This window comes from Lacticaseibacillus nasuensis JCM 17158 (assembly GCF_001434705.1).
Lineage (GTDB): Bacteria > Bacillota > Bacilli > Lactobacillales > Lactobacillaceae > Lacticaseibacillus > Lacticaseibacillus nasuensis.
In genome coordinates this window covers 232,366-332,606 of sequence record NZ_AZDJ01000030.1, presented here as the reverse complement: position 1 = coordinate 332,606, position 100,241 = coordinate 232,366, and the positions used below count along the sequence as shown (strand labels likewise).

General features: G+C 59.0%; 86 protein-coding genes (1 of these 86 running past the window's edge). 63 read left to right on the top strand and 23 right to left on the bottom strand.

Annotation, left to right across the window (positions count from 1 at the left end; genetic code table 11):
• The 6 genes from FD02_RS08900 to FD02_RS11550 form a co-directional block, all read left to right on the top strand.
• On the top strand, positions 1–1,440 hold a 1,440-nt coding region (locus tag FD02_RS08900), incomplete at its 5' end, for a mucin-binding protein (RefSeq protein WP_202812901.1).
• A gap of 118 nt (positions 1,441–1,558) precedes the next feature.
• Entirely contained in the window at positions 1,559–1,996 is a 438-nt protein-coding gene (locus FD02_RS08895) for a MarR family winged helix-turn-helix transcriptional regulator (protein ID WP_054722523.1), read from the top strand.
• 99 nt (positions 1,997–2,095) lie between these two features.
• Positions 2,096–3,472: an MFS transporter gene (locus FD02_RS08890; protein ID WP_056951839.1), complete on the top strand. Its 1,377-nt coding sequence runs from the start codon at positions 2,096–2,098 to the stop codon at positions 3,470–3,472.
• A 68-nt stretch (positions 3,473–3,540) separates the two neighbouring features.
• On the top strand, positions 3,541–4,248 hold the full coding sequence (locus tag FD02_RS08885; protein ID WP_056951837.1) for a hypothetical protein: 708 nt from the start codon (positions 3,541–3,543) through the stop codon (positions 4,246–4,248).
• A 51-nt stretch (positions 4,249–4,299) separates the two neighbouring features.
• On the top strand, positions 4,300–4,734 hold the full coding sequence (locus FD02_RS08880; RefSeq protein ID WP_056951835.1) for a hypothetical protein: 435 nt from the start codon (positions 4,300–4,302) through the stop codon (positions 4,732–4,734).
• Between the two features lie 46 nt (positions 4,735–4,780).
• Entirely contained in the window at positions 4,781–6,646 is a 1,866-nt protein-coding gene (locus tag FD02_RS11550; RefSeq protein WP_235806706.1) for a L,D-transpeptidase, read from the top strand.
• A 42-nt stretch (positions 6,647–6,688) separates the two neighbouring features.
• Here FD02_RS11550 and FD02_RS08870 read toward each other — a convergent pair whose 3' ends face one another.
• Both FD02_RS08870 and FD02_RS08865 read right to left on the bottom strand, forming a co-directional pair.
• A complete protein-coding gene (locus FD02_RS08870) occupies positions 6,689–8,470 on the bottom strand; it encodes an ABC transporter ATP-binding protein (RefSeq protein ID WP_420805084.1) in 1,782 nt (593 codons plus the stop codon).
• Entirely contained in the window at positions 8,463–10,193 is a 1,731-nt protein-coding gene (locus FD02_RS08865) for an ABC transporter ATP-binding protein (protein ID WP_056951910.1), read from the bottom strand. The genes FD02_RS08870 and FD02_RS08865 overlap by 8 nt, the downstream gene beginning before the upstream one ends.
• A 201-nt stretch (positions 10,194–10,394) precedes the next feature.
• On the opposite strand from FD02_RS08865, the gene FD02_RS08860 reads away from it, so the two are divergent.
• The 8 genes from FD02_RS08860 (at position 10,395) to FD02_RS08825 (ending at position 16,407) form a co-directional block, all read left to right on the top strand.
• Entirely contained in the window at positions 10,395–10,886 is a 492-nt protein-coding gene (locus FD02_RS08860; RefSeq protein WP_056951832.1) for a glutathione peroxidase, read from the top strand.
• 66 nt (positions 10,887–10,952) lie between these two features.
• Entirely contained in the window at positions 10,953–12,293 is a 1,341-nt protein-coding gene (locus tag FD02_RS08855) for a threonine/serine exporter family protein (RefSeq protein WP_156408289.1), read from the top strand.
• 226 nt (positions 12,294–12,519) lie between these two features.
• On the top strand, positions 12,520–13,332 hold the full coding sequence (gene proB, locus FD02_RS08850; protein ID WP_056951828.1) for a glutamate 5-kinase: 813 nt from the start codon (positions 12,520–12,522) through the stop codon (positions 13,330–13,332).
• On the top strand, positions 13,329–14,570 hold the full coding sequence (locus tag FD02_RS08845) for a glutamate-5-semialdehyde dehydrogenase (RefSeq protein WP_056951826.1): 1,242 nt from the start codon (positions 13,329–13,331) through the stop codon (positions 14,568–14,570). The genes proB and FD02_RS08845 overlap by 4 nt, the downstream gene beginning before the upstream one ends.
• 91 nt (positions 14,571–14,661) lie before the next feature.
• A complete protein-coding gene (locus tag FD02_RS08840; RefSeq protein WP_156408284.1) occupies positions 14,662–14,916 on the top strand; it encodes a hypothetical protein in 255 nt (84 codons plus the stop codon).
• A gap of 77 nt (positions 14,917–14,993) precedes the next feature.
• A complete protein-coding gene (locus FD02_RS08835) occupies positions 14,994–15,236 on the top strand; it encodes a DUF2187 domain-containing protein (protein WP_054723469.1) in 243 nt (80 codons plus the stop codon).
• A 113-nt stretch (positions 15,237–15,349) separates the two neighbouring features.
• Complete coding sequence (locus FD02_RS11675) at positions 15,350–15,631, top strand: CsbD family protein (protein WP_054723470.1); 282 nt, start codon at positions 15,350–15,352, stop codon at positions 15,629–15,631.
• Positions 15,632–15,714: 83 nt separating this feature from the next.
• The gene (locus tag FD02_RS08825) at positions 15,715–16,407 is read left to right on the top strand and encodes a 2,3-bisphosphoglycerate-dependent phosphoglycerate mutase (RefSeq protein WP_056951824.1); all 693 of its coding nucleotides are present in this window, start codon (positions 15,715–15,717) and stop codon (positions 16,405–16,407) included.
• Between the two features lie 86 nt (positions 16,408–16,493).
• Here FD02_RS08825 and FD02_RS08820 read toward each other — a convergent pair whose 3' ends face one another.
• The gene (locus FD02_RS08820) at positions 16,494–17,639 is read right to left on the bottom strand and encodes an ArgE/DapE family deacylase (protein ID WP_056951908.1); all 1,146 of its coding nucleotides are present in this window, start codon (positions 17,637–17,639) and stop codon (positions 16,494–16,496) included.
• Between the two features lie 587 nt (positions 17,640–18,226).
• Between FD02_RS08820 and FD02_RS08815 the strand changes: the two genes are divergently transcribed.
• Positions 18,227–19,060 (top strand): MetQ/NlpA family ABC transporter substrate-binding protein, encoded by an 834-nt coding sequence (locus FD02_RS08815; protein WP_056951822.1) that lies wholly within the window; start codon positions 18,227–18,229, stop codon positions 19,058–19,060.
• Between the two features lie 293 nt (positions 19,061–19,353).
• On the opposite strand, the gene FD02_RS08810 is transcribed toward FD02_RS08815, so the two are convergent.
• Positions 19,354–20,694, bottom strand: a complete 1,341-nt coding sequence (locus tag FD02_RS08810; protein WP_056951820.1) for a C1 family peptidase — start codon at positions 20,692–20,694, stop codon at positions 19,354–19,356.
• 164 nt (positions 20,695–20,858) lie between these two features.
• Between FD02_RS08810 and FD02_RS08805 the strand changes: the two genes are divergently transcribed.
• Complete coding sequence (locus FD02_RS08805; RefSeq protein ID WP_054723472.1) at positions 20,859–21,767, top strand: helix-turn-helix domain-containing protein; 909 nt, start codon at positions 20,859–20,861, stop codon at positions 21,765–21,767.
• Between the two features lie 123 nt (positions 21,768–21,890).
• Complete coding sequence (locus FD02_RS08800; protein WP_056951818.1) at positions 21,891–22,787, top strand: helix-turn-helix domain-containing protein; 897 nt, start codon at positions 21,891–21,893, stop codon at positions 22,785–22,787.
• Positions 22,788–22,821: 34 nt separating this feature from the next.
• On the opposite strand, the gene FD02_RS08795 is transcribed toward FD02_RS08800, so the two are convergent.
• Positions 22,822–23,112 (bottom strand): GNAT family N-acetyltransferase, encoded by a 291-nt coding sequence (locus FD02_RS08795; protein WP_054723746.1) that lies wholly within the window; start codon positions 23,110–23,112, stop codon positions 22,822–22,824.
• 153 nt (positions 23,113–23,265) lie between these two features.
• Here FD02_RS08795 and FD02_RS08790 point away from each other — a divergent pair, with 153 nt between their 5' ends.
• The 3 genes from FD02_RS08790 (at position 23,266) to FD02_RS08780 (ending at position 26,523) form a co-directional block, all read left to right on the top strand.
• Positions 23,266–23,805, top strand: a complete 540-nt coding sequence (locus FD02_RS08790; RefSeq protein ID WP_056951816.1) for a dCTP deaminase/dUTPase family protein — start codon at positions 23,266–23,268, stop codon at positions 23,803–23,805.
• Positions 23,806–23,941: 136 nt separating this feature from the next.
• Positions 23,942–25,324: a DNA repair protein RadA gene (radA, locus tag FD02_RS08785; protein ID WP_056951809.1), complete on the top strand. Its 1,383-nt coding sequence runs from the start codon at positions 23,942–23,944 to the stop codon at positions 25,322–25,324.
• Between the two features lie 14 nt (positions 25,325–25,338).
• Positions 25,339–26,523 carry a PIN/TRAM domain-containing protein gene (locus FD02_RS08780; protein ID WP_056951807.1) on the top strand — a complete coding sequence of 395 codons (1,185 nt, stop codon included), beginning with the start codon at positions 25,339–25,341 and terminating at the stop codon, positions 26,521–26,523.
• A 456-nt stretch (positions 26,524–26,979) separates the two neighbouring features.
• On the opposite strand, the gene FD02_RS08775 is transcribed toward FD02_RS08780, so the two are convergent.
• Positions 26,980–27,345 (bottom strand): hypothetical protein, encoded by a 366-nt coding sequence (locus FD02_RS08775; RefSeq protein WP_156408283.1) that lies wholly within the window; start codon positions 27,343–27,345, stop codon positions 26,980–26,982.
• Positions 27,346–28,320: 975 nt separating this feature from the next.
• Between FD02_RS08775 and FD02_RS08770 the strand changes: the two genes are divergently transcribed.
• Together FD02_RS08770 and FD02_RS08765 are read left to right on the top strand one after the other, a co-directional pair.
• Entirely contained in the window at positions 28,321–28,920 is a 600-nt protein-coding gene (locus FD02_RS08770) for a TetR/AcrR family transcriptional regulator (RefSeq protein ID WP_054723122.1), read from the top strand.
• A 76-nt stretch (positions 28,921–28,996) separates the two neighbouring features.
• Complete coding sequence (locus tag FD02_RS08765) at positions 28,997–29,719, top strand: hypothetical protein (RefSeq protein ID WP_054723121.1); 723 nt, start codon at positions 28,997–28,999, stop codon at positions 29,717–29,719.
• A 34-nt stretch (positions 29,720–29,753) separates the two neighbouring features.
• On the opposite strand, the gene FD02_RS08760 is transcribed toward FD02_RS08765, so the two are convergent.
• Positions 29,754–31,373 (bottom strand): ATP-binding cassette domain-containing protein, encoded by a 1,620-nt coding sequence (locus FD02_RS08760; protein WP_056951803.1) that lies wholly within the window; start codon positions 31,371–31,373, stop codon positions 29,754–29,756.
• A 67-nt stretch (positions 31,374–31,440) separates the two neighbouring features.
• On the opposite strand from FD02_RS08760, the gene FD02_RS08755 reads away from it, so the two are divergent.
• The 8 genes from FD02_RS08755 (at position 31,441) to FD02_RS08720 (ending at position 40,177) form a co-directional block, all read left to right on the top strand.
• Positions 31,441–32,367, top strand: coding sequence for a helix-turn-helix domain-containing protein (locus FD02_RS08755; RefSeq protein ID WP_056951801.1), 927 nt, complete (start codon positions 31,441–31,443; stop codon positions 32,365–32,367).
• Between the two features lie 127 nt (positions 32,368–32,494).
• A complete protein-coding gene (gltX, locus tag FD02_RS08750; protein WP_056951800.1) occupies positions 32,495–33,979 on the top strand; it encodes a glutamate--tRNA ligase in 1,485 nt (494 codons plus the stop codon).
• Between the two features lie 441 nt (positions 33,980–34,420).
• Positions 34,421–36,184 (top strand): DNA helicase RecQ, encoded by a 1,764-nt coding sequence (gene recQ, locus FD02_RS08745; RefSeq protein WP_420805085.1) that lies wholly within the window; start codon positions 34,421–34,423, stop codon positions 36,182–36,184.
• 64 nt (positions 36,185–36,248) lie between these two features.
• On the top strand, positions 36,249–37,658 hold the full coding sequence (cysS, locus tag FD02_RS08740; RefSeq protein WP_056951796.1) for a cysteine--tRNA ligase: 1,410 nt from the start codon (positions 36,249–36,251) through the stop codon (positions 37,656–37,658).
• The gene (locus FD02_RS08735; RefSeq protein WP_056951794.1) at positions 37,648–38,073 is read left to right on the top strand and encodes a Mini-ribonuclease 3; all 426 of its coding nucleotides are present in this window, start codon (positions 37,648–37,650) and stop codon (positions 38,071–38,073) included. Before cysS ends, FD02_RS08735 begins: the two co-directional genes overlap by 11 nt.
• Positions 38,048–38,920 carry a 23S rRNA (guanosine(2251)-2'-O)-methyltransferase RlmB gene (gene rlmB / locus FD02_RS08730; RefSeq protein ID WP_082603367.1) on the top strand — a complete coding sequence of 291 codons (873 nt, stop codon included), beginning with the start codon at positions 38,048–38,050 and terminating at the stop codon, positions 38,918–38,920. Before FD02_RS08735 ends, rlmB begins: the two co-directional genes overlap by 26 nt.
• On the top strand, positions 38,917–39,489 hold the full coding sequence (locus tag FD02_RS08725; RefSeq protein WP_054723116.1) for an NYN domain-containing protein: 573 nt from the start codon (positions 38,917–38,919) through the stop codon (positions 39,487–39,489). Before rlmB ends, FD02_RS08725 begins: the two co-directional genes overlap by 4 nt.
• A gap of 109 nt (positions 39,490–39,598) precedes the next feature.
• Positions 39,599–40,177, top strand: coding sequence for a hypothetical protein (locus FD02_RS08720; protein WP_235806704.1), 579 nt, complete (start codon positions 39,599–39,601; stop codon positions 40,175–40,177).
• Positions 40,178–40,236: 59 nt separating this feature from the next.
• On the opposite strand, the gene fba is transcribed toward FD02_RS08720, so the two are convergent.
• Entirely contained in the window at positions 40,237–41,118 is an 882-nt protein-coding gene (gene fba, locus FD02_RS08715; protein WP_054723114.1) for a class II fructose-1,6-bisphosphate aldolase, read from the bottom strand.
• Between the two features lie 294 nt (positions 41,119–41,412).
• Between fba and FD02_RS08710 the strand changes: the two genes are divergently transcribed.
• The 11 genes from FD02_RS08710 to cysK all read left to right on the top strand — a co-directional run bounded on the left by FD02_RS08710 (position 41,413) and on the right by cysK (position 59,624).
• Positions 41,413–42,429: a glycosyltransferase gene (locus FD02_RS08710; protein WP_056951789.1), complete on the top strand. Its 1,017-nt coding sequence runs from the start codon at positions 41,413–41,415 to the stop codon at positions 42,427–42,429.
• 11 nt (positions 42,430–42,440) lie between these two features.
• A complete protein-coding gene (locus FD02_RS08705) occupies positions 42,441–44,768 on the top strand; it encodes a preprotein translocase subunit SecA (RefSeq protein ID WP_056951788.1) in 2,328 nt (775 codons plus the stop codon).
• A gap of 19 nt (positions 44,769–44,787) precedes the next feature.
• Positions 44,788–46,005 carry a hypothetical protein gene (locus FD02_RS08700; protein ID WP_056951787.1) on the top strand — a complete coding sequence of 406 codons (1,218 nt, stop codon included), beginning with the start codon at positions 44,788–44,790 and terminating at the stop codon, positions 46,003–46,005.
• A 205-nt stretch (positions 46,006–46,210) separates the two neighbouring features.
• Positions 46,211–47,761 (top strand): accessory Sec system glycosyltransferase Asp1, encoded by a 1,551-nt coding sequence (asp1, locus tag FD02_RS08695; RefSeq protein ID WP_056951786.1) that lies wholly within the window; start codon positions 46,211–46,213, stop codon positions 47,759–47,761.
• Positions 47,754–49,292, top strand: coding sequence for an accessory Sec system protein Asp2 (gene asp2, locus FD02_RS08690; protein WP_056951784.1), 1,539 nt, complete (start codon positions 47,754–47,756; stop codon positions 49,290–49,292). The genes asp1 and asp2 overlap by 8 nt, the downstream gene beginning before the upstream one ends.
• Before the next feature lie 9 nt (positions 49,293–49,301).
• Entirely contained in the window at positions 49,302–50,057 is a 756-nt protein-coding gene (gene asp3 / locus FD02_RS08685; protein ID WP_056951781.1) for an accessory Sec system protein Asp3, read from the top strand.
• A gap of 16 nt (positions 50,058–50,073) precedes the next feature.
• Entirely contained in the window at positions 50,074–51,510 is a 1,437-nt protein-coding gene (locus FD02_RS08680) for a glycosyltransferase (RefSeq protein ID WP_056951779.1), read from the top strand.
• On the top strand, positions 51,500–52,354 hold the full coding sequence (locus FD02_RS08675) for a hypothetical protein (protein ID WP_056951777.1): 855 nt from the start codon (positions 51,500–51,502) through the stop codon (positions 52,352–52,354). Before FD02_RS08680 ends, FD02_RS08675 begins: the two co-directional genes overlap by 11 nt.
• A 79-nt stretch (positions 52,355–52,433) precedes the next feature.
• Positions 52,434–57,716 carry a serine-rich family protein gene (locus FD02_RS08670; protein WP_056951775.1) on the top strand — a complete coding sequence of 1,761 codons (5,283 nt, stop codon included), beginning with the start codon at positions 52,434–52,436 and terminating at the stop codon, positions 57,714–57,716.
• A gap of 161 nt (positions 57,717–57,877) precedes the next feature.
• Positions 57,878–58,690 carry a homoserine O-acetyltransferase/O-succinyltransferase family protein gene (locus FD02_RS08665; protein ID WP_054722980.1) on the top strand — a complete coding sequence of 271 codons (813 nt, stop codon included), beginning with the start codon at positions 57,878–57,880 and terminating at the stop codon, positions 58,688–58,690.
• A gap of 13 nt (positions 58,691–58,703) precedes the next feature.
• Positions 58,704–59,624: a cysteine synthase A gene (gene cysK / locus FD02_RS08660; RefSeq protein WP_056951772.1), complete on the top strand. Its 921-nt coding sequence runs from the start codon at positions 58,704–58,706 to the stop codon at positions 59,622–59,624.
• 372 nt (positions 59,625–59,996) lie between these two features.
• On the opposite strand, the gene FD02_RS08655 is transcribed toward cysK, so the two are convergent.
• Both FD02_RS08655 and brnQ read right to left on the bottom strand, forming a co-directional pair.
• Complete coding sequence (locus tag FD02_RS08655; protein ID WP_054722978.1) at positions 59,997–60,782, bottom strand: alpha/beta hydrolase; 786 nt, start codon at positions 60,780–60,782, stop codon at positions 59,997–59,999.
• Between the two features lie 82 nt (positions 60,783–60,864).
• Entirely contained in the window at positions 60,865–62,238 is a 1,374-nt protein-coding gene (gene brnQ / locus FD02_RS08650) for a branched-chain amino acid transport system II carrier protein (RefSeq protein ID WP_056951770.1), read from the bottom strand.
• Positions 62,239–62,771: 533 nt separating this feature from the next.
• Here brnQ and FD02_RS08645 point away from each other — a divergent pair.
• The 5 genes from FD02_RS08645 (at position 62,772) to rpiA (ending at position 68,651) form a co-directional block, all read left to right on the top strand.
• A complete protein-coding gene (locus FD02_RS08645; protein ID WP_054722976.1) occupies positions 62,772–63,653 on the top strand; it encodes a MurR/RpiR family transcriptional regulator in 882 nt (293 codons plus the stop codon).
• 166 nt (positions 63,654–63,819) lie between these two features.
• Entirely contained in the window at positions 63,820–64,875 is a 1,056-nt protein-coding gene (locus tag FD02_RS08640) for a MupG family TIM beta-alpha barrel fold protein (RefSeq protein ID WP_056951768.1), read from the top strand.
• Positions 64,876–64,887: 12 nt separating this feature from the next.
• Entirely contained in the window at positions 64,888–65,778 is an 891-nt protein-coding gene (gene murQ / locus FD02_RS08635) for an N-acetylmuramic acid 6-phosphate etherase (protein WP_056951767.1), read from the top strand.
• Positions 65,779–65,801: 23 nt separating this feature from the next.
• Entirely contained in the window at positions 65,802–67,820 is a 2,019-nt protein-coding gene (locus FD02_RS08630) for a glucose PTS transporter subunit IIA (RefSeq protein WP_082603365.1), read from the top strand.
• A gap of 135 nt (positions 67,821–67,955) precedes the next feature.
• Positions 67,956–68,651, top strand: a complete 696-nt coding sequence (gene rpiA, locus FD02_RS08625; RefSeq protein ID WP_054722974.1) for a ribose-5-phosphate isomerase RpiA — start codon at positions 67,956–67,958, stop codon at positions 68,649–68,651.
• A 29-nt stretch (positions 68,652–68,680) separates the two neighbouring features.
• Here the strand turns inward: rpiA and FD02_RS08620 are convergent, their stop codons facing one another.
• On the bottom strand, positions 68,681–69,118 hold the full coding sequence (locus FD02_RS08620; RefSeq protein WP_056951765.1) for a MerR family transcriptional regulator: 438 nt from the start codon (positions 69,116–69,118) through the stop codon (positions 68,681–68,683).
• Between the two features lie 112 nt (positions 69,119–69,230).
• On the opposite strand from FD02_RS08620, the gene FD02_RS08615 reads away from it, so the two are divergent.
• The gene (locus FD02_RS08615) at positions 69,231–70,715 is read left to right on the top strand and encodes an MDR family MFS transporter (protein WP_056951763.1); all 1,485 of its coding nucleotides are present in this window, start codon (positions 69,231–69,233) and stop codon (positions 70,713–70,715) included.
• Positions 70,712–71,434: a DUF4811 domain-containing protein gene (locus FD02_RS08610; protein ID WP_056951761.1), complete on the top strand. Its 723-nt coding sequence runs from the start codon at positions 70,712–70,714 to the stop codon at positions 71,432–71,434. The genes FD02_RS08615 and FD02_RS08610 overlap by 4 nt, the downstream gene beginning before the upstream one ends.
• 54 nt (positions 71,435–71,488) lie before the next feature.
• Here the strand turns inward: FD02_RS08610 and pcp are convergent, their stop codons facing one another.
• The 9 genes from pcp to dhaK all read right to left on the bottom strand — a co-directional run bounded on the left by pcp (position 71,489) and on the right by dhaK (position 80,536).
• Complete coding sequence (gene pcp / locus FD02_RS08605) at positions 71,489–72,136, bottom strand: pyroglutamyl-peptidase I (RefSeq protein ID WP_056951758.1); 648 nt, start codon at positions 72,134–72,136, stop codon at positions 71,489–71,491.
• A 169-nt stretch (positions 72,137–72,305) separates the two neighbouring features.
• Positions 72,306–73,217, bottom strand: a complete 912-nt coding sequence (locus FD02_RS08600; RefSeq protein WP_056951756.1) for a DUF979 domain-containing protein — start codon at positions 73,215–73,217, stop codon at positions 72,306–72,308.
• Between the two features lie 2 nt (positions 73,218–73,219).
• The gene (locus FD02_RS08595) at positions 73,220–73,885 is read right to left on the bottom strand and encodes a DUF969 domain-containing protein (protein WP_054722966.1); all 666 of its coding nucleotides are present in this window, start codon (positions 73,883–73,885) and stop codon (positions 73,220–73,222) included.
• A gap of 60 nt (positions 73,886–73,945) precedes the next feature.
• On the bottom strand, positions 73,946–74,998 hold the full coding sequence (locus tag FD02_RS08590) for a M20/M25/M40 family metallo-hydrolase (protein ID WP_056951755.1): 1,053 nt from the start codon (positions 74,996–74,998) through the stop codon (positions 73,946–73,948).
• A gap of 113 nt (positions 74,999–75,111) precedes the next feature.
• Positions 75,112–76,935 carry a pyruvate oxidase gene (spxB, locus tag FD02_RS08585; protein WP_056951753.1) on the bottom strand — a complete coding sequence of 608 codons (1,824 nt, stop codon included), beginning with the start codon at positions 76,933–76,935 and terminating at the stop codon, positions 75,112–75,114.
• Between the two features lie 838 nt (positions 76,936–77,773).
• A complete protein-coding gene (locus tag FD02_RS08580) occupies positions 77,774–78,481 on the bottom strand; it encodes an MIP/aquaporin family protein (protein WP_054722960.1) in 708 nt (235 codons plus the stop codon).
• A gap of 58 nt (positions 78,482–78,539) precedes the next feature.
• Positions 78,540–78,908, bottom strand: coding sequence for a dihydroxyacetone kinase phosphoryl donor subunit DhaM (gene dhaM / locus FD02_RS08575; protein ID WP_054722959.1), 369 nt, complete (start codon positions 78,906–78,908; stop codon positions 78,540–78,542).
• On the bottom strand, positions 78,905–79,489 hold the full coding sequence (dhaL, locus tag FD02_RS08570) for a dihydroxyacetone kinase subunit DhaL (RefSeq protein WP_056951751.1): 585 nt from the start codon (positions 79,487–79,489) through the stop codon (positions 78,905–78,907). The genes dhaM and dhaL overlap by 4 nt, the downstream gene beginning before the upstream one ends.
• A 51-nt stretch (positions 79,490–79,540) precedes the next feature.
• Complete coding sequence (dhaK, locus tag FD02_RS08565; protein WP_056951903.1) at positions 79,541–80,536, bottom strand: dihydroxyacetone kinase subunit DhaK; 996 nt, start codon at positions 80,534–80,536, stop codon at positions 79,541–79,543.
• Between the two features lie 158 nt (positions 80,537–80,694).
• On the opposite strand from dhaK, the gene dhaQ reads away from it, so the two are divergent.
• Positions 80,695–81,678: a DhaKLM operon coactivator DhaQ gene (gene dhaQ, locus FD02_RS08560; protein ID WP_056951749.1), complete on the top strand. Its 984-nt coding sequence runs from the start codon at positions 80,695–80,697 to the stop codon at positions 81,676–81,678.
• 1 nt (position 81,679) lies between these two features.
• Here the strand turns inward: dhaQ and dhaS are convergent, their stop codons facing one another.
• Positions 81,680–82,210 (bottom strand): dihydroxyacetone kinase transcriptional activator DhaS, encoded by a 531-nt coding sequence (gene dhaS / locus FD02_RS08555; RefSeq protein ID WP_056951747.1) that lies wholly within the window; start codon positions 82,208–82,210, stop codon positions 81,680–81,682.
• A gap of 108 nt (positions 82,211–82,318) precedes the next feature.
• Between dhaS and FD02_RS08550 the strand changes: the two genes are divergently transcribed.
• The 14 genes from FD02_RS08550 (at position 82,319) to FD02_RS08485 (ending at position 99,620) form a co-directional block, all read left to right on the top strand.
• Positions 82,319–84,037: an ABC transporter ATP-binding protein gene (locus tag FD02_RS08550; RefSeq protein WP_056951745.1), complete on the top strand. Its 1,719-nt coding sequence runs from the start codon at positions 82,319–82,321 to the stop codon at positions 84,035–84,037.
• Positions 84,034–85,815: an ABC transporter ATP-binding protein gene (locus FD02_RS08545; protein WP_056951743.1), complete on the top strand. Its 1,782-nt coding sequence runs from the start codon at positions 84,034–84,036 to the stop codon at positions 85,813–85,815. The genes FD02_RS08550 and FD02_RS08545 overlap by 4 nt, the downstream gene beginning before the upstream one ends.
• Positions 85,816–85,992: 177 nt before the next feature.
• A complete protein-coding gene (gene sstT, locus FD02_RS08540; RefSeq protein ID WP_056951742.1) occupies positions 85,993–87,288 on the top strand; it encodes a serine/threonine transporter SstT in 1,296 nt (431 codons plus the stop codon).
• 123 nt (positions 87,289–87,411) lie between these two features.
• Positions 87,412–88,866, top strand: a complete 1,455-nt coding sequence (locus FD02_RS08535) for an APC family permease (RefSeq protein ID WP_056951740.1) — start codon at positions 87,412–87,414, stop codon at positions 88,864–88,866.
• A gap of 83 nt (positions 88,867–88,949) precedes the next feature.
• Positions 88,950–90,293, top strand: a complete 1,344-nt coding sequence (gene gdhA / locus FD02_RS08530) for an NADP-specific glutamate dehydrogenase (protein WP_056951738.1) — start codon at positions 88,950–88,952, stop codon at positions 90,291–90,293.
• Between the two features lie 454 nt (positions 90,294–90,747).
• Positions 90,748–91,461 carry a WxL domain-containing protein gene (locus FD02_RS08525; protein WP_056951736.1) on the top strand — a complete coding sequence of 238 codons (714 nt, stop codon included), beginning with the start codon at positions 90,748–90,750 and terminating at the stop codon, positions 91,459–91,461.
• Between the two features lie 95 nt (positions 91,462–91,556).
• Positions 91,557–92,621 carry a WxLIP family cell surface protein gene (locus FD02_RS08520; protein ID WP_056951734.1) on the top strand — a complete coding sequence of 355 codons (1,065 nt, stop codon included), beginning with the start codon at positions 91,557–91,559 and terminating at the stop codon, positions 92,619–92,621.
• Positions 92,622–92,633: 12 nt separating this feature from the next.
• On the top strand, positions 92,634–92,972 hold the full coding sequence (locus FD02_RS08515; RefSeq protein ID WP_054723242.1) for an LPXTG cell wall anchor domain-containing protein: 339 nt from the start codon (positions 92,634–92,636) through the stop codon (positions 92,970–92,972).
• Complete coding sequence (locus FD02_RS11210; RefSeq protein ID WP_156408281.1) at positions 92,953–94,905, top strand: lectin-like domain-containing protein; 1,953 nt, start codon at positions 92,953–92,955, stop codon at positions 94,903–94,905. Before FD02_RS08515 ends, FD02_RS11210 begins: the two co-directional genes overlap by 20 nt.
• Before the next feature lie 169 nt (positions 94,906–95,074).
• The gene (locus FD02_RS08505; RefSeq protein ID WP_054723239.1) at positions 95,075–95,275 is read left to right on the top strand and encodes a cold-shock protein; all 201 of its coding nucleotides are present in this window, start codon (positions 95,075–95,077) and stop codon (positions 95,273–95,275) included.
• A 338-nt stretch (positions 95,276–95,613) separates the two neighbouring features.
• Positions 95,614–96,813 (top strand): quaternary amine ABC transporter ATP-binding protein, encoded by a 1,200-nt coding sequence (locus FD02_RS08500; RefSeq protein ID WP_056951730.1) that lies wholly within the window; start codon positions 95,614–95,616, stop codon positions 96,811–96,813.
• On the top strand, positions 96,806–97,645 hold the full coding sequence (locus FD02_RS08495; protein WP_054723238.1) for an ABC transporter permease: 840 nt from the start codon (positions 96,806–96,808) through the stop codon (positions 97,643–97,645). Before FD02_RS08500 ends, FD02_RS08495 begins: the two co-directional genes overlap by 8 nt.
• A 10-nt stretch (positions 97,646–97,655) precedes the next feature.
• Complete coding sequence (locus tag FD02_RS08490) at positions 97,656–98,546, top strand: glycine betaine ABC transporter substrate-binding protein (RefSeq protein WP_056951728.1); 891 nt, start codon at positions 97,656–97,658, stop codon at positions 98,544–98,546.
• Positions 98,547–98,714: 168 nt separating this feature from the next.
• Positions 98,715–99,620, top strand: coding sequence for a helix-turn-helix domain-containing protein (locus tag FD02_RS08485; RefSeq protein ID WP_056951722.1), 906 nt, complete (start codon positions 98,715–98,717; stop codon positions 99,618–99,620).
• A 31-nt stretch (positions 99,621–99,651) separates the two neighbouring features.
• Here the strand turns inward: FD02_RS08485 and FD02_RS08480 are convergent, their stop codons facing one another.
• Together FD02_RS08480 and FD02_RS08475 are read right to left on the bottom strand one after the other, a co-directional pair.
• Positions 99,652–100,131, bottom strand: a complete 480-nt coding sequence (locus FD02_RS08480; protein ID WP_056951711.1) for a hypothetical protein — start codon at positions 100,129–100,131, stop codon at positions 99,652–99,654.
• On the bottom strand, positions 100,118–100,241 hold the 3' portion of the coding sequence (locus tag FD02_RS08475; protein ID WP_054723402.1) for a class A sortase. The gene runs 677 nt beyond the window's last position; the window shows 124 of its 801 coding nt (coding positions 678–801); its start codon lies beyond the right edge, outside the window — the gene reads right to left on this strand; its stop codon occupies positions 100,118–100,120. Before FD02_RS08475 ends, FD02_RS08480 begins: the two co-directional genes overlap by 14 nt.

Below are 100,241 nucleotides of genomic sequence, written 5' to 3'. Positions count from 1 at the left end.
ACTGCCGATGCTGAACATACTGTGACCTACACACCAGATTCAAAATCGACGACGGTGCAGTTTGTCGATGACGATGCGGCTGAACAACCAGTCGGCGATCCAATCGCTGTCGCTGGCGTCACCAATGGCACCAAGTCGTATGACGTCACCAGCCAGATTCCGGCCAGGTACGTTTTGGCGGCTGACAACAGCGCGACGGGTAGCGTGCAGTTTTCGGCTACTGGGGCTGACCCAATCGAGATTCACCTGAAGCACGGGACCACGGTGATTGGTTCTGCCGACCAAGATGCCACCGCGGTGAAACCACTTAAGCTGACCCAGAACTACACGCAAACCATTCATTATCAATACGCGGATCACTACAAGCCGACTGCAGATGTGACGCAAACCGCAACTTCCACTCGCACGGCGACGGTCGATAACGTGACCGGCCAAGTGGTCAGCTACAGCGACTGGATTAACGGCAACTATGCTGCCGTGGCCACGCCAGCTGTTGCAGGTTACACGGCCGATGTTCCTGAGGTGGCGGCAGCCACGAATGTCACTGCCGATGCTGAACATACTGTGACCTACACACCAGATTCAAAATCGACGACGGTCCAGTTTATCGATGACGATGCGGCTGAGCAGCCAGTCGGCGATCCGATCGCTGTCACCGGTGTCACCAATGGCACCAAGTCGTATGACGTCACCGGCCAGATTCCGGCTGGCTACGTCTTGGCGGCTGGCAACAGTGCGACGGGCAGTGTGCAGTTCACGGCCACTGGGGCTGACCCAATCGAGATTCACCTCAAGCACGGGACCACGGTGATCGGTTCTGGCGACCAGGATGCCACTGCGGTGAAACCGAGTGATCTGACCCAGAACTACACCCAAACGGTGCACTTTGTGTTTGCCGATGGGCGCAAAGCCAAGGATGACACGACCCAAACGGCGACTTCCACGCGGACGGCGACCATCGATAATGTCACCAACGCAGTCTTGGGGTACAGCGACTGGACGAATGGCGACTTTGCTGCCGTCCCTGTCCCAGCAATCAAGGGCTACACCGCTAACGTTGACGAAATTCCAGCGCAAAGCGACGTGACCGCCGATGCTGAGTACACCGTGACTTACACCGCTGATCCAGTCAAGGATCGCGGCACATTACCAGTGACTGGCGGCCAGAGTGGTCAAGGCACTGGCAGTCAAACTGGCAGCCAAACCGGCGCTGGCGCTTCCACTGGTGCAGCGGCAGAATCCAGCCGTAATCAAGCCAACGCGGGAACCACTGGGGCCACTACGGCTAACCTGACCAATCAGTCTGCGACTGCGACTGCGACGCATGGCACGCTGCCAAGTACCGGCGAAGTCGAAGCCCGCGCCGCGCTGTCACTAGGCATCGTGACGCTGATGAGTACGCTGGCATTGGCGGGTGCGAGTCGCAAGCGTGCGCATTAAGCGATAGATTCTTAAAGAAGTTGCCCTTCTGCGGAAGGGCTTCTTTTTTTGCTTGGCTTGACGCCTGCTGGTGAAAAGCGTTAAATAATGGGCAATCACACTCACAAGGGAGCGGCGCATGACAGTGAATTATGGCAAGTTGGTCAAGCAAGCGTGCAACCAGATGAATCGGGCCATGGACGAATACGCGCGAGCATCCGGCCTCACCGGCACGCAAATGTCGATTATCGATTTTATCGGCAGCAAGTCGGTGGTGTTGCAGCGCGACATCGAAGCGGAATTCAATATCCAGCGCTCGACGGCCAGCGTGCTGTTGCAACGCATGGAGGCCCGAGCGTTGGTGACCCGGCAGACAGTGGCCGGTGACGCTAGGCAAAAAGAGGTGCGCCTGACCCCCAAGGCGGAGCGCCTGCACGAAATGGTGGCGGTGTATATTGCTAAGCAACAAAACGCGATGACGAGCGAGTTCACGCCGGCGGAATGTGCCACTTTTGTGCGGATGCTTCAATATTTCATCCAATTGAATCATGACGAGCAAGCCCCCAGTGAGCCATGACTTGAGCAGACCAATCGACTGAGATTGGTCTTTTTACTTGGCCAAATTGTGCTAAGATGGATAACGTTAGCCTACTAACGTTATCAAGGAGCGTGTCTCATGAAAACCAAAATTCCATTGCGTGTCATCGGAGCCATTGTTGCGACAGGCTTGATGTCATTTTGCGGCGTCGTCATTGAAACGGCGATGAATATCACTTTTCCCACGTTAATGCGGGAATTTCAGGTCTCGACGAATACGGTGCAGTGGATGACGACGCTGTACTTGCTGGTGGTCGCCGTCATGGTGCCAATGTCGGCGGTGTTGAAGCGGCGATTCAAGACGCGCCACTTGTTTCTGTGCGCCATTGCCTTATTCATGCTCGGCGTTGTGCTAGACGCAGTTGCGCCGAGTTTTTCGATGTTGCTCATCGGCCGTGGGGTGCAAGGCCTGGGCACCGGCATTGCGTTACCGTTGATGTTCAACATCATCCTCGAACAGGTGCCGCGGCCGAAAATCGGCATGATGATGGGCGTGGGGACGATGATCACCGGTGTAGCGCCGGCGGTGGGCCCAACGTTTGGTGGCATCGTGGTGGCGACGTTGTCTTGGCGAATGGTGTTTGTCTTGCTGCTCCCGTTGCTGGTCGTCGCCTTGGTGTTGGGGGTGCGCTGCATCGATCAGGCCCAACCAACGCAGACGGTAACCGTCGATGGTTGGTCGGTGCTGTTGATTGTGCTGGGGTTTGGCGGGGCCATTTTTGGCATCAGCAACTGGGGTAGCGAACCGTTTTGGCAGTGGGGCGTTGCCGGTGCGCTGGCGGTCGGTGTCGTGGCGCTGGCCGGATTGGTTTGGCGGTCGTTGCACCTGTCTGAGCCGATTATCAACTTGCGCCTGTTCGGCCAATTGCGCTTTAGTGTCGCGATTCTGGCCTTTGTCGGCTTGCAAATTAGCGCGTTGGGTCTGTCGTGTCTCTTGCCCAACGTGATTCAACTCGTGAATCACCAAAGTGCCTTGGTGGCCGGGCTGATTGTGCTGCCTGGCGCAGCCATCGGTGCCGTCATGGGGCCGCTAGGGGGCCGATTGTTTGATGCCCGCGGCCCGCGCTTGCCAATGCGCCTCGGCACCTTACTTACCGTGGTGGGCAGTGCTGTGATGCTTGGCTTTGCCCAACGCCTCAGTGATGGTGTGATTCTCGGCAGTTACATCCTGTTCATGGTGGGGATGGGCTTAAGCTATGGCAACATGATGACCCTGGGCCTGCAACCACTGGAGCAAGCGGCACGTACGGATGGCAACGCGATTTTTAACACGTTGCAGCAATTTGCCGCGGCGGTGGGGACAAGCCTGGTGGCAGCCATCGTGGCGGCCGCGCAGCAACAGGCCCCGCTGGTCGCCGGCACGCGCAGCGGGGCGATGGTGAGTTTGGTGGTGCTGACCGGATTGCTGATTCTCAGTGCCGGGCTGACTGGTTGGTTGACTGCGCGTCAATCATGAGTTTTTACTCGCCTTTCCTCAGGGTTTGCGTCATAATGCAAACATAAGGGAAAAGGAGGGTTTCAGAAATGAAAGAGCCAGCAATCGATTCAAACATGAAGACATTATTCTTAGTGAACGCCATTCTAGGCGTGATTAGCTGTGTCATTCCAGGCATTATTACGACCATTATTTCAGTGGTGATTCTCGGCTTGTCGATTTATCAACTTGTGAAGTTGCCAAAAACCGGGAAGTGGCGGACCAGCCCAGTGCTCTTGATTATTGCGACGGCGCTGGATCTCGTGACCGCCGTGATTTCCGCGACGCAAGCCGGCAAGGCGATTGCGGCCGGGGCCTTGACCAACCAAGTCGAAGACGGCCATCTGGTTAAGGGCATCATCGGCGGGTTGATGATTGTCGCCGTTTTGGCCATTGCTTCTTGGATTATTCGAATCGTCGGGACCGTGTTTGCGTTCATCGCTTACAGCCGGGCGAACAAAGCACTTACCGCAGCGGTCCAACAAGCGGCTTACACTGCTCAGGCGGATCCGAGTGTGATGACCGACGCCCCTGCGCCGACATTCACCGAGGTGACGCCAACTAGTGAGGCGGCCAGCCAGACGCCAACGACTAGTCAAACCAGCGAGGCGGCGCCTGCGGCCAGTGAGACAGCCAGTGCCACGCCGATCGTCAGTGAGGCGGCGCCAACTAGCGAAGCTCAAAGTGCGTCGGCCACCAGCGAGGCACCCGCTAGCGAATCAACGCCGACGAGCACCACGACTTCGACCAACGAGTAATTCAGGCGGCGGCAGGCGCGGGACCTGCCGCTTTTTGTTTGGAGGGAAAGCATGACTAGTCGAAAAATGAGTACCGGCCTTAGAACGTTATTTCTCGTGCAAGGCATCCTGGGTTGCCTCACGGCGTTACCGATTTTTTATCTCGGTTGGCCGATGTCGCTCGCTGCGTTAGGCATTGGCATCGCGCAGCTCATTCAACTCCCAGTCGGTCAGCGCTGGCGGACCGCCCCGGTATTGATGGTGGTCGCCACCAGCCTTGAAATCCTGTTTTGGCTTGGCCTGATCGTCACCGTCGGCAGTGTCACGGGCTGGCAATCAACGGCCGATGGATCGTTGTCGAATGCGCAAACGTTGCGGCTCGTCACCGGTATCGGGGCGTGGGCGTTGGTGGCCATTGCCTCGTGGGTGACCCGCATTGTGGCCACGGTATTTGCCTTCATCGCTTATGCCCGCGCGAACCGCGAGTTACTGGCCAACGAGAATTAGATTGAATTTACGGTATAATAGAAGGCGATCAAGGGGGAATTCACGGATGAAACGATGGCAATGGTGGTTGGCAATTCTCATTGGACTTTGGGTGACACCTGCAGTTACGGCGCAGGCGAGTGCGCCACAATACGCCACGGCGACGCAGCCGGTGGCCGTGGCGACCACGCCAGGCGGTGAGCCAACCAAGCTCATTAACCAGGCGACTTATCGGCTGGCCAAGCAGCAAGTTCAAAACGGCACCACCTATCAATACCTGGTGTCGCCAACCGGCCAAGCGGTCGGTTACGCCAAGGCGGGCACGCTGAAGGTCACCCGGGTGGCGCAAGGGGCCTGGGTGAAGGCCAATGGCTACGCCCGGGTAAGCAAAACGGCGACGGCTTGGCGGACATTTCACTGGACCGGGGCGCGGCGGTTAGCCAAAGGCACCGCGGTGAAGCTCACCGGCGTGTATTACCACCAAAACGGTAGCGCCTACTATTCTGTGGCCAGCACCGCCGGCAAATGGTTGGGTTACGTCAACGCCGGCAGCCTTAAATTGTTAGCGTCGCCGTGGAGCGCAGAACAAGCTGACCAGCGGATCGTGACCGTGACGAAGAATTGGTCGGCTTATGCGGATTTGAATTTTCACAAAACTGGTAGCGTGTATCAGCGGACCTATCGCAGCATTGGGCGCTATCGGCACGTGAATGGTTACACCTACCTGGCCTTGGCGGATCAGCACAACAAGCTGGTCGGCTACATTAACGCCGGTGCCGTGACGGTGGCAAAAGATTCGCGCGGCGTGGCGCTAAAGGATCGTGGCTACGTCCTGCCCAAAGCTGGTGCGAATGCCTACACGAGCATCAATCGCACCCAAATCAAAACCCGGACCAGCGCGCTGGCCGCGCGTCCGGCCCAGGTGCGGTGTGCATACCGGACACTGGCTGGTGAGCTGTGGTATTCCTTGTACGATCGTTATGGGCACTGGCTGGGGTACGCGCCGGTTTCGCAATTAAGCCGCACGAGCGCGCAAGGGCGGTACCAAACCGCCAGTGGCTATGTCACCACGACGAAGAAGGGCTACCGGCTGTGGGCAAACTTTAACTTCAACCGCGGGGTAAGCACCAGCACGACGGCCTATCAGCGCACGTACAAGATTGTTGGGGTCTATCATCACTTTAACGGTGGCACGTATTATTCGCTGCGCGACGGCAAGAATCACTGGGTCGGCTACGTCAACGCCAGCAACGCCACGAAGGCCAGCAAACCGCAAGGCGTCTGGCTGGCGTATCGCCACGCGATGGTGATCAGCCGCAGCCACTACACGATTTGGCGCACGTTCTTCGGCAAGTCGTATGGTACGACGGTGGCCGGTCGGCATTACACGGTGACCGGGCGGTATCGTCACTTGAATGGGGCGTGGTACGTGTCGTTGTATTCAGGGAAAACCTGGTTGGGCTACGTCAACGCCCAAGCAGTCAAAATGGCGACGACGGTGCACAATTACCTGCGTCCGTCGCAATCTTACGCGTACCCGAATGCGCGGACGGCATCGTTCAACATCGAAGTCGACCTCAGTAGCCAACGTGTCTACCTCAAGTATGGCAGCAAGCGCGTGTATACCATGTATTGTTCCAGTGGCATTGGTAATTCCACGCCTCGCGGGCACTTCCGGATTCAGGAACGCGGCTACAGCTTCTATAATGGTAGCGAGAAAATGGGCGCGCATTACTGGACGAGTTTCTACCAGCACGGTGTCTACTTGTTCCACTCGGTGCCTACCGACCGATATGGCCACTACATCAAGAGCCAAACTACGCAACTCGGTATGCGGCCGATGTCACATGGGTGCATTCGCCTCAGTGTGCCAGACGCCAAGTGGATCAATACTCACGTGAAAACCGGCACCAAAGTCTACATTCATCAATAACTAATCACGCCTCGAGCTTACTCGAGGCGTTTTTGGTTGGGGTCAAGCTTCGAATTGACTGTTGTACAGACTCGCGTATTCGCCGCCTTGTGCCAGCAGCTCGGCGTGGGTACCGCGCTCAACCACGCGGCCGTCAGCGATAACCAGAATCTGATCGGCGGCTTGGATCGTCGACAGGCGGTGGGCGATCACGAAGCTCGTGGCGTGTTGCATCAGTCGGCTCATCGCCGTTTGCACCATGGCCTCGGTGTTGCTGTCGATGGCGGCAGTGGCTTCATCCAACACCAATACCGGGGCCTGGGCGATGAAGGCGCGAGCAATGCTGAGCAGTTGACGCTGGCCTTGCGACAAGTCGTGGGCGTTTTCGGTGAGCAGGGTATCGTAGCCTTGAGGCAGTTGGGTGATAAAACCCGCGGCGTTGGCTTGTTGCGCCGCTTGGGCCACCTCGGCGTCGGTGGCAGTGGGGCGGCCGAGGCGAATGTTTTCGCGAATCGTCAAGGTGAAGAGAAACGATTCCTGCTGGACCACGGTGACGGCGTGGCGAAGGTCGGCGCGCCGCAGGCTGGTGACGTCGTGGCCATCTAGTAAGATCGCCCCGTGTTGCAGCGGGTAGAGGTTGGTCAACAGGTTCATGATGGTGGTTTTGCCGGCGCCGGTTTGGCCAACCAAGGCGATGACCTGGCCGGGTTCGGCGGTGAGGGAGACGTCGTGGAGAATCTGGCGGTCGGGCGCATAGGCAAAATCCACATGCTCAAAGCGCACGTGGCCCACCGGATGCGGCAGGGGGAGTGCATCGGGCACGTCTTGCTCCGGCGGCTCGTCGATCAACGCGAAGACGCGCTGCGCCGATATCAGCGACAGCTGCAAGGTGTTGATCAGATCCAGCAAGTTATTGATGGGACCCGTGAAGTTGCGCAAGTAGATGAGAAAGGTGAAGATAATGCCCACGGTGATGCCGCCTTGCCCCAGCAAAATCGAGGCGGCGCCGGCGGCAGTGATCAAGACATAGGCGAGGTTGTTGGTCATGTTGTTGAACGGGCCAATGACGCTCGACCAGGCTTGGGCGGCAAAGGCGGCGGTGGTATATTCCGCGTTGGTCGCGGTGAAGGTGGCCATGGTCGCGTCGATGTGGTCGAAGCCTTGGACGACTTGCTTACCGGTGACGCTTTCCTCGATTTGCGTGTTGAGTTCGCCAAGGGTGCGCTGCTGGGTCATGAAGGCTTGCTGGGTGCGCTTGGCGACGGCCTTGGAAAACGCGTAGGTGGCCGCCGATGCCAGCAGCGTGATCAGCGTCAGCACCGGCGACAGCACTAGCATCGCGGCCCCCATGCCGATAATGCTGATGATGCCGGTGAAGAGCTGGACGAAAGTTTGCATCAAGGCGGTGTTGATGTTGTCGACGTCGTTGGTTAGGCGACTCATCACGTCGCCGTTGTCATGGGTGTCAAAATAGTGCATCGGCAGCTGCTGCAAGTTGGCGAACACGTCGCGGCGGATGTCGGCGCTCGTGGTTTGGGCCACCTGAATGATCAGTGCGTTTTGAAAATACACGAAGCCGCTGGCAATGACGTACATGACTCCCATGGCCAGGCAGACCAGTAACAACGTGTGCAGCGTGTCGGCGTGGATATAGCGGTCGATGACAATGCCGTTCAGGCGGGTGCCCACCACGGTCACGGCGGTGGTGACGATGGTCATGAGAAACGTGATGATGAGCTTGCGCTTGGCGTGGCCGAGGTAGCCGCCAAGGCGCCGAACCGTTGGGCGCCAGTCGCCGAGGTTGACCTTTTCGCGGTGAATGTTGCGCCGTGGTCGGTTACGCATGTCCATATGCGCCACCTCCTAGCTGGGTTTGTACAAGTTGCCGGTAAAACGCGTTGCGCTTGACGAGCTCAGCGTGCGTGCCTTGCGCTACCAGGCGGCCGTGGTCGAGCACGATGATCTGATCGCAATCCATGACGTTGGTCACGCGTTGCGAAATCATCAGCGTGGTGCGGCCGCGGCGGCGCTTGGCCAAGCGCGCCTTGATGCGCGCGTTGGTGCTTTGATCGACCGCGCTGGTGGCGTCGTCGACCACCAGAATCGGCGCTTGCGGCGTCAGGGCCCGGGCAATGTTCAGCCGTTGGCGCTGGCCGCCGGAGAAGTTTTTGCCGAGCTGTTCCACCGGGGCTGCGTAGCCTTGCGGTTGCTGATCGATGAACTCGGTGGCATCGGCGGTGGTCGCGGCAGCTACCAGCGTCGGCAGGCTGGCGTGTGGCGCGCCAAAGCGAAGGTTGGTGGCAATCGTGCCGGCAAACAAGCTGGCGTCTTGGTAGGCGACGGCCACCGCTTGGCGCACCGTGGCCAGCGGCAGGCTTTGAATGTCGTGCCCGGCAATGGTGATGGTGCCGGTGTAGTCGTCGTAGGTCCGCGTCAGCAGGTTGATCAGGCTGGTTTTGCCGGCGCCGGTGGCACCAATGATGCCCAGCCACTGACCAGCCGGCACGTGTAGGGTGATGTCGGCGAGAATTGGCTCGCTTTGCCGGTAGCCAAAGCTGACGTGGGTAAAATCGATTGCCGGCGGCGCGGCAATGGGCACCGGCTGAGCCGCCGGCGTCGTGGGCGCCGGGGCTTCGGCCAAGACGCCGTGCACACGGGTGGCGCTGGTGATGGCGCGGGAAAAGGCGGTAATGATGTTGACGGTTTGGACTATGGCGGTGGTGATTTGGATCATATAGTTGACGAAGGCGATAATCTGGCCGGTACTGATGGTGCCGGCCACGGCGAGCTGGCCGCCATACCCGAGCGCGATGATGACGCCGAGGTTGAGCATCAGTTGAATCACCGGCGTCAGCGGGACGGTGGCCATGCTGGCCTTGAGGCTGGTGGTTTGCAGGTTGAGGTTGCCGCGCGTGAACTGCGCGCGCTGGTGGTCCTCCAAGCCGTACGATTTAATGGTTTTGGCGCCTTGCAGGTTTTCGCGCATCAGCAGATTCACGCGGTCGACGGCTTGTTGCATCTTGGTGTACAAGGGGATGCTGCGGCGCACGATAACCAACAGGAACACGACTAACAGTGGCATGATGATGAACAGAATTGGCGCGAGGTTGGGGCAGACGATGACTGACATCACGATGCCACCCAGCAGCAACAGGGGTGAGCGCACCATGCCGCGGGTGACCATCATGACGAGATTTTGCATCTGCGTCACGTCGTTGGTGATGCGCGTGATCAACGTCGCCGGCGGCAGGCCCGCCGGATCGCGCGAGGTCAGGGCAATCGTCAGCATGTGAGCGCGCAGCTGCTCACCCATTTTTAGCGACGCGTAGCTGCCGAGCATGCCGCAGGTGGCGCCGAAGCCGAGCCCCATGAAGGCAAACAGCATCATCAATGCCGCGTGGGTGAGCACGTACCGGCCGTCCCCGCGCGCCAGCCCATGGTCGATGATTTGGCTCATCAAGGTTGGCTGCTGCAGGTCGCACAAGACTTCCCCTAACATGATGCACGGCGCAAGGAAAAAACTCACCCGGGCCCGGCCATGGGTGTGTTGCATGATGATGGTGAACACAAACATCAACTCCTTCAGTGATCGGCGGCTGACCGACGAAAAAAAGCGTCACGTTTCCCAAGCCTAGTAAGGACTAAGGATCCGCGACGCTATTAAACAATTGATTCCAGTTTAGTGCAAGCAATAAGGCCTGACAAGCCCAAAAATGAGTTGTGGCCAATTGATTGATGGGGTGGTATGCTGAGCACAGGAGGCGATTTCATGACAACTGTATATGATTTTGACGCAACGCGCGAGAATGGCGAAACTTATTCGCTGGCGGCTTACCAAGGCCACCCGTTGTTGATTGTGAACACGGCCACCAAGTGCGGCCTGGCCCCACAATTTGCCGGGCTCGAGGCCATTTATGAAAAATACAAGGACCAAGGCCTGATCGTGTTGGGCTTTCCGTCCAACCAATTCAAGCAAGAATTGTCAGACTCAGAGGCCGCCGCGCAGGCGTGCCGCACGACTTATGGCGTCAGCTTCCCGATGCACACGATTAACCCTGTCAACGGCGACGACGCCTTGCCGCTGTTCAAGTTTCTGACGACGAACACCAAGGGCGCATTCGGCCATGCCATCAAGTGGAACTTCACCAAGTTTCTGATCGACGCCGATGGCAACATCGTGGAACGCTTTGCACCAGCGACCACGCCGGAGAAAATCGAACCGGCCATCGACCGCTTGTTGGGTCAGTCGCAGCAGGCGTAGTCAGCGGATTCACGGGCGAAATTTGCAGAAAGTGGTATGCTGAAGAGTGAAAACTATTCAGATAGGATGATGATCATGCCCGAACCACTTGCCGTTTCGACCCACCACCATATGCATATTCGCTGGCACAACCTCGCGCAACGCGACTCGGTGCCCGTCACCGAAGCGAGTCTCACCGCCCGCGCCGCCGTGGTTGGCCGCGTTGGCATCATGATGCTGGCGTGCGGAACCGGGGCTTGGCGCGTGCGCGAGGCGATGGATCGCGTCAGTCGCCGGCTGCACCTCACGTGTTCGGCCGATGTGGGGCTGATCGCCATTAGTTTCACCTGCTTTGAAAATGGGCACCACTATTCGCAGACCTTGAGCCTCGCCGCCAGCGGGGTGAATACGGACAAACTTAGCGTGATGGAAACCTTCGTCGACCACTTCGACTCGGTGCTGACGCTGACGCCGCAAGAAATTCACACGAAGCTGGACGGCATTCAACAAAAACCCGGCAACTATACGCCGGCGTTGTTGGGGTTGGCCAGCGCCGCGGCGTGCGCGGCCTTCGTGTTCCTGCTGGGTGGCGGACCCATCGAGATGCTGGGGTGCTTCATCGGTGCCGGCATCGGCAACTGGCTGCGCGCCATCATGGGCCGCCACCACATGACCGTCATCGCCAGCACCGCGTTGTCGGTGGCGGCGGCGTGTCTGGCCTATTTGGCCGTGTTTGCGGCGCTGGCCGCCGGGTTACACATCCGGGCGGCGCACGAGGCGGGTTACATCGGGGCGATGTTGTTTGTCATTCCCGGTTTTCCCTTCATCACCAGCGGCCTAGATATTTGCAAACAAGACATGCGCTCGGGCCTTGAACGCGGGGCGTTTGCCATCATGGTGATCACGGTGGCGACGATTACCGGGTGGCTCGTGGCGGTGTTGGTGCACCTGCAGCCTGCGGATTTCATTCCGCTCGGGCTGGGGCGTTGGTCGTTGTTGGCCGGCCGCCTCATCGCCAGCTTCGTCGGCGTGTACGGGTTTTCCATCATGTTTAATAGTCCCGTGAAAATGGCGGCTAGCGCCGGGCTGATTGGCGCCGCGGCTAACACGTTGCGCCTGACGCTGATCGATTGGGCCGCGATGCCACCGACGGCCGCCGCGTTTCTCGGCGCGTTGTTGGCGGGGCTGTTGGCCAGCGCCGTGCATGCTTATCGCCGCGGTTTCCCGCGGATCTCACTGACCGTGCCGGCGATTGTCATCATGGTGCCGGGGCTATACATGTACCGCGGGATGTATGCGCTTGGCCTGAACCATTTTGCCATCGGCGGCAGCTGGTTGGTGCGGGCCATCATGATCGTGGTGGCCTTGCCGCTGGGTCTGGCCACGGCGCGCATTCTCACGGATAAGAAGTGGCGCCACATTAGCTAGTTGACAACGGTTAGTGCCCTAGCTATACTCTAACCACGGTCATAGTAGCGCCGGGCAGAGACCTTCACGTCAGCTGAAAGTGAAGGCGGGTGCGCGAATCCAAGCCGTGGCATGAAACTGAATAGACGAACGTAAAAGTGTGAAGCCCTGCTTCGAACGAGGATGGTACCGCCCAGATTTGGGTGCCTCGAGCGAAGGGGGTTTTTGTTTACCGAAGGAGTGCAACATGACGCGACAAATCGCCCAGCAGTGTCACCGCTTGGTGGTTAAAATCGGCACCAGCAGCCTGATTTTACCCAGCGGCAAAGTGAATCTACAAACCATCGACCGGCTGGCCTATGCCTTGGCCGCCTTGGCCAACACCGGCCACGAGGTGGTGCTGGTGACTTCCGGTGCCATCGGGGTGGGGATGGCCACGCGCCACCTCACCAAAAGACCGGCGAGCATTCCTGAGCAACAGGCGCTAGCGGCGGTGGGGCAAAGCGAGCTGATGCGATTATATGGTCAGCGGTTCGGCGATTATGGCGCAGCCATCGGGCAGTTGTTGTTGACGCATGACGTGTTTGATTATCCCGTCAGCAAGCAGCACGTCCTCGACACGATTTCGGCCTTGTTGCGCGGCGGGGTGATCCCCGTGATTAACGAAAATGATTCGGTCGCCGTCGACGAAATGGATCACCGAACCACCTTTGGCGACAACGATCAGCTCTCAGCGCTAGTGGCGACCCAAATCGATGCCAACTTGCTGGTGGTGTTGTCCGATATCGACGGCTTGTACGAGCGAGATCCGCGCACGCATCCCGATGCGCAGTTGATTCCCGAGCTCAGCTACCTCAGTGCGCGCGTCAAGGCCGGGGCAAGCGGCGCCGGCAGCCGCTTTGGCACCGGCGGCATGGTGACGAAGCTCGCCGCGGCGCAAACGATGTTGCAAGCAGGCAAGGAAATGGTGCTGTGTTCCGGCGCCGACCCCCGCGTGGTGTTGCAGGTGGTGGCGGGGGCCGCGGTGGGCACATGGTTCAAGCAGGAGGAAGACCAATGACAGACTTGATCGCAATGGGTCGGCGCGCCCAGGCCGCCGCAGCCACGTTGGCGCAATTGACTACCCCACAGAAAAATGTGGCGCTGGTGCGCATGGCAGATGCTTTGGTGGCTCATATTCCCGAGCTGCTGGCGGCCAATGACTTGGATCTCGCCGCGGCCACCGACCTGCCGGCAAAGTTCACCGACCGCCTGCGCCTCACAAAACAGCGCGTGCAAGACATGGCCGCTGGGTTGCGGCAGGTGGCTGGGCTAGCCGATCCAACCGCCGTGATCGACCGCGGCTGGACCACCGCGGCGGGGCTCACGATTCGCCAGCAGCGGGTGCCGCTGGGCGTTGTGGCGATGATTTTCGAGGCCCGGCCGAACGTCACGGTGGACGCGGCGGGGCTGACGGTAAAAAGTGGCAACGCCGTGATTTTGCGCGGGGGTAAGGAGGCGCTTCACAGCAACCAGGCCTTGGCGCAGGTCTTGCGTTCGGCGTTGGCCGATACGGCGGTGCCGGTTGATGCTGTGCAGTTGATTGCCGATCCGGATCGCCGCTTCGCCACGGCCTTGATGCACCTCACTGACTACGTCGACGTGTTGATTCCGCGAGGCGGCGCGGGCCTGATCCAAGCGGTGGTGAAGGAAGCCACGGTGCCGGTCATCGAAACCGGCGCGGGCAATTGTCACATCTATGTGGATGCCGCCGCCGACCTGGCGATGGCTGAGGCCATCGTGGTGAACGCCAAAGTGCAGCGGCCGAGCGTGTGCAATGCGGCGGAGAAGCTGATCATTCATTCGGCGGTCGCACCGACCTACCTGCCGCAGTTAGCCGCCGCGTTGACGGCCCATGGCGTAGCGCTGCGCGGCGACGCCCGGGCGCGGGCCATTGTGCCAACCATGGCGCCGGCCACCGCAGCAGATTGGGATACCGAGTACAACGATTTGATCATGGCGGTGAAGGTGGTGGACTCGCTGGATGAGGCGATTGCCCATATCAACGCGCACAATACGAAACACTCAGAAGCCATTGTGACCAACGCGTTGGCGGCAGCGCAAACCTTCCAGCGGCGGATCGACGCGGCGTGCGTATACGTGAACGCGTCGACTCGCTTTACCGATGGCGTCGAGTTCGGCTTCGGCGCAGAAATTGGCATCAGCACGCAGAAATTGCACGCGCGGGGACCGATGGGCTTGACCGCGTTGACAACGACCAAATACCTCATCGACGGCAACGGTCAGGTACGCGAATAAAAGAACAACAATAATATAAAAATACTTATAGACAATATAAAACGAAACGTGTTAAGCTCTGATTATTCAAACCGAATGGGAGGGCTTACATATGGATGCAATTACGCGCGATGCCATCGTCGCCTGTGCGGCCAATGGCAACATGGAACACGACTTCATCGGTCAGGTGGTCAAAGTCTACGAAAATTCTGCACTGGTTCAAATCTTGGAGCACCATGCCGATGATCGCATGAATGCCCGGGAGCTGTTGCATCAAGTGGTCATCAGTTTGCGCCAAATGACGGTGATGACACCGGGCCGTCCGGCTGAAGAAGAAGCGGCAGAAGCGCTGGAATCGGTGGGTTAATCGACGACAGGTGAACTGTGGTATAATGCACTTAGTGTAAGTGCGGTACCGTGTGGAAAGTTTAGGGGGAACAACCTGTGAGTCAAGAAATTGCAGTCGGCGATAATGTCACCGTGCGTAAAAGTGTCGACGTGCCATTAAGCTTTAAAGGCACCGTTGAAAAACTGTACGCGAATTCGGCAATGCTGACGATTACCAGCTTCGATCAAAAAGACGCCGTCATGGTGGAAGACCTGAAGCATAAAACCGTCGTGAATTATAAACACATTCTCAAGGGTGGTAAGGCGGTCTTGCCGCCGAAGCCCGAAGAGGACGCGTAAGCGAAAGTCGGCCGCGGCCGGCTTTTTTATTACCAAAATTATACTCACCATAAAACTAGCGTGAGCATTCGCCAATCAAGTATGCTTATGGTAACAAGAAAGGAGAATTGCCCATGACAGATTTCGATGCGATGAAGGATAAAGTGGTCGGCAAGACCAAAGAAGTAGCTGGAAAGATCACGGACAACCCCGAACTCGAAGCCAAAGGTAAAGCCACACACATGCGCGGTGAAGCCAAGGAAAAGGCCGCAGAACTGAAGGATAAGGTCGCCGATAAGTTCGACGACGCAAAGGATTCTGCAGCGACTAAGAAGGGCGAACTCGACGCCAAGGCGCAAATCGTCAAAGACAACGCCGCCAACAAGTTCAACGATACGGTTGACCGTCACCGCTAACCCGACTGCACCGCCGAGTAATCGGCGGTGTTTTTGTGTGAGAATTTGCTGAAAATGCTATACTAATTGGCATGGAGGACGTCATGTCACAACTTGTCTTGTTACGCCACGGCCAAAGCGCCGCCAATTTTGCCAATACGTATACCGGGTGGACCGATGCGCCGCTGACTGCTCACGGCGTGGCCGAGGCCAAAGCGGCCGGCGCCGCGTTAGCCGCCACCGGCATTCAATTCACGCATGTCCACACGTCGATGCTGAGTCGTGCGATTAAAACCGCGTACCTGGTGCAGGCGGCCATCGATCAAACCTGGCTGCCCATCACCAAAAGCTGGCGCCTGAACGAACGGCACTATGGCGCCTTGCGCGGGATCAACAAGGACGAGTCGCGAGCGGTGTTCGGCAAGCAACAAGTCGCGCAGTGGCGGCGCGGTTATCGGGCGCATCCGCCGTTGTTGCAACAGCCGGTGGCCGATCGCCGGTATGCACCATGGCCGCAGACCATCGTGCCGCGTGGCGAAAGTCTCGCCGATGCCGAACAGCGCCTCGTGCCATATTGGGTCGACACCATTGCGCCGCGGTTGCGCCGCGGCGAAAACCAGCTGGTGGTGGCACACGGCTCGACGTTGCGAGCACTGATCAAGTATCTGGAACAAATTAGTGACGACGACATCGACGGGGTGGAGGTCGCCAACGCTCAGCCGATCATTTACACCCTGAACCAAGACCTCACGATTGCCGATAAGCAGGTGCTCACACCCAATTTTCCCGGGAAATAATGTTGCGGAAATCTGCAGTGATTGCTGTCACAAGTTTTTGTCATTTTAGGTCAAATAAAAAACGCCATTGCTGGCGTTTTTTTAGTTTAGGCGAAGTAGCGCTTCGCGAATTCCTCGTAAATGTTGATGGCGTCTTCGTAGTGCTTGATCGAGACGTACTCGTTGACCTTGTGTGACTGATTCTCGCCGTCGTTGGTCGGACCGTACCAGGCCACATCGAAGTGGTGCGGGCTCTTCACAAATTCCGACGCGTCGGTGGCGCCGTTGGTAAATTCGCGCTCGAGTTTCACGCCGCGGACTTGTTCTACCGCATCGCTCAAGGTGTTGATGGCCTTGCTATCGGGATTGTCATTGACCGGAATAAAGCTATGAATCAAGTGAAATTCCAGCGAGCCGGGTTGGCCGTTATTCGTCAGCTTCTCGGCCAGGCCTTGCAGCCGCTTGGTGACTTCGGCGTTCAAAAAGGCTGGCGTCGGCCGCGCGTTGCCGCGCAGTTCGGCGTAGTCGGGCAGGGTGTTGACCTGCTTGCCACCGTTGATGATGGTGATGGTGTGCACGAACGGGCCGAGGGCGGGATACTGCGGGGCGTCGTCGAAGAGATGACGTTCCTCGGTGATAAAGTCCGCCAGTTTCTCGATCGCGTTGATGCCGAGGTCCGGCCGCGAACTGTGGGCGGACTTGCCGCGGCTGATGATCTTGTAGTTGTATGAGCCGCCGTGGCCGGTCTTCAGCGTCTTGTCGCCGCCTTCGCCGACCAGCAAGGCACTGAGGTCGTCGACATAACCAAGCTCGGTGAGCTGTTTGGCCCCATAAGCGCCGTATTCCTCACCGACCGTCGCCAGCAAGCGCACGTGATGCGGGAAGCCGGCCTTTTTTAACCGAATCAGGGTCAACACTAAGCCGGCCAGTCCGGACTTCATGTCGGCGGCGCCGCGGCCGTATAACTTGTCGCCGTCGATATAAGGCTCATACGGATTGTGCGTCCAGGTGTCGAGGTCGCCGGGGTTGACGACGTCTTCGTGACCGGTAAAACCAAGAATTGGTCCCGGGGCATCCGGGTTCAAATCGGCCACCAGCGAATCACGACCGGGGGCATATTCCACCAATTTGCTGTCAATGCCAGCGCTAGCCAGCTTGGCTTGAATCAACTTGGCCACCGCGGTTTCATTGCCGTTAGCGGTCGACGAATCAATGCGAATCAGGTCCTTCAAAAACTCAATATCATCACTCATCATGCTTCACGCTCCTTTTGGCTCCCAATCAAACACCAAAAAAAATTAAAATGCAAGTGTTGACATGAAAATTTTTACGGGCTATACTCATCACAATTTCATAAACGCAACACGTGATCGAGTGAGTAGACATCGCGGGACTGTACAGAAAACCTGGCAAAGCTGAGAGCAGGGTAGTCAACGACATCGAACATGGCTCGAGCAAATCGTTCAGGTGAGCTTTGCAAGCCTGGGCTGGGTGGCTCCCATTACCGAGCACGCAGATGATTGTCTGTCGTTGAGGTCGGTGCTTGCACCGACGAATTAGAATGGTACCGTGGGCCCGCTCACTTCTAACCTAGCTTGGTTAGAAGTGGGCGTTTTTTTTTACGCAGCGAGTAGCCCTTCAGGGCGTACTCGCTGCTACTCGGAGGCCGCGCGAAGCCGGCCGAGAGATGCGACCCAGCGGCAAATGTCTCCGACGAACCGTCGGAGGCCGCGCGAAGCCGGCCGAGAGAAGTGACCCGGCGCCAAACGTCCCCGACGAACCGTATTATCTGCGATGTCGACCCCGTTCACGTGATTGCGTATCCTGAGGAGGAACAGCAATGAAAAAAGTATTGAAGACCTTGGCCCTGGCGGCCGTCTTGAGTTTAGGTTTGGTGTTGGCGGCTTGTGGCAAGAGCAATAGCAGTGCCAGTAGCAAGTCCACCACAGTAAAGCTGGGCGTCGTTGGCAGTGATAACCGCCTGTGGCAGCACGTGGCCCAGAAGCTGAAGAAGCAGGGCATCACCTTGAAGATCGTCGAATTCTCTGACTACAACACGCCAAACACCGCGCTGGCCGATGGCGACGTCGACTTGAACGCGTTTCAACACCAGTTTTTCTTGGATGACTGGAACAAGAAGCACAACCAGAATCTGACCAGCATCGGCAAAACGGTGATTGCGCCGATGGCCATTTTCTCCAAGAAGATCACGAAGCTGTCGCAGCTCAAAAAAGGCGACACCGTGTCGATTCCAAACGACGCGACGAACGAAGCCCGGGCGTTGGAACTGTTGAAGACCAACGGGTTCATCACGTTCAAGCCCGGCACCGGTAACTTGCCGACGCCAACGGACATCAAGACCAACAAGCTAGGCCTGAAGATTAAGTTGCTGGACGCGGCGCAGCTGCCGACGACCTTGCAAGACGTCGATGCGTCCGTGATCAACGAAGGCGTGGCGCTTAACGCCAAGCTCGATTTCGATAAGGCACTGGACATCGAAAAGGTCACGAAGTCTTCCATTCCGTGGATTAACATCATCGTGGCCAAGAAGAAGGACGTCAACAACAAGGTCTACAAAAAGGTCGTCAAGGCTTACCAGACCCAGGACACCAAGGACTACATGAAGAAGCTTTATGGCAAAACCGAAATCCCAGCCTGGGACGTTAAGTTCTAATATTGCCCGGGTAATCTTGACCAGTGCCACCGCTGCCCCCGGCGGTGTCCAACAGTGACTGGTTAAGATACTAGCGTTGCCGTGACAGCCTTGGTTGCTGAGCGAAGCGATGCCCAAGTCGGCGAGCTGATTGCAATGTCCTCCCGTGATCGCGCATCACGCAGGGGTTTGATTGCGCGTGGCTTTAAGCAGTACCAGTCAGCCAAATGAGCCGAAAAGCTCGGTGCCTATCCAGGCACCGAGCTTTTTCGTGGCCAAAAAAATCACCGCTCATTGTGAGCGGTGATTTGGCGTTAGGCCAAGGCACCCATTGGATCCCATGGCTTCAACACAGTTGGCTTGTCATATTCATTCTTGATGACTGCTTGGAGGTCGCTTGGCAGGTAACGCTTGTTGATGACGACCTGGTAAACGAATTCGTCGAACCAGGAATCACTGGCGACGAAGTAACCTTTTTCGCCGACCTTGTCACCCCAGGAGTTCTCGACCTTCCACTTGGTTGGCTTGCCGTCGACGATATCGACGCCGGTGAGGACCATGGCGTGGGTCATCAGGGATTCGCCGTAATCGAGGCGGTCGGCCTTGGTCATGGTGAAGTCGGTGTTGAACAAGGCGTCCTTGTCGTAAATGGCGGTGTCCATGATGCCAAGCTGGCGGTCAGAGGACTGGCCAACATCGGAACCGAACCACACCGTCTCGCCGTTTTCCAGCTGCTTGATGGCCAGCTGCTTGAAGGTGTCGATGTCGAGGTTCAAGTGGCGGACCTGGCGACCACCAACGACGTTGCCGAGCATCTCTACCGTGTACAGGTGGTTGAATGGCTTGTCGGCAGTCGGGCCGTTGATGATGGACTGGAAGCTGTCCGTGTCCCAGCCGATGTACTTCTTAAAGAAGGTTTGCGGCGTCAAGTCGCGGTCGATGTGATATTCTTTGTCATCGTCGCGGTATTCGAAGTCAAACTTCGTCGGTGGGTTGCCCAGCGTGTAGCTCAAAATCCGGTAGATTTCGCTAAGCATCTGTTCCTTCTTGGCCTGAATCGCGTCGGCGGATTCGCCGTTGGCCACGGCGCCGCGCAGGGTGACCGCGTCTTTGCGCAGCTTCAGGTTCAAGACGGAATTCAGCTCGCTGCTCTTGCTGGAGCTGTAAGTTTCGGGCATGACGGACTTCGGCACGATGCCGTACTTGTCGATCAAGGCCGTCAACATGTCCCATTGGCCGCCGTCGCCTTGAGGGTTGGCCATGAGCCAAGCCACCTTGCGGGAGTCGATGTCGGCGTCGGCAGTGGCGATGACATTTTCATAGAAGTAGTTGGACTTTTCGAACTTGTCCCAGAAAAACGTGTAGTTCTGCGACAACTCGAAGTCCTTCAACTTAAACTGGGCCTGGATCTGGTGACGCATCGTGTTCAACGCCGCGAACATCCAGCAGCGGCCGCTTTGTTTCTGGTTAGCGACGGCACCGGTGGACAGGTCGATCGAGAAGGTTTGGTCCATCGCGATTTTGCTGTCGGTGTTTTCACTGGCGGCCAACACGCCATTGTTCATGACCGCCTTTTGAATGACGCTCGATGCTGGGGTCTCGGCGAGGTCCTTTTGAAACGTTGCTAGGTCTTCGGCACTAATTGCTTTTGCCATTTGCCACACTCCTTTGATTAGAAAATGATGATATATTTAACAGACTTCCCCATTTTAGCACATTCACCCGTGGCTGGGCACGGGTTGCGCAAAATTCCCCAGATTGACTTGTGCTGCCTCGCCCGTGGGTTAGAATGGGCGTGTAGACACTAGGAGGAATATAGATGAAGCTCGATATTGGACCATCAATCAAGGCGGTGCGGCAAAAGCGCGGTTACTCGGCGAAGTCGATGTATACGGGGCTGATGTCGCGCTCGAATTACGCGCGATTCGAGGAAGGGGCCATCGACACCTCCGCGGCGAACTTATACGAGCTGACCAAGCGCTTGAACGTGTCGTTGCCGGAGTGGATGATGATTTATAACCAACTCAACGGCCGCGACGTCGGCAAGCTCACCAATCAGGTCAACGGGTTGCTCAACGCCGGGTGGACGCAGCAGGATCCCGCCCAGCTGCGCGAGGCCGCAAGAATCTGTGACGAGTTGTACGCGCGGTTCCAATACCCAAATGAGCACCTGAGCGCGTTGATGGCCAGCGCGTTGGCGACATTTCTTCAAAACGGGCAGGTGATTGGCGCGGCCAACGCCCCGCGCAGCGAGTTGATCGCCTACCTCGACGCGATGGACACGTGGTACGCCAACGATGTCGCGTTACTGTCCAACATCATGCAGATTCTCGACTTGCCGACGCTGCTACGGCTTATCGTGCGCTATCTCTTGATGGTGAAAAATAATCCCTGGCTGGGCCAGGGTAGCAACAGCATTCCCTCGCAACAAGAAGTCTTGCAGCAGGCGTTCAACACCGCCATCAGCGAGCGAGACTGGGCGGCGTATACCAAGCTACTTGAATTGTTCAACGCCATGCCAATGTCCGAGCGTTACCTCTTCCCGACGTTGATGCGCCAGGTGTATAACGCCTATGCCGCGTACCACCAGCAGCCAAGCAAAGCCGCGTTGGCCCCGGTGCACGCGGTGACGGCGGTCATCACGGCGGCGGATTCCCCGGCCAATGTGGTGGAGCTAACGCGACAGGTTAAAGCGTTGAATGCTTGGTGCGGCGTGTCGGCCAACTAATCTTGGTGGGCCTTGGGCGTGGTGGTGGCCGCGCCTTTTTGCGTGGCGCAGATTTGCGCCATTCGCGTCGCGGTTGGCGCGGTCCTTGGTACAGTGGCCCCAGAGTACGGGGGAGGGACGCGCATGGCAGTCGATTTCAAAGCGGTGGGGCATTATTTTGAACAGTTACGCACCGACAAGCACCTGTCGCGCCAGCAGTTGGCCAACAGCCTGGGCTGGTCGGAAAAAACCTTGCAGCGCATCGAGCTTGGCCAAGTCGACATGAAGCTCAGCCAATTCGTCGCGTATCTCGATTACCTCACGGCGTCTGCGGCGACGGCCGTGGCGTTGACGGCACCGCCGACCGCCGCGCCGGAATATGTCGACGACAAACTGGTCGCCGCGCAGGCCGCCGGCAACGACGCCGCGTTGGCCGCGCTGGAAAATGCGCTGCGGGCCTTTACCGGCCGCGCCGTGATGCCTTGGGTGCACCACGAACTGGCGGCGTTGGCCTTGGCCCGCGCCGAACTCGCCGGAAATCTGCGGCAGGCGACGGCGGTGGCGCGCCGGTTATTCAAGGCGTACCTGCAATACGATCAGCTGACGCCTTTTGACTACCGCATCGTGGCGCGCCTGATTCGCTATCAGCCTTACGCCGAATTGCGCGGCCTGTATCCCGCGGCTGCGCTTGGGCAAAATCATTTTCGCTGGCTGGCGGCCGGGAGCTTGGCGGCGCCGGTGCAAGATGCCATCTACCGCGGGCTATTCGACAGCGCGCTGGCCAGTGGCGACGTGGCGGCGGTGCAAGAGGCGTGCACGATGATTCAAGCGCGACCCGTGGCGGCGGAGAATCTGCATTTTCAGGTGGCCCAGCGCGAGGCGACGGCGATGCTGGCCACGCTGGCTGGCGATGTGGCCGGCGGTGAGCGTCAGCTGAATCAGGTGATGCAGGCGCTGACGATGCTGTTACCCGAGGCGGCGGCCAAGCGGCTCACCGCGGGGATGAGGCGCCGGTGGCAACAAGTCTTGCATCTGCAATAAAAATGGCGCGCCAAGTGGGCGCGCCATTTTGGCGTTAATCTTCTGGCACCGGGCGCAAGACGCCGGCGTATTCGGGCTTGGTGTCGAATTCGTGGCGGGCGAAGGTGCACAGCGGCTCGATTTTCTTCCCCGTGGCGCGTGCCTCGTTGACGACGGCGGCCACGAGTTGACCGGCGACGCCTTGGCCGCGCAGCGACGGGTCGACGAAGGTGTGATCGATGACGACGTTTTGGCCGTCGTCGATGGGTTGGTAGGTGACCTCGGCAATCAACGTGCCGGCGTCATCCTCGAGAAAGTAGCGACCGGGTGCATGTTGGAATTCCATGGCGGGACCTCCTTTAGCTTACCCAAAATGTAACAGGTTTCGCCAAACCAGGCAAGATAAACAAACGCAAGGATTTGTCAAGAATCGCGCGACTCATGTTTTCGGGGGCGGCCGCGTGGTAAGATGGAGCTTAGCAAATTATTGGAGGACACCATGAAAACCCGCGGCTTTGAAATTGTTTCTACCTATATGAATGACGGCATCACCTTACCCGAGCGGCAAACCAAGAACGCGGCCGGCTACGACTTTTTTGCCCGCGAAGACTTCGTGCTCAAAAGCATCTGGCGCTACGACTTCATTCGCCTGTTTCGCCTGATTAAAAACGAGCACCCGCTGACCCAAGAGGACTTCACGCGCGCCAACAAGACGCTGAAGCCGCTGTTGGTGCCCACCGGCGTGAAGGCGTACATGCAAGACAACGAGGTCTTGATTCTGGCCAATCGCTCCAGCAATCCGCTGAAGCGCGGGCTGGTCGTGCCGAACGGGATTGGCGTTATCGATGCGGATTACTATGACAATCCGAGCAACGAAGGCGAAATCTTCATTCAAATGGTCAACTGGGGCCCCAAGGACGTCGTGATCCAAAAAGGCGAGCGCATCGGCCAAGGCATCTTCATGCCGTATTTACTGGCAGACGGCGACCACGCCAGCGGTGAACGCCAAGCGGGGTTTGGCTCGACAGGTCGAGCGTAAGGGGGCGCGGTTAACGGGCGTCGCGGAGCGCGCTCAGGCCGCGTCAGCCCCGGGCTTTGGGGCTGGGGTGGCCGGAGTCGCTCCGCCTAGCCCGTTGCGCCACCGCCCACACACATATATATAGAAAGGAAACATCATGCCAAAAGCCAAAACGCGCTACGTGTGCCAGAACTGCGGCTATGTCTCGGCGACTTACCTCGGTCGCTGCCCGAATTGCGGCGGCTGGAACACGCTGGTCGAAGAAGTCGAAACCGCCACGGTCGCCGTGGCGCATCGCCAAACTGCTGCGCCAACCACCACGAGCACCGGCGATCGCGTCCGGCCGCAACATATGAACACCGTCAGTGTGCAAAAAGAAACGCGCGTGAAAACCAGCCTCGATGAACTCAACCGGGTGCTCGGCGGCGGCGTCGTGCCGGGTTCGTTGATTTTAATCGGCGGCGACCCGGGCATCGGCAAGTCGACGCTGTTGCTGCAGGTTTCCGGGCAGCTGGCCGATCACGGCAAGGTGCTGTACGTGTCCGGTGAAGAAAGTGCCAGCCAAATCAAGATGCGCGCCGATCGCCTCGGCGTCGGCGATTCGGGGATGTATTTGTACCCGGAAACCGACATGCCCAGCATCCAGCAGGCCATCGACGACATGCACCCGGATTATGTGGTCATCGATTCCGTGCAGACGATGAACGTGCCGGACATGAACTCTGCGGTCGGCAGCGTCGGTCAGATTCGCGAGGTCACCGCCGAGCTGATGCGAATCGCTAAGACGAATACCATTACGATTTTTATCGTCGGGCATGTCACGAAGGAAGGTGCCATCGCCGGGCCGAAGATTCTCGAGCACATGGTGGACACGGTGTTGTACTTTGAAGGCGACATGCACCACACCTTCCGGATTCTGCGCTCGGTGAAAAATCGCTTCGGGCCGACCAACGAAATCGGCATTTTTGAAATGCACCAAACCGGGCTCGAGGAAGTCGCCAATCCTAGCGAGTTGTTCCTCGATGAGCGGTTGGCCGGCGCCAGCGGTAGCGCGGTGGTCGTGTCGATGGAAGGCACGCGACCGATTCTCGTGGAGATTCAGGCGCTGATGACGCCGACGCAATACGGCAACGCCAAGCGCACCAGTAGCGGCATCGACCACAACCGCGTCAGCTTGCTAATCGCGGTGCTGGAAAAACGCGCCAACTTAATGCTGCAAAATCAAGACGCGTACCTCAAGGCCACCGGCGGCGTGCGGCTAGACGAGCCGGCCATCGATTTGGCCATTGCGATGGCCATCGCCAGCTCGTATCGCGACACCGAGATTCCCCCGACGGATTGTTTTGTCGGTGAAATCGGGTTGACCGGCGAGGTGCGGCGCGTCAATCGTATCGAGGACCGCATCAAGGAAGCCGCCAAGCTGGGCTTTAAGCGGATTTACGTGCCGAAGAATAACCTGCAGGGCTGGACCAGTCATGCTAAGATTGAGGTGGTTGGGGTCAGCAGCATCGCTGAGGCCTTGACGCGCGTCTTTAATTAGAAAGGAGGGACACTATGCAAAAACGAGTGATTTTATTGATTTTCGCTTTTATCGGCATCGGGTTCGGGCTCGGCGCCATGCCTGCGCTGTGGGATTTGTTGAACATGAGCGGCATCGCCTGGCTGAACAATCCGCTGGTCGATGGCCTGATTGGCGTCGTGATTTTCCTGGCGTTGGCGGAGCTGGCTGCCGGCTGGATCATGGCCCGGTTAAAACAAGCGGAAACTTTTTTAACCAATCAATCGCCGAGTTATTTGCTGTTCGGTAGTCTCGCGACCATCATTGGCTTATTGTTAGCTGCCATTATTTCGATTCCACTGTATAATTTTCCGCGGCCGTGGAGTCCGTTGCTACCGATTATTCTCATGATTTTGTTTGGCTACCTTGGCTTTCGCGTCGGCACCACGCGGCGCGACGAGTGGCGCAAGCTGCTGGGGGCCCGCACCAAAAGCAAGGAGGTCCCGGTGGCCGGGGACATGTTGGAGCGGCGCGCTGATGATAATTTCCGCAAGTACAAGCTGCTCGACACCTCCGTCATCATCGACGGGCGGGTGCAGGCCATCGCCAAAACGGGCTTCATCGAAGGGACGCTGATGGTGCCGACGTTTGTCGTGCACGAGCTGCAGCTGATTTCCGATTCGGCCGACGCCTTGAAGCGCGGGCGCGGCCGGCGCGGGCTGGATATTTTGAACGCCATGAAGGAAGACCCGGAGATCCAAGTCGAAATGTACGACGGGGACTTCGAGGACATGACCGAAGTCGACAGCAAGCTCTTGAAGTTGGCCAAGCTGCTCGACGCTACCGTCATGACCAATGACTATAACCTCAACAAGGTCGCCCAGTTTCAAAACGTGCCGGTGCTAAACATTAACGAGCTGGCCAACGCGCTAAAGCCGGAGGTCTTGCCTGGCGAAGGCATGACCGTCACCGTGATCAAGGCCGGCACCGAGCGGCAGCAAGGCGTCGCATACTTGGAAGACGGGACCATGGTCGTCGTCGAAGAAGGCCAGTTTTACATGAACCAGCCGCTGCAGGTCGTGGTGACAAGTGCCTTGCAAACAGCGGCGGGCCGGATGATCTTTGCCAAGCCGGCGCACCAAACGCGGTCGCTGCGCGAGAAGCCTGAGCCGACCGGCAAGGAATCGGCCGCGCCAAAGGGCAATGCTTCTGGCAACAAGCCGCGAGGAAAACGTAAATAATTTTTTGGATCGAGATTGGCGCCGGCGAAGGTCGGCGCTTTTTGTGTGGACCGGGGATGTGACGCGTGACGCGTCAGATCGGGGGTTAGTTGCTAGATTGTGATAATTTTGCGGCGGTGATCCACACCTCCTGGGGATGATCCGTTGGGAAGTATACCGAGATGTGACGCGTTGTGCGTCAGATTGAGGATAAGGAGGAAAGCACGCACACGAGTTGTGGATGATTCATGGCTTACGCCTAGCAACTAGGGAGAATGGTGAGGCGATTTTTGCCAGAATCTGACGCGTCGTGCGTCAAATCCGGGGAAATGGTCGCACTGCAACGTTGGGCGGGTGATGCCGATTGGAAACATTGCTTACTGGTGTATGGGTAGCGATGGCGGGATCCACAAGGAGACAAAAAAGGCGTTGATTGGAAGGCCCCAACCAACGCCGTAACTTGTTGCCAATCTTTGGTTAAGCGCGGGAGTAACTTGTCCACAACGCGAGGACCACCGTGACAATGGCCAAACCGCTAAAGCTCGGGCCAACCTGGTCAATTGCGTAACCGGCGATAACAAGTAGCACCAGTAGCAAGGACGAGATTTGAAGCGACCGGCGGCGGTTAAAGATGCCGAGGCTAACCACGCCCAGCAGCAAGAGGCCAATCAGTGTATTGATCACGTAAAGCCCTTTGGCGCCCGTCACAAATTCTACACTGGTCACGGCATCAAACCCAAAGGCGCTGATGACACCGTTGAGGAAAAAGATTAAGGCCGTGCCGATACCGAGAATTGAATAAAGGACCTTGAGCACAATGGTCATGCGTGGATTTAGTCGCATTTATCACACCCTGATCCGTCCGCGACTTTTGTCAGTCCGCGGGCAGGTACGCCTTTCATTATTGTTGAACTCGGTGCTAGTCTCTCATGGATAAAATACAAAAGCAAATCAAGTTAAGCCGCGATGATTCAGTGGTTACCCACAGATACTGGCAAGTGGCGGAGGAAAATTGGGACAAGTCCGACGCGTCACGCGTCGGATTGGGGATAACTGCGAAGGAGGTCAAGCAATTTCGGTAGGCTTTACTGGACACTCACAACAACTGAGGATAACTATGAGGAGAATTTGCCAGAATGTGACGCGTCACGCGTCACATCGAGGACAAGTCTCGAGTTCGGAAGCAAATTGTGTGCTGTCATCATAGTTAGGTTACGGGGGGGAAAAAAACTGAAGCTGCCACCTCAGCGATCTGACGCTTCACGCGTCGGATTGGGGATAAGTGGGAAGTAGGTCAAGCAATTTCGGCAGGCTTTACCGGATACGCACAACTACTGGGGAAAACTGTGGCGGAGAATCTGCCGGAATGTGACGCGTCACGCGTCAGATTGGGGATAAGTGGGAAGCAGGTCAAGCAATTCGGCAGGCTTTACCGGATACGCACAACTACTGGGGACAACTGTGGCGGAGAATCTGCAGGAATGTGACGCGTTACGCGTCAGATTGGGGATAAGTGGGAAGCAGGTCAAGCAATTTCGGCAGGCTTTCCCGGCTACGCACAACGACTGGGGACAACTGTGGTGGAGAATCTGCCGGAATGTGACGCGTCACGCGTCACATCGAAGACCAGCCCCAACTTCGGAAGCAAAGTGTGCCCTGTCATCACGGTTAAGTCGCGTTCACTGGGGATAACTGAAGCACGCCGTCATCGCGATCTGACGCATCACGCGTCACATCTCACTTCGGCATCAAAATAGTTGCCGAATACCGCTTTCGTGCGTATGCTTGGGCCAGCTTTTTCGCAGAAAGGAGCACGCCATGTTAGCCAAGGAAGCGCAGCGCAAGCGGCGGCAGGCAATGCGGCAAGCCGCCCGCCAATTATTGCTCACTGAGCCCTATGATGCGGTCACTTACACGGCGATTGCCGAGGCGGCTGGCTTTACCCGCAACAGCGCACCGCACATTTATTCCAGCAAGGCCGAGTTATTTGCCGCGTTGTATCGCCACGAATACGATCGGTGGGCGACCGCATTCGTGGCCATGGTGACCGATTCCACGCAAGCGCCAGCGGCGTGGTTGCAGGATTCGTTGAAGCACGATGGGGTGTTATTCCGGTTGGCACCGCTGCTCGAACCCCTGGTGTTGGCCGAGCTGCGGGTGCCGGTGGTGGCGAGTTTTCGCCAGTACCGGTTTCAATTGGAGCGCAAGTTGAGTGCGCGGTTGGACGATCTGCGAGACAAAACGGTGCAAGGCGCCGGCGCCCAGTTGATTACGCACACCTTGTGGACGTTGAGCTGGATTTACCAACGGCGCCACGGCACGGCGGCCGAGGCCAACGCCGCCGCGGTCGCCCGCCAATATGAGCTGGCTCTGCGCCGCGTGGTGGCAGAAATTACCAAAATTCGCCCGCCGCGGTAACGAAGAATCGCACCAGCCAGTCGGGTTTTCTGTGGTATTATGTGGCCAGCCAATCTCATGACCAAAGGAGCAGTCAATGCCGCAATCAACGCCACCCACCACCGAAGCGTTAGTCACCATGTTAAGACGTCGCCTGCGCGACCCGCGGGTATTTCGCTATTTGGTGCGCAACACCGATACCAAGCGCGTGGCGGTCGCCATCAACCTTGTGTTATGGCTCATTGTGGCCATTGTTTTTACCGTGAGTGCCCCCGATACGATGTATTTGCGATCGCCTGCCGAGTCGCTATTTGCAGTTGTGTGCTGGTTGGTCGTGGCCGGCTCCTTGGTGGCCGAAGCGTGGTGGGCGCTTACCGCGCGCCACGACTTTCAGGCGTTTTTCGCGCAGGTCAGCGCGCACCCAGAAGAGATTCATGTGGCGCAAACGCTGCGCATCAACTCGCGCTTTGTGATGGTGTATTGCCAGCCTGCAGGCGCTCAGCCGGTGGCAGACGTGCTGGCCGGCTTGGGCGGCGACGACTTGCGCAATTGGCAGATTTATAGCCTCAGCGGGCCCAACGACCGCGACTATGATGGGCAGCAAACGACGCCGATGATCAACGAAAAGCGGATGCGGGAGTTGCTCACGGCGCGCGTGCCGATTACGGTGCTCGATTTCATGCCGATGTCCCCAAAAGACCACGTAAATTTCCTGTGGCCGACAGCAGATGCTGGTGATTGCGTCGTGCTCGTCGGGCCGGCGGGGACGAAGCGTTACGTGATGAATAAGCCTATAACTACGCTTGCCTTGGTGCGGTAATCGCCGGTCGGCCTGCGCAAAAGTGAGTCGGCCATCAGGACTGAATGACCGGGGATGCATTAACCGAGTCAGAAGCATTTGCCGCTTTTGGCTCGGTTTTTGGTGCCAACGCAATCACGCGGTCATAGCGGTTGATGAGGTCAGACGAGACATGATGTTCAACCTCAATCAAGGTTCCGGGAAAGGCTAAGAACAAGTCAGCAAGTTTCGTTGCACTGGCCGCATCGAGACCACTTAGCCCCTCATCAACGAGTAACACCTGTCGCTTAGCAAGAATCGCCCTGGCGACTTCCAGTCGCTTAAGTTCCCCGCCGGAAAGCGGGCGCTGAGTTGTGCCAAGGGTGAGATTCAAATGCGTTTGAAATCTGGCCAATCCGACCGCGGTCAAGGCATCAATCAGCTCACGATCGGTGATGGGGCGGCCAAGTGCCAAGTTAAATCGGAGGCTCGCATGGAATAGAAACGGGGATTGCGCGACCACAGCAACGTGCTGCTGCCAATTCGGGAGACCAAAGGCCAATTCGCCGCCAAGGCTGGGCAACACGCCTGCCAGTGTTGCCAGCAGAGTTGATTTGCCACTGCCGGAGGCGCCGCGGATTAACACGCGTTCACCCGAATGAATCGTAAAGGTGAGTGGAGTGGTTAAGGGCTGATTATAGCCAAATTCAACTTGGCTGAATTGAATGAGCGCAGCATCGGTGGTGCGCGCAATTGTTGGCGGTAGGGTGTTAGACGGTGCCTGCATGATTTGCATAAGCAGTGGCTTGGCCGCAAGCAATTGATTGGTGTATTGCACAATGCTGATGAGCGGTGACGTCACGCGATCGGCGGCGGAATTCAGCGTTAACAAGCCACCAATAGTCAAGTGGCCCTGCATGATGAACCAGGCTCCGATTGCGAGGGGCAGAATAAATGTGAGTGAGTACAGCAGTGAGACCAGGTTACCTGCCATTGATTGGTGAAGATTCATTTTAAAATATTCGCGTTCGGTGTGTGCAAGTTGGGTGGATAGCCGACTGAGCAGAGGTTGCTCTAGTTGGTAAGTATGCGCTAGTGGTCTGGCTGCAAGGGTTTCTTCAAGTAGATCGGTGTATTGCTGGTTGGCAGTCTGCCAATCGCTGGTACTGCGCTGTAACCAGTTGGTTGTCAGGTGAGGAATCATCCCCGGCACCAGTCCTAAGGCGACAAATAGCAGTCCCAACTGCCAATTGCTGCCAAGGATGAAGGCCAATGTCAAGCCGCCTTGTAACAGACAATACAGAATCATTGCTAACGAGTCGGTGACGCCGGTTTCGATTTGTTTGACCTCGTTAAAAATCATCGCGGTGAAGTGGGGGGTGCCGACTGCAGTTTGGGCAGGCGCATAGGCGGTGGCCGCGATGCGTTGGCGCAAGTCGAAGTTGATGGCTTGACGCAGTTGCCCGCGAGTATAAGCAAAACCAAGACTACCGGCGACAATCACCAGCGTTGCCAGCCCCCAACCGCCGAGTAACGTTAGGCCAAATGAAAGCTTGCGCGCCACCATGGCATCGGTAAAATGGCCAATCACGTAAGGTTGAACGATACCATCAAGGCTAGTGATGGCACCGGTTGCGAGTAGCCCAATCAGCAGTTTGAGATGCGGGCCATAGAGTTGACGGATTTGAGTAAGCATCAGTCAGTCCCCCTTTTCGTCTTCACGATAAGCGGTTAAACTAAGAGCGGAAGGGGAGGTGACACAAGTGGCACATGAGATTGGCGAGGTGCTCAGACAACTGCGCAGGGTCAGGGGCTTAACGCAAGCCGAATTGTATACTGGAGTGCTTTCGGCGAGGCAGGCCATTCGCGTTGAAAATGGCACCAGCGAGTTAAAAGCACGGGATCTGATTCCAATCTTGGCCAGACTGGGGCTGACGCCAAATGAGTTTCAAGCCCAATTGTCCAATAATCTGTCCTTCAAGCCGTTAACGGCTCCAGAAATTCTGGCTGGCCAAGCGGTCTTGCGCAAATTGAGCCGCTGGGTGGATTGGGCGCTGACATCTGCAGAAATCGCTGCGCTGAAGCATTACGCCCTTGCCGCTTCAGCATTGTCGATTCAGGAAATCTTGCAGATGCAGCTGGCCAGCACTCGTCTTGATCCGGTTTCTGGTGCGATCGTACGCAAGCGCTTAGTGCGGGATCTCCAGGTTTATCAGGATGCGCCAGGCTATCGCGAGGCTATGTTCAGCCTGATCACCAATAATGCCTACAGTGAAGCCTTTGCCGGTCATGTGGTTGCGGCCAAAGCCGCTTTTGATCAGGCCCATCAGTATGTTCACGACGGCTATGCCGCGTTACAGTTGGTGTTTAACCAAGCCTTGTTAGCCGACTCACCAGCGGGGGCGTTGTATCAAGAGACTGAGCCGTTTGTTTTTGGTGTATGGCGGCTGGGTGAACGCCACTTGGCAGATGGGTTGATTGACAATCGCCGCCATATTTTGATGGGAAGAAAAATTCATCCACGATGGTTGCCTGAAGAAATTGGTGCATTGGCGCGGCTGAACGCCTCTGCACCGCCGGCAGCTTTGCCGGAGGCCGGCCTCGACTGGGCGAGTTTCCCGGGACTGCGGGAGGCATTGGGCACGCATTCGTTAACTGATTACCTGCAAGCCGAGCCAAAGCTGGGATAACCATGAAGACTCGTTGTCTCGATGTAGCGAGTGGAGCGGGTTTTGCTTAGCGGCCGGCGTCGCAACTGGGCTTTTTTTATGCTAAACTAGCCACTGTATGCATTAATTCAATATGGAGGCGTCAAGATTGACAGAGCGACCAATTCGGGTGCGGTATGCACCAAGTCCTACGGGGCATTTACACATCGGCAACGCGCGGACGGCATTATTTAACTACCTGTTCGCCCGCCACAACAACGGGACCATGGTGTTGCGCATTGAAGACACGGATACTAAGCGCAACATCGCCGATGGGGAAAAGAGTCAAATCGAAAACCTGCACTGGCTGGGCATCGATTGGGATGAAGGTCCAGACAAGGGCGGCGACTTCGGTCCGTACCGTCAGTCGGAACGCCGCGAGATTTATGACAAATATATTCAGCAGCTGGTGGCGGAAGGCAAGGCCTACGAGTCTTACAAAACCGAAGAGGAACTCGAAGCCGATCGCGCCGCGCAAAAAGCTAACCACGAAATGCCACATTATGTTTATGAATATGAAGGCATGAGTGAGGAGCAGAAGCAGGCCAAAATCGCTGAGGCCAAGGCCAAGGGGTTGGAGCCGGTCATTCGCTTCCACATTCCTACGGACAAAACTTACGAGTGGAACGACATCGTCAAGGGTGACATCAGCATCGAAGGCAACACGATTGGCGGCGACTTCGTCATCATGAAGCGCGACGGCATGCCGACCTACAACTTTGCCGTGGTCATCGATGACCACTTGATGGAAATCACCCACGTGCTGCGCGGGGATGACCACATCGCCAACACCCCGAAGCAAATGGCGATTTACGAAGCGCTCGGCTGGGAGCCACCGGTGTTCGGCCACATGACGCTGATCATCAACGGCGCCACGGGCAAGAAGCTGTCCAAGCGCGACGAGTCCGTCTTGCAGTTCATCGAGCAATACCGCGAGTTGGGCTACCTGCCAAACGCGATGTTCAACTTCATCACCTTGCTCGGCTGGTCGCCGAAGGGTGAAGACGAAATTTTCACGAAAAAAGAATTCATCAAACTCTTCGACGAGCATCGCCTCAGCAAGTCGCCGGCGCGCTTCGACCAAAAGAAGCTCGAGTGGGTCAACAACCAATACGTCAAGCAAAGCGATCCGAACTTGCTGACGGCGCTGGCGCTGGACAACCTGATCGAAGCCGGCCGCATCCCGGCCGATCCGGATCCGAAGACCGTGGAATGGGCGCGGCAAATGATTTCGCTGTACATTCCGCAAATGAGTTACACGGCGCAAATCACCGACCTGTCGAGCATTTTCTTCGACAAGCGGGCAGACATCACCGATGCCGAGCGCGCCGAGTTGGTCGACGACAACGCCAAAACGGTGATCGACGCGGTGGCCAAGAACCTTGCCGCCTTGCCAACCTGGTCGGCGTACTTCATCAACCAAGCCGTATACCAGGTGCGTGTGGCGACCGGCGTCAAGGGCCGCAAGCTCTACATGCCGATTCGCATCGCCGCGACCTTGCACATGCACGGGCCACAGCTGGCGGAAACGATGGAATTAATTGGGCGTGACGAGGTCATGGCCAACATCAAAAAGGTCCAAGCCGGACTGTAATGCTTGCCCACAAGGGACGATGGCTCAGTCATCGTCCCTTTGCGTTGCCCGGTTTTTAGGCGGAACAATTGCTCGGGGGAATGTGCCTGCCACGCGTAATCTCCTGATGTGGTAATCACCAGGGAAAACTCGTAAAATGGAATGATGACTAGTTGGCGGGGGCGGGCAGCTTAATCGTGCTCGCCGGGGCAAGGGGTTGCACACAAGTCCACCTGGCACTCGAAGCGCAAAAACCGCGCTTCAAGCACCAGGCGGCGCTTGTGCTCCACCCCTTACCCGCCCCGGCTCACAACTTAATCGTGCTCGCCGGGGCAAGAAGCTGCACGTAGGACCACCTAGCACTCGAAAGGCAAAACCCGCCTTTCAAGCACTAGGCGGCGCCTACGCTCCGCTTCTTACCCGCCCCGGCTCGCAACTTGTAATCAATAGGAGGCATCAGTGATGGATTCTCAGGCGACGACGATTCTCAAGGAGAAATTCGGTTATGATGACTTTCGTCCCGGGCAGGCGAAGGCGATTGACCGTGTCTTAAACGGCGAGAATACGTTGGTGCTGATGCCCACTGGCGGCGGCAAGTCGCTGTGTTATCAGGTGCCGGCGCTGTTGTTGCCTGGCGTGACGGTAGTGGTGTCGCCGCTAATTGCCTTAATGAAGGATCAAGTCGATGCGCTGAATGAAAATGGCATCGCCGCGACGTTTATCAATAGTACAATCACGTATCAAGAAATGGCGCACCGCCTCGATATGGCCGCTGCCGGTGAGGTGAAGTTGCTGTACCTGGCACCGGAGCGCCTCGATAATCCGGAATTCGTTCAACAACTCGGTGAGCTGAACATTTCGTTGCTGGCCATCGATGAGGCGCACTGTATCTCGCAGTGGGGCCACGATTTTCGGCCGAGCTATCTGAATCTGCAAACCATCGCCGGCCAGCTGCCGAGCCACCCGGCGGTGATTGCCTTGACCGCCACGGCGACGAGCCGCGTGGCCGATGATATTTGTGCGCGGCTGGCGATTCCCGACGCCGGCGTGGTCAGCACCGGCTTTGCCCGTAGCAATCTGAGCTTTCAGGTCGTGCGTGACCAAGACAAGGACACGTATTTGCTGGAGTACCTCAAGCTCAATCCCGATCATAGCGGCATTATTTATTGCAGCACCCGCAAGGAAGTCGAGCGCCTGGCGAATTTGCTGGCGAAGCACCACTATACCGTGGCCCATTACCACGGCGGGATGAGCGACGCCGAACGCGCGGCCAACCAAGAAGATTTTCTTTTCGACCGCAAGCCAATCATGGTGGCCACCAACGCGTTTGGCATGGGCATCGACAAAAGTAACGTGCGCTTCGTGATTCACGCCCAGGCCCCCGGCGACCTCGAGTCCTATTACCAAGAGGCGGGCCGTGCCGGCCGTGACGGCCTGGACTCCGACGCGATCTTGCTGTTTGCGCCGAAGGACCTGCAGATCCAGCGCTTTTTCATCGACCAAAGCGACGGGGACGACGATTACCGGCAAAAACAATACAGCAAGCTGGAGACGATGCGCCAATACGGCAACACCGGCGAATGCTTGCAGCAATTCATTCTGCGTTACTTCGGTGAGGCCAGCCAGCCCTGCGGCCGCTGCAGCAATTGCCGCGATACGCGCGAATACGTCGACGTCACGGAATCGGCGCAGAAGGTCTTGTCTTGCGTCGTGCGCATGCGCAGCCGCTTCGGCAAGGGCGTGGTCGCCAGCGTCTTGGCCGGCGCCAATAACGAGCGCATCCGCCAGTCGCACCTGGCCGACTTACCGACGTATGGCTTGTTAAGCAGTTGGCGGCAAAAAGACATCACCGGCTTCATCGACTTTCTCACCGCGGCCGGCTATTTGCAGCCAGCTGCCGGGCAATACCCGACGCTGCACGTGACGGCCACCGGCGCGGCGGTGTTGCGCGGCGAAGCCAGCGTCCGGCGCAAGCAGGCGGCCAAGGCGCGGCAAAGTCTGCCGGTGGACGACGGCTTGTTCCAGCAGTTGCGCGAATTGCGCACCAACTTGGCCGAGAAGCAGGGCCTGCCGCCATACATGATTTTCTCGGACCAGACGTTGCGCGACCTGGCCAGCTCCAAGCCGACGGACCGCGTGGCGATGCTGGCGGTCAAAGGCATTGGCCAAAACAAGCTAGACAAGTACGGCGACGAGTTTCTTGCCGTGTTGAACGCGGCAGGTTAGCGTTTCGCCGCGTTATCGCGTATCATGAACATATTGATGACCACGGTTCAATAAAGGACGATAAATGCTCACACTATACAATACTTTGACCCGCCAAAAAGAGGTCTTTAAGCCGATCGTGCCCGGTGAAATCCACATGTATGTCTGCGGCCCGACGGTGTATAACTACATTCATATCGGCAATGGCCGCAGCGCGATTGCCTTCGACACGATTCGCCGTTACTTCGAGTACCGCGGCTACAAGGTCGACTATGTCTCAAACTTCACCGACGTCGACGACAAGATTATCAAGGCCGCCCATGAATCTGGCGAGGCGCCACTTGAGCTCGCCCAGCGCTTCATCGACGCGTTCCTGGCAGACACCGCCGCCATCGGCATTGAGCCGGCCACGGTCAACCCCCGCGCCAGCCAAATGATTCCCGAAATCATCGACTTCGTGCAGGTGTTGGTCGCTAAGGGTTACGCGTATGCGGCTGCCGGCGACGTGTATTTTCGCGCGCGCAAGGCCAAGAATTACGGCGCACTGGCCAACAAGCACATCGACGAGCTGGAGCAAGGCGCCAGCCAGCACGTCACCGAAGCGGAAACCGCCCGCAAGGAAGATCCCATCGATTTTGCCTTGTGGAAGGCGGCCAAGCCCGGCGAAATCAGCTGGGATTCGCCGTGGGGCGCCGGCCGGCCGGGGTGGCACATTGAATGCTCCGTGATGAGCACGCATTACCTCGGCGACACCATCGACATTCACGGCGGCGGCGCGGACCTCGAGTTCCCGCACCACGAGAACGAAATCGCGCAAAGCGAGGCCAAAACCGGCAAGCATTTTGTCAACTACTGGCTGCACAACGGCTTCGTCACGGTCGGCGACAACGACGAGAAAATGAGTAAGAGTCTCGGCAACTTCGTCACGGTGCACGATTTATTGAAGACCGTCGATCCGATGGTGTTGCGCTTCTTCATGGCCAGCGTCCAATACCGCAAGCCGATTCGCTACGCGCAAAGCGGGCTGGATGACGCCGCGCGCAGCCTCGAGCGCCTGCAAACGGCCTACACCAACGCCGGCTTCCGCCTGCAGTCGGCCGAACCGGGCACTGACGCCGCCATCACCACGCAGCTGGCTCAGCTGAAAGACCGCTTCATCGCCGCGATGGATGATGACATCAACGTCGCCAACGGCCTCACCGTCGTCTACGACCTCAGCAAGCTGATCAACGATTACATCGCCGGCGACACCGTGCACGCCGATTCCCTGCAAGCCATGATGACCACCTTGCATGATTGGGTGCAAATTTTCGGCGTACCGCTGCAAGGCGCCGGCTTGCTGGCCGCCGACATCGAGGACCTGATTGCCAAGCGCAACGCCGCGCGCGCCGCGAAGGATTTCGCCACCAGCGACGCGATTCGCGATCAACTCGCCGCTCAAGGCATCACATTGGAAGACACGCCACAAGGAACGAGGTGGAAGCGTGCAGACTGATCCGCAACAATTGAACGGCATCGCCTTGGCCTACCTGGGCGACGCCGTGTATGAAGTCTTTATCCGCGAGCACTTGTTGGCGCGCGGCCTCGTGCGCCCGGCGCAGCTGCAAAAAGCCGCCACCGCTTTTGTTTCCGCCAAGGCGCAAGCCGCCTTGATCTCGGGGATGGAAGCCGCGGCCTTGCTGACGGACACCGAGTGGGACTATTACCGGCGCGGGCGCAACGCGAAAAGTTACACCCACGCCAAGCACACCGACGTCGTGACCTACCGCGTGTCCACCGGCTTCGAGGCGCTGTTCGGCTACTTGAAACTGGCTGGCAATACCGCCCGCGTGGCGGAGTTGGCCGCCTGGTGCATCGCGTATGTCGAGGAAGGAAAAACTGGCCATGGCCAAACAATCAAAGCTCAATAATCGCCGCGGCAAACCCGCGGATGCGCGCCGTCTGCAGCCAACCAAGCGCGTGAAGTCGACGGCCCCAACCGACCGCCGCAGCGCGCCGACCGATGATGAACATGCCGACGAATTCGTTTTCGGCCGGCACGCGGTGGCAGAGGCGTTGCGCGAAGAAGGCGCCAGCACCATCAACAAGCTGTTCGTCCAAAGCGGCCTGACCAGCGAACCCGTCGAAGCAATTCTGGCCAGCGCGAAGAAAAAGAAAATTCTCGTTTCTAGCGTGCCGAAAACCAAGCTCGATTTACTCAGCGACGGCGGCAACCACCAAGGCGTCCTCGTGGCGATGGCCCCGTATGCCTACGCGACGATCGACGACTTGTTTGCTAACGCCGAAGCGGCCGGCCAGGACCCGTTTTTCCTGGTACTCGACAACCTCGAGGATCCGCACAACCTGGGCTCCATTCTGCGGACTGCCGATGCGGTGGGCGTACACGGCATCATCATTCCCAAGCATCGCGCGGTGGGGCTGACCGGGACGGTGGCGAAGCTGTCCACCGGTGCCATTGAGCACGTGCCCGTGGCCCGGGTGACTAACCTCACCAGCACCATCAAATTGCTGAAGGACCGCGGCATGTGGGTCTTCGGCACGGCAATGAACGGGCAGGATTTTCGCCAGTGGGATGCCCACGGCGCCGTGGCGTTGGTCATCGGCAACGAAGGCAAGGGCATTAGCCCCGGCGTCGCCAAGCAAATGGATGCGACTTTAACCATTCCGATGGTCGGCCATGTCCAAAGCCTGAACGCCAGCGTCGCCGCCGGAATTTTAATGTATCAGGCCTTCACTAGCCGCGAGGCAGTCAAATGAGGCGGCACATCTTAATTGTCGATGCGTATAACGTCATCGGCAACTGGCCGGAACTGGCCAAGCTGAAGGCGGCCGGGCACCTCGATGCCGCGCGGGACAGCCTCTTGCGCACGCTGGCGGAGTACCGCGCCCACGAGCAGGCCGACATGATTGTCGTGTTCGACGCGATGTATGTGCCGGGCATTACGCAAAAATACGACCAATGGGACATGCGCATCGTCTGGACCCAGCAGGACCAAACCGCCGACAGTTACATCGAGCGCCTGGCGCAGGAGTACAACACGCCGCTGAATCAACTGACGGTGGTGACCAGCGACCAAGCCGAGCAGTGGACCGTGTTTTCCCGCGGGGCGTTGCGGATTTCTAGCCGCGAGTTCGGCCAGGAGATTCGCCGTTCGCAGCGCGAGTTTGACCGCGACACCCACACGCGGGTGTCCACCCAGCCGACGCGCAATAATCCGTGGGACGACACCCAGCTGCGCCAATTGCGCCGCATCCAGCGGCACTTGACCCGCGGCAACTCGGGGCATCGCCACTGCGAATCGGATCAGCATCAACGTTTGGAGTAAGACCGGCCGCGCCGGTCTTTTTTCGTGGCGCGGGCCCCGGCTTGATGGTGGTTTTCGGCGTCATCACGCGGCAACATGCTATGATGAAATTAACGAACAAAAAGGGGGAATGAAGATGGTCAAAATCACACCAAGCAATGTCAAGAAAGTGCTAGGCGGGGGCGCTAATGTCATCGCGGCATTAGGCACGATTTCTGGCGTGGTGGGCAACCAGGTCAAACAAAGCCTCGAGGATCACCACGAGCACCACAAGGACGACTTTCCGTTGCCGGACCTGCGCGAGGTGCCCCTGGCAGATGCCCAGCAGGTGCTGACCAACAACGAATTACTGTGGTCGCTGCTGCCGGTCGCGCCGGCCATCAAGTACGCCAGCGCTCAACCGAATGTGGTGTTGGCCACCGTGCCGAAACCCCGGGCGAAAATTGCGCCGCAGGGGTTCGTCAAGGTCTACTACGCCACCCCCGAGACCGTCGCCGCCAGCGCCGAGTTGCTGGCGGCCCAAGCCGCCCAGCGCCAAGCGAAAAAAGCCGTGCGGCAGGCGACGACCCACCGCCGCTTGCAAGCCGTGACCACCGGCGTCAAGCAGGTTCCAAAAGGCGCCAAGCGACTCATTGGCAAGGTGCACCTGCGCCGCAGCCAGCCGCAGCCGCCGGATCCAACCTCACCGACTGACGCAAAGCCGAAATGAAGCCACGAAAAAAACGACCAACGCTGCCGAAGCAACGCTGGTCGTTTTCGTTAAGCAAGTTAGATTTCTTCAGGAACCAGCTTAACCGGACGAGTACCCATCCAGCCGCAGATTTCCTTGAAGGTGTCGGTGATCGCTTGCGTACCAGGGGCGAGGAGCTTGCGAGGGTCGTAACCCTTGCCTTCTTGATCCTTGCCGGCGAGGATGTATTCGCGAGTCGCCTTGGCAAAGGCCAGCTGGCATTCCGTGTTGATGTTCAACTTGGAAATACCCATGGAGATGGCCTTTTCAACTTGGTCTTGCGGAATGCCGGAGCCGCCGTGAAGAACCAGTGGCAGGTCAACGGCGTCGGCGATTTCTTGCAGACGGTCGAAGTGCAGGCCCTTCCAGTTGGCTGGGTATTGGCCGTGGATGTTCCCGATGCCGGCAGCTAAGAAGTCGATGCCGGTGGCAGCTAACGTCTTAGCTTCTTCAACGGAGGCTAATTCGCCTTCGCCGACAACACCGTCTTCTTCACCACCGATGGAGCCGACTTCGGCTTCAACGGAAATGCCCTTGCTGTGCGCAAGCTTAACGATTTCCTTGGTCTTCTCAACGTTTTCTTCGAACGGCAAATCATGGCCGTCGAACATCACGGAGTTGTAACCAGCGGCAATCGCTTCCTTCGCTGCTTCAAAGTCACCGTGGTCGAGGTGGATGACTACTGGAACAGTGATGGCCATCGATTTCACAGTTGCTTCGATCAACTGCTTGCACAGTTCATAGCCGCCCATGTACTTTGCAGCGCCCATGGAAGTTTGGATCAAAACAGGAACGTTCAGTTCTTGAGCGCCCTTCAGGATCGCGCGGGTCCATTCGAGGTTGTTGGTGTTGAACGCGCCAATCGCGTAGTGACCCTTGCGAGCAGCTTGAAACAATTCTGTGCCGTGTACTAATGGCATAAGTGTGGTTCCTCCTAAGCAAAACAGATTTTTTACAGTTTTCATTCTACCATACATTTTCCGAAAGGGGATAAGATTTGCGTGAGAACGTCACCGCCGCATCCACGCAGAAACCGGGCTGACGCCACGCCGCGCCGGGCTTGGCGGCGCGGTGAAACCAAAGCGCGGCGCCGCCAAGTTTTGGGTATCGTAACCAACCCTTAATCTGTCGTCAACGCTTGCTATGCTATACTTAAAGATACTAGCCAAGTGCGCGCAAATGGCGGGTTTGCGGCTTGGCATGCGGAGGAAAATATGAACTACGTCATTTCACCCTTGCAGGCACCGACCGATCAGGCGGTGGTCAAACCAAAACAAGACGTGTCGCATTTTCTCGCGGAGATCGGTTTTCGCGAGCTGTTTTTGTCGCGTTACGTCAACTATAACGACGAGAATTGGCGCTCGGAGATTCTCGGCATGATCAGCACCGTGCGCCGCGGCGACGTCGTGATTTACCAGACGCCGACCTACGCGGTGCCGGAAGTCGAAGCGGCGGTGGTGGAGCTGGTGCACAACCAGCAGGCCAAGCTCGTCGCCTTCGTCCACGACGTCGAATACCTGCGCTTCCCGCAGTGGTATGACGCCAGCAACAATTTGCAGTTTCTCAAGTCCTTTGACGCCTTGATCGTCGGCACCAAGGCCATTGCCGAACGCCTGCGCCAAGACGGCGTCGACATTCCCATGATTCCAAGCGGCCCGTGGGCGTACCAGCAGCCGATTGCCTACCGCACGCCGCAGTTTTCCCACACGCTACATTACGCCGGCAACCTGGTGGACTGGAAGGCCGGCTTTTTGCAAAACGTCGACCCGACCTTGCACATCAAGGTTTACGGCTCCGCAGACGGCGAGCCGAACCTGCCGGTGCAACCGGCGGCCAGCGTCGAGCTGTTGGGGTCCTACCATCAAGAGGAGCTGGGGTTAGCCTTAAACGACGGCTTTGGGTTGATTTGGGACGCGGATCGTTACGACCACTTCGCCGATTACAGCAAGCTGTGCATGTCCCACAAGTTCAGCTTGTACCTGTCGTTGGGCCTGCCCATCGTGACTTATGCCGACAGTGCCATCGGCCAGTACGTCAAGGACAACGGGCTCGGGCTGGTGGTCGATTCGCTACAGGCCTTGCCGGCGGCGCTGGCGGCTGTTGATGAGGCCCAATACGCCGCGTTAGTCGATCGCATCAAACCGTTTAGCGACTTGATTCGCCACGGCCGGCACAACCAGCTGGCCGCCTTGCAGGCCGTGTTGGCCGTGTCACACGCCTTACCGTTTTAGTTGGAGGAAACATGCGAACACATTCGGCGCGCCATTATCGGCGCTTAGTCCAAACCATCCAAGCTGAAGCAACGCGGTTCGCCGACCAAACCGACGCCGAGCTGCGCACCGCTAGCGCCACGCTGCGCAACCAGGTGCGCGCCGGCCAGTCGCTGGCCGATTCATTGGTGACCGCCTACGCCTTAGTCGTCGCTGCCGCGCCGCGCGTGTTGCACCAAACGCCGCGCGCCAACCAGATTCTGGCGGCGGTGGCCATGGCCGACGGGCGCATCAGCGACCTCGCCGCCGGGGAAGGCAAGACGTTAGCGGCCACCATGCCGTTGTTTTTGCATGGCCTGGCCGGCAACGGTAACTTCTTGATCACCGCCAGCGACTACTTGGCCGCGCGCGACTTTGCGGCTTTGGGCGACTTGTATCGTTTCTTGGGCCTGTCCGTCGCCTGCGCCGTCAACCGCGCCGGCGGGGTGGACAAGCCGACGATTTACGCCGCGGACATCGTGTACACCACCAACCGCGCGCTGGGTTTCGACTACCTGTTGGACAACCTGGCCAGCGACGCCGCCGACCGCTTCTTGCCGCCGCTGCGGTTTGCCGTGCTCGATGAAGCCGACGCGCTGCTGCTCGACGACGCGCAAACGCCGCTGGTGCTCACCGGCCTGCCGCGGGTGCAGTCTAATTATTACGGCACCGCCAACCGGATGGTGCAGATGCTCGACGAGGGCCTGGACTTCAGCCGCAGCGCCGATCACCGCCGTGTCTGGTTTACGCCCACCGGCATTTTAACGATGCAAAAATTCTTCGGCGTGCCGGATCTGTTAGGCGACCAATGGCGGCCGTTGTATCGCCACTTGGTCTTGGCGCTGCGGGCGCATTACGCCTTTGAGCGCGACCGCGACTACCTGGTGATGGCCGGCGCCGTCGTGTTGATCGACCCGACGACCGGCCGTGAGCTCACCGGCGTGCAGGCGCAAGCCGGCCAGCACCAAGCCATCGAGGCCAAGGAACACCTGCCGTTAACCCCGGAGCTGCGGACGATGGCGGCGGTGACCTACCAGAACCTGTACGGTCAGTTTCACGAATTGGCCGGCATGGCTGGCACCGCCGCGTTAGGCGCGCGAGAGTTGCGCCAGCGCTACGGCCTGCGCGTGTTCCGCGTCCCCACCGCGCAACCCGTACAGCGCAGGACGAATCCGGATCAGCTTTACGTGACCGTGAGCGCGGCAATTGCCGCCGCGGCAGCAACCGTCGCCACCGCCCACGCGCAGCACCGGCCAGTCGTGATCCAAGCCGACTCGCCGGCGCAGGCGCAAACCTTTGCTCAGCAGTTGCTGGATGCTGCGATTCCGCATGTGCTGATTGCCACGCAAGCCGCGGCGCGCGCCGCGGTGCTGCTGAGCGCGGCCGGTCAACCCGATGCGGTGACGGTAGTGACCGGCAGTGCCGGGCGCGGCACCGCAATTCCGTTGGGGCCAGGCGTCGCCGAGCTCGGTGGGGTGCTCTTGATTATTCTGGCCCACCAATCCAGCCTCCGCGCCGACGTCCAGCTGCAGCAATGCGTCGCCCAGAACGGCGAGCCCGGTGAAACCCGGGTGTTTGCCAGCCTCAGCGACCGCGTGATGGTGGCGCAGGCGCCAAAATGGGTGGCGCGCTATGTTGCCACGCACGCCGACGACCAATCCCCGCTACCGGTGCGCGGCCGCTTCAAGCAGGCCTTGCGCCGCGCGCAAGCCAACGCGACGGCCGCCGCGCAGCGTGACCGCTTCAACACCCAGCAATACGGCGACGTCTTGCAGGAGCAGCGCACCGCCGTTTACGCGGCGCGCAACCGGATTTTGCGCCTGAAGACCCTCGATGAGCTGGCCGCCGCCACGAATCGCCGGGTGGCGGCGCATTACGCCGCCACGCACGACGCCGGCGACATGACGGGAATGTTGGATTTCATCTATCAATACATCGACCGCGACTTTGCCGCCGCCACCTTGGACGAGCAAAAAGTCGCCACGCCGGCTGCTACCTTGCAAACGCTGATGAGCGCGCAGCTGGATGAGCAACACGCCAAGTTGCCAGATTCGACGCAGTGGCAGGCCTTCTTGCACATGGCGGTATTAAAGGCGCTAGACGCCGCGTGGATCGACCAGGTGGACGACTTGCAGGCCTTGCAGGCGATGGGCCAAACCCGGCGGCGCGCCGGCCACGACGCGGTGGTGGAGTATCAACAAGCCGCGCGCCGGTCGTTTGCCCGCATGCGCGATTCCATGGCGCTGCAAGTGGCGCGCAACCTCTATTGCTCGGAGCTGGTCGTCGCTGAAGACGGCACCGTCGACGTGCAATTCCCTTGATCCGACAAAAGGAGTGGCCATGAAACATCTCGATTTACTCAAAAAAGCCGGCTTCACCCTGGGTGTTTTGCTGGTGTTCATCCTCGGCCAGCAGCTCGCCGTGCCAGGCGTCGGTCCCGGCGGCACGCACGCCTTGACCGACAGCACGCTGTTGCGGCTGTACAGCCTCACCACCGGCGGGCAAGTGGCGCGGCCGACGTTGTTGTCGCTCGGCTTAGGGCCATTTATGCTGGCGATGCTCAGCTGGCAGGCGTTTGCGGCGATGGACCTGCCGTTTGTCTCGCGCTGGTCCGACCGCCGGCGCGGCCGTATTCAACGCGGCCTCACCACCTTATTCGCCTTGTTGCAGGCCTTGGTCACCGCGTTTTACCTGCGGTTTGACCTGGTGCCGACGCGGCTGTTCGGCGTCAACGTCAGCTTGCCGCTGGTGGTGTTGTTGCTGGTGGCCGGGGGCCTGGTGGTGGCGGCGTTAGCCACGGCCAACATCGGCCACGGCCTCGGCGGCGCGTTGATCCTCATCGTGCCGAATCTGATTTTGAGTCTGCCGCAGGAATTCCGCGCCGGCTTTGGCCGCAGCCTGCAGGACTGGAGCTGGCCGCTGTTTGCCGCCGCCGTGGTGCTTGGGCTGGTCGTCGTGTTGGTCAGCCTGCGCTTTAACCGCGCGGTGTTGCACTTGCCGGTGGAGCGGGCGACGTTATTGTCGACCTATGGCGAATCCGACTTGACCTTGCCGGCGCTTCCTGCCGGCGTGTTGCCGTACCTGTTTGCCGCCGCCTTGCTGGCGACGCCGCGCGAAATTGTCTTGGTGTTCCACCAGGCCAACTCGCCGGTCGGCAGCTTCATCGTCAACCAGCTGACCTTCACGCGCTGGCCGGGCATCGCCTTGTACGCACTGTTGATCATCGGCTTGACCTACCTGTTGGGCCTGATCAGCGTCGCGCCGGATCGCCTGGCCCGCGGCTTGCAGGAGTCCGGGGACTACTTGTTGAATGTGTTCCCAGGCGCCGACACGGAAAAACTCTTGATGCAGCGCTTCAAACAACTGAACTTCGTGGCCACCGGCTGGCTGTTGCTGGTGATGGTCTTGCCACTGGTGGTCGGCATGCTGTGGGCGCCGGCGGCAAACCTGTCGCTGGTGTTCACGAACTTGGCGCTGTTGATCGCCGTGTTCACCAAGGTGGCGGAACAAATCGTGGCCTTGTGGCGGCGCCGGGACTACCGGTTGTTTACCGAATGATTTAGGTTACAGCACGCTGCGCTACGCCGGTTACCCGCCGGTCCTCACGCTTTATTAGACGCGTTCGGACCGGCAACCGGCTAGGCTCAGCGACCCCTGGTCCCCGAGCCCAAGCCCGGCTCACGGCCCAGGCGCGCGCTGCGCTACGCCGGTTACCCGCCGGTCCTCACGCTTTTATATCAAAGGAGTCATTATGCTTACCCTTATGCCTACCGATCAGTTTAATCAACCTGCACGCGACCCGGTCGTGGCGTTGGGGCAGTTGTTCCGGCAAACTGGCGAGCCGTTTAACTTGCTGTTCACCGGGCTGACCCCTGATTTGCGGTACCAACTGGCCGCCGCGGAGCTGTACGAATACGACTGGTGGAATGTTTTCGATGAGATTCAGGGCATTCGCCATCACGTGGGGTTGCCGGCGCAGCTGGCGGATCTCGACGTGCCAGCCGGGGTGACGCCGCTGTATCGCAACCAAGACGTGTATTATTACCGCGCCGGCGAGTTGGTGATGCAGGCGCGCATTGCCTTGGCCGGATACTTGTGGCAGGTGGAGCGCCAGTTGGGCGACGGGCGCTATCAGCTCGACCAATACGACGACCGCGGGTTTGTGACGACGCGGGCGTATTTTCACCATGGCGAGCGGGAAAAGCTCGAGTACTATGACGATTACGGCCGCTTGGTGCTGACCGAAACCGCGGCCGGGGTGGCGGTCAGCGAGGCCCATCATGGTCGCTTTGGCGCGGCGCATTACGCCAACATCGGCGCGGTGGTCAGCGAGTTTTTGGCGCGGCGGAATCTGACGCTTGGTGCGTCAGATCACGTCATCACCGGCCTCACCGGCGCGACGTTGTACCTGCGCGCCACCCAGCCGCTGTTGCACCAAATGATTTTCCTGGTCGACCCGGCGGTGCCGCTGACGCCGACGGATTATGGGCGGCTGACTGCCGGCGACCAGCTGGTGTTTCCAACGTTAGCGGCGCAGACGACGTTCGATGCTGCCTATGCCGACGCCCATCACGGTGCGGCCTGGCCCACTGCGGCGCAAACGGTGATCGCGCCGCGCGCTGCGGCGCCGGTGACGGTGGCCGAGCCGGATGTCGTGCCGCCAAGCATTTATTGGCGCGCCGGCAACTTGCCGGTCGCTGATTGCCTGCTTGTCGCCAAGGCCTTGGTGAAGGTGCTGCAGGCGCAACCGGACCTCGAGTTGACCTTGAGCCTCACCCCGGACCGCGTCGCCGCGTTGCAACAGGCGCTGATGCAGGCCATCGCCGAAACGTTCAAGGTGGATCTCGGCAGCGGTGAGTTTGCGGCGGTCAACGCCTACCTCGAAGCCGCGCATGGCGGCCTCGGCACGGCCGACGCACAAATCGCCGCCTTGCGCGACCAACCGAGCTGGCCGCGCCTGGTGGGCGCCAGCCAAGTGGTCAGCCGGCTGACCTTCGTCACCGACATGGCCGACCGCCGCGCCGCCTTGCAATCCGCGCAGCTGTTACTGGATACCGGCAGCCAACCCAAGCAATCGCTGCAGCTGGCGGCGGTGTCCCTCGGCATTCCGCAGTTGACGCTCGCGCCGAGTGCGTTGGTGCGCGCGACGCAAAATGGCGCGGTGGTGCGCGTCGATACGGTCGGCACGGCCATCACCAACTGGCGGCAGCCTGCCGCCTTGGCCAAGGCGCAAGTCGCCAGCCAAACGCTGGCCGCCGAATATGCGGCCGAACGATTACTCAAGCAATGGAAGGAGCTGACCCAGCATGGCTGAACCCCGGTTAATTATTCACATCGGCGCCCGCCCGCTGGCGTTGACGCTTACCGCCGATTTTCAATACGAATGGGCGGCCAGTGCCAGCGAGAACCTCAGCGAAGGCCCGTTGTTTGTCGGCGACGACTTGAATTGGCCGTTTGCCACCGCCGTATTTTTGCTCGACGACACCAGCCCGTGGCGAGATGCGCCGCAGCGCTTAGCGGCGCTGCCGGCCAACGCAATTCTCGTCGACACCCGCGCCCAGTTTTCTACGGCGGCCAAGGAGGTCTTGGCGCTTAAGGGCGCGCACCGGCTGAACTTCTCCGACGCGGCGGCCCTGGCCAACACGATTGCCATCGGGTTTTGGCCCGGGCAAGACGGCTGGCGGCTGGATCCCGACAGCTTCACCCTGGCGCCAGACTTTACCGGCACGGTAAAAACGATGGGGCACGTGTATCAGGAACTCGCCATCGACGCCCCCGACTGGCAAGTCGTTGCCTACCCGAATTACGCCCAGTGGGTGCCGGCCGGTGAGGAAAAACATGTCCGCGTCGAGTATCAGGTGGCGGGGGCAGCCAGCGTGCGCGTGACGCTGGGCTTGTACCATCCGGACACCAACGCCCACCTCGACGACTTGGTGCTGGAGGCCCCGGCCTTGCGCGGCGGTTTCACCATTCCGGCCAGCGCCACGGGGTGCAACGTGCAGGTGATCGTCGCCGCCAAGGGTCAAGGGCAGTTGCGCCTCGGCGCGATTCACATGCGGCGTTCGCGCGGTGAGTTCGGCGAGTTCATGGTCAACGACCGGCGCCTGGTCGAGCCTAAGGGCATGAACAGCGATTTGTCCGTGTACTTCGACGCCGGCGACATGCAGCCGCCGTTGACGGTGTATTTTTCCGGTTACCGCTCGGCCGAGGGCTTTGAAGGCACCGGCATGATGAAGAGTTTCGGCGCGCCGTTTCTTGTGTTCGCCGATTCCCGGCTGGAAGGCGGCGCGTTTTACCTCGGCAGCGACGCCTTGCAACAAGAAGTGGTCGCCACGATTCGCCAAACCCTGGAGCGCCTGCACTTTAAGCCCAGCGACTTGATCTTGTCGGGCCTGTCGATGGGGACGTTTGGCGCGCTGTATTACGGCGCCAAGCTCAACCCCAGCGCCATCATCGTCGGCAAGCCGCTGGTCAACATCGGCACCGTGGCCGCCGGTGCGCGGCTGATTCGGCCCGCCGAGTTTGCGACGAGTCTGGACATGGTGTTGCTGTACGAAGGCGACGCCGGGCGCGCCGATTCGCTGAACGACCGCTTCTGGCGGGTGTTCAACCGCGGCGATTTTAGCCACACCACCTTTGCCATCGCCTACATGCAAGACGACGACTACGACCCGCAGGCCTATTCGCAGCTGCGCGCCGGGTTACGCGACCGCTTCCCGGCGGCGCGGGTGTTGACCAAGGCCTTGCCGGGGCGGCACAACGATGACACCAACGGCATCGTCAACTGGTTCGTCGCGCAGTACCGGCATTTGTTGGCGCAGCAGTTTGACCGCAAGTTCGAGTAGGAGGCCCACATGTATCTGTATTTATTACATTGGGTTAGCACCCCGCAAACGACCATGCTTTACGGGTCGACGCTGACGCATGCCCCGGATGGCACGGTCAGTTTTAGCAACCGCCGCCAGACGCCTGGTGCGGTGATCCACACTTGGGAAAACCTGCCGGTGGGTGCGCTGCACAAGCCGCACCCGACCTTGCCGTTGCTGCAGCGCGGCCACACCTATGGCTACCAGCTCAACGCTGCCGTGCACCCGGTGGGCACCACCGGCGTCAACATCCAGTTTCTCGACGCGGCCGGGGCCACCGTGGGCGAGGTGCTGCAGCCCGAGCGCAAAGGCGAGTTCACCTTTCCGGAAAATGCTGCGGATTATCGCATCGAGTTGTTGAACATGAACAACGAGCGGCTGAATTTTCGCTCCTTGTACCTGGCCGAGTCGCCGACCTTGGCCAAGCTGATGGTCACCGAGGCCACGGACTTGAACCTCGTCCACGCCCATGACGGCGACCAGCACAGCGCCGCCGTCGACGTCGTGGCCATGCGCCGGCGCGCCATCGCCGAGCCGCTGTGGCTCAGCGGCCAAGCCGACCAGTACTTCCTGCGCTTCACCCACGCCCAGCTCAGCGACCCGGAGTGGCTGGAGTTGTACGCGGAAAAACTGGGTAAGCACTTGCACAAGAAGTTCGGCCGGCGCCAGGTGGACCTCACGCTGCGCGCGGAAACCGCCGAGGCGGAAGGGGCCATTGAGGCCATCGCCAAGGTGTTAGGATAATCGCAAAGGAGTCGTTATGAATTTTTTCGTCAATGCTGCCATGGGGCTGGGCAATTCCGGCGTCGAGCACGCGGAGTTCTACCGCGCCGCCCGCTTTGAGCAAGCCAAGCTACCGTACCGCTTCGTGTTCTTGGATCTGATCAAGGAGCTGCGGGCGGCCACGGCCAAGTGGCAGCTCGCCGATGAGCGCGTGTTAAACCTGTGGGAGTACTGCGTCTTCGGCGGCGACTACCTGACTACCGGCGCGGCGCCCACCCAGGCGGAAACCAGCGACCTGATCATCGACAACACCGACACCCACCGCCTGCGCACCACCGTCACCGACACGGGGATGCGCATCGTTGAGCACCTGGTGAAGTATCCCGACCAGCACCACCCGGACAACCCGGTGTTGCTGGTGGGCACCAGCCGCATCGAGCTGTTCGCCCCGAACGGCGAGCGCAAGGTGATGTTTGAGCTGCTCGACGACGTGAACCGCGGCAGCGTGTTGACGAATATCCACCTGTTTGCCGAGCGCGGCCAGCACCGCTTCTTCCAAAACGCGGTGACGCTTTACCAATACTTCTTCGCCCAGCTGGCCGCGGCGTATCCAGGCCCAAGCAACTGGCTCATCGACCGCGGGGAAAACACCGATGAGGCCTTGGTCAGCGCGCGGCCGGCGAATAGCCACCTGCTTTACATGGTGCACGCTGACCAGCTGGCCGACCGCGACGATGTCCGCTACCCGTTGTGGAATAATCATTACGAATACTTGCTAGACCACCTAACCGAATTCGACCGGGTGGTGGTCGCCACCGAGTTGCAGCGCCAAGACCTGCTGGTGGACTTCCCGACCGCTGGCGCGCGCGTCGTCGCCATTCCCGTCGGCGGCGTCAGCGACGCCGCACCGGCGCCGCGACCGGCGCGTGCGGCAGGGCCGCTGCGCTTGATCACCGCGTCGCGCCTGGCCAGCGAAAAGCACATCGACCTCGCCATTCGCGCCGTGGCCGCCCAGCACGACAGCGGGCAGGCGGTGACGTTTGATATTTATGGGGCCGGCGGCGAGGAAAGCAAGCTGCGAGACTTGATCAAGGAACTGAAGGCAGACGACTACATTCAACTCAAGGGCCTCTCGAACACCTTGGCCACCGTGTACCCGCAATACGATGCCTTTATCTCCGCGTCGTTTTCCGAAGGCTTTGGCCTGACCTACATCGAGGCGCTCAACGCCGGGTTGCCGGTGATTACGCTGAAGGCGCGGTTTGGCGCCTTGGCGTTGATTCAAGACGGGGTCAACGGCTTCTTGCAGGACTTCAAGCGCGACGACGCGGATTACACCGTCGCCCAGCTGCAAGCCGGCCTGACCCGCGCCGCGGCTAGCGACCTAGCCGGCATGGCGACGCGGGCCAGCGTCGCCAATTATCAGGATCACGTGATTGCCGCCAAGTGGAGGACCTTAATCGATGCATTATGAACTCTTGAATACCTTGGCGCCCACCGCCGCGATTTTCCCGGTGGTACAGGCCCGGGCGCAGGCGGTGCACGCCACCTTGATTACACTGGCGGCGACGCCGAATTACGGCGGCTTGCTGCAACAGGTCGGCCTGCCTGGCGTGAACTTATTGGATCGCGCCACCGGCCGCGAATATCACGCCGATCAGTACCGGTTTTTCAACCGGGTGCGGGTGCCGAGCCTGGCCAAAATCGACATGAACGAAAACGGCAGCATCTCCGTGTTGCACCAAGGGGCTGACATCGGGCGCGAGTATTTATTCCCCAATACCCGCCGCGCCGCACAGGATGTGCGCTTCACCAATCCCGACGGCTCGCTTGATTACATCGAGGAATACGCCAGCGACGGCTCGGTGTTTAGCAATTTGTTTTACACCAAGGGCGACATGCAGGAAATGGCGTTTTTCAACGCTGACGAGCAAGTCGTCGTGCGCTACTTCCTGTACCAAGGTGCCGTCAACTTGATCACGTTGGAGGATCCGCAGACCCATGCGGTCACGGCGCGCTACGACACGCTTAACGCCTTCTTGGCCGCGCAGCTGGCCGCGCTGGTGACGCCGCAAGACACCGTGACCATCAACTACCTGGGCATCGAGCTCAGCGTGTTGGTGGGGAGTCAGTCGCACAACCGCTTGGTGCTCAGCGAGCCGCCGCTGACCGACGACGGGGCGGTGCGCGGCAACTTGGCGGCGGTGCTGACTGACACCATCGATTATGTCCAAGAAGTCGTCATGAGCCCCGCGGCGGCGGCGACATTGAAAAACGCCGGCATGCCGATGACCAAGGTGACGGTGCACGCCGAATAAATTTTGGCCCGGGTGCATTGAATCTCACCGGTGGCGGCTTATACTAAACTAGAGACGTTACCGGCACAGGAGGCAAACGATGAGTAAGTTCGACTCGAATGAATACGCACCATCCGCCAAGAATAACAAAAAAGTCGGCTTTGGCCTGTTTCAAGACGACAAGCGCTGGCCGCTAGATGCGACCCAGCCGCTGGACGCCTTGCGCGTGGGCAAAGACGCCGTTTTGGCGACGAAAAGCCGCGTGCGGATTCCAGGCGGGGACGCCGCTTCGAACACCGAAAGTCAACGCCTGGCGCGGTCGCTAAGCGTCAGCGCCAGCTTTGCCGCCAGTGCCAGCCAAGCCGCCACGCAAAGTGTCAGCGCGGCGGTGACCACGACGCCAACTGACCAGCCGGCACCAGCCGCGGCGGCCAGTGGGCTGGCCGAACAACTCGGCCTGCAAGGCACCGCAACGATCACCGGCCAAGCGCTGGTGGTCAAGGCGACGCCAGAAAGTTTGAATACCGCCACGCTTGCCAACCTGGCCAGCTTTATTGTGGCGCAGGATTTAGCCTTGAACCTCACGCTGCCTGATGCGCAAATTACCAGCCGCGGGCAGGAAACCGTCGTCACCTACACCGATACTGCCAACATGGCCCAGCCGATTACCGTCGGCCGGGCCTTTGGTGCGCAAGTGCAGGCCTTAACCGGTGTGCCGCAAGCCGTGACCGCCAAGGCCGCCGTTATCGCCACGCCGACGCCGCATTCTGCCGCGGCTTCGCTTGCGATGACTCGCGCCGAGCGCCGCGCCCAGCGTGACGCCGCGGCTGCCGAACAAGCCGAGCAGGCCAGCGAAACCGCAGCCGCCACCAGTCAAAGCGCAGCGGCCGCACAACAAGCCAGCGCAGAACTGGCGGCTAGCACCGCCGCCGCGCAAGCAGCCGCAACGGCTGCCAGCAATGCCGCCGCGGTGGCCGCCAGCCAACAAGCCGACCTGCGCGCCAGCCTCACCGCCAGCGCGGCTGTGGCGGCCAGTGTGGCGACCAGCGAATCGGCCAGTGCCGTGGCATCAACCGCCGTGGCCGCCTTGCACACCGCCCAGCAGGCGAGTGCTTCTGCTAGCACCAGTGCGGTGACCTCTGTGAGTGTCGCCGACAGTGCGACGGCCGCCGCCTGGTTGTCCGCCCAGCGTTCGGAATCCATCGCCTTACAGGCCGCCAGTTCCACCGATGTGGCCGAATCTGCCGCGGCCAGCACCAGTGCCAGCGCATCTGCGAGTCTTTCGGGTGCGGCCGCCAGCCAGCAAGCCAGCGAGTCCGCCGCCCAAGCGCGGCAAACGGCCGCCAGTCTCAGCCAGGCAGCGTATGTGGCCAGCGTCGAAGCCAGCCACGCCGCGTCGCAATCCGCTGCCCGCGCGTTGAAGACGTCGTTGTTCTTCAGCCAGCTGGATTCGACGGATATCAGCGAATCGGTATCCGAATCCCTGGCGTTTTCTCAGAGTCAAAGCCACAGCGAAAGCCTCAGCGTGAGCCTGGCCACCAGCGTCAGTGCCAGCGCCAGCCTGGCGACCAGCCTGAGTCAATCCGCCAGTGCGTTGTTGAGTGCAAGCAACTCGACGAGCTTCTCGTTGTTGCTGAGTCAAATCGCCAGCGACAGCACGAGCACCAGCCAGTCGACGAGCGGCAGTGTCAGCCACGCTACCTCGACTTCGGCCAGTGCCAGCACGGCTGTCAGCCTGCAAGCCAGCCAGACGCTATCGCTGGTCGGCAGTCAAAGCGGCAGCGCGAGCGCCTCGCAGTCGCTGTCGCTACTCGCCAGTCAGCACACCAGTTTACTTGGCAGCCTCAGCGAATCGACCAGCTTCTCGCTGCGCCTGAGCAATGCCGCCAGCACCCGGCTAAGCACCGCCGCCAGTCAAAGCACCTCGACCAGTGGCAGCTTCAGCGCCAGCGACTCGACGAGTTTGCACACGTCGTTGTCGCAATCGACCTCGACGCAAACCAGCACCAGCCAGTCGACCAGCTTCTCGCTGCTCAATTCGACCAGTGCCAGCACCAGCTTCAGCACCGCATTGAGCCTAAGCACCAGTGGCAGCGCCAGTGCGAGTGCCAGCAACAGTACCAGCATCGCCGTTTCCACAGTGGCCAGCCAGACGCTGAGTCTCAGCGAGTCGCATAGCTTCTCGCTGCTGGTCAGCGAATACCTGAGCAATCAGGCCAGCACCAGCTTGAGTACTTCTGGGAGCGCCAGTGCCGTGACGTCGACCAGCTATTCTGCCAGCTTGAGTGAAAGCACCAGTGGCAGTGCGAGCGCCAGTGCCAGTGTCAGTGCGGCCTTGAGCGCCAGCGCGTCCACCAGCGTCAGCGGCAGTGTCAGTGGGAGTCTCGCCACTAGTTTGAGCCTCAGCGGATCGACTTCGGCGTCGCTGAGCGCTAGCGCCAGTGTCAGTGCCGGCCACAGTTTGAGCCTTAGCACTTCGACTGCCGGCTCGCTGAGTGGCAGCGCCAGCGCCAGCCAGTCGCAGCAACTGAGCCTAAGTGGGTCGGCCAGCGCCAGCACTAGTGGCAGTGCCTCGGCTTCGGCCAGCGCCAGCACGGTGCTGAGTGCGTTGACTTCCGTGTCCACCAGCATGAGCGGGTCGGCTTCGGTCAGCACCAGCGTCGCCTTCAGCCTCGCGGCGAGTCAGTCGGTTTCCCTGAGTGGCTCGGCCAGCGCCAGCACCAGTGTCGCCTGGTCGCAATCCGCCTCGACCAGCCGAAGCGTGGCGTGGTCGCAATCGGCTAGCGCCAGCGCGTCGGATTCGGTCAGTGGCAGCGTCAGCGCCAGCGGCAGTCACAGTCTGGCCCAGTCATTGTCCACCAGCGGCAGCCAATCTGCCGTGGTTTCCGCATCGAGTTCCGTGAGTGGTTCGGTTAGCGCCAGCGCGTCGACCAGCGGTTCCGTGGTGGCCTCGTTGAGCACCAGCGTCAGCGGTTCGGCCAGCGCCAGCGCGTCGACGGCAGTGTCGCTGAGCACCAGCGCCAGTGGCAGTGCGAGCGCCAGTGCCGTGCTTTCGGCATCGGCTTCGCAGTCGCAATTCTTCAGCGTGCAAACGTCACTGAGTGGCAGTTCCAGCACCAGTGCGTCGCAGTCGACTTCCGCATCGGCCAGCACCAGTGCCTTCGTCAGCGCCAGTGCGTCGACCAGCGTCTCGCAGGCTATTCACCAATCGCTCAGTGCCAGCACCAGTACCTCGGCTAGTGCCAGCGACTCGCTTCGCTTCGCCATTTTCCTCAGCCGCCTCGACAGCGCCAGCGTTAGTGGCAGTGATTCCGCCAGTGTCAGCGCTGTGGGCAGCGCCAGCGTCTCCACGCAAGCCAGCCTCGTGGCCAGCACCAGTACGAGTCAAAGCGCGAGCCAGAGTACCGTCTTCAGCGTGGCCGCTTCGCTGCGCACCAGCGGCAGTACCAGCGCCAGCGCGTCGAATTCGGCCAGTGCCAGCCAGTCGCAAAGCGCCAGCGCCAGTGCCGCGGTGAGTCAAAGTACCAGCGTCGCCGTGTCCCTGGTTGGGAGCACCCAAGCCAGCACCAGCGCCAGTGGCAGTGCCAGCGCCAGTGTCTCGACGGTGGGCAGCCTGAGCACCAGCGGCAGCCAAAGCCTGTTGCTGAGCCTGCGCTTAAGCGAGTACGACTCGCAAAGCCGCATCGCTAGCCTCAGTGAATCCGCCAGCTTCTCCGCGTTGTTAAGCGAAATCGCCAGCACGCAGGCCAGCACCAGCATGAGCCTCAGCGAAGCGGTGGCCATGAGTCTCAGCACCAGCGGTAGCGCGTCGCAGTCGACGAGCACCCAAGTCTGGCTGAGCCAAAGCGTCTTCACCAGTGCTAGCACCGCGTTGAGCCTCAGCGAGCACCGCGCGCAGTCGCTATCCACCAGTGGCAGCTTGGCCCAATCCGTGACCTGGTCGCAGTCGGCGTCGACCGAGCTCAGCGTGGCCGTCAGCACCCAAACCAGCACCAGCACCAGCGCGAGTCAGCGCGTGAGCGCCAGTGCCTCGACCAGCGTCGCCTTCAGCTTGCGGCAGTCGCAAAGCACCCGCATCGCCGTGTCTCTGGCGGCGAGTGCCAGCGCGGCGATCGACGCCAGTCTGACGCGCTCGACGGATGTGTCCGCCAGCCAGTCGGCCAGCCTCGATGCCAGCCAAATCCATTCGCTGAGCGAATACGCCAGTGCCAGCGACGCCATCGGGTTATCGCTGAGTGAAAGCGAGCGCCTGCGCCTGGCCCAAAGTCAAAGTTACCTGACGAGTCTCAGTGCCAGCACCAGCCTCACGCTGAGTCAGGCCGAGTCGACCAGCGTCATGACCAGCAACCAAATTAGCGAAAGCGCCTCGACGTTCCTGTGGACAACGGATACCGCCCACCGCAGTCAGTCGATGAGCCTGATGGCCTCGGCCACCGCTAGTCTCAGCATCATGCTGGCCGAAAGCGCCAAGGCCGCCTTGCAAACCGTCACCGATTTGGCCACCAGCGAAGCCGCAGAAACCGCTGCGGTGGTGCAGGTCCGCACCAGTGAATCGCTGGCCGAGCTCGAACCGCACCGCTCGCCGCAACCGGTGATCACCACCATTCAAAACACCGGCAACCGCACTAACCTGGTCGGCACCGGCGAGCGCGGGGCGCGCATCACCGTCTTGGCCGATGGCAGCAGCTACATGGGCCGCGTCGACCGCGACGGCAATTGGCAAGTCGCCGCCTTGGATCCAGACGCCGGCGATATGCTGAGCGTCACCCAAACCATCGGCGATCGGCCGACCAGCACGCCGGTCACCGCCAGCGTGCCAAGCGCCACGCAAACGCCGCAACCGAGTGTGGGCTATGCCTTCAACACCGGGACGATGTTGGCTCTGGCCGGGGAAGGTGAGCCGCACGCCACGATTACCGTGACTGGCACCGAAACGCTGACCACCGATGTCAGCGGCGCCGGGCAGTGGATGATCAGCGTGCCGCTGACCGCCGCGGGCGAGCGCCTCAGCATCACCCAACAGGTGCCGGATGCCACCGCCAGTGCACCGGTGGCGCTGACGGTGCCACCGGCCGCCAGTGCGGCCGGCGATCCAAGCCAAACCGCGGTTGGCCAGCTCGTGGAATCGGCCACCGCCGATGCCACCGGGCGCGCCCGGCGGCGAGTCGTGCCGCAATCGGTCACGCCGAATGCGCCGACGCCAACGTCTGCCAGCGCCGCGCTGCCAGCGTCAACGTCTGCCAGCACCGCACCGGCACCGACGCCGCAATCGGCTGAGCCGCGCTCGCGGGCTGAGCGCCGGCGCGCAGAGGAAGCCAGCACCACGACACCACCGAAGCGCCACGGGCTCTTCGGCTGGGGCCGCAAGCACGATGATCATTAATGAGCAGCAACACCGCGACGCTTGCTGAAGCGCCGCGGTGTTTTTGCGTTGGCTTGCGAAACTTGTTTAACAATCGAGAAAAAGCGCGAGTTCCCGATTGATTATGAATGTGCTAAACTTAAATTAGTAGTGCGATTAAGCGCTGCCAAAAGGAGGCAACTATGCGACCCCTGCACATCGGGATCTTGAATGTTATGCACGATAAGGCCGACACCAACGCCCGGTTCAACCGCGTCTTGCGCCTGGCCGGCTTGCCCATCGTGCCCCATTTTTATTATCCCGTCAGCCATTACGCTGGGCGCGCCGTGCCCAGCGCGGTGAGCGCAATTTTGGCGCCGCTACGCATTGACGAGGCCGCGGCGCTCGACGCGTTCATCATTACCGGGGCACCGGTGGAGCAGTTCGCCTTTGCCGATGTCACCTACATCGCCGAGGTGAACGCCTTGCTTGACGCGCTGGCGGCAGGTGGGCGTGAGCAGCTGTACCTGTGTTGGGGTGGCATGGCGGCGTTGGCGCACCAGTACGGCATCGCCAAGCACATGTTGCCGCATAAGCTGTTTGGCGTGTATCCCCACGAGCAGCTCGCCGCGTCGGACCTGTTGACCGGGTTGCCGGCTGGGTTCATGGCGCCGCATGCGCGGTACGCCGAAATGGACCGCGCGCAGGTGCAGGCCACCTCGGCGTTGACGCTGGTGAGTGAGACGCCGGCGCACCACCTGTTTTTGGTGGAAAATGCTGCGGCGCATCAGACCTTCATGTTTGCCCACTTAGAATACGGGCCGCTGGGGCTCGCCCATGAGTACCAACGAGAAATCGCGGCGCACCCCGAGCGCCACTATCGCCGCCCCGAGCAGGTCTTCGCCGACCCCGCACACTTCGGCGGGCCGGTGTTTAATTGGGCGGACACGCAGGCCACGTTTTTCTCGCAGTGGGTGCGCCGCGTCGCCGCCAATCGGTTGTCGTCAACGAATTAAGGAGGAAAAGCATATGACTGTTGCCAATAATATTACTGAATTAATCGGCCACACCCCGATGGTGCGGTTGAACCGCGTCGTGCCAGCCGGCGCCGCGGACGTGTTCGTCAAGTTGGAATTCTTCAATCCCGCCGGTTCCGTGAAGGACCGCATCGGCCTGGCGATGATTGCCCGCGCCGAGGCAGATGGCAGCCTGAAGCCAGGCGGCACCATCATCGAGCCGACCTCCGGCAACACCGGCATCGGCCTGGCCGCCGTGGCCGCCGCCAAGGGGTATCACCTGATTATTTTGATGCCCGACACGATGAGCGTGGAGCGGCGCAAGCTGATGCAAGGCTATGGCGCCGAGCTGCAGCTGACGCCAGGCGCGGAAGGCATGCCAGGGGCGATCAAGCGCGCCAAGGCGTTGGCCGCAGAAAAGGGCTACTTCCTGCCGATGCAATTCGACAATCCGGCTAACCCGGAGATTCATGAGCTGACCACCGGTGCGGAAATCATCGCCGATCTCGGCGACAAGGTGCCGGATGCGTTTGTGGCCGGCGTCGGCACCGGTGGCACCTTGACGGGCGTGGGCCGCGCGCTACGTAAGCTGGATCCTGCAGCCAAGGTGTACGCCTTGGAGGCGGCTGAAAGCCCGATGCTCAAGGATGGCCACGGCGGCAAGCACAAGATTCAAGGCATCTCCGCCGGGTTTATCCCAAGCGTGTTGGATACCGACTTGTATGATGGCATCCTCGAGGTCACGAGTGCTGATGCCATTGCCACGGCCAAGGCCGTGGGGCACAAAGAAGGCTTCCTGCCTGGCATTTCCGCCGGCGCCAACATCTACGGTGCCATCGAATTAGCCAAACAGCTCGGCACCGGCCACGTCGTTGTGACCATTGCGCCGGATGGCGGCGATCGGTACCTGTCCACCGATTTGTTTGATTACTAGTCGATAACGGCGGCCACCTGCAGAAATGCGGGTGGCCGTTTTTGGTTACTATTTAATAGTAGAAACACGATTTGCAGGCGGGCGGTGGGTGGTCTGACGCGCGACGCGTCAGACTGGCTTGGTTCCTGATGTACGGAAGCTGCCTGCGGTGACGATACGTGGTGGGTCTGACGCGTCACGCGTCACATTCCCAGCGCGGGTCCTTACCGACAACAAAAGTCTGACGCCTGCTGCGTCAGACCCGCCAATCGCGCTCACTCATTTGAGTTCGGTAACAGCAACAGCGTCTGCAGTCCGACGCGTCATGCGTCACATTGCCAGCATAGGCCCGGCCAAGAAAAAAGTCTGACGCGTTACGCGTCAGACCCTGCATCACTGAAACTGCCCATTGAGCCACAACAACATTGCCGGCCACACGTCGTCGAGATAGCCCTTGGCGTGGCGGGTCCCGGTTAATAGCTGCATGGTAAACGGCACGCGCTTGGCCGTCAGCGCCGCCGCCATTTGCATCATGCCGCTGGTCGGCACGAATTCGTGCAGGGAGTTGGCGAGAAACAGCGGCCCGGTGGTGGTCGTGACGTGGTAAGCCGGCGTAGCGTTATGCGCCATGGTCGGATCGTCGGCCAGATAATTCAAGACGAACCACTTGTAAAACGCGTCGTTGGCGCCGTCTTGGTTAATGGTGGCGCTGGCACGCTGGTTAAAGTCGCTGGTGTCGCCGGCGTTTGGAATCACAGTGGGGTGTGCGGCGAGCCAGGCCTCGATGTCAAAAATACCAGACAGTGACACCGCAGGCATCCCGTAGGCAATCGCCAGCTCCACGGCCATGTTGCCGCCGGCGGAGCCGCCGACCGCGGCTAGCCGGTCGGTGGGCAGCGGCAAGTCGGACCCGCGCAGCCACTTCACCAGGGCCGTCATGTCGCACAACGGCGCGGGGTAAACGCCGGCCTTGCCGATGCGGTAGTTGGGGACCACCGCAGCGTAACCGGCGGCGGTGAGGCGCTGCGCCCAGTCGGCGTCTTTGGCCTTATCGCCGCGAAACCAGCCGCCACCGTGGATATCGATGATGGTCGCGCGCGGCGAGTTGGTGGGCAGATACACATCTGCCGTGAGGTTCGTGTCGGAATGGTAAGGCAGATCAAGCAGGGAATCGGACATTTCGCGCCTCCTTCGCTCAACAAAAAACGGCTACCTCTTGAGGATAGCCGCATCTGTGAACCGGTGCAAGAAATGTGGTGAGCTACGCTTCGGCACTGGCCGCAGCGCGCACCCGCCAGACGTGGCAGACCAGCCCTAAGGCCAGCCCCACCAAGGCCGGAACGACCCAGCCCATACCCAAAGTGCTAAACGGCAGGTAGCTATGGTAGAAATTCGTGACCGCCAGGCCGAAGCTGCTTTGGCTGACCACCGGCGGAAACGAGCTGATCATGTCGCCCAGCGCCGGCAGGGTGGTGAAGGCCACCGTGAAGCCGTACACCACCGGGTCGCGGTGGAACAGGTGGTTGGTGACGGATAACAGGATCAAGACCATCGAGAACGGGTACAGGAACATCAGCATCGGCGTGGACCACTCGATGATGGTTGCCAGCCCGAAGTTGGCCGTTAGAAACGAGGCGAAGCTCATCAGCCCCAGCCACTGCACGTAAGACAAGACGGGAAAATGCTTATGGAAGTCCTGGGCAAACGCGGCAACCAGGCCCACCGCCGTGGTCAGGCAGGTCACGGTGAGTAACGTCGCCAATAACGCGTGCCCGGCCGCGCCGAAGTAATGGGTGACGATTTGATTAAACGCCGTGCCGCCTTCTGCGCTCGGCGCAAACTTAGCTACGGAAGTCGCCCCGAGGACAATCAACAACAGATAGACCACGCCGATGGCACTGGTGGCGATGACGCCGGCTTTGGCGGTGACCTTAGCCACCGAGGTGTCGCGGTGGAGCCCCAACCCCCGCACGGCGGTGACGACGGTGACCCCGAAGGCCAGGCCGGCCAAGGCGTCCATCGTGTTGTAGCCTTGCAAAAAGCCGTTGAAGAAGCTCGCCCCGCTGGTGTGGTAACCGGTCGTGGCAGCTTGGGCGCCGGCTGAACCAAGCGGGTGCAGGAAGCCGACGAAGAATACGACGGCCAGCAGCAAGAGGAATAACGGGTTTAAGACCTTGCCCACGGCGCTGGTGATTTTGCGCTCCTTATACGACAGCAGAAACGCCGCCAGGAAAAACAAGGCGGAGAACACCAGCAAGCCGCCAGTTTGCCAACTCTTGGGCAACAGCGGGGCGACGCCGGTGGTAAAGCTGACCGTGGCCGTCCGCGGGGTGCCAAACAGCGGGCCGATGGTGGCGTGGATCAACACCATGAAGGTCAAGGCGAACCATTTGCCCAGCGGCCGGCCGATGTCATAGACGCCTTCCGCGTGCATCAGCGAAACCGCCAGTACTGACAGCAGGGGCAGCACCACGGCGGTGACGAGAAAGCCCAGGGCCGCGGTGACCCAGTGGCCGCCGGCGATTTGCCCGAGGTGCAGCGGGAAAATTAAGTTCCCCGCGCCGAAAAATAACCCGAATAGCATCGAGCCGATGACTAAGTAATCTTTAGTGGTTAAGTGTTTTTCTTCTAGCATTTGTGCTCTCCTTGATTAGGGTGCCGTTGTCGGTCAATTGATTAATTGTGCAAATACCACTGGCCACGGCCACCACCTCCTTCATTGGCTGAGGCACGAAAAAACGCCCTCAGCAAAAATCTTGCTAAGGGCGCATGCGCGCGGTACCACCTTAAGTCGCCAGCCCGTCACCGGGCAAGCCTCACTGCGTACGGCAAAAAAGCGATACGCGCACACGATAATGGGTGTCCCCATGACACGTTACTCAATTCGGTGTCCTGCTCAAAAGGGATATTCGCCATGACTGCCTCGCGTCCTCACACCTGCCGACGCTCGCTTGCAGACCGGTCACGGTTACTGGTCTTTCTCAACGCATTAATTGATTATGAGTATAGCATGAGAACTCGGGGTGTCAACCACAATTTTCGAGTTGAAATTGGTCTAGGCGATTTCGCCAGTCCCTGGTGAAACGGTTCATCATTTCTGGTGAAATAACTTTTCATTCATGGCAGAAACCGCTATCCTATAGACAGTAAGAGAAAGAAGTGAGGCAGATGTCTGTTGAAGGTAACATTCTCAGTGCCCGCGCCGAGTTGAGTGAGGCCGAGGACCGGCTGGCGACTTATGTGCTGGCGCATCCCGACCTGGTGTTGGGGATGAACGTCAAGCAACTGGCCAAAGCTGCCGGCACCAGTCCCAGCACGGTGAGCCGCTTTGCGCGCCGCGTGCAGTTTCCGGGCTACAACGAGCTGAAGCTGCAGCTGTCGTTTGACCGCAACAACCCCAGTACTGCCGTCACCATCGACCCAGAGATCAAGGCCAACGAAACGCTGAGCAACATTGAAGCCAAGCTGCTGCAAAACGCCGACCGCTCGCTGCACGAAACCGTCGAGGCCGTGCAACCAGACGAGCTGGCCAAGCTATTGCGCTGGTTGAAACGCGCCGAACAGGTCGTCTGCTTTGGCATGAGCGCCTCGTATCTGGTCGCCCAAGACATCGTGCAAAAATGGTCGCGCCTCGGCGTCAACTGTCTGGCCACCGACGACTTGAATCAGCTGTTGCCGCTAGCCGCCGCGCGCGATGGGGAGAAGAAACTGTTTTGGTTCGTGTCCAACTCCGGTGAAACCCCCGAGGTGTTGATTGGCAGCCGCCTGGTGCAAGAAGCCGGCGGCAAGGTGGTGGCATTGACCACGCTAGGGGCCAACTCGCTCAGCCGCCGCGCCGACATCGTGATGACCACCTCGGCGCCGCTAGAGGCCAACGTGCGCTTTGCCGCCACCCAGTCGCTGCACGCCCAGTTGATGCTGGTGGATATCATCTATTACGCCTATGTCAGCCGCAACTATCCCCAGGCCAAGGGGGCCATCGTGGCCAGCCGCAAAATCGTCGATGATTACAAGAATGTCTTTCGCGCCGGATTTCGCGGTCGGCATTAAAGTTAGACGCCTGGTGCGTCTTTTTTTTGCGAAAAAATCGAAATGATGTTTCATTATCTAACATAAAAGGTTGAAACCGTTTTTCCACCATGCTACACTTTACTTGTCGTTGAAAAGGGTTACACCATTTTCATCGGCGAATTGGTCTATTCGATTGGAGGAGCACATGGTCGGTTTTTCCGTTTATCTCAGCGCCCCGCTCACCGCGGCGACGCGCGCCTACATGCAGGCGATGCAAGCCGCCGGGTTCAGTGGGGTCTTCACCTCGCTGCACATTCCAGAAGATGACGCTGACGTGTTGGCGCAGCGCGTGACGCAGCTGGCGGCGTGGTGCCGCGAGCTGCACCTCGAGCTCATCGCCGACATCTCAGACCGCGGGCTGGCCGCCTTAGGGTGGACCCTTGCGGCCCCGCAGGCCATCTTGGCCACGGGACTCACCGGGTTGCGCATTGACGACGGCATCGACTTGGCCGCCGTGGCGAAGTTGTCGCACGTCATGCCGGTGGCGTTAAACGCCAGCACCTTGACGAGTGATGATGTTGCCACCTTGCGCGCCAACGAGGCCGACTGGTCGCACCTGGAAGCTTGGCACAACTACTACCCGCGGCCGGAAACCGGGCTGGCTCGCGACTGGTACGCCGAGAAAAACGCCTGGCTGACCAAGTTGGGGTTCACCACCATGGCCTTTGTGCCAGGGGACGGCGAGCTGCGCGGGCCGTTGCAGCAGCAGTTGCCGACATTAGAATCCCACCGCGGCTGGTCGCCGCTGGCCGCCTTGGTCGACTTGGCGCAGTTGCACACCGGCCGGATCTATATCGGGGACAACACCATCACGCCTGCCGCCCAGGCCGCCATTGCCGCTTATTGCGCCACCGGCACGATCACCTTACACGTGACGGCGGCGCCCGCGGCCTTAACCGGCGAGTTGTGGCACAACCGGCCCGACGTCGCCGCGCAAGTGGTGCGCCTGGTTGAAGGGCGCAAGCGCCAGCTGTTGCCAACTGCGCCGCAGCCGGCGCAGGCCCGGCCCCTGGGTACGCTGACCGTGGATAACGACCAGTACGGCCGCTATGCCGGGGAGCTGCAGGTGACCAAGGTGGACTTGCCCGCCAATGCCGGGGTCAATGTGCTGGGCCGCGTGATCGCCGCCGACCGTCCGTTGCTGAATCTGATTGGGGCCAATACACCGATTCGTTTTGTTACAGCGTCACGCCATTATTAATTGGAGGTCACTATGGATCTTTCTTCATTAACTACCGAAACTCGTAACCCGAAAACGATGCACCTGGATACGTTAAGTGTCGCAGAATTTGCTCAGGTGATGAACGCCGAGGACCAAACCGTGCCGGTGAGCGTGAGTCACGCCTTGCCGGCCATCACGGCGGCCATCACCGCTATCACCGCCCAGTTCAACAAAGGCGGGCGGCTGTTTTACACCGGTGCCGGCACCAGCGGTCGGCTCGGCGTGCTCGATGCCGCCGAGTGTGTGCCAACGTTTGGCACCGACCCGGAAATGGTGCAGGGGTTGATTGCCGGTGGGATGCCGGCGATGACCGTGGCGGTGGAAGGCGCTGAGGACAACGCCGAGCTGGGTGCGCAAGACCTGCGCGACCATCAGCTCACCGCCAACGACACCGTGGTTGGCATCGCCGCGTCTGGCCGCACGCCATATGTCATCGGCGGGCTGGACTACGCCAAAAGTGTCGGCGCCGTCACCATCAGCCTGGCGTGCAACGCCAACGCCGCAATCTCCGCGCACGCCGAGATTCAAATCGAAGTACCGGTGGGCCCAGAAGTGCTCACCGGCTCGACGCGGCTGAAGGCCGGCACCGCCCAGAAGTTGGTGCTGAACATGTTGAGCACCGGCGCGATGGTAGGCCTGGGCAAGGTTTACAAGAACCTCATGGTCGACGTCAAACCGACCAACGAGAAACTGGTGGCGCGCGCCAAGCGCATCATCCAGCAGGCCACCGACTGTGACGCCGCCACCGCGGCGACCAACTTCGAGGCCGCCGGGCATGACGTCAAGCTGGCCATCGTGATGACGCTGACCGGCGATTCGGCGGCCGCCGCGCAACAACGGTTGACCGCGGCCAACGGCTTTATTGCCCGGGCAATCCAGTAGGGAACAATGAAAGGAGTGTAACCATGGCTGAAGACAAGTACAAAACCATTGGCGACGGGATTTACGATCACGTGGGTGGTCCAACCAACGTCGCGAAGTTGATTCATTGTATGACGCGGGTCCGCATGACCATCAAGGACGACGGCAAGGTCGACCTCGAAGGCTTGAAGAAGGTGCCTGGGGTCTTAGGCGTCGCACAGGAGGATACCTTGCAGGTCATCCTCGGCCCCGGCGTCGTGAACAAGGTCGCCCAAAACATGGTCGACGAAGTGGGCGTCAACCTCGGGGAACCATTCCCAAGCGGCGCCACCACCGCGGCCACCAGTAGCTACCAAAGCGGCAAGACGGCGGTTGAGGAAAAAGCCGCCGAGGTCCATGCCGCGCACAAGGCCGCCCAGAAGCAAACCTGGTGGCGCGCCGCCTTGAAGCACATTAGCTCGATTTTCATTCCGTTGATTCCAGCCTTCGTCGGTGCCGGGTTGATTTCCGGGATCGCCGGGGTGCTGGGCAACTTGCAAACCGCCGGCGTGATCGGCGCTGGCTGGGGCACGGCCATCTTGACGATGAAGGTCATCAACGCCGGGCTGTTCACCTACCTGAACATCTACGTCGGCATCAACGCCGCGACGGAATTCCGCGCGACCCCTGGACTGGGTGGCATCATCGCCGGGTTGATTTACCTGCCTGGCGTCGTTGCGCCGCTATCCTTGCCGAACATCTTTACCGGCAAGCCCCTGGTCGCCGGTTCCGGTGGCATCATCGGGGTCCTGTTTGCCGTGTGGGTCATGAGCTACGTGGAAAAATGGTTCCACAAGCATATTCCTGATTCCGTCGACATTATTTTCTCGCCATTCTTCACGTTGCTCATCATGGGCATCTTCACGATCTTCCTGGTCATGCCAGCGGCTGGTTGGGTGTCCGCCTCGCTGGTTGGCGCCATCAACTGGGTCTTGAACGTCGGCGGGGCCTTCTCCGGGTTCGTCTTGGGGCTGGTCTTCCTGCCAATGGTCATGTTGGGGTTGCACCAGATTCTCACCCCAATTCACCTAGAAATGATCAAGGACCTTGGCATGACGCCGCTGTTGCCGATTCTGGCGATGGCTGGCGCCGGCCAGGTCGGCACGGCGATTGCGCTGTGGATTCGCTGCCGCAAGAATAAGCAACTCACCAACATGATCAAAGGGGCCTTGCCAGTCGGCATCCTCGGTGTCGGCGAGCCGCTGATTTACGGGGTTTCGCTGCCACTAGGTCGGCCGTTCCTGACCGCCTGTGTCGGCGGTGGTGTCGGTGGTGCCGTGATCGGGGCCATCGGTGGCATCGGCGCGACGTCCATCGGCCCGTCCGGGGTCGCCTTGATTCCACTGATTCACGGTGGTTTCGGCAACGCCATGGGTTATGTCTTCGGCTTGCTGGCAGCGTATGCCGGCGGGTTTGTGGCCACTTACTTCTTCGGGGTGCCGAAGGACGCGATGGTCGCTAAAGACGAGGAAGGCAACCTGCTTGATAACACCGCGGTGGCGACTGCAGCGCCTGCTGCCGCACCAAGCATTGATGACATTATGACCGCTGCGCCTGTCGCCGGTGCGACCACGGACTTCGTGGCCACGGTGGCGGGGACCTTGGAACAACTGAGTGCCGTTAAAGACGACGCGTTTTCACAAAAAATGCTTGGTGACGGCTATGCCATCGAGCCAAGCATCGAAACCATTGTCGCCCCGGCGACCGGGACGATCATCTCCATTTCCGACACCAAGCACGCCTTCACCTTGAAGGCCGACTCCGGCTTGGAGATTCTGGTGCACCTCGGGCTGGATACCGTCGAACTCGGCGGCAAGCCATTCTCCTATGACGTGGCCGTGGGCGATCACGTCACCGCCGGTCAGCAAATGGGGTTGATGGACCTCAAGCAAATTGCCGCGGCGGGCAAGGCGCCAACGGTGATCACGGTGGTCACCAACATGGACGCCGTGGCCAGCTTCGGCACCTACGCCGATGGCACCGTTGACCTCGGTGCGCCGGTGTTGACCGTCACGAACAAGTAAGCTGAAGGGCGCGGGCAACCGCGCCTTTTTGGTTGGCGCGGCGCTTGACACGCCAAATGCAACCCTTTACAGTGAAGCTAAACGGATGAATGGGGGCTAACAATGACACCAGATGAATTAAAGGCGCCAAAAGGAATGACCAAGCAGCAACAAGACGAATTGAAGCAAGAAGCGGCCAAGCAGGCGGCGGCCATGGTGCAACCAGGCAGTGTGCTTGGCGTCGGCACCGGCTCGACGGTGAAGTTTTTCATCGATGCGCTGGCGGCGCGGGAACAAAGCGAAGGCTTGCACCTCAAGGCAATCGTCACCACGTCCAGCCGCAGCCAAAAGCAGCTGGAAGGCTATGGCTTTACGGTGAGCGAGCTGGCCGACATCGGCCAAGCCGACTTAATCGTCGACGGCGCCGACCGCGTTGACGCTAACCTCGACGGCATCAAAGGCGGCGGCGGGGCGCTGACGCTGGAGAAAAACGTCGCGGTGAACTGCAAGAAAAACGTCTGGATCGTCGACGAAAGCAAAGTCGTGACCCACCTGTCCGGCTTCCCGCTGCCGGTCGAGGTGCTGCCAATCAGTGCCAGCCACCTGTTCACCAAGTTTGAGGCGGCCGGGCTCGAGCCGGCGTACCGCACCCAAGCCGATGGCAGCAAGTACATCACGCATTATGGCAATTACATCATCGACCTCGGCGTGTCGCCGCTACCGATTCCGGCGGGGTTGGCCGATTACCTCGACCATACCGTCGGCGTCGTCGAGCACGGGTTATTCCTGAACTTGTGCGATGAGGTGCTGATCGCCCATAGCGACGGCACGATTGAAGACCGCAAGCGTTAACGCGGACGTAAAAAGGGTTGAGCATGTGCTCAACCCTTTTCCTGTGCCCGCTTCACTTTCTCGATCGTGACGTGCTCGCCAATTGTGGCCACTACGTCGTAACCTGGATCGTTGGCCAGTGGCCCCAAGTTGGCGCGGACGCCGGTGCCGGTCTCGTCGTATTCCTGCAGGCGCTCGCGAATGAAGTGCTTGATCACATCGTGTTGGGCGAGGCGCTGGCGCGCCAGCGCCGCGGCCTTGGCGAGGGTGTAGCCTTCCTCGACCATGGTTTGCACGAAGATGATGGTGGCGACATTGTTCAGATTGAAGCGTTTGTTGCCGCCATCCTCGCGGCGAAACGAGGTGATGATGCCTTTTTTCTCCCAGTAGCGGATCTGCGCCTGGCTGGCGCCGGTGACGCGGGAGGTTTCCCCAATCCCCATCGAGAGATCCAGGTCTTGCAATTTTTCAGTGAATCGGCGGTCCATCTCGTGCTCCTTTCAGAAAATCCATTGACTTTCTGGTGCGATACTCGTAAGGTTATCTGTGGCTATTGTAACATAATGTGATAAGAACACAAGATAATCAGAGGGTGACAGAATGGATTTTAGCAATATCAAGGATACACATGGCAAACCAGTGAACGTGATCATGCTGGTGTTGACCCTGATCATCGGGGTGTTCACCACCGTGTTGAACCAGACGATTCTGTCGACCGCGTTTCCAACGTTGATGACGACGTTCAACATTTCCACGGCCACGGTGCAGTGGCTGACCACCGGGTTCCTGTTAGTCAACGGGATCATGATTCCCGTCACGGCTTACCTGGTCGGCAAGGTGCCCACCAAGCGCCTATATCTCATGGCGATGACCGTGTTCCTGATCGGGACCACCGTCGCCTTTACCGCCAACGGCTTTGCGATGCTGCTGGTCGGCCGACTGGTGCAGGCGGTCGGCGTGGGGATCACCATGCCGCTGCTGCAAAACATCATGCTGACGATTTTCCCGCCGAACAAGCGCGGGGCGGCCATGGGTGTGGCCGGCATCGCCATTGGGGTGGCGCCTGCCATCGGCCCGACCTTGTCTGGGTGGGTCATCGATAACTTTGGCTGGCGCACGCTGTTCGGCATGATTATTCCCATCGTCGTGCTGGTACTCATCGCCTCGCTGTTTTTCATGGCCGACGTCTTGCCGGATCGGCACCCGACGCTGGACGTGCCGTCGTTGATCGAATCCTCCATCGGGTTTGGCTCCTTGCTGTATGGCTTCTCCGAAGTCGGCGACAAGGGTTGGGGTAGCCCGGTTGTGTACGGCGCGATTCTCGTCGGCGTTATCGTGATTGCCTTGTTCAGCTATCGCCAGTTGCACCTGGAGAAACCCTTCCTCGAGCTGCGTGTGTTCAAGACGGGCATCTTCACCTTGTCGAGTATCCTCGGCTCGATCTCCAACATGGCGATGGTCGGCGCCGAAATGGTCATTCCGATGTACCTGCAGATCATTCACGGCAAAACGGCGCTGGAATCCGGGCTCACGTTACTGCCTGGGGCCCTGTTGATCGCGATCATGAGCCCGATTACTGGGATCGTCTTTGACCGCATCGGCGCCAAGCGCCTGGCTCAACTCGGCCTCGGCATCCTAGCCGTGGCCACCGTGCCTTACGCGTTCATCACCGCGACGACGCCGTCGATTTACATCACCGTGATTTACGCGGTGCGGATGTTTGGCATCTCCATGGTCAACATGCCGGTGACCACCAACGGCATGAACGCCTTGTCCCAAGACATGGTGGCGCATGGCACGGCTGTCAACAACACGCTGCGCCAGATTGCCACGTCGATCACGACGGCGGTCATGGTGTCGGTGTTGACCGATGTCACCAACGCCAACAAACCGGCGCACGCGTTACTGGCTAGCGACCCGCTGGCCTACAAGCACGCATTCTTCAACGCGACCTTGTCCGGCTACCACGCAGCGTTTTGGATCGCCGTGGGCTTTTCGACCGTCGGCTGGCTGTTGGCCTTCTTCCTTAACACGAAGATGCCCAGCGGCAAAGTCGTGATGGACTCTAAGGAGGCGGCAAAATGATTTTATGGATATTAGGCCTCGCCACCTTGGCGTTGTATCTTAGTTTTATCTTGATGAAAAATGGTGCCTGGCGCTCGTTATGGGTCGGCCTCAGCCTGGTCGTGTTGGTGGGTAGCCTCGCGCTGCTGCACTTCAACGACTCTAACCACTTTGGCATGAAGCAAGTCACCAAAAGCACGACGCAGGTGATCTACTCCGCCAGCCCAAGCAAGCAGCTGCCGTTGTTGCTGTACCAAAACGTCGGCACCAGCGGCAAGCACACGGTGTATATTTACAAAACCAGCGCTAAGGGCAAGGCGACGCACACCAAGGCAGATTACACCGTGACCAACCTCGTGGCCAAGGCCCAACCGACCACGGCGCAAGTCACCACCACCCGCAAGGAATGGGTCTACAAGTCCGGCTTCTACCGCGCGTTGTTCAACAACGAGAACAACCACGCGGTGATTCGGGTGACCAACACGTTCCAGCTGCCGAAGACCTGGACGGCGTTAACCACCCAGCAGGCCAAGCAGTTGGCCAAGCGCATAAAGGCCATGCAGCAGCCGACCGCCGCGCAAAAGGCGAAGGCCGCCGCGGCCATCGAGAAGCAAGTGGCCGCCGCCTTGGCGAAGAATCCCAAGGCGGATGCGGCCACGGTGACCAAGCAGGTCACCGCGGCGTATCAAGCCGCCCAGATTCAAGCCGTGATTAAAGCCGTCAAAGGCAATAACGACTAGAGACACGAAAACAGCGATCCGCCGCCTGGCGAATCGCTGTTTTTTTGGTTGAGGTTAGGCAATCGTGCCTTCGATGGTTTCGATGTCACCTTTGCCGTCGCGGTCGACGATGGCGCCGATGGCTGCGGTGAGGCCGCGGACGTCATCGGCCAGTGACAGCGCCGGGGTTTCCGGCCGTGCCACGACTTGTTCAGGCAGGAACGGAATGTGGATGAACCCGGCCTTGATATTCGGGAACTCCTTGTCGCGCATGTATTGCACCTGATAAAAGATGTGGTTGCAGACGTAGGTACCAGCGGAGTTAGACACCGTGCTCGGCAAGCCGGCGTCGCGAATCGCGCGGGCCATCGCCTTGATCGGCAGCTGCGCGAAGTAGGCAGGGGCGCCGTCGTCGTGAATCGTGTGATTCAGCGGCTGGTAGCCGGCGTTATCCTTGATGCGGCCGTCGTCCAGGTTGATGGCGACGCGTTCCGGCGTCAGGCCGAAGCGACCGCCGGCTTGGCCGACGCTTAAGACGTAATCAGGTTGTTCGCGCACGATGGCGTCATGCGTGACCTCGGCGGATACGCCGAACTTGGTCGGAATTTCTTGCTTCACGATTTGGGCGCCGTGAATCTCAGCCGGCAGGCGCTTGACCGCCTCGATGGCCGGATTGATTTTGTCGTCGCCAAACGGGTCAAACCCCGTGACTAGAATTTTCATCAGGATGCTTCCTTTCTTGGTGCTGATACGGAACTAGAGGTGTCATAGTCGGGCGCCGCAGCGCAAGCGGCTAGGCAGAGGACCACCGCGTGCTGTAGCCAAAAGCGGGCTACACCACGCGGCGGCACCTCTGCTACGCCGCTTAACCGCGCTGCGGCGCCCTGTGGAATTAAAATGCCAAGACGTACATCAACGCGATCTGCACAATTAATAATACCACAGAGACGGGGGCCTGCTGTTTGATGACACCCATGGGATCATCCATTTCCATCAAGGCCACCGGCAGGCTGTTGAAGTTGGCGGCCATCGGCGTCAGCAAGGTGCCACAATAGCCGCTGGTCATGCCGATAGCGGCGACGACGGCGGGGTTGCCGCCAACCGCGACGACGAAGGGAATCCCCACGGCGGCGGTGATGACGGCAAAGGCCGCAAACGCGTTACCCATGATTGCCGTGAACAGCGCCATGGCCACACAGTATAAGATGACCCCGCCGAGGTGGCTCCCGGCAGGAAAGACGCCGGCAATCAGCTTGGCGGTCAGTGTGCCGACCCCGGCGGCGGTGAACACCGCGCCTAAGGTGGCTAACAGTTGCGGCAAGATCCCGGCGGCGCCAACCGAGCGCACCATGCGCTGGGTTTCGGCGTAAGCCACCTTAGGGCTGGCCTTGGTCAACAGCCAGGCGAAGATGAAGGACACGACGGCCCCGATCCCGATGCCGACTTGGCCGCCGAGCTTGGTTTGGGCGATGGCCACGGAGACGATTGCCAGCACAATACTAGGCGCGTAAACCCAGAAGCCGAGTTTCTTGGCGGCGACTTCGGCGTAGGCACTATCGACTTTAGGCAGGGTGCCGACGCGAATCTGTTTGAACGCCGCCAGCAAGCCGATGATGACAATCAACACGCCGGTGGCCATCGGCGGAATCAAGGTCCCGAAGGCAAAACTGATGGCCAGTAAAATCCAGAACAACCCGGTGCCGATGCGGGCGGGGTTGGTGTGATCGCGGAAGGATTCGATGCCGGCGATGGCCATCACGACCCCAATCAACACGTACATGACTAAGAGTAAGGTATCCACCATGATTATTTGCCCTCCCGCTTAAAGCGCCGATCGAACCACAAGTTGTACACGCCCACGATGATCAGCGTGATGATGGCAATCGGAATGGTGTAGGTGACGATTTGCGTCGGCGTGACGGTGTGCTTCAGCGACTTCATCGTGCTGGCGATCAACAACACACCAGCCGAAGCGACGAACAAGTTTTGGGCGAAGAAGTTCCCGAAGTTGTCCACGGCGGCGGCGCGGCCCTTCAAGACGTCTTCGTCCTTGGCGGTGAGCTTGCGCTGCACCTCCGCGGCGGCGGTCGTCATCGGCGCGATAATCGGCCGCACGAATTGGACTTGGCCTTGCAGGTTGATGCCGAAGACCCCGGTGAGTTCACGAATGGCCAGATAAATATTCAAGATCCAGCCCGGCGTCAGGTGCTTGAGCTTTTTGATGCCATTGACGGCGACTTCCTTCAAGCCGGAGCGTTCCACCAGGCCAATCATCGGCAGGGTCAGGAAGAACAGCGTGACCATGCGATTATCGACGAAGCTTTGGCCCAGCGTCGTCAGCAAGTCGGGGATGCTCATGCCGGAGAACAAGGCGGTAACGATGGCGGCAATGACGACCACCGCGGTGGTTTCCCATTTGAAGGCGAAGCCAATCACGATGATGACAATCCCAAGTAGTTTCAAATATTCCATTGTGCACTCCTTTGGATAATTATTGCGTAACTATGCAGTCTATTTTAGCAAACTCCGCTCCTAGGCGAAATAGCGCCGCGCGATTGCCTCGTATTCTTGAACAGCCAGCTGATACTGGGCCAAGTCGACGTATTCATTCAACCGGTGCGACATGTTCTCGGTGTCATCGCCGTGGCCGAAGATAATCGTGTCAAAATGGTTGGCACTCTTGGTGAATTCCGACGCGTCTGTGGCGGCGTGGATGATGGCCAACGCTGGTGCGGTGCCGCTGACTTGCGCCACCGCGGCTTGGGTGGCCGTCACCAGCTTGGCGTCGGTGGGGGTCAACACCGGGAAGAAGCTGTGAGTCAGCTCGAACTCGACGCGGCCGGCGCTTCTCGCGTTTAACGCCGCGACGGTTTGCTGCAGGCGCTCGGTTACCGCGGCGTTGTTAAACGTCGGCACCGGCCGAATGTTCCCGGCGAGCTCCGCGTAATCGGGAATGGTGTTGACCTGCTCGCCGGCTTTCATCACCGTGACGCTGTGCTCGAGCTTGCCGATGATCGGATCAGCTGGGGCGTCATCAAACAAGGTGCGCTCGGTGACGCCGAAGTCCAGCAGCGGCTCCAAGGCGTTGATTCCCGTGGCCGGCATCGAGCTGTGCACGGACTTACCATAACTTTTGACCTTATAATTGTAGGATCCCGAGTGCCCATAAATCAGCTTGCCACCGGTGGGCTCGCCGACCGTGGCCATGAAGCGCATGTGGTGGTCAAAGCCGCTGTTGTGCAAGGCGATGAAGGCCAACGCCATCGCCGCCAAGCCGTTTTTCATGTCGCTGGCGCCGCGGCCGTAGAGCTTACCGTCGTGAATCTCCGCGGCAAACGGCGGGTGCGTCCAGGCGGATTCGTCACCGGTGGCCACCACGTCTTCGTGCCCGGTGAACGCCAGCAAATCGTCGCCGTCGCCAAACTCCGCCACCAGATTGGCGCGGCCCGGGGCGTATTCGACCAGTTTGGTGGCGATACCCGCCGCCTCAAATTCCCGTTGTAAGATTGCTGCCGCCGCCGCTTCGTTGCCGTTAGCGGTGTTGGTTTGAACCAGTTCCTGCAATAATGCTGTTGCCTTGTCCATAAATTTGCCTCTTTTCATAATGCCTAGTTAAAATCTAGTCGTTTCCACAGCAAAAGGCAATCAAACAAAAAAACCGCCTACCGGAGCAGGGGTAGGCGGGTGACACACTGAAATTAGTCGAGGACGACGCCGGCGTCATCGAGGAAGCTTTGCAGCGGGCGCAGGGACTGACCGTCATATTCGGCGAAGAAGTCGCTCAGCGTCGCCGGGGCCTGCAAGGCACGGTTGACGTTGTAGGTCGGACTGACGGTTTCCTCGACGCGGCCGTCGACGATCTTCACCTTGAGCGCCTCCACCGGGAAGGCGCGCTTCTTGGTCACCTTGGCTTCGAGCAAAAAGGGTTGGCCCGCGGCGATGGTGGCTTGGGCCTGAGCCAAGGCCGCCGGCAAGTCGGCGGGTTTGGTCACCGTGGCGCCGGCGATGCCCATGCCTTCAGCAATTTTCACGAAGTCTTGGTCTTCCAAGTCAATACCGGAGTAATCGTTCATGCCTGGAATGTCGGCCTGCTCATCGCGAATGAAGCCCAGCGTGGTGTTGCTGGTGACGATGTTGAGAATCGGCAGGTGATACTTTTTCTCCGTGATTAGGTCCTGCATCACCATGGAAAACGCGCCGTCGCCGGAAATCGAAATCACCTGGCGGTCCGGGTAGTTCAGCTTGGCGGCGATCGCCTCGGGGATGCCGACGCCCATCGAGGCAAACAAGGCAGACACCACCCATTTGTTGGTCGGCTTGAGGCTGAGGTAGCGCAACAGGCTGATGGTGTTGTCGCCGACGTCTAAGGCGATGATCGCATCCGGGTCGATGATGCCGTTCAACGCATGGTACAGCGGCTCGAGTGCCAGAGGTTCGCTGGGGTTATCCACCAGGCTGGCCTGATAGTCGCGCCAGTTTTGGTGGTCGGCCACCGCCGCTTGGAAGAACTGGCTTGGCGCGGCCGGGGTGGCCTTGGCCAGCAGCTGCTCGACGAAGTAGGTGGCGTCGCTCCACACCCCGAGGTCGAGGTAGTGGTGCCGGCCGAATTGCGCGGCGTCGGCGTCGACCTGGATAAACTTGAAGTCGTGGCGCGTGTAGACGTTATTGGCAAACGGGAAGTCGGCGCCGATGGCAATGACGAGGTCGGCAATGTCCATGATTTCGTTGGCGGACTTGGACCCGACGCGGTTAACGAAGCCAAGATTTCCCGGGTAATCTTCGTCGATTAGGCCCTTGGTGAGCCCGGTCATGATGATAGGGATCTGGAGCTTCTTAGATAACGCGATTAACTGCTCCCCACCTTGGCGAATGCCTCGGCCGACGTGAAAGACTGGTCGCTTGGCCGCACTGATCATGGCCAGCACCTGGTCGATTTCAGCCGGCGTGGCTTCGGGCAGCGGGGTCGGCTTGTTGTCGCTTGGGCTGCTGCTCTTGTATGGCACATCGGGAATCTGCACGTAACCAAAATCGTTGGGAATGATCACGACGGCCACGCCTTGGTGCCGGTACGCTTCGCGAATCGCCTTGTCGACAACGTAAGGCAGGCTTTCGCCGGTCATTACCGTGCGGCAGTAGCAGGCGACATCGGCAAACATCGGGCCTTCGTCGAATTCCTGGAAGAAGTTGTAGTTCATGTTGGTGTGCGGCACTTGACCCACCAGCGCCAGCACCGGCGCGTGATCTTCGCGGGCATCATACAGGCCCGTCAAGAGGTTGGTGGCGCCTGGGCCGGCGGAGCCAAACGTCACGGCAATTTTGCCGGTGAGCTTGGCCTCGGCGGCAGCCGCCAGCGCGCCGACTTGTTCGTGCCGCACCTGAATGTATTGAATATTATCCTGCTCGACTTCAAGCGCCGACATGGTTGAGTTAAACGAGCCGCCGGGATACCCGTAGACGTGCTTGACGCCCCAGGCTTCGAGGACCTTCAACATGGCGACACTGGCTGGTACTGTGGTCAACATATGCACACTTCCTTTAGTCATGAATTAAAATTGGCAACAACTATCACGTCCACAATGTATCATGGAATGAAATCGGTTGCAACACCTAATTATTGATAAGTGGGAACTGTGGCTAAAGATTAGTACAGATTGTCGAACCGGTTGAAGGCACGCCGACGGGTTGAATGTGACGCGTAAGGAGTCACATGATCCAAAAATTCTGCTCCAGGCTGTGCGGTGGATTTGAATGCGGAAGCAATGTGACGCATGACGCGTCAGATGCCGAAGAATGTCGGGAGCAAGATGTGGCGTAGTTTTAAATGCGAAAGCAATGTGACGCGTCACGCGTCAGATGCCAAAGAATGTCGGGAGCAAGCTGTGGCGTGGTTTTGAATGCGGTAGTAATCTGACGCATTGTGCGTCACAAGCTGAAGGATATCGAATGCGGGGTTGTCGTCGTTGTCGGCATGACGCAGTGATGTGACGCACAGCGCGTCGGATTTGGTTCAGGTTGATACTTGGGATTAATCCAGTTGATCAACGGATGAGGCAATGTGACGCGTCACGCGTCAGACTTACACAACTTCTGGAATATGATGCATCTCTTAAATTGCCGCTCCGAGTAATGTGACGCGTCACGCATCACATCGCCTCACAATGTAGAAGGCAGGACCCAGCCAGGATATGTCCCGCTATAAAAGTCTGACGCTTGACGCGTCAGATTCGTATCCGCTAGGCCGACAGCCGCTACGCACCAGGCAAGCGCCAAGTAGTCTGACGCCTGACGCGTCACACTCATGAATTTGCCCGCAAAAAAAGCGGTGTGGCTTGCGCCACACCGCCGAGCAATAGATTGAACTTAAACCAATAAGAACTGCAGGAAGCCAGCCAACAAGCCGCCGGCGATTGGGCCGCAAATCGGCACCCAAGCGTAACCCCAGTTGGCGTCACTCTTGTTCGGCACTGGCATGACAGCGTAAGCCAGGCGCGGCGAGAAGTCACGGGCAGGGTTGATGGCGAAGCCCGTGGTCCCACCAAGCGTTTGGCCAACGACGACAATCAGCAAGCCGACGATCAATGGCTTCAAGCCCTTGGTAAAGTCACCCAAGTTCAACAGGGTGAAGACGAAGAAGAAGGTGGCAATGGTTTCTGACAGGAAGTTGAACAGCGGATTTGGAATCGCTGGACCAGTGGCGAAGATGCCGACGTTGTTCCCGTCCTCAGGCGTCTTGGCCGCCTTGAAGTGTGGGTAGTATTGAACCATGACGATCAACGCCCCGACGAAGGCGCCGAGGAACTGGCCGAGCAGGTAGCCGCCAACTTGGCTCCATGGGAAGAAGCCGAATGCGGCAAAGCCCAAGGTGACCGCTGGGTTCAGGTGGCCGTCAGAGCCGAAGGTCGCCGCGACGTAGACGCCAAAGGTTACGGCCAAACCCCAGGCCAGGGAGACAAACGTCCAGTTGGAACCATGGGCGTAGGTTTTCTTCAAGCTATTGCCGGCCCCACAGCCGACACCGAAAACGATGAGGACCATGGTCCCGAGAAATTCTCCTAAAAATCCTTGCATGATATACCCTCCAATAATTTTGATTAATAATGGCGGCGACGCCAATGCGCCGCGGGAATTATTTGATTTTCAGTGGTGCCAGTTGCGCTTCAACGGCGGCTAAATCGACGCCGGCTTCCACCAGCGAGGCCGCCGTATATGCGCCTTCGATCAAGGCGACGTCATACAGGTGCACCTTTTTATCGGTCATTTCGATGGCCATTTCGAGGTTCATCTTGGCGCTGCCCAAATCGTAAAACGCCAGCAGCTCGTCGGCCGAGTTATCTTCAAACGCCTGGCTGATTTTGGCCATGCTGGTGCCGATGTCGTTATCATCGGTACCACCGGCGTAGGTCAGTGGGGTGTTGGCGGCGACTTGCTTGATCAAGCGCGTGATGCCTTGGGCGACTTCTGGTACGTGTGAGACAACAACGATGCCTAAACTCACAAAATCCCCTCCGTTTCGATTAAGGCTTCAAACAAGTAGCCGGAGCTTTGCGAACCCGGGTCGATATGGCCGACGGACCGCTCGCCGAGGTACGACGCGCGGCCTTTTTTGGCCTCGATGTCCTTGGTGGCTTCAACCGCGGCCTTGATTTGGTCCTTGGTCAGGCTCCCGGCCTTGACGTCAGCGACCAGTGGCACCCACACGTCGACCATCGTTTTGTCGCCAGTGGTGGCGCCGCCGCGCTTTTCGATCCCGGCTAGCGCCGCATCGAGCAACGTCGCGGTGTCGTTGGCATCCTTGGCGGCCTTGGCCATTTCCAAGAAGGCCGTGCCGTATAACGGGCCACTGGCGCCGCCGACCTTGCTAATCAAGGCCATCGCCGTGGTTTTCAACACGGTGACGAGGTCCGGGTCGCTGAGTTTGCCCAGCGCTTCGGTAACGGCGGTGACGCCGCGCGCCATGTTGTTGCCGTGATCGGCATCGCCAATCGGTGTATCGAGGTCGCTGAGGTAAGCCGCATTGGCTTCGATTTTACCCGCGAAGTTGGTTAACCACGCGGTCGTATTTTCTGCTGTAAACATCAATCTGGTCCTTTCTAAAACGCGTCCACATTCCCATCCGTCCCCAACGGTCTACCAGGCGACAGTTTCGACCGGGTAGTTCAAGGCTTTCAGCCAAGCCGGGTCGGCCAGTTCGAACAAGGTCAAGCTGATGCCGGCCATGTCGATACTGGTCATGTAGTTGCCGACCTTGGTGAAGGCCGGGGTGATGTTCTTGGCCTTCAGTTGGTCGAGGGTGTCATGCGCAAAGATGTATTGTTCCATCAACGGTGTGGCGCCCATGCCGTTGACCAGCATCGCATACTGCTTGTTAGGGTCCAGGTGCATTTCGTCATCCAGCTTGCCGAGTAATTCCTCAACGAGCTCCTTGCTTGGACGCAGCTTTTCGCGGCGGTAGCCGGGTTCGCTGTGAATGCCGACGCCGAATTCGATTTCGTCTTCGGCCAGTTCAAACCCTGGCTTGCCGGCTTCTGGGACCGTGGCGGCAGACAAGGCAACGGCGATGGTCTTGATGTTTGGCAAAACGGCGTTGGCGAGTTTCTCCAAGTCGTCGAGGCTGGCGCCTTCTTGCGCCGCGGCGCCGAGGACCTTGTGCATGAAGATTGTGCCGGCCACGCCGCGCCGGCCTTGCGTGTACAGGGAATCCTTCACGGCGATGTCGTCATCGACGACGATGCGCCGCACTTCGATATCGTCCATTTCCGCCATGTCCTTGGCCATGTCGAAGTTCATCACGTCACCGGAGTAGTTCTTGACGACCAAGAACACGCCCTTGCCTTGATCGACGGCCTTGATGGCGGCGTAAATCTGATCCGGGGTCGGGGAGGTGAAGACTTGCCCGGCCACGGCGCCGGACAACATGCCCTTGCCGACAAAGCCCGCGTGAGTCGGCTCGTGGCCGGAGCCCCCGCCGGACACGATGCCGACTTTGCCCTTCATTGAATCTTTATCAGCACGCACCATGGCCAGCGTATCTGGCACCTGCTCCAAGATGCTTGGGTAGGAGCGCACGAGGCCATCAACCATTTCTGGGACGACGTCATGGGGATCATTAATAATCTTTTTCATGAACAAACACGATCCTTTCTTATTTTTGAATCCGTTCTCATTGTAACCCGGCCACCGGTTGGAATGCCACGGACAGGTTCTGAAAATTGTCCGGGGTGCGGGCACTGGCGCGCAGGTATAATAGAAGCTAGTAACCGATTTCATCTGGAGGTGGTCACATGCAGCTCATCGACGAACCTACCCGTGTGCTCGACGACTTGGCCGCTGGGATTTTGTGGACGTATCCGCAACTGGCGCGCGTGCCCAACACGCGCGGCTTTTATTGGCCGCAACACGATGAGCAGTTGGTGCCGCTGATTGGTGGTGGCGGCTCCGGCCACGACCCGGCGCATTGGGGCTACGTGGGTCGTGGCATGTTGGCCGCGGCGGTGATGGGCGAGATGTTTGTGCCGCCGACCGCCGATGACATCGTGGCCGTGACCCGCGTGGTCGCCAAGCAGCACCGTGTGTTTTTCATCGTGAAGAACTTCGTGGCCGACGTCACCAGTTTCACCGTAGCAAAAACCCGGCTGGAGGCAGCCGGGTACGAGGTGGGGATGACCATCGTCGCCGATGATATTTCGGTTGAAGGGCCGGCGCTAGCAACGCGCAAGCGCGGCGTGGCCGGGACGATTCTGGTGCACAAGGTGCTCGGCGCGGCCGCCGCGGCTGGGGCCTCGGTGCCCGCGCTGACGGCCTTGGCCCAGCAACTCGCCCCGTGCATCAAGACGATTGGCTTTTCGCTGGCCGGGGCCGTGGTGCCCGGCCAAGAGGCACCAAGCTTCACGCTGCCGCCGCATTCGGTGGCCTATGGCGTCGGGATTCACGGCGAGCCAGGGTATCGCACTGAGCCGTTTCAATCGGCCGAGCTCCTGGCCCGCGAGCTCATCACCAAGTTGCGCCAGGCGTTTCGCTGGCAGGCCGGCGAGCAATACGCCGTGTTGGTGAACTCGCTGGGCGGCACCACCGTGATGGAAAATCTCGTGTTTAACCGCGACGTCCGCGAGCTGTTGGCGCTGCAGCCGATCACTGTGGCCTTCAATCATGTCGGCAACTTCATGTCGGCCAATGGCATGCACGGGCTGTCGCTGACGCTGATGCGCCTGGCGGATCCGGCATGGCTCACCGCGCTGCAGGCGCCGGTGGCGGTGCCGGCGTGGTAGGTCACGGGTGCGGCTGGTCGATGATTTCGGCCAGCGACTTGATCGCATCGGCGCCGATAATTTCATAATCGATGGGGTTCACCGCCGTCAGGTTGCGCATGATGCGGTAGCTAATGCCTAGCACCACCAGCTCGGTCACGTGCCGTTGGCTAGTGGTGTTTTGCGTCCAGCTCGTGGCATAATGCTGCACCAAATCCTGCAGGTGCGCGGCAAATAAATCCACCAAGTCGACTTCCTGCTGGTCGCGCATGACGCTGGCGTAAAAGGGCCGCTGGGCGTCGAGCTCGAACATGGTCAGCTGCACGATTTCGCGCCACGGCAGGTAACCGAAGTTGGCCTCGATGGTTTCGCCGAGAGAATCGGCGACGAACCACACCAGCAGCTCGTATTTATCTTGAAAGTAATCATAAAACGTTTGGCGTCGCATGCAGGCCAGATCCATGATGGTGGTGACCGACGTGTGGGTGAAGTCGCGTTGGATCACCGCGGTGTGAAACGCCGTGGCGATTTTTTTCCGCGTGATGTAATCCATCTGCGCCCTCCTTTGTGTCCTTAGTCATTCTATCAAAGTCCACGCGATTGCGTTCAGCCATTCTTTTCGGTAAGCTGAAAATAATTACGTTTATGATCGGAGCCCCAAATGAAATTATTGAAACCCTACCTGGCGCGCTTCAAAGGCGACGTGTGGTGGGCCATTGTGTCCGTGGCGGTGGTGGCCTTTGCCACCTTGTGGCAGCCGCGCGTCTTGCAGCAAATCATGACCGCTATTATCGCCAATGATAAAGCGACCGTGTTTCGCCTCGGCTTGTGGCTGGTGGCGCTTGGCGTCATCGGCATCGGCGCCGGCGTCATCAACACGGTGTATTCGGCGCGCATCGCCTTAAACGTCGCCACCAACCTGCGCGCCGACGTCTACCGCCACGTGCAAACCTTCGCCTACGCCGACGTCGAGCAGTTCTCGCCGTCTAACTTGGTCGTGCGCATGACCAACGACATCAACCAGATTCAGCAAGTCTTGATGGCCGTGTTCCAGCAGGTGACGCGCATTCCGCTGCTGTTTTTCGGGGCCTTGGTGCTGGCCTTGGTGACCATTCCCAGCCTGTGGTGGATCATCTTGGTGATGATGGCGGCCATCATCGGCGTCAGCTGGTTTGCCTTCCAGAAAATGGGCAAGCTGTTTGGCCGCACCCAGAAGCTGGTGGAGCGGGTGAACACCATCGCCCGGGAGAACCTGATGGGCATTCGGGTGGTCAAGTCCTTCGTGCAAGAAGATAACCAGATCAAGACCTTCGCCAAGGCCTCCGACGCCATGCGCGACGTCAACACGAAAATCGGCGACTTGTTTGCCATTTTAATGCCGGCGTTTTTCTTGGCGTGCAACCTGGCCATCGGCGTCTCGGTGTTCCTGATTGGCCGCAACATCACCGCGCACCCGGCGTACCTGGCGGCGATTAGTTCCTACACGAGCTACCTGTTCCAAATCATGTTTGCCGTCATCAATGCCGGCTTCATGACCACCTTCGCCGCCCGCGCGATGATTTCCATCGGCCGGCTCGAAACGGTGATGACTCACGCGCCGAGCATGCACTTCGTCGCCGGGCCGAGCCAGCCGGTGGGCGGCAGCATCGCCTTCGACCACGTCAGCTTCACCTATCCCGGCGACGACCAGCCGACCTTGCGCGACATCAGCTTCACCGTGCCGGCCGGTGCCCAGGTGGGCATCGTCGGCGCCACCGGGTCGGGCAAAACGACGCTGGCCCAGCTGATTCCGCGGCTGTTCGACCCCGACACCGGCACCGTGACGCTGGGGGGCGTGGACCTGCGCGAGCTCAGCCAGGCGACGATTCGCGACACCGTCAGCTTCGTCTTGCAGCGCAGCACGCTGTTTTCCGGCACCATCGCGGCCAACCTCCGCCAGGCGCAACCAAGCGCCGCCTTGCCGCAAATGGAGCGCGCCGCGGGCATCGCCCAGGCCGCCGAGTTCATCGAGCGGCTGCCGGAGCGCTACGACGCGCCGGTGGAGGAGCGCTCCGCCAATTTCTCCGGCGGGCAAAAACAGCGTCTCGCCATCACCCGCGGCGTCATCGCTGAGCCGAAGGTGTTGATCCTCGACGACGCCACCAGCGCCTTAGATGCCCGCAGCGAAAAGCTGGTGCAAGAGGCGCTGGGTAAGCACCTGGCGCACACCACCACGGTGATCATCGCCGAAAAGATCAGCTCGATCATCCACGCCGACGAGATTCTCGTGCTGGCAGACGGTCGCCTGGTCGGCCACGGCACCCACCGCGAGCTCGTCGCCAATAACCCGACGTATCAGGAAATCTACCGCACGCAAAAGGCGAAGGAGGCGGCGCAATGACAGACTTGAAGAATGCCGGCCGCTACTACGCCCATTACTTGCGCCGCTACTGGCTGGGGATGCTGGTGGCCATGGTGCTGATTAGCATCTCGACGTGGTGTATCGTCGTAGCGCCGACTTACCTGGGCCGCGCCATTGAGGAACTCACCACTTATCTGCAGCACTGGGCTAACCCCGCCACCCGCGGGCAGGCTAGCTTCGCCCAATTCGACCGCACGATCATCATTTACATCCTATTGTATTTCGGCGACGCCAGCACCATCCTGTTCGCTTCGCTGATTCTGGCGCGGGTGGCAAGTTTTTCCACCGGCACGATGCGCGTCGGGCTGTTTCGCAAGATGCAACGCATGCAGGTGCAATACTTCGACCAGCACAGCGACGGCGACATCTTGGCGCGGTATACGTCAGACCTCGACAATATTTTTAACGCGATGAACCAGGCGTTGTTGGAATTGTTCCTGGCCATCGCCCAATTCGTCGGCATCTTGTTGATGATGTTCAACCAAAACGTGCAGCTGGCGTGGGTGACGATGGCCTCGACACCGGTGGCGCTGGTGATTGCCGGCTGGGTGATTCACCAGGCCAGCGTCAGCGTCAACGCCCAACAAGACGACATCGGCCGGCTGAACGGCTACATCAACGAGCAGGTCACCGGCCAAAAGGTGATCATCACCAACGGCTTGCAGGCGGATTCGATTCGCGGGTTCGATGCGTTAAACGCCAAGTGGCGGCAAACCGCTTTGCGTGGCCAGATTTGGTCCGGGGTGTTGAACCCCTTGATGGGCGGCATGTCGCTGTTAAATACCGCCATCGTGATCTTCTTCGGCTCGTGGCTGGCGGTGTCCGGTAGCATGAGCCAAGGCGCCGCGTTGGCCTTGGTTGTTGTCTTCGTCAATTACGCGCAGCAGTATTACCAGCCCTTGATTTCCTTCACCAGTCTGTACAGCATGATTCAACTGGCGATTACCGGCGCGCGGCGCATCGACGAAGTACGCAACCAACCTGACGAAATTTCGCCGCAACCCGGCTTGCCGCTGACGCAAATTCACGACGCCATTCAGCTTAACGACGTCCACTTCAGCTACCTGCCGGGCAAGGAGATCCTGCACGGCGTGGACATCACCGTGCACACCGGCGAAATGGTCGCCTTGGTCGGCCCCACCGGCTCCGGCAAAACGACGGTGATGAACCTGCTGAATCGCTTCTACGATGTGGACGCCGGCAGCGTGACCTTTGATGGCACCGACATTCGCGACTTCGCCTTGCCGGCTTTGCGCGCGCATGTCGGCATCGTGTTGCAGGACCCGCAGCTGTTTTCCGGCACCATCGCCGATAATATTCGCTTCGGCGACCCCGAGGCGGACATGACCGCGGTGATTGCCGCAGCCAAACAGGCCAACATCCACGACTTCATCGCCAGCCTGCCGGCAGGTTACGACACGCCGGTTTCAGATGAACAGTCGGTGTTCTCCGCCGGGCAAAAGCAGTTGATGTCGATTGCCCGCACGATTCTCACCAATCCGAAGCTGTTGATTCTCGATGAAGCCACCAGCAACGTCGATACCGTGACCGAGGCCAAGATTCAAGCGGCGATGGATAACGTCATCCAAGGCCGCACCAGCTTCGTCATTGCGCACCGCCTGAAGACCATTTTGAACGCCGATAAAATCGTCGTCCTGCAGGCGGGTAAGATCATCGAGCAAGGCACGCATGACGAGCTGTTGGCGGAAAATGGCTTTTACGCCGAGTTGTATCACAATCAAATGGTGTTTGAGTAAGGCACAGTCGGCGTAAGCCGGCTGCTTTTTTGCGTCAAGGGAACCCACCTTTTGCCAAAAACTGAATCTATGTTCAAAAAGGGTAGACACGTGTCTACGTGAAGCGTACAATAACTTCATTCACTAATCGTGTACGCCTGTCTGCGGACGGTGCACAACTTGGTAGGAGGAATTCCCATGTTTGCCAAATATAAGAAAGTCTCGTTGATTCTGCGCATCTTGATTGGCCTACTCGTCGGCGCAGCGCTGGCCGTCGTCGTCCCGAGCTGGTCGGTGATCGGCATCCTCGGCACACTGTTTGTCGGCGCGCTGAAGGGCATCGCGCCGGTGATGGTCTTTTTCCTGATTATGTCCGCGATTTCTGCTTACCAACAAGGCGCCAAGAATCACTTCGGCTCCGTGATCGTTATGTACCTCGGGGCGACCCTGTTATCGGCCTTTGCCGCTGTCGTTGCCTCGTTCCTATTCAAGGTGCACCTCGTCTTGCCGAAAAGCGTTCATGTCGCCGCTGCTGCGCCGAAGAGTTTAACCAAAGTCATCAGCGATTTGCTGACGAACGCGGTGGGCAACCCGTTAGCGGCCATCGTAAACGCGAATTACCTGTCGATTCTGTTTTGGGCGTTGATGATTGGGTTCGCGCTCCGCCTCACCAGCCCGGCCACGCGCAAGGTCATCACGGAAATCTCTGGGGCCATCACCAGTGTCGCCCAGCTCGTCATCGAGTTTGCGCCGTTCGGGATCACCGGGTTGATTTACACGACGATTAGCGAAACCGGCTTTGCCGGCATCGCCCATTACGGGCAGCTGGTGTTGCTGCTAGTGGGGACGATGGCCTTCGTCTACCTGGTCGTTTACCCGTTGATGGTGTGGGCGATGACGCACCAGAATCCATACCCGCTGACGTTCTGGACGCTGAAGGTGTCCGGCATCCCGGCCTTTTTCACCCGCAGTAGCGCCGTGAACATTCCCATTAACCTGCAAGCTTGCCGTGACCTCGGGTTGAACGAGGAATCCTATTCCGTGTCGATTCCGTTAGGGGGCTCCGCCAATTCCGGCGGTGCAGCGATTACCGTGACCGTGATGACGCTGGCCGCCGCCTACACGATGGGGATTCATGTGTCCTTCATCTTGGCCTTCATTCTGTGCTTCCTGACGGCCTTGGCCGCCACCGGGGCGTCTGGGATCGCCGGTGGTTCGCTGTTGATCATTCCAATGGCCGCCAGCCTGTTTGGCATCAGCAATGACATCGCCATGCAAGTCGTCGGCATCGGCTTCATCATCGGCGTCATTCAAGATTCCGTGGAAACCGCGGTGAACTCGGCGTCGGACCTCTTGTTCACAGCCACTGCCGAATACCGCGACGCGCGGCGCAGCGGGCACCCCGTTGACATTGCTGCCGCGGTGCGAGCCGCCACGGGCAAACCGGCGAAAGTCGCTAAGGCCGCGAGCCAAACCATCGAAGTGAGCGATTAACCTCAGCTTGATTCCTCTGCCTCTTAACGGAGGCGGGGGAATTTTTTTGCGGGCACTCGGTCTAGTGCAGACGGCGGGGAATGTGCTAAGCTAGATCGAGTGATTTTTTAAGGAGGACATTTTATGCCCGCATTTTGGCGCCGCATGACCCGCAAGGAAGACCCTAGCGTATATGAAGACAAGGACTCGCACCTCCCGCGTGTGCTCACTGTCAAGGACTTCTTGGCGCTGGGCGTGGGGACCATCGTGTCGACGACGATTTTTACTTTGCCCGGGGTCGTGGCCGCCGACCATGCCGGCCCGGCTGTTGCGTTATCCTGCTTGCTGGCGGCGGTGGTAGCGGGGCTCGTCGCCTTCGCCTATGCGGAAATGGCGGCGGCGATGCCGTTTGCCGGGTCCGCGTATTCCTGGATCAACGTCATCTTCGGTGAGGTCTTCGGTTGGATCGCTGGCTGGGCGCTGCTCGCCGAGTATTTTATTGCCGTGGCCTTCGTCGCCTCGGGGCTGTCGGCCAACTTCCGCGGGCTGTTGGCCAGTTTCGGTGCAGTGTTACCGAACGCCTTAGCCAACCCGCTAGGCACCAACGGCGGCATTGTCGACATCGTGGCGGTGATTGCCGTGGTGCTCGTGGCCTTTCTGTTGTCGCGCGGCGTGTCCGATGCGGATCGGGTGGAAAACGTCTTGGTCGTACTCAAGGTCATCGCGATTCTGGCCTTTGTGGCAATCGGCCTCACCGCCATCCACCCGGCCAACTACCACCCGTTCATTCCCGCGTATCACGTGCGCGCAGACGGCACGGCATTCGGCGGCTGGCAAGGTATCTACGCCGGCGTGTCGATGATTTTTCTGGCCTACATCGGCTTTGATTCCATTGCCGCCAACTCTGCTGAGGCCAAGGACCCGGAGAAAACCATGCCGCGGGGGATCATCGGCTCGCTGATCATCGCCGTGTTGCTGTTCATGGCCGTGGCGTTGGTGCTGGTGGGGATGTTCAAGTACACGCACTATACCGACAACGCCGAGCCAGTCGGCTGGGCGTTGCGCCACGCCGGCCATCCCGTCGCGGCCACGGTGATTCAAGGCGTCGCCGTGGTCGGCATGTTCACCGCACTGATTGGCATGATGATGGCGGGCTCGCGTCTGTTGTATAGCTTCGGGCGCGACGGCATGTTGCCGCGGTACCTCGGCAAACTCAGTACGACGCAGCACCTGCCGAACCACGCATTGTGGACGTTGACGGTCGTCGGCGTAGTCATCGGTGCGCTGTTTCCGTTCAAGTTTCTCGCCCAGCTGATTTCCGCCGGCACCTTAATTGCGTTTATGTTTGTCGCGTTGGGGATTTATCGCCTGCGCCAACGCGAAGGTAAGGACATCGCCGACCCCGCGTTTAAGATGCCGTGGTACCCGGTGCTGCCGGCGCTGGCGTTTCTCGGCGCGCTCGGCGTGTTCCTCGGCCTCGACATCCAAGCGAAGGTGTACTCCGGCATTTGGTTCCTGATTGGACTGGTCGTGTACTTGACCTATGGCATCCGCCACTCGGCCCTGAATCAGCCCAAGTCGAATGTCATGAAAAAATAATAAGAATATTTACTGAAATCTCATCATCTCGTGAAAGCGTGTGCTAAACTGTCTACAGATTAAAATAAAGGATAGGTGAACACATGACAAAAGCGACTGATTACATTGCTGACGTGGCCGCCACCGTGGCCGCACGTGATCCGCATCAACCCGAGTTCCAAGAGGCGGTCACGAACTTCTTGCGCACCATCACGCCCGTGTTTGAGCAACACCCTGAGTACATTGCGGCTAACGTCTTGGCTCGCCTCGTCGAGCCCGACCGCGCCATTCAGTTCCAGGTGCCGTGGCAAGACGATCACGGCACCATGCAGGTCAATCGCGGTTTTCGCGTGCAGTTCAACTCTGCCATCGGCCCGTACAAAGGCGGCTTGCGCCTGCATCCCAGCGTCAACTTGTCGATTGTGAAGTTCCTAGGCTTCGAGCAGGTCTTCAAGAACTCGCTGACCGGCTTGCCGATCGGTGGGGGCAAGGGCGGTGCGGATTTTAACCCCAAGGGCAAATCCGACGCCGAGATCATGCGCTTTTGTCAAAGCTTCATGACCGAGCTGCAGAAGCACATCGGCTTGGACCTCGACGTGCCGGCCGGGGACATCGGCGTCGGCGGCCGCGAGATTGGCTATCTTTATGGCCAATACAAGCGGCTGCACGGGGCCGAGCGGGGTATCCTTACTGGTAAGGGCCTAAGTTACGGTGGCTCGCTGGCCCGCACCGAGGCCACCGGTTACGGCTTGATCTATTACACCCAGGCCATGCTGGAAGACAACGGCGACACGCTGAAGGACAAAACTGTCGTCGTTTCCGGCGCTGGTAACGTCGCGATTTACGCCATCGAAAAGGCGCAGGAATATGGGGCCAAGGTGATCACGGCTTCAGATTCCAATGGTTACGTCATCGACCCGGATGGCATCGATGTCGCGACGTTGAAGGACGTCAAGGAAGTGCGGCGCGCGCGGATGACCGAATACGCGACGGCGCGGCCAAATGCCGAGTACCATGAAGGCTCGGTGTGGGACGCCGAATTGACCTATGACGTCGCCTTGCCTTGCGCGACGCAAAACGAAATCGACGCCGCACAGGCCAAGCGGCTCGTGGCTGCCGGCGTCAAAGCCGTGGCCGAAGGGGCTAACATGCCGTCGACGCCGGAAGCGATTGCCGAGTACCAAAGCAACGGCGTTTACTATGGCCCGGCCAAAGCGGCCAATGCCGGCGGCGTAGCGGTTTCCGCGCTGGAAATGAGCCAGAATTCCCGCCGGTTAAGCGACAGTTTCGCCACGGTGGATGGCCAGCTGAAGTCAATCATGGAAACATTATTTGCCAATTCCGTCGCCGCGGCGAAGGAATATGGTGTGGCCGGAGACTACCTCGCCGGCGCTAACATCGCCGGCTTCACGAAGGTGGCGGATGCGATGACCGCGCAAGGCTGGTAAACCAATTCAAGAGACACCAGGTATCGTCGGCAAATGATTGCCGGCGATATTTTTGTGCCGTGAAAGTGATGAAACCTTTAAATTTTTCCTCTGAACAGATTGAGTTATTTTGTCAAAATAATTCCTAATTTCAAATTCGACGGAAAAATTATACCCACACTTTCCGGAACTGTATGTACCCCCATAATTTTTGCAAAAGTCGCGTCACGTTGCGGCCATTTTTGGTCGTGCTGACTTACCCACCAAAATTGTCATCAAGCTGGGCTAGACCGGGAACGAGGAGGAGAAACAAATATTCGATAAAAACACACTAAATATCATGAATATGTATTAATAACCATTATTATTTAGTGGTTGACGACCCACCTATTCCCCCTTATATTTAACTTGTTAAATAGCTCTCGCCGACAAGTCGTTGCGACCAGGCGGCGAACAAACTTTAGGAGGATTTCTTATGAAGAAGACTTTAATTGCTAGTGCAGCCGCATTGGCGTTGGCTGCAGCCGCAGCAATTGCGCCGGCCGCAGTGTCTGCTGCGACGCCCGATGGCTCCGCCCAAGGGACAACGACCGCTGAGTTTAAGGTAGAAGCTGGGGATGGTAAGGACAATCCTGGCGGTGATAACGGTAGTGGTGAAAATGCCAACCTGTGGCTGGTTAAAGCACCTGATTTGTTATTCACAAATGCTACTGTCGCTGACATCATTTCTGGCACGACAGTGCACTATCAGAGCGGTGCTACCGATACCAAAACTGGTGATGCGGCAGAGAACCAAGATGGAGCTTTGCAAATTACTGACCTTCGTGGTACCGGTGCTGGCTGGACGCTGACTGCGAGCGTCAACCAGCCAACTCTGGGTGACAGTAAGCTTGATGGGACACTGCACTTAGCTTTCAAAGACGCAAAGAGTGACTTTGTTGGGACCACAAATGACGATGGCACACCAGATCTTCCTGCAACCGCTGCGCCACAAACGGCTACATTGTCCACGAAAGGCACTACCGCCACAGTTTGGACGGCCGCGGCGAAGTCTGGTCAAGGGGATAACACCGCAACGGTCGACCCTGACAAGACTACGTTTGATATTTTTGCCAATCCTGGTGTGACTGCCGGCACTTATGACGCCACGGTAACTTGGACGCTGGGCAGCACGGTAACGCCTAACTAAGTATTTTAAGGATGCTGTCCGGTCTCGATGGCATCGATAACTAGCGATCGCGGGGCCGCTCCCTTCGGTCGCTTTTGTCGTAAGAAAGGATCATTATGACGCGAATTAAGATTTGGCTGGTCGGCGCGCTCGCGTTGCTCGGTCTCGGTTTTGCCAACAATACACCCGTTCACGCCGCAGACGGCGCGCAGTATACGGTGAGCCCGGTCATTCCGGACAACCAGCGCACCAGCGTGTCGAGCTATTTTGACTTGGTGGTGAAGCCGGGGACGACGCAAAACCTCACGTTAGCTATCGTCAATAAAACCGGTGTTACGCGCCACTTGACCCTTGATCTCACGACGGCCTGGTCGCAACCCAATGGCCAAATCGGCTACACGCCGAATGGACCAAAGGATAGCAGCGCGGAATACCGGCTGAGCGACCTCGGGCCAAAAACGCAAACCATCACGTTGTCACCCAATGAAACGAAGCGGGTGTCGACGCCCATCAAGATTCCGCAATCTGGCTTCAAAGGGGTCTTGTTGGGTGGGTTGTACATGTACGACCAGAAAAAAACGAACGGCGGCACCAAGTCCGGCGTCAAGTTGAAGAACCGGTTCGCGACATTGGTTGGGGTGCAGCTCCAAACCAAGACGGGTGCGTTTAACGAGATTAAGCCCAACTTGAAGCTAGCCGGCGTGAGCGCGGGCATTCAAACCGGCCAACCCGGCGTGATTGCCACCGTGCAGAACCCGATGCCGACGTACTGGGGCAAGATGAAGTGGCGGGCGCGCGTTTACCGTCGTGACAGCAAGAAGGTCATCATGCGTCGCACGACGACGAATTACGCCGTGGCGCCAAGTTCGCATCTGGACTTCGGCATTTTGCAAAAAAAGGCCTTGGATCCGGGCGACTACACACTGGACTTGCTGATCACCGGACCGCATGGCCGCTGGCACTTCAAGCGCAATTTCTCGATTCTCACCGAGCAGGCCAACCAGATTAACAAGAAATTGGGGCTGAAGCGGTCGTTCACGTTACCATGGTGGGCTTGGCTTCTGATTGGGTTGGCCCTGGCAGGCTTGATTTGGCTAATCATTTTTCTCTGGAAACGCCGTCGTCGGGATGACGACGAGGAGCCAACCACCCGGCGTGGCCGGCATCAGCATCAACGGTAAGGAGGGGGCAACATGAAATTTAGTAAAGTTGGGATTGCCCTAGCGGGGGTTGCCGTTTTACTTGCCGTGCCGGTCGTACCGGTAGCGGCAAGCGAGTCTGCGACCGGCTCGACCATCGCTGAATTCAAGGTGACTGGCAAGCGGCCAAAACCTGAGCCGACTGTGTTGCCACCGCGGCGACCGGCGGGAGACCGGCTGCCTGGCACGCAAGGCGTGGTGCCGCGACATCTGCCGCAGACTGGCGACCAAGGAAATGCTTGGTGGTCACTGGCCGGAATTGCGGTGATGGTTGGGATGAGTTGGGTCGCTTGGCGGCGAAAGGAGGACAGCGATGAAGAAGCATCAGCATAAAGTACTTACGCGTACGCTTGTCGTCGCTGCCATGTTCAGTCTGGCCACACTGGTTCAGCCTTTGGTGGCCACGTCGGCAGAGGCTCAAGTCACCTGGCCGACCGGCAGTGAGATTCCGGAGCCAATCGATCAGGAAACTGGGTTGCCAGCTTACGTGCCTTTTGATCAGGTACTTACGACCGCCGGAATTCCAGGCACGTCAAGTGAGCTGTTGACCAACAGCAACGGGAATAACGTCGGCACCAAAGTTACGAAGGACATTAAACAATCAGGATCGATTTGGAGTGTAGATACGCTTAACCTGAAAAATAGTTTCCACGCCAAGATGAATCTTTATTTTGGTAACGAAACTGATCCAGCCGATGGCATGGCGTTTGCCTTAACTGGATCAAAAATTAAACAGGTTTATGGTAATGGTGGGTCACTCGGGGTCTGGACAACTGACATTAGAGACGGTAAAACTTCACTACCCCAGAGTTTTGTCGTGACATTCGATACTTATCGTAACGGGGATTCGTGGGATAAGAATGTTTCATATCCCACGACCCACGGTGGGCAATATGTTGGATGGGGCTTTCCTTCCCAGTTTCGTACTCAATACGACCATAGCACGGCTGCTTCTCCAGCACCCACAACACCTAAGATCATCTGGAATAATTCTGCACAAGATGGTGGTATTAGTGATGCTGTCACGAATGGTTTCTCAGATGCAGGTTTAGGTGGCAATATGGCCTTAGCCGCTGATCAAAGTATGACCGATGGTAAATGGCATTCCTTCACGGTCGATTGGGTGGCTAACAGTAGCCATGATGGCGGGGGCCAACTCACATTTAGTTTTGAAGCTGCCAGTGGTAGCGTCCTGACCAAAACCCTAACCTGGACGGCCGCAGATGTCACAAAAGCGTTTGGTGGCCCCAACGTCTACTGGGGCTTCACCGGGGCGACCGGGGACAACAAAGAGCAGGGCGTCGTCGTCTTCGAAAGCATCCCAGGGTTAGTCGATGCCAACTTGGCCACCAAGGTCACCGATCCGGACGGCAAGGCGACCGGGGCCAGCGTGTATCAAGGGGCCACGTTAAATCAGAGTTATACATTGACCTATGATGGGTCAGGTAGTAAGCAAAGCTTCCCGACTCCTGGGAATAATGGCGCTGGGACGCTTGATGTTCAGTTGCAAACTGGTAGTAATTACGGCTTCATCGTTGATGATCAAGGCCAAATCGATGTCACCGTTAAATATTCAGATGGCACTACGCAGCATGTTAAGGGGGAGCACGTGACTGATCCAGTGACTACACCGACTCTGGCTGGCAAGCTGGTTACCGTTGCAAACCGCGTCAAATTGTCTGGGCTGAAAGGCTTCGATAAGGCCAAAGGTGATGGGCAGAAGATGACGATAACCGCACCGATTGTGGCAACGACGCTTGGTGCTGCCGATGCCTCTGCTAACGCGGGGGTCATCGTCGGGAATAACGCCCAGTACAAAGGTGAGGTAAGTGTTCCTGCCGTCATCCCTAATCCGGTAGAAATGACGCCCCCTTACTTCAATTTTGGGACGTTAAGCGTCGGCCAAATCACTCAAGGCGTGAAGGGGCTGCCCGGAAAACTAACAGATGAGAGTGGCGCGACAAATACCACTGGTATCTATACCAAATTCCCGTTAGGTAAAGACTATCAGCTCACTGCCGCGGTGCAGTCGTTTAACTTAGGAACCGGCTATACGCCGGGCAGCGCAACAATTAACTTCACGTACAATGGCAAGCCGTACCATCTAGCTGATAATGGCACAGCCCAGTCTTTGTTCCGCAACCCGCCGACGGTACCAAACAGCAAGGTGACTGATGTATCGTTGGATCTCGCAGCGTACCCGCAGATCAAGGCTAACCAGAAGTACACGGCCAACATCGATTGGACGCTAGCTGTCGGGCCTTGACGCCACCAGATAAACCGTTCACAAATAAATTAGGCATCTGGAGCGAACCGTGGTATACTGACCTTAACGTAATTTATGAACTGAAAACTATTTTGTTTCGCATGATGGATTTTTCTTTTCAGAGATTACCAGTTGATTGTCACTATGTTTTTGAAAAGGAGATTCACACATGCAACAAGGTACTGTTAAATGGTTTAACGCTGATAAAGGTTTCGGCTTCATCACTGGTGAAGACGGCAACGACGTATTCGTTCACTTCTCCGCCATCCAAGGCGACGGCTTCAAGACCCTCGATGAAGGCCAAGCTGTTTCCTACGACGTTGAACAAAGCGACCGCGGCCCTCAGGCTGCTAATGTAACGAAGCTTTAATTCGTTGCTAGTCGCGAAAAGCCCCGCTTCGGCGGGGCTTTTTGTTTGCCTTTAAACGCCTCACGTGACTGCCAGTGGCGAACACTTTCGCGAGATAATGAGAAAACTGCCACGCCGTTTTCACCAGAATGAGACTAAACCAATTTTGCTGATCGTGTCGGCGCCACCTGCCAGGCAGCCCACGCCACATGCCTAGTTGCCGGTAATCGGGCATTTTGATTTGGCGGTCAACCCGGCTGCGAAATAATGAGAGGCTGGACCACCAAGTTTGTAAATTTCAGAAAAGGCGCGTAACATTAATTCCGTTGTTTACAAATCGAGAACTCTAGGAGGAGCCTATGCCTACCAAAGTAGAGGTCAAAGCACTGACAAAAATCTTCGGCAAGCGCGTGAAAGCCGCACAGGAAATGCTGAAGCAAGGCCACACCAAGGCCGAGATTCTAGCGGCCACCGGGGCGACGGTGGGGGTCGACCGCGCCAACTTCCAAGTCGAAGAAGGCGAAATTTTCGTCATCATGGGGTTGTCCGGTTCGGGCAAGTCGACGACGATTCGCATGCTCAACCGGCTGATCAACCCGACCAGCGGCAGCGTGCTAATCGACGGCGAAGACATTGCCAAAATGGATAAGGCCCAATTGCAAGCGGTCCGTCGGCAGAAAATGAGCATGGTGTTCCAAAGCTTCGCCTTGTTGCCTAACCGCACCGTTCAACAAAACGTCGAGTTCGGCTTGGAGATTCAAGGCGTCGATAAGGCCACCCGCGCCAAGCAGGCCCTTGATGCGCTCGGCCTGGTTGGGTTGACCGATTACGCCGACCAGCATCCGGATCAGTTGTCCGGCGGGATGCAGCAGCGCGTTGGCTTAGCCCGCGCGTTTGCGAACGACCCGGAAGTCTTATTGATGGACGAGGCGTTTTCTGCGCTGGATCCGCTGAACCGCCGCGACATGCAAGACGAGTTGTTGGACCTTCAGGAAAACCTGCACAAAACCATCATCTTCATCTCCCATGACCTGAACGAGGCGCTGCACATCGGCGACCACATCATGATCATGAAGGACGGCGAGGTCGTGCAAATCGGCACGCCTGAAGAAATCCTGAGCGCGCCGGCGGATGATTACGTCGAGCGCTTCATCGAAGGCGTCGACCGGTCACAGGTTTATACCGCTGGCAACGTTATGGTGCGTCCAACCACCGTCAACATCCAAAAGGGTGGGCCGCGCTTGGCTGCCCGGCGCATGCGTGAGAACGAAATTAGTAGCGTCTACGCGGTCGATAACGCCCGGCACCTCCTGGGTATCATCGACGCCAAAGACGTGCGTCAGGCCATCGCTAGTGGCTCTGAGGACATCCGCCCGCTGGTCCAAGACATTGTGCCGACCACCCATGTCGACACCCCCTTGGCCGATTTGATGGATGCTGTGTCGAGTACGCCGGTGCCGTACGCCGTGGTCGACGACGACAATCGCCTACTGGGTATTATCATCCGCGGTGCCGTGCTCGGTGCCTTGTCAGGAAACGAGGTGAACGTGAATGTTTAATCTACCAAAACTCCCCTTAGCCGATTGGATCGACGCCTTGGTCAACTGGCTGGGCCATTTTGAAGGCTTCTTTTACGCCGTAACCAACTTCTTAGGCGCTATCGTCAATGCCTTTCAGTGGGTGTTTGACGCCTTGCCGATTCCGGTGTTCATGGTGATTGTCATTGCCGGCACCTGGTGGCTGACGCGCAACACGCACCGCTATGGCCTGTTGGTGTTTGAATTCATCGGCCTATTGTACATTTGGAACCAAGGCTACTGGCGTGACATGACCCAGACGCTGACGTTGGTCTTGACCGCCAGCTTGTTGGCAATCATCATCGGCATTCCGCTCGGGCTGTGGGCCGCCACCAGCAAGCCCGTGGCAACGGTGGTGAAGCCCTTGATGGACTTCATGCAAACCATGCCCGCCTTTGTTTACCTGATTCCCGCCGTGGCGTTTTTCGGCATCGGCATGGTGCCCGGCGTCGTGGCGTCTGTGATCTTCGCGATGCCACCAACCGTGCGCATGACGCAACTGGGGATTCAGCAGGTGCCAAGCGAATTGATTGAAGCCGCTGACAGCTTCGGTGCCACCGGCTGGCAGCGCCTCGTTAAGGTGCAGCTGCCCGGGGCGCTACCGACCATCATGGCCGGCGTGAACCAAAGCATGATGCTGGCATTGTCGATGGTCGTCATCGCCTCGATGATTGGCGCGATGGGGCTAGGCACCCAGGTGTATTTTGCCGTCGGGCGTAACGAAGCCGGCAGCGGGTTCGCCGCCGGGTTAGCCATCGTCATCTTGGCGATTATTCTCGACCGGGTGACCCAGGCGTTGAACCACCGCAAGTAAGGAGGGGCCCATGCGCAAAATAAAATTTCTATTGCTGACGGCAGTGGCCTTGGTGCTCACCGCCTGCAGAACGCGCCCGGCCGCTTACCTGGCCAACCAGCCGTTGGGGCCGCAAATCAATTACACGATCACCGGCATCGACGCCGGCGCCGGGGTGATGAGTAGCACCACCAAGGCGCTTGCCGCGTATGACTTAACGAAGGGCAAGTGGCAGCTGCAAACGAGTTCGACAGCGGCGATGACCTCGACGCTGGGCAAGGCCATCAAGCACAAGCAGCCCATCGTCGTGACCGGCTGGCAGCCACATTGGATGTTTACCAAGTATCACCTGAAGTTCTTGAAGGATCCTAAGAACGTCTACGGCCATGCCGAAAGCATCCACACCATCGCGCGCCTTGGGCTGAAACAGGCCAAGCCGCAAGCCTATACCGTGCTTGATCGCTTCCACTGGACGCCCAAGGACATGTCGGCGGTGATGCTGCAGGTCAATAACGGCGTCGACCCGAAGCAAGCGGCCAAGCAGTGGCTACGCCAGCATCCGGCCAGCCTCAAGACTTGGACCAAGGGTGTTGCCAAGGCGCATGGCCAGCTGACGCTGACCTATGTGGCGTGGGATTCCGAAATTGCCTCGACCAATGTCGTGGCCGAAGCCCTGCGGCAGGTCGGCTACGATGTGTCGATTCGGCCGATGGAGATTCAGCCGCTGTGGGCATCCGTCGCCACCGGGGCGGCAGACGCCATGGTGTGCGCCTGGCTGCCGAACACCAGCGGCAAGTATTACGCCGACTACAAGGGCAAGTTCACCGATCTCGGCGAGAACCTCAAAGGGGCGCGAGTCGGGCTGGCCGTACCGACGTATATGAAAAAGATTAACAGCATCAACGATTTATTAACAAAATAGTCATGGGCTTGCCATTCCTTCATCATCAAATGTGAGGAATGGCATTTTGTTTGCCCTTGGCGCGCAAGGCCGCACAAAAGATGAGGACAGAAGTGACCTGTTCCCGTTTTATGTCGAAGTTTATCGCTACAATAAAGTTATTCTGGCATAATTGGGGGAACGTTGGGCATGACGGGAATTGATGCAGAGCTCAAGGCAATTGGCGAATATCTAGATTCTGTGCGCCAGGCCAAACATATTAGTCGTGCTCAGCTGGCTCGCCACCTCGGCTGGTCCGAGAAGACGCTGCAACGCATCGCGCTGGGCGATGTCGACATGAAGCTGAGCCAATTTCTCAGCATCATGAGCTACCTGAACGTCACGTTGCACGATGTGGTGAGCCATTCCAGCATGCCGCTGCCGTCTGCGGCGGTGATGGAAACGCTGTGCCTGCGCGCCGGCGCGCAGCACGATGATGTCGCCTTAGCCCAGCTGCAACATCAACTCGAGGCCTATTTCAACCAGTATCATCTGCCGTGGGCGCATCACTACGCGCTATTTTGCCAGTTGATGCTGGCGGAGCTGGCTCACGATGACGCCAAGGCCACCCGCATCGCCCGGTTGTTGTTCTCGCAGTACGTCGACTATGATCGCTTGACCACCGGCGATTTTCGCATGGTGACGCGGGTGGTCGGCTACATTCCCTATGATCAGCTGCGCGTCTTGTTCTCGCGGGTGCTGAGTCCGGCCGGGGATGCCGGCTGGTCGAATACCACCGCGCAGGCCGAGGCCGTGCTCGACACGTTTTACGTCAGCCTGCTCGATAGCGCCGTGGCCACCGGCAAGGCCAGCGCGGTGCGCGAGGTTACGACCTTGATTCGCAACCGCGTCGTGCTTGGCAGCAATTACTACTTCCGGATGTACAAAAGGATTTGCGATGGCATCGAGTTGGTGCTCGACGGCCATACGGGTGAGGGTGAGCATTTGTTGGAACAGGTGCTCACCGCCGCCGGGGTGTTCATTCCCGCGCGGGTGCTCGACAATGACGCGCAAGGCTTGCGCAAACTCTTCACCGAATTGGCCAACGTCCACTAGGTGGGCAAAATAAAAGCGAGACTGAAATTTTTCAGTCTCGCTTTTTCATGCGCGGAATGCGGGCCGGAATGCCATATTCGCGTTCGGCGCGCCGCCGCGCCGCGGCGGCTTCGACCAGCGACGGGTAGTGACGATTCAACACCAGCTGTCCGTGAATCATCAGCCGCGCCAGCCAGCGGTCGGCCTGCGCGTCCCAGCTGACGCCGGTGACGCCGGAGCGATTCCGGGCGCTGACGTGTTGGGGGATATTGCGATTGATGCTGGCGGTGATTGGCGCGTTCATTTTCGCCACGGTTTCAGGCTGCTGCAAGAGGCGCTGGCGCGAGCGCTCGCGCCGCAAGCAGCCACAGGAGCGCACATTGCCACGCCGCAGCCGGTAGCCATCGGTGACGATCACATTACCGCAATCGCACTGACATTGCCACAAGGCGTTGCCGTTAGCGGCATGGCCGACTTGATGAAGCGCCACCAGCCGGCCAAAGCGTTGATTGGTGAGATCAAAGGTTTTCATGATGTTCCTCCTGAAGTTGGCGATACCGGCGCGAACCGAGGTACAAGAGGCCGCTGAAGCACAGCAACACGGCGAGGTTAAACCATGGCGTCAGCAATACGGGCACCAGC

Bases quoted from the DNA above. Each gene is read 5' to 3' on its own strand.
- spxB (WP_056951753.1), bottom strand. From the start codon at position 76,935: ATGTTGACCACAGTACCAGCCAGTGTCGCCATGTTGAAGGTCCTCGAA.
- FD02_RS08495 (WP_054723238.1), top strand. From the start codon at position 96,806: ATGTTTAATCTACCAAAACTCCCCTTAGCCGATTGGATCGACGCCTTG.
- FD02_RS08640 (WP_056951768.1), top strand. From the start codon at position 63,820: ATGGTCGGTTTTTCCGTTTATCTCAGCGCCCCGCTCACCGCGGCGACG.
- rlmB (WP_082603367.1), top strand. From the start codon at position 38,048: ATGGCCAAACAATCAAAGCTCAATAATCGCCGCGGCAAACCCGCGGAT.
- FD02_RS08620 (WP_056951765.1), bottom strand. From the start codon at position 69,118: ATGGACCGCCGATTCACTGAAAAATTGCAAGACCTGGATCTCTCGATG.
- FD02_RS08705 (WP_056951788.1), top strand. From the start codon at position 42,441: ATGCGAACACATTCGGCGCGCCATTATCGGCGCTTAGTCCAAACCATC.
- FD02_RS08770 (WP_054723122.1), top strand. From the start codon at position 28,321: ATGTTAGCCAAGGAAGCGCAGCGCAAGCGGCGGCAGGCAATGCGGCAA.
- FD02_RS08700 (WP_056951787.1), top strand. From the start codon at position 44,788: ATGAAACATCTCGATTTACTCAAAAAAGCCGGCTTCACCCTGGGTGTT.
- FD02_RS08790 (WP_056951816.1), top strand. From the start codon at position 23,266: ATGAAAACCCGCGGCTTTGAAATTGTTTCTACCTATATGAATGACGGC.
- FD02_RS08760 (WP_056951803.1), bottom strand. From the start codon at position 31,373: ATGCTTACTCAAATCCGTCAACTCTATGGCCCGCATCTCAAACTGCTG.
- FD02_RS08610 (WP_056951761.1), top strand. From the start codon at position 70,712: ATGATTTTATGGATATTAGGCCTCGCCACCTTGGCGTTGTATCTTAGT.
- FD02_RS08525 (WP_056951736.1), top strand. From the start codon at position 90,748: ATGAAGAAGACTTTAATTGCTAGTGCAGCCGCATTGGCGTTGGCTGCA.
- dhaQ (WP_056951749.1), top strand. From the start codon at position 80,695: ATGCAGCTCATCGACGAACCTACCCGTGTGCTCGACGACTTGGCCGCT.
- dhaK (WP_056951903.1), bottom strand. From the start codon at position 80,536: ATGAAAAAGATTATTAATGATCCCCATGACGTCGTCCCAGAAATGGTT.
- FD02_RS08775 (WP_156408283.1), bottom strand. From the start codon at position 27,345: ATGCGACTAAATCCACGCATGACCATTGTGCTCAAGGTCCTTTATTCA.
- proB (WP_056951828.1), top strand. From the start codon at position 12,520: ATGACGCGACAAATCGCCCAGCAGTGTCACCGCTTGGTGGTTAAAATC.
- FD02_RS08550 (WP_056951745.1), top strand. From the start codon at position 82,319: ATGAAATTATTGAAACCCTACCTGGCGCGCTTCAAAGGCGACGTGTGG.
- FD02_RS08805 (WP_054723472.1), top strand. From the start codon at position 20,859: ATGAAGCTCGATATTGGACCATCAATCAAGGCGGTGCGGCAAAAGCGC.
- FD02_RS08600 (WP_056951756.1), bottom strand. From the start codon at position 73,217: ATGGTGGATACCTTACTCTTAGTCATGTACGTGTTGATTGGGGTCGTG.
- cysK (WP_056951772.1), top strand. From the start codon at position 58,704: ATGACTGTTGCCAATAATATTACTGAATTAATCGGCCACACCCCGATG.
- radA (WP_056951809.1), top strand. From the start codon at position 23,942: ATGCCAAAAGCCAAAACGCGCTACGTGTGCCAGAACTGCGGCTATGTC.
- FD02_RS08595 (WP_054722966.1), bottom strand. From the start codon at position 73,885: ATGGAATATTTGAAACTACTTGGGATTGTCATCATCGTGATTGGCTTC.
- FD02_RS08880 (WP_056951835.1), top strand. From the start codon at position 4,300: ATGACTAGTCGAAAAATGAGTACCGGCCTTAGAACGTTATTTCTCGTG.
- FD02_RS08485 (WP_056951722.1), top strand. From the start codon at position 98,715: ATGACGGGAATTGATGCAGAGCTCAAGGCAATTGGCGAATATCTAGAT.
- FD02_RS08490 (WP_056951728.1), top strand. From the start codon at position 97,656: ATGCGCAAAATAAAATTTCTATTGCTGACGGCAGTGGCCTTGGTGCTC.
- FD02_RS08890 (WP_056951839.1), top strand. From the start codon at position 2,096: ATGAAAACCAAAATTCCATTGCGTGTCATCGGAGCCATTGTTGCGACA.
- FD02_RS08655 (WP_054722978.1), bottom strand. From the start codon at position 60,782: ATGTCCGATTCCCTGCTTGATCTGCCTTACCATTCCGACACGAACCTC.
- FD02_RS08480 (WP_056951711.1), bottom strand. From the start codon at position 100,131: ATGAAAACCTTTGATCTCACCAATCAACGCTTTGGCCGGCTGGTGGCG.
- FD02_RS08800 (WP_056951818.1), top strand. From the start codon at position 21,891: ATGGCAGTCGATTTCAAAGCGGTGGGGCATTATTTTGAACAGTTACGC.
- FD02_RS08810 (WP_056951820.1), bottom strand. From the start codon at position 20,694: ATGGCAAAAGCAATTAGTGCCGAAGACCTAGCAACGTTTCAAAAGGAC.
- FD02_RS08515 (WP_054723242.1), top strand. From the start codon at position 92,634: ATGAAATTTAGTAAAGTTGGGATTGCCCTAGCGGGGGTTGCCGTTTTA.
- FD02_RS08580 (WP_054722960.1), bottom strand. From the start codon at position 78,481: ATGCAAGGATTTTTAGGAGAATTTCTCGGGACCATGGTCCTCATCGTT.
- FD02_RS08765 (WP_054723121.1), top strand. From the start codon at position 28,997: ATGCCGCAATCAACGCCACCCACCACCGAAGCGTTAGTCACCATGTTA.
- FD02_RS08680 (WP_056951779.1), top strand. From the start codon at position 50,074: ATGAATTTTTTCGTCAATGCTGCCATGGGGCTGGGCAATTCCGGCGTC.
- FD02_RS08505 (WP_054723239.1), top strand. From the start codon at position 95,075: ATGCAACAAGGTACTGTTAAATGGTTTAACGCTGATAAAGGTTTCGGC.
- FD02_RS08885 (WP_056951837.1), top strand. From the start codon at position 3,541: ATGAAAGAGCCAGCAATCGATTCAAACATGAAGACATTATTCTTAGTG.
- gdhA (WP_056951738.1), top strand. From the start codon at position 88,950: ATGACAAAAGCGACTGATTACATTGCTGACGTGGCCGCCACCGTGGCC.
- FD02_RS08860 (WP_056951832.1), top strand. From the start codon at position 10,395: ATGACAACTGTATATGATTTTGACGCAACGCGCGAGAATGGCGAAACT.
- FD02_RS11210 (WP_156408281.1), top strand. From the start codon at position 92,953: ATGAAGAAGCATCAGCATAAAGTACTTACGCGTACGCTTGTCGTCGCT.
- FD02_RS08855 (WP_156408289.1), top strand. From the start codon at position 10,953: ATGATGATCATGCCCGAACCACTTGCCGTTTCGACCCACCACCATATG.
- FD02_RS08590 (WP_056951755.1), bottom strand. From the start codon at position 74,998: ATGGACAAGGCAACAGCATTATTGCAGGAACTGGTTCAAACCAACACC.
- FD02_RS08840 (WP_156408284.1), top strand. From the start codon at position 14,662: ATGGATGCAATTACGCGCGATGCCATCGTCGCCTGTGCGGCCAATGGC.
- FD02_RS08720 (WP_235806704.1), top strand. From the start codon at position 39,599: ATGAAGATGGTCAAAATCACACCAAGCAATGTCAAGAAAGTGCTAGGC.
- FD02_RS08545 (WP_056951743.1), top strand. From the start codon at position 84,034: ATGACAGACTTGAAGAATGCCGGCCGCTACTACGCCCATTACTTGCGC.
- FD02_RS08520 (WP_056951734.1), top strand. From the start codon at position 91,557: ATGACGCGAATTAAGATTTGGCTGGTCGGCGCGCTCGCGTTGCTCGGT.
- FD02_RS08895 (WP_054722523.1), top strand. From the start codon at position 1,559: ATGACAGTGAATTATGGCAAGTTGGTCAAGCAAGCGTGCAACCAGATG.
- fba (WP_054723114.1), bottom strand. From the start codon at position 41,118: ATGCCATTAGTACACGGCACAGAATTGTTTCAAGCTGCTCGCAAGGGT.
- FD02_RS11550 (WP_235806706.1), top strand. From the start codon at position 4,781: ATGAAACGATGGCAATGGTGGTTGGCAATTCTCATTGGACTTTGGGTG.
- FD02_RS08780 (WP_056951807.1), top strand. From the start codon at position 25,339: ATGCAAAAACGAGTGATTTTATTGATTTTCGCTTTTATCGGCATCGGG.
- FD02_RS08815 (WP_056951822.1), top strand. From the start codon at position 18,227: ATGAAAAAAGTATTGAAGACCTTGGCCCTGGCGGCCGTCTTGAGTTTA.
- FD02_RS08825 (WP_056951824.1), top strand. From the start codon at position 15,715: ATGTCACAACTTGTCTTGTTACGCCACGGCCAAAGCGCCGCCAATTTT.
- FD02_RS08675 (WP_056951777.1), top strand. From the start codon at position 51,500: ATGCATTATGAACTCTTGAATACCTTGGCGCCCACCGCCGCGATTTTC.
- cysS (WP_056951796.1), top strand. From the start codon at position 36,249: ATGCTCACACTATACAATACTTTGACCCGCCAAAAAGAGGTCTTTAAG.
- asp2 (WP_056951784.1), top strand. From the start codon at position 47,754: ATGGCTGAACCCCGGTTAATTATTCACATCGGCGCCCGCCCGCTGGCG.
- FD02_RS08630 (WP_082603365.1), top strand. From the start codon at position 65,802: ATGGCTGAAGACAAGTACAAAACCATTGGCGACGGGATTTACGATCAC.
- FD02_RS08870 (WP_420805084.1), bottom strand. From the start codon at position 8,470: ATGCGTAACCGACCACGGCGCAACATTCACCGCGAAAAGGTCAACCTC.
- FD02_RS08500 (WP_056951730.1), top strand. From the start codon at position 95,614: ATGCCTACCAAAGTAGAGGTCAAAGCACTGACAAAAATCTTCGGCAAG.
- FD02_RS08665 (WP_054722980.1), top strand. From the start codon at position 57,878: ATGCGACCCCTGCACATCGGGATCTTGAATGTTATGCACGATAAGGCC.
- FD02_RS08795 (WP_054723746.1), bottom strand. From the start codon at position 23,112: ATGGAATTCCAACATGCACCCGGTCGCTACTTTCTCGAGGATGACGCC.
- FD02_RS08820 (WP_056951908.1), bottom strand. From the start codon at position 17,639: ATGAGTGATGATATTGAGTTTTTGAAGGACCTGATTCGCATTGATTCG.
- murQ (WP_056951767.1), top strand. From the start codon at position 64,888: ATGGATCTTTCTTCATTAACTACCGAAACTCGTAACCCGAAAACGATG.
- brnQ (WP_056951770.1), bottom strand. From the start codon at position 62,238: ATGCTAGAAGAAAAACACTTAACCACTAAAGATTACTTAGTCATCGGC.
- sstT (WP_056951742.1), top strand. From the start codon at position 85,993: ATGTTTGCCAAATATAAGAAAGTCTCGTTGATTCTGCGCATCTTGATT.
- asp3 (WP_056951781.1), top strand. From the start codon at position 49,302: ATGTATCTGTATTTATTACATTGGGTTAGCACCCCGCAAACGACCATG.
- FD02_RS08845 (WP_056951826.1), top strand. From the start codon at position 13,329: ATGACAGACTTGATCGCAATGGGTCGGCGCGCCCAGGCCGCCGCAGCC.
- recQ (WP_420805085.1), top strand. From the start codon at position 34,421: ATGGATTCTCAGGCGACGACGATTCTCAAGGAGAAATTCGGTTATGAT.
- pcp (WP_056951758.1), bottom strand. From the start codon at position 72,136: ATGAAAATTCTAGTCACGGGGTTTGACCCGTTTGGCGACGACAAAATC.
- dhaS (WP_056951747.1), bottom strand. From the start codon at position 82,210: ATGGATTACATCACGCGGAAAAAAATCGCCACGGCGTTTCACACCGCG.
- FD02_RS08615 (WP_056951763.1), top strand. From the start codon at position 69,231: ATGGATTTTAGCAATATCAAGGATACACATGGCAAACCAGTGAACGTG.
- FD02_RS08670 (WP_056951775.1), top strand. From the start codon at position 52,434: ATGAGTAAGTTCGACTCGAATGAATACGCACCATCCGCCAAGAATAAC.
- FD02_RS08645 (WP_054722976.1), top strand. From the start codon at position 62,772: ATGTCTGTTGAAGGTAACATTCTCAGTGCCCGCGCCGAGTTGAGTGAG.
- FD02_RS08710 (WP_056951789.1), top strand. From the start codon at position 41,413: ATGAACTACGTCATTTCACCCTTGCAGGCACCGACCGATCAGGCGGTG.
- asp1 (WP_056951786.1), top strand. From the start codon at position 46,211: ATGCCTACCGATCAGTTTAATCAACCTGCACGCGACCCGGTCGTGGCG.
- FD02_RS11675 (WP_054723470.1), top strand. From the start codon at position 15,350: ATGACAGATTTCGATGCGATGAAGGATAAAGTGGTCGGCAAGACCAAA.
- FD02_RS08535 (WP_056951740.1), top strand. From the start codon at position 87,412: ATGCCCGCATTTTGGCGCCGCATGACCCGCAAGGAAGACCCTAGCGTA.
- FD02_RS08725 (WP_054723116.1), top strand. From the start codon at position 38,917: ATGAGGCGGCACATCTTAATTGTCGATGCGTATAACGTCATCGGCAAC.
- rpiA (WP_054722974.1), top strand. From the start codon at position 67,956: ATGACCAAGCAGCAACAAGACGAATTGAAGCAAGAAGCGGCCAAGCAG.
- dhaL (WP_056951751.1), bottom strand. From the start codon at position 79,489: ATGTTTACAGCAGAAAATACGACCGCGTGGTTAACCAACTTCGCGGGT.